The sequence below is a fragment of the Enterobacter sp. 148H3 genome, from assembly GCF_034107425.1.
In the GTDB taxonomy this organism is placed as follows: Bacteria; Pseudomonadota; Gammaproteobacteria; order Enterobacterales; family Enterobacteriaceae; genus Enterobacter; species Enterobacter vonholyi.
In genome coordinates this window covers 57,672-172,532 of the sequence record NZ_JAWNEI010000003.1, presented here as the reverse complement: position 1 = coordinate 172,532, position 114,861 = coordinate 57,672, and the positions used below count along the sequence as shown (strand labels likewise).

Below are 114,861 nucleotides of genomic sequence, written 5' to 3'. Positions count from 1 at the left end.
CCGCCATGGCGTACGTTTTCGTGAAGGCCAGTGGACCAAACAGCCGCCCTTCCTGTCCCTCGAGGGTAAAGATGGGAATAAACGACAAGGTAATGATCAGCAGGCTGATAAACAGCGCGGGGCCAACCTCTACAGAGGCGTTGGTGATCACCTTCCAGCGGGTGGCGTTATCAATCGGCTCCCCCGGGTGGCGGTGGTCCCACTCTTCCAGCCGTTTATGCGCATTTTCAATCATCACGATGGCGGCATCCACCATCGCGCCGACGGCAATGGCAATGCCTCCCAGCGACATGATATTAGCGTTCAGCCCTTGGAAATGCATAACGATAAAGGCAATACACAGGCCAAGCGGCAGAGAGATAATTGCGACCAGCGCAGAGCGGACGTGCCACAGGAACAGCGCGCAGACGATGGCCACCACGATAAACTCCTCAAGAAGCTTGCCGCTCAGGTTGTCGATTGCCCGATCGATGAGCTGGCTGCGATCGTAGGTAGTCACAATCTCAACGCCTTCCGGCAGGCTGGCCTTCAGCGTCTCCAGCTTGTCTTTCACCGCCGTTATGACCTCGCGCGCGTTTTTACCCGAACGCAGGATCACTACGCCGCCCGCCACTTCACCCTGCCCGTTCAGCTCGGCAATACCACGGCGCATTTCCGGCCCCGTTTGTACGCGGGCAACATCACGCAGGTAAATCGGCACGCCGTTCTCACCGGTTTTCAGGACGATGTGATTGAAATCATCGATGGTCTGCAGATAGCCGCTGGCCCGGACCATATATTCCGCTTCCGCGAGTTCTACGGACGATCCCCCCGCTTCCTGATTAGACGATTCAAGGGCCTGCTTAACCTCCGGCAGGCTGACGCCGAACTGCGCCAGCTTTAACGGGTCAACCTGAATCTGATACTGCTTCACCACGCCGCCGACGGAGGCCACCTCGGCCACGTTCGGGATAGTTTTTAGCTCAAACTTCAGGAACCAGTCCTGCAATGATCGCAGCTCGGCGAGATCGTGTTTTCCGCTGCGGTCCACCAGCGCATACTCAAATATCCAGCCTACGCCCGTGGCGTCCGGGCCGATTTCCGAGCTCACGCCGGCAGGGAGTTTGCCCTGAACCTGATTCAGGTACTCCAGCACGCGCGAACGGGCCCAGTACAAATCGGTGCCATCTTCGAAAATGACGTACACGTACGAATCACCAAACTGCGAAAAGCCGCGCACTGTCTTTGCGCCGGGAACCGACAGCATGGTGGTGGTGAGTGGATAGGTCACCTGGTTTTCAACAATCTGCGGGGCCTGGCCGGGATAGCGGGTTTTGATAATCACCTGCACGTCAGACAGATCGGGTAAGGCATCGACCGGCGTGTTAATAATCGTCCATGTGCCCCAGACGGTGAGGAACAGCGCCCCCATCATGACCAGGAAACGATTGGCCACTGACCGTCGGATAATCCATTCAATCATCATCGTCTCCTTAATGGCCAGAATAGGCGTCGTCAGGGGTTTCAGCGTGGCGCATGCGCTCCAGCGCACCGGTAATATTGGCCTCCGAGTCAATCAGGAACAGACCGCTGACGACGACTGACTCCCCCTCTTCCAGCCCGCCACCAATGCCGGACTGCTGCTGAGATTCATGCAGAACGCGGATCCTTTTCGGTACAAAATTCCCGTTCGCATCAACGGTAATAACGCGCTGCTCTTTGCCGGTATCAATAACGGCCTGAGACGGAATGAGCAGCATTTCCTGACTTTGGGTGTTCAGCTTCAGGTAGGCATTCATGCCCGGTTTCAGCAGCTCATCCTTGTTGGAGACCTGCAGGCGCACCTGCAGCGTACGGGTGGTTGGATCCACGCTCGGCAGAAGACTCCATTTTTCAACCGGGAAGGATTTATCCGGATAAGCAGGTATCGAAACAGCAAACTGCGAGGTGTCTTTCAGAAGATAAGCAATGGACTCAGGAACCGCCGCACCGATCCAGACCGGATCCATCCCCTGAATTTGTGCCACCACCTTTTCTTTCGAAATATTCATCCCGGTACGGAGGTCAAAGGCCGTAATCACCCCGTCGATCGGTGCCTTGATGGTAAACCGTGTCTGGATCGTGCGGGTCTCACGCAGCCTCTGAATATCCTCATCCGGCATACCCGCCAGCCGAAGCCGTTCCAGAACCCCTTTGATTTGCGTCGGCGTTCCGCCGGTGCCGGATAACAGCAGAAACTCGCTCTGCGCCTCTACCCAGTCCGGAATGGTAATATCAATCAGCGGCGTGCCTTTCTTTACCTTATCGCCCGTCGTCAGCGGGTAGACTTTCTCAACGAAGCCTTCCGCGCGCGCCTGCACAATGACAAACTGATAGTCGTTATAGCTGACATTGGCCGGGATCGTCTGGGCATAATTCAGCGTTCCGCGCGTCACCTTTTGCGTTTTTAACCCCAGATTCTGAACCTGCGTCGGATCGATACGGATACCGTCACCGCTTTTATCGTTATTTTCGTCCGCATATTTCGGGACCAGATCCATATCCATAAACGGTGATTTACCGGGCTTGTCGAATTTCACGTCAGGCTTCATCGGGTCATACCAGAAAAGGACCTTTCTTTCCGCAACGCTATTTGCTGTTTTTTCAGATGAATAAAGTGTCTGCCATGCCGTCACGGATATCAGCCCTCCCGCAATAAGGCTGCTGACTATCATGGCAGCATATTTTATTTTGAATGAGGCCATGCCGTTTCTCGCTATTTAATGCTCTTCAGTAAAGAGATATTGCCCTGCTGAACAAATGAAAAATCAACATGACTGCCGACTTTCAATGCATTGATGCTCTCGTCAGCCTGAATAAAGGTGAAACGCATGGTCATCGCGGGCCAGCCAATCGCCGGGATCGCTTCATGAGAAATCGTGACTTTTTTATTCGTGAGATCAACGTCCTTCACGATGCCGGTCCCGGTAATGAGCTGCTCTGAGGTCGCTTCGCTGGAAGAATTCATCCCCTCGTGCTGATGAACCTCAGCCTGGAGGCTGGCAGAAAACATAATTGAGGTCGCTCCGAATACAATGGCCTTAAGAGAATTGCGCATGCTTATTTTCCTTTTTAATTAAATAACGTTATTCGACCCAACCGCCGCCGAGCGCGGTGAAGAGATTAATTTCATTAACCTGTCGGGCATAAATAAGGTCGAGAATATTTTGCTGTGTAGCGAAAAGAGAACGTTCCGCGTCCAGGACTTCGATATAGCTGACTGCACCGCTGGAATATAGCCCACCTGCACGTTGAAGAGTGATGCGGAGTGAATCAAAGTACCGCTGTTGCGCAGCAAGCTGCTGGTTAATGCTGTCCCGCAGCGCGAGCGCGTCGGCAACCTGTTTAAAGGCGGACTGAATTTTTTGTTCGTAATTAACAAGCGACTGCTGCTGGCGAATTTCAGCCAGCTTCAGGTTGGCCTTATTCCTGCCCGCATTGAAAATGGGAATTTCGATTTTAGGAATAAAATTCCACATCCCGCTCCCTGACGTGAACAGGCTGGATAATTCCGTACTACCTGTGGAAAGCCCGCTGGTTAATGATATTGACGGGAAAAAGGCGGCACGCGCGGCGCCGATATTCGCATCGGCCGCTTTAAGCTGATACTCCGCTTCCAAAATGTCCGGGCGCTGCAGCAGTATCGCTGAGGAGAGATGAGGCGGCAGCTTTACCGGCGCAACGTCGCTGGCGTTCATGCCGCTCTCGCCCGGGAGCGCGCGATACGTGCCGAGGACCAGCTGCAGGGCATTATTGGCCTGCGCCAGCTCTCCCTCTCTTTTGGCAATCTCTGCCTGCGTGCTTTCGATCTGTCCCCGGGCCTGTTCCAGCGCCAGCACGTTCGTACTGCCCGTCACCAGCTGTTGCTCAACGAACGCATAAGACTGCCGGTAATTTTTCAGCGTTTCCCGCGCGATACGCAGCTGTTTAAACGCCAGCTGCTGGTTGAAATAACTCTGTGAAACGTTAGAGACGAGCAGGATATGCACCGCGCGACGGGCCTCTTCGCTGGCGAAATAGTTTTGTCGGCCGGCCTCGCTCATGTTCTTCAGCTTGCCGAAGAAGTCGAGTTCATAGCTAAGCGCAAGGCCCGCGTCGTACTGCTGCGTGGTGGGTTTGTCACTTTTAAGCCCGCCGCTGTACGTGATACCCGAAGACGCATTCAGCTGAGGATAACGATCCGCATCCGTCACGCTGAACTGCGCCCGCGCCTCTTCAACCTTCAGAGCGGCCATTTTTACATCGCGATTATTGTTCAGCGCTTCCGTAATCAGCCCGGCTACCTGCGGGTCGACGAAAAAGTTGCGCCACCCGGTATCCTGATACCCCACCACCGCAGGCGTCAGGCCGTTGCGCGAAAGTGAAAACTGCTGGGGTACCGGTGATGCCGGGCGCTGGTATTCGGGGGCCAGCGAGACGCAGCCCGCCAGGATAAATACCGTACTGATGCTGAGTCGTTTTAACAGGAACATAGCGGTTCAAATGAAGTCCAGAGTATTTTTAGGGCTACTCTACTGAACGCTTCCTGTTTGACGGGTGACGGGATAATGACAATGTTGTCATTTTTAACGTAAGTCATTGTGAACGGTTGCGGGCTCCATAGAATGTCATCAGCAGCCAGTCAGGGGAGCAAGATGAAAATACTGATCGTTGAAGATGAAATGAAAACCGGTGAGTACCTCAGCAAGGGGCTCACTGAAGCGGGGTTTGTCGTGGACCACGCTGTTAATGGCCTGAACGGCTACCATCTCGCCATGACCGCTGAATACGATCTGCTGATTCTGGATATCATGCTGCCCGATGTGAACGGCTGGGACATTGTCCGCATGCTCCGCTCTGCCGGCAAAGGGATGCCCATACTACTTCTGACGGCTCTCGGTACGATTGAACACCGGGTTAAGGGGCTTGAGCTGGGCGCGGATGACTATCTGATTAAGCCTTTCGCCTTTGCCGAGCTGCTCGCCCGGGTCAGGACGCTGTTGAGGCGCGGAAATACGGTGATCGCGGAAAGCCAGCTTCAGGTGGCTGACCTGACGGTTGACCTTGTGTCGAGAAAGGTCAGCCGAGCCGGAAGCCGCATCCTGTTAACCAGCAAAGAGTTCAGCCTGCTGGAGTTTTTCATGCGTCATCAGGGAGAGGTGCTTCCCCGTTCACTGATTGCCTCCCAGGTATGGGACATGAATTTTGACAGCGACACAAACGCGATTGACGTGGCGGTAAAACGGCTTCGCGCGAAAATCGATAACGATTTTGAACCGAAGCTGATCCAGACGGTGCGCGGCGTGGGTTATATGCTTGAGGTGCCGGATGCGCGTTAAGCCCCTCCGACGCCCGTTCTCGCTTGCGCTGCGGCTGACCTTTTTTATCAGCCTCTCCACGATACTGGCCTTTTTCGCCTTTACCTGGTTTATGCTGCATTCCGTTGAAAAGCACTTCGCCGAGCAGGATATCAGCGACCTGCAGCAAATCAGCACCGCGATGCACCGCATCCTGCAGTCACCGGCCGATCCTGACCAAAAGAAAATCAGCAAGATCAAAGAGTCGATCGCCAGCTACCGCAACGTGGCCGTCCTGCTTCTGGATCCGCAGGGCAATACCCTGTTCAGCTCGGCGCAAGGAGCGGCACTACGCCCCGCGATGAACACGGCGAACTTTAGCGAACACCGCCGCGCGCAGGATGTGTTTCTCTGGACGGTTGAAGGCCCGGCCGACCCCATGCACGCCGGGTCCGACATGAAAATGGAAACGTTCCGGATTATCGCCTCCTCAGGCACGGCAACGATGCAGGGCAAAACGCAGGGCTACGTGATGCTGATCGGGCTCTCCATTAATTTTCATCTGCACTACCTTGAGGCGCTGAAAAAAAACCTTCTGGCGATTGCCGCCGTTATCAGCCTGCTGATTATTCTTGTCATCCGCATCGCCGTGCGCCAGGGACATTTGCCCCTGCGTAACGTCAGCAACGCCATTAAAAACATCACCTCCGAAAATCTTGACGCGCGGCTGGAGCCGTCCCGCGTCCCCGTTGAGCTGGAGCAACTGGTCATCTCCTTCAACCAGATGATCGAAAAGATTGAAGATGTTTTTACCCGTCAGGCTAACTTTTCCGCCGACATCGCTCACGAAATCAGAACCCCCATCACCAACCTGGTGACGCAAACGGAAATCGCGCTGAGCCAGAACCGTTCTCAGAAGGAGCTGGAAGATGTGTTGTACTCCAGCCTCGAAGAGTACAACCGGATGACCCGCATGGTCAGCGACATGCTGTTCCTTGCGCAGGCGGATAATAATCAGCTTATCCCGGATCGGGTGATGTTTGATTTAAGCGGCGAGGTCATGAAGGTGTTTGATTTCTTCGAGGCCTGGGCGGAAGAACGCCACATCGCTCTGAAATTTAACGGGATGCCCTGCCTGATAGAAGGCGATCCGCAGATGTTCAGAAGAGCAATCAATAATCTGCTCTCCAACGCCCTGCGCTATACGCCGGAAGGGAAAACGGTAACGGTCTCCATCAGAACACACGATAACAACGTTGAGCTGGTGACAGAAAACCCCGGTACGCCGATCCCGCAGGCGCATCTGTCGAAGCTGTTTGACCGTTTTTATCGCGTCGATCCGTCCAGGCAGCGTAAAGGTGAAGGCAGCGGAATTGGGCTTGCCATCGTGAAGTCCATCGTCACGGCGCACAACGGAAAAGTCCGCGTGGAATCGGATGCGGTGTCGACGCGCTTCATCCTCACCGTGCCGGGAAAGGTTGCCTGAGCGCTCAGCGCACGGAACGGCACACCTCCAGCACTTTCTCTCTGAGCCACCGGTGCGCCGGGTCCTGCTCCATGCGCGGATGCCACATCTGTGACACCGTAATGGTCCTGGTCTTAAAGGGCAGTTCAAAGACGTGTACCTGCTCATTCATCGGCTGATTGAGCAGGTACAACGCAGGCACCATGGCAATCAGATCGGAGGCCAGCGCCACGGATAACGCCGTAGGAAAGCCGGGCACCACGCTGGCGATCTTGCGTTTCATCCCCCGTTCTGCCAGCGCGTCATCGACAGCCCCATGCAACGATCCGTTCGGAGAGGCCACAACATGGCCCCACGCGACATAATCGTCAAGGCTGACATCATGCCGTAATGACAGCGGATGCCCCTTGCGCACCGCGCCAACAAACCGATCCTGAAAGAGCCTTTGCAGCCGTATTTCAGGCCCCATATTGTTCTGCACGCCAATCTCCAGGTCGACCAGCCCCTCGCGCAAATAGCGCGACGTTTTTTCAGGTTTCGGCGAAAAACGAATACAGACGTCGGGCGCCACCTCCGCCACCGCCGCAATAAGTAGTGGCCCAAATGCCACCACAAAACCGTCGTTGGCCCGGATGGTGAACAGCCGTTCGAGATTTTCCACCTTCAGCGTGTCGGTGGAGGGCTGCAGAACCGCCCTTGCCTCGTAGACGGCGCTTCTGGCGCGATCCCGGGTGGCTTCGGCCCAGGGCGTCAGCACCATGTGACGACCGGCCCGTACCAGAATAGGATCGCCGGTCACTTCCCGCAGCCTGCTGAGGGTACGGCTCATGGCGGAGGTGCTAAGGCTTAAACGTCGCGCCGCGCCCGCCACGCTGGCTTCTGCCAGCAAAACGTCGAGCGCAACCAGAAGGTTAAAATCAGGATCGGACACGGTGGCTCCTCAGATATGGCGTTATGTGCAATGATTAAGTGCAAATGCTGTGTCTTCCGCCCTGTATACCGCATGATTATAGTTTCGTCATCACGATTCTTATCCGGAGTAACGACGATGACACTATTTTCAAACCTGCCCGGCGATGAAGGTTTACCCGGGCATGAACGCGCCCGGGTCCTGGCCGCCGTTATGACCACCACGCTGATGGGCGTCTTTGACGGCACCATGATCAACATCGCGCTCCCCTCTATGGCAAGGGCGATGGAGGTCTCCGCGAACGTTGCGGTCTGGTTCGCCAACGGCTATCTGCTGTCAGCGGCAATGACGCTGGCTATTTTCGCCGCGCTGGCGGCGCGCGTGGGCTATCGCCCGGTCTTTCTGAGCGGGCTTGCCACCTTTACGCTCACCTCACTCGGCTGCGCGCTGGCAACAACGCCGGAAATGTTAACCGGGATGCGGATCCTGCAGGGCATCGGCGGGGCGGCGACCCTGAGTATCGCCCCGGCGATCCTGCGTTCCGTTTTTCCGGGACGGCTGCTTGGCCGCATTCTGGGGCTGCACGCCCTGCTTATCGCCTCCAGCACGGCGATTGCTCCTGTGCTCGGAGGAACAATACTGGACGCCCTGAGCTGGCAATGGCTGTTCGCCATTAACCTCATTCCGGGCAGCATCGCCCTGCTGCTGGCATGGCGGGCCTTGCCGCGGGAATCGGCCGTGGACCGAACTCCATTTGACACGCCGGGCGCTGTTCTCTCCGCCGTCCTGCTAGGTTCCGCGATCATGCTGGCCGACAGCCTTCAGCACGTGGCGCAACAGATTAGCGCGCAGGCCATCTTCTGGGGCGTTCTCGCGCTGGTCAGCGCCTTCGCCTTTACCTGGCGGATTCGGCGCGCGCAACATCCGTTACTGCCGCCGGTGATGTTCAGAAACGGGCGCTTCACCCTCGCCGCGCTGACCTCGCTGGCCTCGTTTGTCAGCCAGGGGATCACGTTTGTCGCGCTGCCGTTCCTGTTTCAGAGCGTATATGGCTACAGCCCTGTAGTGTCCGCGCTGCTGTTCACCCCGTGGCCGATTGGCATCGTACTGATCGCGCCGCACGCGGGTCGCTGGGCTGATACCATTTCCGCGCCGCTGATCTCGACCCTCGGGCTGATCGTGTTTGTTGGTGGGCTGGTCCTGCTGGCGACGTTGCCGGCAAATCCTTCCGTATGGAATATCTGCCTGCGCAGCCTGGTTTGTGGGATTGGGTTTGGCTGCTTCCAGAGTCCCAATAACCGGGAAATGCTCTCTAACGTGGCGCGGGAATATGCCAGCTATGCCTCTGGCGTGCTTTCTATCGTCAGGACATTCGGCCAGTGTCTCGGTGTCGCCGCGGTGGGGGTGCTGATGGGAGCAGCGGCAGGATGGGACCATCAACATGCTATCCAGGTTGCACTGTGGTTAGCCGTCATCGCCTCGACGGGTTCGGTGGTATTTAGCCTGAGCAGGCTGCGCCCTGCGGTTCGGGCATCCGCGTAAATTGTTGCAGCGCCTCTCGGCGCTGCTCGTTTTTACGCCTACGCTGCAGGGCGTTCGTTCCACGCATCAGTGTACTGAATATTTCCGTCCAGAATTTTCCATGTGATTTTTGCATATCGCAAAGATACATTTTCCATGTGACCAGTACCGGGACAATCTCTTGTATCATGCATTATTGGAGTTATTGAAATGACCTTCACCCCTTCCATAAGGATATTGAAGTATTCCACTTCCTGACCAGCATCATTGATGTGGTAGAACTTTAATTCAGCACTATGAAGCGTTTGACCTGTAGCCACAGCTTTGTATAGATAGGGTGAAGATGAATCAATTGCTTTTGTTAGACTGAAAGCAGAGTGTTGCCTTGTACCTGTAAGTTTACCCGTTGCATCATCTGTTGGAATGCTCAGGTTATGAATCAGATCTCTGAGCTCTATACTTCCTTCACGGTCTGCAACATCAGAACCGCCACGGATCATTGCTCCGCCATCGTCTTTCAAAAAGAGGTGTACTGGTACAGCCATTTCTATAACTCCTTATGTTAATTAATCTCTTATTCCATTGGCTATGAGGTTAATTACAGGCATGATCGCTACACCATCTGCATAGAACAGATCAGAATTAGTGAATGAATAAACCTTGCCGGTGATTTTTACATTTACCGTGTTCCCATAAGCTGAAGCAGTAAAATTGCTTGTATTGGCTTCAAGGAATGGTGATCGATCTTCAAGGGCTTTCATAATGTTCCCGCTGTTGTCTTTATCTAAATAGAAGCGGTAAACATCCGACACCGTAGCGCCTCCATCATCATACTTAGTTATGTACAGCGTGACGGTATCAGAGAGTTTCTGTTTGCTGACAAAACTATCGTGAGGAGGTGCATTAAAATAGTATTGATATGTCAGAAACCCACAAACAACGAGCAATAGAATCGTTGTGAGTAAGCAATGAAGCCGTTTAATAACCGTATTTCTTTGCATATTCTATACCTTGCCTTATCCAAAACTGATCGTGAGGATCATCCCCATAAGGCGGTTTTTGATACCAGTGCCCCCATTTCTTTTTGGAGGTTTTAGCTCTTTCCTGCGCCCATCCAGCACCCATCAATAGCGTTTCTGATGGTATCCCGGCAGCATAGCCAGCCGAACCATAATTGAAGTTCCCAAAATTTGCTAACTCCGGGTGTCCTTGCTTGTAATCCCACGGCCCCTTATTTCTTACTTTTTGATAAAACCAAAGATAGGTCGTAGGGATAGCCATGTTTCTACTCATACCATGCGCTCTTGCAATCCTCATGTTTGCCAACACAAGTGCGACTCCTTCTTTAGGTAACAAAGGTATGACAGCCATATTAACCATCCATTTACTATGGGTATGTGGCGCGTATCGTACACTTTTGCGATGGTAAAAAAGATATCTGTTTCCAGAGAAATGACGGAAAAACATTCGACTAAGATATTAATCGCATTAAAAATCAAAGAAATTTAGGCTGTGCCCTGCACGGCCGCAGGCAAGGGTTGCACAATGCAGGCCGGGTAAGCGCAGCGCCACCCGGCAAGAAAGACAGCGCGTTTGTTTACTCCAGCGCCATCAGCGCAAAGCTCGCCAGCCAGTGCCCGCCGCTGTAGTGGCTGCCGACCACATGCTCAACGCTTGCGGCCAGATGTTTCGTCACCGCCTCGCGCAGCGCCTGCTGCGCCGGATGGTTTGCGGGAAGCGCTTTAGCAATATGCTTCATGCACCAGGCGCGGCTGAGGTTTAATCCGTCGAGATGGGCAATTTTCGGGTCGGTGCGATCGCTCACTTCCGCAGGGTTCATCAGCGCCGTAACGGCACCCACCTCCGGGAGAAACGCGTCAAACCAGGCCGGGAAGTCTTCAGACACTTTGCTCATCAGCAACGCCTCCGTCAGCGCGCCGGAAATATACTCGTCTCCGCCGGGCTCATAATGAGCCGGATAGCGCGTGTCGGCGAGATAAAACCGCTCCGCCGCTGCCACAATCGCCTGCTCAAGCGCCTTGTCTCCCACTGCGCGACCATAATCCAGCGCCAGCGCGAGGGCAAACGCCGTGTTGTAGTGCGTCCCGACGCGGATCGGATAGGTGAGCTTGCCGAGGTAATCCACCAGCCGGTTGCGAATGTCCTGAGTTAACGGCTCCAGCATCTGATACCAGCCCGCGGCCTGCGGCAGTGACGACTGTTTCAGCTCCTGGGCCAGCGCAAGCAGCCAGCCGTAGCCATACGGCCGCTCAAACGAGGCGCGGAACGGCGCGGTGAAATAGTCCAGCTCCTTCGCCACTTTCTCTTCGGTTATGTGCTCGTCAAAAAGCGCGACGATCGCGTCCCGGCAAGGTAATTCTGGATAGAGCCGCACGCAGCGCAGCAGCAGCCAGTAGCCGTGCACCGCCGAGTGCCAGTCAAAACAACCGTAGAAAATGGGATGCAGCTCGCGCGGCGGCAGAACGTCACCATCATCATTCAGCAGGTGCATGATGTGGTTCGGGTATTCCTGGCGCAAATAGGTCAAAGGCATGCGGGCAAACGCGTCGGCCTGATGTTGCGTTAATTCCATGACAGCTCCTTAGCGAAACACGAGGAAATACATTAAGAACACGTTCACCACCAGCAGGGTTAACGCGGTCGGGATCTGGATCTTGATCACCTGATATTTGTCTTTCAGCTCCAGCAGCGCGGCGGGAACGATATTGAAGTTCGCGGCCATCGGCGTCATCAGCGTGCCGCAGTAGCCCGCGTACATGCCAATCGCCAGCAGCGGCGCCGGGTTGCCGTGATGCACGTTGATGAGAAACGGCAAGGCGATACCGGCACTTAACACCGGGAAGGCCGCAAAGGCATTACCCATGATCATGGTAAACAGCGCCATACCCACGCAGTAAATGACCACCAGCATGAAGCGGCTATCCGGGTTCACAAACAGGCTCACCACCTTCTGCACCGAGTCGCCCGTGTTGGCCACCACGAACACGCCGCCGAGCATGGCCAGCATCTGCGGCAGGATCACCGCCCAGCCGATGGTATCGACAAGACGACGAGACTGACGAACGGCATGCAGCGGCGTGCCTTTGGTCAGCCACCAGCCGGTGAGGATCGCCGCGACGCAGGCCACGCACAGCGCCGCCAGGGTCAGCTGCTTCTGATCGAGCAGAAACACGCCGCCGATCGAAACGCCCTTCAGGAATAACGTGCCCAGCACCGTCACCACCGGGATCATCAGCGCGGGGAGGAACAGCCAGTTTTTAAGCCGCTTTGACGACGCGACGCGCTCCTCCTCGGTCGACATTTTATAGTGCCCTTTCCCGACGAGGCCAAAACCCGCCAGCAGCGCGATAATGATAACGCCGCCGCCGATAATCCGGTAAGCCAGCGATTTCCCCAGCTCCTGGACCATCAGATCGCCAAACAGGAAGATCCCGCCAAACAAGAACCAGAACAGCGCGGTGGTAAAACGCTTCGGATTAGCGCGATCGCGCAGGGTCATCACAACCAGCAGCATCACGACAAAGCCAATCAGGTAATACACTCGGTTAATGGTGATAAGCGTCATCATTGCGCGGCCTCCTGCGTACCCTGCTCTGCACGCCAGGCCATTACGTCGCGGCGGATGCTCGCATCGAGGCGCAGCAGGCGCGTCATATGAATAACTAATGCCGCAATGGCGGTTGGAATGGCCCACAGCCCGATATGCAGCGGTTCAATGCCCTGAATACCATTTTCTTTCAGGAACGCGTCGATCAGCAGCACCGCCCCGAAGGCAATAAAGATATCTTCCCCAAAGAAGACCGCGATGTTGTCGCACGCGGCGGCGTGGGCTTTGATTTTGTCGCGAATGTGTTGCGGCAGCTCGCCATATTCGTTCAGCGCCGCCCCTTCGGCCATCGGCGCCAGCAGCGGGCGCACCGTCTGGGCATGACCGCCCAGCGACATCAGCCCCAGCGCGGCGGTACCTTCACGGGCGACAAAATAGAGCATCAGAATACGCGCCGAGGTGGCGCTGGCGATTTTCGCCACCCAGGTCTGGGCGCGCTCTTTTAGCCCGTAATATTCCAGCAGACCAATCACCGGCAGGATCAGGATGAAGGTGGCCAGCGATCGGCTATTGATGAACTTCTCGCCAAAGGTCTCCAGCAGCATGCCGAAATCCATGCCGACCAGCAGACCCGTCGCCAGCCCCGCCACCACGACCACCAGCAGCGGATTGAAGCGCAGTGCAAAACCAATAACCACGATCGGTATCCCGATCAGCGGCAGCAGCGTAGTACCGTCCATAACGTTTACCCTATCGAAAGTGAGCGTTGCGCGCCGACGGCTATTTTTTTAATTTGCGGCGAGCGATGTTGTGTTTTGTTGGCAGGCTTCGCAAAACCTGCGCTAAAAAGCTATATCTGAACCTCAAAAACATGTAAACAAATTATCAATAAAATGTTCTTATTTTATCGATGAGTTTACATTTCTGGCTAAGGAACGTTATGACCTCAGAAAAGAGTGCTTCACCCGATCGCGACGATATCAACGATGGCCGGATCGTCTCTTCCCGCCATCTGGTATCCGAGCGCTGCGCGGAGTTATCAGAGCTGGAATATGCGCTGATCATGACCAGCAACGCGTTCAACAAATGGATGGTGCGCTGCATGACGGCTGCCGGAGAGCCCGATATGGGCGCCTTTGACGTTTCGCTGCTGCATCACGTGAACCACCGCGACCGCAAGAAAAAGCTGGCCGATATCTGCTTCGTCCTCAACGTGGAAGATACCCACGTCGTGACCTATGCCCTGAAAAAGCTGGTTAAAGCAGGCTACGTGACGAGCGAGAAAGCGGGTAAAGAACTCTTTTTCTCTACCACGGAGGAAGGGAAAGCGCTGTGCATGAAATACCGGGACGTGCGGGAAGCGTGTCTGATTGCGATCCACGCGGAGAGCGGCATTGCCGGGAAGTCGATTGGCGAGACCGCGCAACTGTTACGCACGATCTCATCCCTGTATGACACCGCCGCCCGGGCGGCGGCGTCACTGTAACTAAGGACGGCGGAACAGCGTAATGCTCCGTCCGGCCAGCGCGTACTCTACGGTTTCGGTGATCGCTGTCCCGGTGGCAGCATCATCCGCCGTAGACAGCTCCAGCACCCATCCCCCTTCGCCAAACTGCGGGATCTGGAACGGCACGGTGCCTTCAAAAGGATTGAACAGCATCAGCACGTCGTGCCAGATACCGTCCTCCTGCCTGAGATCCGGCCTGCTGATGGAGACCCCGAGGGTTGAGCCTTCATCCCACTGCTCGGCCTGCTGTGGGCCGCCCCCGGCATTGAACCAGCGGATCTCCAGCCCGTCGCGCCAGCTTTCACGGCGCAGCAGTGGCTGTTGCGCGCGCAAGGTAATTAGACGACGGGTAAACTCGCGCAGCGCAGCGTCGTTTTCGGACAGCCCCTTCCAGTCGATCCATGAGATCTCACTGTCCTGGCAGTACCCATTGTTGTTGCCCTTCTGCGTGCGGCCAAACTCGTCCCCCGCCAGCAGCATCGGCGTGCCGTGGGAAAACAGCAGCGTGGTCAGGAAATTACGTTTCTGCCGCTCCCGGGTAGCAATAATATCCGGGTTCTCGGTTGGCCCTTCCTCGCCGTAGTTGTATGAGCGGTTATCGTTATGCCCGTCGTTATTGTCCTCGCCGTTGTCGGCGTTGTGCTTCTCGTTGTACGACACCAGGTCATTCAGCGTAAAGCCGTCGTGGGCGGTGATAAAGTTGACGCTGGCCCACGGACGACGTCCGCGCAGATCGTACAGATCGCCGGAACCGAGCAGCCGCGCGGCAAAGTCCGTGGAGACATTGTCCCCCTTCCAGTACTCGCGAACGGTGTCGCGGTATTTGTCGTTCCACTCCCCCCAGCCCGGCGGGAAACCGCCGACCTGATACCCGCCGGGGCCGATATCCCAGGGTTCACCAATCAGCTTCAGTCGGGATAACACCGGATCCTGAGTCATGGCGTCGAAGAAACCGCCGCGCGGGTCAAACCCTTCGGGCTCGCGGCCCAGAATCGTCCCGAGGTCGAAGCGAAAACCGTCGATGTGCATCGATTCCGCCCAGTAGCGCAGGGAATCCATCACCATCTGCAGCACGCGCGGATGCGAGGTGTTGACCGTGTTTCCCGTCCCAGTGTCGTTGATGTAATACCGGTGCTGGTCCGGGAGCGTGCGGTAATAGCTGTAGTTATCAATCCCCTTAAACGAGAGCGTCGGGCCAAGCTCGTTCCCTTCCGCCGTGTGGTTGTACACCACGTCAAGAATGACCTCGATGCCCGCGTCATGATAGGCGCGCACCATATCGCGAAAGCCCTGGATCCCCGCCGGGCCGTAGTAGCGCGACGCCGGAGCAAAAAAGCCGAGCGTGTTATAGCCCCAGAAGTTCTTCAGGCCGCGGTCGAGCAGGTGCCGATCGTCCGGAAACCAGTGAACCGGCAGCAGCTCCACCGAGGTAATGCCGAGGCTTTTGATATAGTCGACAGAAGCTTTGTGCCCCATTCCCTCAAACGTGCCCCGCAGCTCGGGCGGAATGGCCGGGTTCATCTGGGTAAACCCTTTCACGTGGCTCTCATAGACAACGGTATGCGGCCAGGGCACGTTCGGCCGGCTGTTGTCCTGCCAGTCAAAGGCGTTCGGGTCGATGACCCTGCATTTCGGCGTAAACGGCGCGCTGTCGCGGGTATCAAAGCTCAAATCCAGCTCGTCATGCCCCAGCTCATAGCCGAAATGGGCGTCGTTCCAGTCGATGTCACCCATCAGTTCGCGAGCGTAAGGGTCGATAAGCAGCTTATGCGGGTTAAAGCGATGACCATTTTCCGGGTCGTAGGGGCCGTAGACGCGATAGCCGTACAGCGCACCCGGCTTCAGATCGGGCACATAGCCGTGCCAGACCTCATGGGTATACTCCGGCAGCTCCAGCCGGGCGATTTCTTTTTTCCCGGACGGGTCAAACAGACAGAGTTCCACCCGTTCAGCGTGAGCGGAGAACAGCGCGAAGTTGACCCCTTTCCCGTCATAATTCGCACCCAACTGCTGGCCATGACCGGCCCGAATTTCAAACGTTGTATCCTTTGCCATTTTCGTTCTCCACGATTATTCGCAGGTAAGCAGAACCAGTACACATCCCTTTTCTGACGTTAAATCCAGCGTCTTTTGCAGAATGCGGCTCTCACCGCTGAACAGATCCCGATAGCGCTTCCCGGCCAGTTCGTCGGGTATCGCTACAGTGGTATTGACCCACAGCTGATGATTATCGGTGATGCCAAAAACCAGACGCGGCACGGCGACAATCAGCGCCTCCTCGTCCTTAACGCGCGCATACACAATCAGGTTCTCCTCGCGGTCGCCGGTGACCTTAAGCGGCAGCCAGTCGCCGTAGCGGAAAAGCGCGTCGTAGTGCGGTCGAAGCCGCAGCAGCGTGGCGGTAACAAACTGCTTAACGCGCCCGTCCCGCCAGCATGCCGGGTTGTCAAACACCGAGGCATCCGCCGCGCTGAGGTTGTGCACCAGCGCGTTGAAATCCGGCTCCCGTCGGTTATCCGGGTCGACGAGGCTAAAGTTAAGCGCCTCGCTGCCCTGATAGATATCCGGCACGCCGGGCGCCGTCAGCTTGATCACCGTCTGGCTGAGGCTGTTCATTAACCCGGCGCGGATAAAGGGCTGCATCGCCTCGCTGAAATCATGCAGGAACGGGGCGTTGTCCGGCGAAAGCAGGTGCCGCGCGTAGCTCAACACCACGCTCTCATAGCTCTCGTTACTGTCGATCCAGTCGGTGCGCTGTTTCGCCTCGCGCAGCGCTTTCTCGAGGAAGCCGAGGAAGCGTTCTTGCAGTGATTTCAGCCCGTCGGCGTCGTCCTGTGACAGCGTGGCGGGCCAGACGCCCGCCAGCGCCTGGTAGATCATCCACGTATCGGCGGCGTTCGGCGCGGTACCGTCATTGAGAAAACGCACCTGGGTCTGGTTCATCTGCCGCCAGCGGGCCAGATTTTCCCCCCAGCGTTCCGGGGCTTCCGTCAGGGTGTAAAGGCGCGCGCGGGCATCCTCCCCGCGCTTGGTATCGTGCGTGGAGGTGCCCAGCAGCGCATCGGGCTGACGGGCCAGACGAATGCGCATCTCCTGGTGGAAGCGGGATAATGAAAACGCGCGCGGCGTCGGGTCGGCGCCCACTTCGTTGAGCGCAAGCTCGAGGTTGTGGCGAAAGAAGAGCGTGTCTTCAACGGACTTCGCCATCAGCGGCCCGGTGAGCTGCTGAAAGCGGGTCCTGAACAGCGCGGCGCTCTCGCGGCAATCTTCCGGCAGATCGCCGGTAAGAATGCGCACGATCAGGCTGAGCGCGGCTTCAGACGTCTCCACGCTGGCAACCACGCGGTTGAGCAGCGCCACGTCCGGCGGGGTTAACCCTTCCCGGGTGCCGTAGGTGCGGTAGACCGGAAACGCAATAAGCAGTTCGCGCAGCGCGTGGCGGATATCCTCGCGCGGCAGCGCAACCTCATTGCGGCGGGCCAGATCCTCAGCAAGGTTTAGCAGCGTGGTGAATTCACCCTCGAAGTTACGGTCGGTCATCAGGCCTTTAGCATCGCGTAGCTCCGCGCGGCGATCGACCGTCACGCCGAGCGTTTCGTCGTGAATTTTCTCCAGACGCCCCAGGCTATCGTCGTCGACCAGCACTTCCGCCAGCGAGGCGATAAACTCGTAGCCGGTGGTGCCGGATACCGGCCAGTCAGCGGGGAGCTGCTCCCCTTTGGCGAGAATCTTTTCGACCGTGATGTAGCAGTCGGGCCCGGCCGCCTGCCGCAGGCGCTGCAGATAGCCCAGCGGATCCGCCAGACCGTCGACATGGTCAATGCGCAGACCATCCACCACGCCCGCGTGGACCAGCTCAAGGATCAGCCGGTGCGTATCGTCGAAGACTGCGTCATCTTCAACCCGAACGCCGACCAGCCCGGTTATCTCAAAGAAGCGCCGCCATGAGAGCTGCTTCGGCGCCTCCCGCCAGGACATCAGCCGCCAGCTTTGCGCGTCGTGCAGTTCGGGTATGCTCTTCTCCTCGCTGTAGGTACCCGGGTTGAGCGGATACTCGGCGTCGTAGTAAACCAGCGCGGCCTTTTCCGTGACAGGGTCACGTTTTAAGGTGATGGCACCCTTCTCCAGCTCCGCCTCAAAGGTATCGCCAAGAAACGGCAGCGTCAGCGGTCGAGACCCGTCGATATCGAAGTAGCGGAAATAGCGGCTCTGCTGGCCGTATTCAATCACGTCCCGCCACCAGAGGTTTTCCAGCGAGGTGGACATATGGTTAGGGACGATATCCAGAATCAGCCCCATGCCGGCCTGCTTAAGCGCCGCCGCCATGCGGTCAAACCCCTCTCGTCCGCCAATCGCGGGGTCGATTTCATTTGGGTTGGTCACGTCATAGCCGTGGGTAGACCCGGTCGTGGCAGTGAATACGGGCGACGCGTAAAGGTGGCTGATGCCGAGGTCCTTCATATACGGCACCAGCGCCACAACGCGGTCGAAGGTCATGCCGTTACGGAACTGAATTCGGTAAGTGGCGGAAGGGATCATAACGATGCTTCTCCATCAGCAAAGCGAACGACAATACCGTTCGGGGGTAAAACGTCAGAGACTTCCGGCCAGGCAAAGCGCGTCTCACCCGCGAGATCGGGCAGCGCGACGGGCTTAATGCCGATATTAAGCGCCAGTGAGAGCGTCCCCGACGGAAAGCGCCAGCACACCGCCACCATGCCGGGCGCGGTCTTGAGCACATGGCCCTCAACGGCACCGCGCGGATGCAGAAGCGGAACGATATGGCGATGGCGCAGCGTCAGCAGGTGGCGCGTGTAGCGCACCCACGTTTTGCCCTCGTCGGTGGCGATTTTGTTCCAGTCGAGCTTTGAGCGAACGAAGGTGTTCACGTCGTTCGGATCCGGGACGGCTTCATCGTGTCCGGCATGGCCGGTAAACTCTTTCGCGCGCCCTTCCCGCACCGCCTTTGCCAGTTCGCCGTGAAAGTCGGTGAAGAACAGGAACGGATGCGTTTCACCAAACTCCTCGCCCATAAACAGCAGCGGGATATGGGGGGAAAGCAGCAGCGCGGCGAGCAGCACCCTCGTTTTATCAGCCCCCGCGAGGGAGATAAGCCGCTCGCCCTGGGCGCGATTGCCTGTCTGATCGTGGTTTTGAATAAAATCGACGAAGAACTGCGGCGGCTGCGTGCGGCACTCCACCCCGCGAGATTCTCCGGTTTGCAGAGACACCTCGCCCTGGTAGACAAACCCTTCCGCCAGCGCCCGGGCGAACTTCTTCTCAGACTCAAAGGCAAAATCCTGGTAATACGCGTGGGTCTCGCCGGTGGCAAACACGTGGGCGGCGTTGTGGAAGTCATCGTTCCACTCGCCGGTAAACAGCGGCGCGTTGCCCTGTTCATCGCGGGGATGCAGGAAAATCACGTTGCGGCTGTCTTCCGTGGTCAGGTGAACGTGACGGTGCGGAATGGCCTCGCGAATTTTTGCGGCAATCTCCTCGAGAACATGGGTGTCCGAGCCGTCCTTAATCTGGTCGATGGCATCAAAGCGCAGCCCGTCCAGGCGGTATTCCGTCAGCCAGTAGAGCGGCGCGTCGGTGATGTACTGCCTGACCGGCTCGCGCTCGTAGGCGATGCCGTTACCCCACGGCGTCATCCGCTGTGCATCAAAAAACGCGGGCGACAGCAGAGGCAGATAGTTTCCTTCGGGCCCAAAGTGGTTGAGCACGATATCCAGCACCACGGAAAGCCCCAGCCCGTGCGCGGCGTCGATAAACGCGTGGAAATCCTCCGGCGTGCCGTACGCTGAGTGTGGGGCATACAGCAGCACGCCGTCATATCCCCAGCCGCGGGAACCGCCAAACTGGGAGACGGGCATCACTTCAAGCTGGGTAATCCCGAGTTCTGCCAGATACGGCAGCTTGTCGATGGCCGACCGGAAGGTGCCCTCCGGAGTGAAGGTGCCGATATGCAGTTCGTAAATGACCGTCTCTTCCCACGGACGCCCTGCCCAGTCGCGGTTGACCGGCTGGTAACGTCGGGGATCGATCACCACCGAGGGGCCGTTAACGTCGCCCTTTTGCGCCCGCGAGGCGGGATCGGGCACCGCCATGCCGTCCTGAAGAACAAACTGATATTCTGCACCGTGCGTGACGCCAGGGACGTCTGCCTGGAACCAGCCGCCGCCTGTTGCCGTCATCGGCACATCGGTGGCGGCAAGACGTAGCGTAAGTTCTTTCTGTCCTTCTGCCCAGACGCGAAAACGTACAACGTCATCGGAAATAAACTCAGCACCCCACTGCTTTTGAAATGTCCTGAATTCCATTCATTGTCCTCGAATGACCCACATTTTACGCGGAACGAAGTACAAGCTTAGTTCAGGATTAAAAGTGCGTGAGCTCAGCGGATTTAACCGCTTCGTCTATTCTTTATGAAATAACTCACTATCGGGAATACTATGCAGATTCGAAAAGGATTAAATACGGACCTCGTCCGTCTTGAATGTTGTGACTTTTCTTTCACCATTAGCCACATTGCGCGAGAGCCGTTTATCCACTGTGATTTGCATATCGAAGCCGTCGCCGAGCCCTGGATAAAAACCTACGAACTCGACATTCAAACCCTTGAAAACCATTGCGTTAATCCGGACGCCATATTTCTTGTGGCGGAAACGGATGACGGTGAATTAGCCGGATTTATTACCGCGTCAATCGGCTGGAATAAGTTTATCTCGGTGGATTACATAGCCGTGGATCGCACGAAACGCAGAACCGGCGCCGCGCAAAAATTGATGGCCGCCGCGCACGTGTGGGCCCGCAGCGTAAACGCGCCGGGATTACGGCTTGAAACACAAAATGTGAACGTCTCTGCCTGTCTGTTTTACCGTAACTACGGGTTCACCCTGGGCGGATACGATCGTTATCTCTACAACGCCCTACCGGAAAAAGACGAGGTCGCCCTGTTCTGGTATTACATGCTGGTCTAGCGGAAACACATTGCCACATCGCGGTCATATTTCTGTCACTGAATTTCATTACGCTTTCGGGATTTTAACCACGGTGTTGAGGAAAGAAGCGTGAATTCAATGGCTAAGGCATTACTGCTGGCATTACCTGTTTTGAGTGCAACGGCAGCGGCGACGGCCGCGGAGCACGACCTGTGTGAACCGAAAGCGTACGAAATGGCGCTGCGCTATCAGCAGAAATCGGCAGAGATTATGGCCCTTCAGCTGCAAACCTATCGGTTTGCCACCGAGCGTTTCAACGAAAAGTTAAAGGATCTGAAAACGCCCGAAAATTACGCCGTGGTAATGGACCTGGATGAAACGGTACTGGATAACACCCCTCTGCTGGTGCGCGACATGGAGCAGTGTCACGACTACACGAAATGGGACACCTGGAGCGACTGGGAGAAACAGGGAAAACCCGGCTTAATTCCGGGGGCGAAAGCGTTTCTTGACCACGTGAATCAAAGCAAGGTCCGCATCTACTACGTTTCGGATCGTATGCAGGAAAACAAAGCCGACACGTTGAAGACGTTAAATGCTCTCGGCCTGCCGCAGGTGTCTGACGAAAGCGTGCTGCTGGATACGGTCAGCAAGGAAGAGCGTCGCCAGAGCATCCTCAAAAAGCAGCAGATCGTGATGCTGTTCGGCGACAGCCTGCCGGACTTCGCAGTGCAGTTTAAAAACAAAAAGCCGAGCGAGCAGCAGCGTGAGCTGGTTGAAGCCAGCGCCGAACACTTCGGCAACGACTGGATTGTGCTGCCTAATGCCGCTTATGGCTCATGGTCCAAAGCCACGCCGGACAGCTGGAACGTACCGCTGAAAAAATAATGTCTACGGGCCGGGAAAGCTATCGCGCGCCTTCCCGGCCCTTCGGTTTCCTATCCATCCCGTTTATAGGTCCTATCATTTCTGGGCAGGTTCTTATAATTTTACGGAGCAGTAAGATGAGCACTTTCAAAGGAGACTCGTATGCTTACCGTGAAAAAACTTGCTCTTTCCACACTGATTTCCAGTTCACTGCTTTTTTACCCTGCGCTCCAGGCCTCGGCGGAGACGCCCCAGCACGTCGTTAAACAACCGGCGGGCGGTTACAGCGTGCAGGTCGGCGACGTTCTGGTCACCTCGTTTACCGACGGGACCGTCGCGCAGGATCTGCACAAGCTGCTGCGCCGGACCACGCCGCAAAACATTGATGCGCTGCTCGCGAAAAACTTTCAGACCAACCCGGCTGAGGTCTCCATCAACGCTTTTCTGATTGCGATACCCGGACATAAAATCCTGGTGGATACCGGCTCGGGCCAGCTCTTTGGCCCTGATACCGGCGGACGTCTGGTTGAAAGCCTCGCCACGCAGGGGATAAAACCCGAAGACATTACTGAAGTCCTGCTGACCCACGCCCACTCCGATCATGCCGGTGGCCTGGTGAAGGATGGAAAAGTGGTGTTCAGCAACGCGCGCGTTTTCGTTGGCAAACCGGATATCGACTTTTTCTTTAATGACGACAACCAGAAGAAAACCGGCTACGGCAAGAACTACTTTGACGTCGCGCAGAAGACCTTAAAACCCTATCTGGATGCGGGAAAAGTGGTGCCGTTTAGCGGCACATCGGAGATTCTACCGGGGCTGACCGGCACGGTTCATCCCGGACACACGCCGGGCTCAGCCTTCTACACGCTGACAAGTAAAGGCGAGAAGATCACCTTTGTCGGCGACATCATTCATGCCGCGGCGGTTCAGTTCCCGCAGCCTGCGGTGACCATCACCTACGATGAAGATCAGAACAAAGCGGCAACCGTTCGCGAGCATGCGTTCGCTGACTTTGTGAAAAACAAGGACCTGGTTGCCGCGCCGCACCTGCCTTTCCCGGGCATCGGCTATGTGACGAAAGGCGAGAAAGGCGGCTATGCCTGGATCCCTGTGACCTATACCAACCGTGACGCCAGCAGCGCGAAATAAGATGACGCCCATCTCTGATATGGACATAGACCTGATCCTGACCCTGGACGCCCTGCTTCAGGACAGGAATATCACCCATGCGGCCGCGCGGCTGGGCATCAGCCAGCCCGCGCTGTCCGCCCGTCTGGCGCGTCTGCGCACGCTGTTTGGCGAACCGCTGTTTATTCCCTCCCCGCATGGACGCGGGGTATTGCCCACGCCGCGAGCGGAAGCGCTCAGGCCGCAGGTGGCAAGCGTGCTGCGCGGCATCAGCGCGATGTTTGCGCCCACCGCGTTTGATGCGCAAACCAGCAGCCGGACCTTTGTTATCGCGCTGCATGAGAATCCGGCGCTGATGCTCGGCACCGGGCTGCTTAACCAGATTAGAACCGATGCCCCCGGTATCCGCCTGCGCTTCGCCCTGCCGGAGATAGCTGACCTGCCGCAGCAGCTGGAAAACGGGGATGTGGATATCTACATTGGCGTGAGCGCAGGAGCCCATGACGGATGGGTGAGGCGCAAACTCCTTGACGACGCGTTTGCCACCGCCCAGCGTAAAGGCCACCCGCGCGGAACGGTTCCGTTAGATCTGGAAAGCTACTGCGCGCTTTCTCATCTGGTGGTGTCGTCGGCGGGAGATTCGTTTACCGGCTATGTCGACCAAACCCTCGCCGGGCTGGGCTACCAGCGACACGTCGCCATGTCCACCCAGAGCTACGCTATGGCGCCTGCACTTATTGCCGGTACGGACCTGGTGTGCACCCTGCCGGAACGGATGCTGAAGCAGTTTGCCAGCACGCTGGATCTATTTGCACCACCGCTGCCGCTCCAGCCGATTACCATCAACATGTACTGGCACCCGAAAAACAGCCAGGATCCGGCGAACGCCTGGCTGCGCGAGCAGCTGCTGCGGGCCGCCGGACGTCAGGTGTGATCGAGCGTTACCAGAAACTTTTTAAGCACCTCTGAGCGAATAATCCGGTGGCAAACCAGGGTGAGTTCGCTCTCCCGCAGCCGGTCGAGGATGTCCACGTAGACGACATTCTCGACGCTCACCGCCTTTGCCGACGCGGGAAGCAGCGCCAGCCCAAATCCCGCCGAAACCAGGCTTATCACCGTGGGCACGTCGGTCGCATTCTGCACGACGTCCGGCTGAAAGCCCGCTCCGCTGCAGGCATCATAGAAGTACTGCTCCAGCCCCATTCCCTCCGGATCGCGCAGGGAGATCCATTTTTCGTCTTTCACCGACGAAAGCGTCAGCGCGGCGGATCCGGCCAGCGGATGCTGACGATACAGCGCCAGCACCGTTTTCTCCGAGGCGAACGGGCGGCTTTGCAGATCGTCCGGCAGCGACGGCAGCGGCGCGCGAATGATGGCCACATCCAGCTGGTTGCTCTGTACGGCGGCGTAGAGCGTCTGCACGTTTCCGGTCATCAGCGACATAGTAATGGCCGGCCAGCGGCTGTGCATCTGGCGAAGCGCGGCGGGCAGCCTGCCGTCAAACATCGCGCTCGACACGCACCCGAGGTTTAACACGCCCTGCTCGCCCCGTGCCGTTTGTCTGGCGTCCAGCACCGCCTGTTCGGTCAGCGAGATGGCGAGCCTGGCCTTTACCAGGAACGCTTCGCCCGCGGGAGTCAGGGTCAAGCGGCGGTTCGCCCGGCTGAAAAGCGTGACGCCTAAACGTTCTTCCAGCGCCTTTATCTGCTGGCTCAGCGCCGGCTGCGCCATGTTCAGACGCTCGGCGGCCCGGTGCATGTGGAGCTCTTCGGCCACGACGATGAAGTGGCGCATCTGACGAAACTGCACGAGACATCTCCCTGTATTGATATAAATTTCATTATCAATTTAACAGTAATGATGCAATTGATGCTATTGGTCATTGCCATAAAAATGGAGGGATTCAACCGAGGGAGGAAAATATGGAAAACAAGATTAACGATCTTCGCAGCGCCATCGCCTTACTGCAGCGCCACGACGGGCAGTATATTGAAACCGATCGTCCGGTCGACCCCAACGCCGAACTGGCGGGCGTCTATCGCCATATCGGCGCAGGCGGCACGGTCAAACGTCCGACCCGCACGGGCCCGGCCATGATGTTCAACAGCATTAAGGGCTATCCGCACTCCCGCATCCTGGTGGGCATGCACGCCAGCCGCGAACGCGCGGCGCTGCTGTTAGGCTGCGAGCCTTCTGAACTGGCAAAGCACGTCGGCCAGGCGGTGAAAAAGCCGGTCGCGCCGGTTGTCGTTCCGGCTGCGCAGGCTCCCTGTCAGGAGCAGGTCTTCTATGCTGACGATCCTGACTTCGATCTGCGCAAGCTGCTTCCGGCCCCGACCAACACGCCGATTGATGCGGGTCCGTTCTTCTGTCTGGGACTGGTGCTGGCAAGCGATCCGGAAGACAGCTCGCTGACGGATGTCACCATTCACCGCCTCTGCGTGCAGGAGCGCGACGAGCTTTCCATGTTCCTTGCCGCCGGGCGCCATATCGAAATGTTCCGCAAAAAAGCAGAAGAGGCAGGAAAGCCGCTGCCGGTGACGATCAACATGGGTCTCGACCCCGCCATCTACATCGGCGCGTGCTTTGAGGCCCCCACCACGCCGTTTGGCTACAACGAGCTGGGCGTCGCCGGGGCGCTGCGCCAGCAGCCGGTCGAGCTGGTGCAGGGCGTGGCGGTCAAAGAGAAAGCCATCGCGCGGGCGGAAATCATCATTGAAGGCGAACTGCTTCCGGGCGTGCGCGTGAGAGAGGATCAGCATACCAACACCGGCCACGCGATGCCGGAGTTCCCGGGCTATTGCGGCGAGGCGAACCCCTCCCTGCCGGTGATTAAAGTGAAAGCCGTGACCATGCGAAACCACGCGATCCTGCAAACGCTGGTGGGACCGGGGGAAGAACATACCACGCTGGCCGGACTGCCGACGGAGGCCAGCATCCGTAATGCCGTTGAAGAGGCAATTCCGGGTTTCCTGCAAAACGTCTATGCCCATACCGCGGGCGGCGGCAAGTTCCTCGGGATACTGCAGGTGAAAAAACGCCAGCCGTCAGACGAAGGACGTCAGGGCCAGGCGGCGCTTATCGCCCTGGCCACCTATTCGGAGCTGAAAAACATTATTCTTGTCGACGAAGACGTGGATATTTTCGACAGCGACGACATCCTGTGGGCGATGACCACCCGCATGCAGGGCGATGTCAGCATCACCAATATTCCTGGGATCCGCGGCCACCAGCTGGATCCGTCCCAGTCGCCGGATTACAGCACCTCGATTCGCGGAAACGGTATCTCCTGCAAGACGATCTTCGACTGCACGGTGCCGTGGGCGCTGAAGGATCGCTTCGAGCGTGCGCCGTTTATGGAGGTGGATCCGCGTCCGTGGGCGCCGGAGCTGTTTGCTGGCAACGCTAAATAAAAACACCGCGCGTATGGCCCGCGGGTCATACGCTGATTTTCTTTTCAAGCGTGGCGATGTTTTCACCCGTCACGCGTTCCACAGTGAAACGATCGACGCTCAGTAAAATGAGCATCAGCCCCCTGCCGCTCTCCAGCAGCGGCGAGATTTCACAAAAACGGTCTCGCCTGGCGGCCTCAAGCCGCTCCAGCGGGAACGCGTCACCCGCGTCGGTAAAAACAATGCAGACATCGCTGTCGCGGATGTCGAACCGTACGCTGAATGCGCGCGAGGCATCCTCATGCAGCGCGTGGCGGATGATATTCGTCGCCACCTCACAGACGGCGAGATCGAGCGCGAAACGCCACTCGTCATCTACGGGAAGCGCCCTCAGCCGCTCTTCCAGCCAGCCGGCCAGCGGCGTCAGGGAACCGAGCACCGCCGGAAATTCTGCCTGCACCGGCGTCTGCATCTACTGCCCCAGCTGCGCAAGCGCGCTGCTTTTATCCGGATAGATACGGAATATGCGATCCATGCGGGTCAGGGTGAACATATTCATTATCCCGGGGTTCAGGGAGCACAGCGCCATGTCGCCTTTCCCGTTCATCAGCTTAAACAACGACACCAGCATTCCCAGCCCGCTGCTGTCGATAAAATCCACTTTGCTGAAGTCGACAATCAAAGCCTTGCGATCGTCGCCAATTTCTTCCGTGACGGACGCTTTAAACGTCGCGGCAACGGAGGCATCCAGCCGCCGGACCGCGGGCGTGAGAATGTTGGCGTGCGGTAGTCGTTCGGTGTTAATAATCATTCTGTTCTCCCTGACGCTCGATCACGAGCAGTGAAACGTCATCGGTTAAGGCGGTCGGTTCATCACGATTTGCGTTGCGCCAGCCGGTCAGGTGGTCACCGAACCGCGGCAGGAGCTGGTCAACCGGGAGCCGGACATGCTCATGAAGCCAGCGTTCGAGACGCTGCGGGCCAAACTGCTCGCCGCTGACGTTCTCACACTCCGTGATACCGTCACTGAATAAGCATAAGCGATCCCCCGGATTGAGGGTAAACGCGACGTCCTCCCAGCTCAGGTCAGGCATCAGCCCGACCGGCGGACCGCCATCGCCCACGGACGTGACGGCGCTGTTTGCGTTCACAATGACGGGAGTTGGATGCCCGGCCTGACACAACAACCCCTTCCCACTTTCTGGATCAATCACGCCGTAAATGATGGTGAAATAGCTGGTGATGTCGCTCTCTTCACTGCAAAAGCGGCTGTTCAGGATCCTGATCACCTCCGCAGGCGACTGAATGCCGCCCCGATCGGTAAACAAAAAACGGTCTACCACCCGACCATGTAAGAACTGGCGCGCCACCGCGAGGGACATCATCGCGGCACCCACGCCGTGCCCGGACACATCCACGCAATAGAACCCAATGTGAGAATCGAGTGGAAAAATATTGAACACATCGCCTGAGACCCACGCAGACGGCATGAAAAGCCAGTCGGAAAAGTAGTTCCCAAAACGTAAGCGGTGCGAAGGCAGCACCGAGTGCTGAACGCGCGCCGCGAGTTCAAGATCCTGTTCAATCTGATGCAACGCTTCACTCAGGCGCTTGTTGTGCGCCGCGAGGGTCGCCTCCAGGGTCAAAATACGGACCCCGGCGTGGAGCCGCGCCCGCAGTTCATCCTGCTCGACCGGCTTGCTTAAAAAGTCGTCCGCCCCGGCATCAAAACCCTGCGTTAAATCCCCTGCATTCTCGCGGGCCGTCAAAAGAATGAGATACACATAATGGCCAAACTGACGATTGCGGATGGTCTGACACAGCGTGAGACCGTCCATTTCCGGCATGTCCCAGTCGCTTATCACCATACTGATCGGCTGGCTGGACAGTATTTCCAGCGCGGCGACGCCGTTTTCCGCCTCGCTCACGATATACCCCCACTGGGTGAGCATTCGGGAGAGTAATCGACGATAAATCAGCGAATCTTCAACGATTAACACGTGCAGCGCCGACATACATCCCTCCTATAGCGGTAAGAACCAGATGAGGCTCACGGTCCCTTCCCTGAATTTTGCATTCCCGTTGCCGTGCCCCGGATAGCGCGTCCCCGCATAGTTCGCGTACTGGATGGAGAACGAACCTGGCGTATAGCCGGCATAACCGAAGCTGTAGCTGTAATCGCCGTTCCAGGGCTGCTGCTGGCTGCTGTCCGGGAACCAGAATGCCGTCGCGCGAACGAAGAAATGTTGTTTGAAGGTGTAGCCGCAGCCGCCGAGCATGACGTTTTTATTTTTGCGGATGTCATCGCTGCTGAGGTCGTAGTAGCGCGGCACCCAGCTGTATCCAACCTGGCAAATGATGGAATCCCCTTTATTAATCAGGAGCGTGTTTTCGACCGGTTTCGGTAGCGAAAACTTATAGGCCAGCGTGAAGGCGCCCTGTTCGAAATAGGTGTGTCGTCGGCTGCCCGACGTCCAGAAATGGTTATCGCCGTAGTTGCTGTAAACCAGACTGACGGTGTTGGCGTGCCAGTCATCGTAGCCGAAGCTGTAGCGAAAATCGGCGGTGTAGCGGCTGGTGTCTCTGACCGGCAGTCGGGACGTGATGTTGGCAAACCAGAAGCTGTAGGGGGAATACTGAAGGCTGAGATTTAGCGTCTGGTTAAACTTTTTCTTTTCCGTAACGGTGTCTGAACTGTTCGGAATGCTCATCCACTGCTCTTTCAGTCCCGAGCTAAAGCTCAGCGCACCTGAGAATTTCTTGTCGTTACCCGAGAACAGGCGCCCCCAGCGGCTGGTAAAGACGCCAGCCTGAACGGGTTCGCCGTTCTTATCGCGCAGGGATTCATTTTCACTGCTTTTCGCCGCCTCCGCGGCGGGTATCGCGGCGAGCAGCACGCCCGCCAGAAGCCATTTTTCGCGCATAACCGCCATCCTTAGTTAGGTATCCAGCGTGCGCCGACGTCGTATTTTGCCATCAGCCACAAAATACCCAGTGCCGCCGCATGCACTAACGTGTTCTCTATCCAGGCATGACGCCATAAGTCGAAGGTGATGAACTGGCTCACCAGCAGCACCACGTACACATGCAAAATAAAGGTATAAAGCGAGTGCTGGCCGAGCGGGATCAGGAACCATCCCAGCAGGCGATTGAGCGGCGTCCAGCAATACGTCAGCACCAGGTAGACGGTGACCATCAGGGCGATATCGTTTAACACCCGCACCGGGCCCAGCCCGTTCTTCGCCGCCCAGGTGTGATAAAACGAATTGAAGCTGTCAGGCGGGATGACGTGCATCAGCAGCGCGGGCGGCATAAACGGGTTGGTATGGTTCTGGGCGACAAATCCCAGCACCAGCGACACCATAACCAGCGCCACTACCACCCCTTTCCCCGGAGGCGTCCGGGCGAAAGAGAGCAGTTCGGCTTTATACCAACCGCTGGCCATGCCCAGCACAAAGATGAACTGCCAGGCGAGCAGCGGGAAGGCAAATTCGAATTCCGACGGCGTCAGCCGAAGCGGCCAGCGCTGCCACAGGCCGTACACCAGCAGCGACAGCCCCAGCAGCCACCAGACTTTTCCTTTCTGCAGCATCCCCAAAAATAGCGGGCTGAGTAGCAGCAAAAAGATATACAGCCCCAGAATTTGCGTCTGATGGGGGCCAATCTGCAAATAGAGAATAATGTTGAACCAGGTCTCTTTAATTTGCGGCGTAACAGGATAAAGCGACCAGCTTTGGCCCGAAAAGCGGTCGGTAAAATGGGTGACCTCGAAAACGTTAATATATGGGATATAGGCCAGAAGAATAAATGACACTATGATAATGATATTTACACGATATATTTTCCACGCCCTGAGATAAAGCCCCCAGGAAACCGTGAGCAAAACCACTTTTTGCAGACGCGCGCGGTTCAGCATGCCAAGCATAAACCCCGAGAGAATAACAAAACCTTCTGCACCGGTTGTTAACCCAAAACGCTCCCAGGAGAATATATTAAATACCGACATCACCTCCGTATGCGCCACGACCATCATGACGAGGGCAATGCCGCGCATAAAGTCGATTCTCAGGTCCCTTGCACCTGCAACGGCATACCTCCATACTGTTGATTTATCGTCATCTTCTTGCGCTACCGACGGCGCAACATGGCTCATAGGGTGTCCTTTGCCTGAAAACAAAAATTAAGGTCTAAATAAAGTAGATAGCCTAAAGGAATAGTAACCGCAATTTATCGTCAGCAGATGAAAGATATTAAGCAGAATTTAAGCTGAATTAACCACCGCTAAATATTAATAAAAACGCGGCTGGACACTTTTATTCGGCGTTCTACACTTATCTTAAATCTTGTTTAATCGCTATTTTCTTTCGCTTTTGGGCAACTGTCTGCGCAGCAGAATGGGTCTGCATTTTTCACGGAATCAGGAACGCCGGAACTATGGATTTTTATTTTTCCCGTTTTGAACATCGTCGTCCTCCGGAACCGTTAACAACACCGCGCTGGGTAATGATGACCTGGCAGGTGTTGGCGGTCGCGGCGCTTATTCTGGGTGCCAATTATATTTACTGGCGCTGGACCGCCTCCCTGAATACTGACGCATTATGGTATGCCATTCCGCTGGTCCTCGCCGAAACCCTGGCGTGGATTGGCACCGTGCTGTTTACCATCAATTTGTGGAAAGAACAGGATCCTCCTCAAAGTCCGCCGCCCGGCGAAATTAACGAATGTCTGTCGCCTGAGGAGGCCGTTGAGCCCCGTCCCGTAAAGGTGGATCTGTTCATTGCCACCTACTCGGAAGACACCGAGCTGGTCAGGCTGTCCATTCGCGATGCCCTGAAGATGGCGTACCCGTTCCCGATTGACTACCGCATCCACGTGCTTGATGACGGCCGCCGCCCGGAGATGAAAGCCGTTTGTGAAGAGGAAGGCGTTAACTATATCACTCGCCAGACCAACATCGGCTTTAAGGCCGGCAACCTGCGCAACGGCCTTGAGCAAACCGACGGCGATTTCATTGTTATCTGCGACGCCGATACCCGGGTATTTCCCACCCTGCTCAGCCATACGCTGGGCTATTTTCGTGATCCGGACGTGGCCTGGGTACAGACGCCGCAGTGGTTCTTCGATCTTCCGGAAGGAGAAAACCTGTCGCGCTGGGGCCAGCGAAAAGCCGGAAAAGTGGGCTACGGTCTGGGCTGGCTGATTCAAAAGTGTGTTGGCCCGGTCACCGTAGGCCGCGACCCGTTTTTTAACGATCCGCGCATGTTCTATGACGTGATCCTGCGGCGGCGCAACTGGGCGAACGCGGCTTTTTGCTGTGGCGCGGCGTCCATTCACCGTCGCGAGGCGGTCATGCAGGCCGCGCTGAGAAGCTACGTCTGGTCCGTCGAAGAGGAGATCCATCGTCACACGCGCGATATTCGCGATGAGGAGACCCGGGACGCGCTGCAGAATGCAATGCGTCCGCACGTGGCGTTTGACACCGAGCTTACCCCCTACAAATTCCACGTCTCGGAAGATATTTACACCTCGGTGCTGCTGCACGGTGACGCCGCACGACGCTGGCGCTCGGTTATGCATCCGCGGGTTGAATCGAAGATGCTCTCTCCGCAGGATATGCTCACCTGGATGATCCAGCGCTTTAAGTACGCCGCCGGTTCGCTGGATATTTTGTTTCATGACAACATCTTCAGCCGTCGCCGCTTCAGGCTCTCTCTGCCCCAGACGCTGATGTATGCCACCACCTTCTGGTCATACATGGCCTGCGTATGGAACACGGTGTTTTTGATTTCACCCATTATCTATCTGTTCACCGGCATTCCGCCGGTGTCCGCCTGGTCGACGCCGTTCTATCTGCATTTTCTCCCGTTTTTTATTTTCTCAGAGCTGGCCTTTATGTTCGGCACCTGGGGGATCTCGGCCTGGGACGGCAGGGCCTCATACCTCTCCTTCTTTTCCATGAACCTGCGCGCGCTCAATACGGTGCTGCGGGGCGAACAGATCAAATTTCACGTCACGCCAAAAGAGCGGCAGACGGGCCGTTTTCTCTACCTGGTGAAGCCGCAGATTGCCATCGTGGTGCTCACCCTCGCAGGGCTTATCTGGGGCGGTATCCAGGTGGCGCGTGGACAGGTGGACGACCCCTCCGGCTATGTCATCAATATTTTCTGGGGAGGGGTGAACATCGCCGCCATGCTGCCGCTGATTTTCGCGGCCATGTGGACGCCCGCTGAAGAGGACGAGGTCACCCAATGAGGATACGTGATGCCCTGCTGCCCGCGCGCAGCTACCTCACCATTTTGCTCGGCTTCCTGATCGGCTTTGCCATTGTGGTCTGGGTGGAGAAACAGATGCCCACGCGCGTGGAAAGCAGCGGCGGCATCGCGCTCAGTAAAGACTTTCCGCCGCTGCCCACAAAACGGGCGCTGACCTATGACGAAGCCATCTGGGCGCGGGTCGCCTGGCAATACTACGTGAATAATACTCAGCCAAACGGGCTGGCGAACGCCAGCGACGGTGAACCCTGGCTGAGCCTCTGGAGCGTGGGAAGCTACCTCTTTGCGACCGCTGCCGCAGAGCAGCTCAACATTATTTCCGCCGATGAGTTTGACGAGAGGGTCAGCACCGCCGTGTTCACGCTGGGGCAACTGCCGCTCAATGACAAAGGTCTCCCCGCCGCCTATTACCATGCGGACACGCTCAAGATTCTGGGCAAGCCTGACGCCTCCGCAATCGGTCTGAGCCGGCTGCTGACGGCATTACAGACCCTGCTGTGGCGCTATCCCCAGCACGCGGCGGCTATCCACGATCTGTTTAGCCTCTGGAACACCGGCGCTCTGATTGAAAATAGCGCTCAAAGTCAGGCAGCCGTGCCGCTCCATCACTGGACGCTGACCGATGATGAACAGCGGGACAGCTTTGGCTACCGTCTCTATGCCAGCCATACGCTGCGCCTGATTGACAGCGCGGCAGGACTCGCGGTGACCAACCCGCCTGAAGGGCAAAAGATGATCGATCTGGATGGCGTAATGGTGCCCGATGAAGGGCTACGTACGCCCTGGGGCAAGCAAACTTCGCTGATTAGTCTCCCCTACCTGTTAACCGGTCTTGAGCTGGGCTTTGATGCGCAGAGCGCTGAAATTGCGTGGCGAATTATGCAGATCCAGCAGCGGCGCCACGGCCTGCGCGCGCCAAAACCGCCGATCAGCACGGATTATGCCGAACCCGCGCCGGATTACGTTAACGATCTGCCGGACAGGCAGCCGGTACAGGTGCGTAACCTGCGCGACGAGGTGCCGGAGAAAGTGGCGATTACCTCCACCCGCACCGCGTTTGCCTGGTATGCCCTGTTCCGCAACAGCTGGAGCGAAGCGCTGCGCCAGCAGGTTCTGGCCCTTCAGGTGCCGGGTAAAGGCTGGCAGCGCGGGTTAAATCTCAACAACAGCGTGAATGGCGTCGTGGACGCCGATACCAACGCCATTGTGCTGGAAAGTCTGTCTTACATCGCACATGGCCAGATGCTCTGTCTGGCCTGCCTCTACACATCCCCCTCAGCAGGAGCAACGCCATGAAGCCACGATCCCCGATCCTTTTCCACCTGCTCACGGGAATAACGATCTGCTGGCTGGCGCTATCGACCGTGCGTGCGGATACCGAGCTCCCTGCATCAGGTTACTCCCCGCGCAGCGGCGAACTGACAGCCCGGGAGATGACCATCGCCAAAAACGCCTGGCAGTATTTCGTCTCCAACTATCAGCCCACGACGGGCCTGGTGAATGCGGTCAACAAATATCCCTCCACCACCATGTGGGACAGCGCCTCCTATCTGGCCGCCCTGACGGCGGCGCGCGAGCTCGGGATCATTGATAAAGCGGAATTTGACCGCCGGATGCTGAAATTCCTCGCCACGTTAAACACCCTGGTACTGTTCCGCAACGAGCTCCCCAACAAGGCCTATAACACCATCAGCGGCCAGAAAGTGGACTACACCAACAAGCCCGGCGAAATTGGCTTCTCGGCGCTGGATATCGGGCGAATGCTGGTCTGGCTGAAAATCATCAAAGAGCGTTATCCGGAATACGGCAACAGCATTGATAACGTGGTGCTGGGCTGGGATTTTAGCCACGCGATCGACCCCTGCGGCACGCTGTACGGGGCCTATCTGGAGAACGGCCAGCCGAAGTACGTTCAGGAAGGGCGGCTGGGCTATGAAGAGTACGGCGCGGCCGGTTTCCAGCTGTGGGGGTTTAATACCTGTAAAGCCAGCCGTCCGCAGCCTTACGAGCTTGCCGAGATCTACTGCGTGCTGGTCCCGTACGATACGCGCGATCCACGCAACACGTCGCAGCATAACTACGTGGTGACAGAATCTTACCTGCTTTACGGGCTGGAGTTCGGCTTTGACAAACCGACCGACCGGGATAACGCCCCGCGCGACTACTCCCTGACGTGGATGAAAAACTTTGCTGACCGCGTTTATCAGGCTCAGGAGAACCGCTATACCATTACCGGCGTCCTGACCGCGCGCTCCGAGCACCAGCTCGATAAGGCCCCTTACTTCGTCTATGACACCGTTTTCAGCGACGGGTACAACTGGAACACCATTACCGATAAGGGACAGTTCGTCCCTAACGCTGCCGCGATTTCGCTGAAGGCGGCGCTGGGCATGTGGGTGCTGTGGAACTCCCCTTATACCGACCGCCTGCTGAATACCATTGAGAATGCCAATGAAGAGGGAAAAGGCTACTACGAAGGGCTGTATGAAAACGGCGACGGGCCGATCAAAGAGTTCACCGCGAACAATAACGGCATCATGCTGGAGGCCCTGTTGTTCAAAAAAAAGGGAAAACTGCTGGCCTTCAACACCGACAATCCGAAGAGCAAGGATTTTGCCCCGTCCCTGTGGGATCAAAAGCTGCTCGATCAGTTTGAAGAGAACAACGCGCTGCGCAGCCGTCCGTTCCTGACCAGCACACCGGCCGTAAAAAGCTGGTGCGACCGGACCGGCGTCACGCAGCGCACCAAACCCGCCTGCCAGGCCTGCCAGTGCGCGTCATGCAGCGTGGACGAGCCCGTTAAACTGCCTCCGGTGACTGCGCAATGCTTAAAACCTTAGCCAGAGGACTTGCGGGATTACTCCTTGCAGGCGCGATCGTCTTTGCGCTGTTTGCCCATCAGGGCGCAGGCTGGCGCTGGCTCATCAGTGGCGGGTGGCACTCGAGCGCGCGTATTGCCGCCCTGACGCCGGAAGAGCGGACGTGGGCGGCGATCGCCTGGCGCTATTTCGTCAATAATACCCAGCCGCAAACCGGGCTGGTCAACGGCAGCGATAAACAGCCCCGCGTCACGCTCTGGCAAATGGGCGATACGCTTATCGCCCTGCTGGCGGCCAAAGAGCTGGGGCTGATTGACGACGCCGAATATGACGCTCGCCTGACGCGGCTGATGGGCACCCTCAACCGCCTGATGCTGACCGAGGCCCGGACGCCGGGTCGACTCTATTCCAGCCAGACGGCGACGCCGATCGACTTTAGCGGCAAGCCCGTTAAAAATGGCTGGTCCGCGCGCGATATGGCGCGTCTGATGCTCGCCCTGCGCCTCACCGCAGAGCGGGAACCGCAGTACAGCGAATACCTGGATAAAATCATTCTGCGGTGGAATTTCTGTCCGGTCATCGATCGTGAAGGCGAACTATGGTCATCTTCCCTGCAAAACGGTCAGCCGGTGGTGCGCGAGGAGCTGCGCCTGGGCGAGAGCGAATATGCCGCAACGGCGTTTCAGCTGTGGGGGTTTTCCCCGGAGAAAGCGTTTACGCCCCCGGCGCACCACGTCATCATCGCCCAGCGGCGTCTGGCCGTCGATGCCCGGGATCCGCGCACCACGTGGCTGCCCTCTGTGATTTCCACCCTTCCCTATATGCTGCCGGGTCTGGAGTTTGGCTGGGAGCCCGAAGGCGTTGCGGCCGATCGGCAAAAGCACCTGCGCAAGCAGGCCGAAAACGTCTGGCTGAGCCAGAAGACCCGCTGGGAGACCGATAAAATCCTGACGGCCAGGGCAGATTTCTCGCTTCCGCAGGCGCCCTGGCATATCCAGGATACGGTCTGGGGAAATGGCTATGCCTGGAACTCTGTCGGTGACGATGGTCGGGACTACACCCGTTTCGCGCAGGTATCTACCAAAGCGGTCTTTGCCCTGTGGGCCCTGTGGGACACCCCTTACACCGACGTACTGATGGCGGTGACAAAGCATCTTAACGATCCGCAAAAAGGCTGGTACGAAGGCCGCCAGGAAGCCACGGGCGATACTAACGCTGCGCTCACCCTTTCCACCAATGCCACGGTGCTGGAAGCCCTGTTCTTCAAACACAACGCGGGCCCCCTGTTTGACGCCCGCCGGGCCAAAAAAGAGAACTACTTTACGCGCCGTGTGGCAGATGAATATACGCCCGTCGGGCACTGTCTACCGGGCGAAAACGCCGTAAGGAGGACGCCGTGAAATTTTACCGCGATCTGTTTGAATCCAGCCTGAACCGCGTCTTTCCGGATAATGATAAAACGGCGTTTTTCCAGACGTTCTATGACGCCTTCGTTCATATGTCGCCCGAGACGGAGCAGCATTTTTCTCGCCTGCCGGATAGCGAGGGTCAGCAGACTCTGTTTAAGAGTTTCTTCGCCATGCTTGCGGTAGACGGCGCGTTAATCGTGCCTGATTTTCTCGAGCGCCTGGCGCGGGAGCAAAGTGACGACGGTCTCCACCTCCCCCCGCGATTTTTTGCCCTGTGGCGCGAAGCGATGTTGAACGCGGTGAGCGAACGCGATCCGCAGTGCGACGATGAGATCCTGACGGCCTGGGCCATGGCGATCGCGCCCGGGCTGGAATACCTGCGCCGGCAGGCAGAACTGCACTACCGCGCGTAGGAGGATCACGATGAGCGCATTCACGTACGATCTTAACGCGCTGCCGGCGGCCGTCATGATTTATGACCGCGAGGAACGCCTGCAGGCCTGGAATCACAACGTGGCCCTTTTTTATCCGGTCATTACCCCGTGGCTGAAGGTGGGCACAACGCTGGAGTCGCTGGCGGAACGCTTTATCGACGCCGTTTACAACGTCGACCCCGGCCTGCGTCAGACGCTGCGCGAGTCGATCGTGCGCAACTGTCGGCAGGATAAACACTGCGAAGTGCGGCAGGCGGGCCAGCGGCGCATCTTCGTCCAGCATCAGCGCCTTGCGGACGGCGGCATTGTCAGCCTGCACAGCGATATTACCGAGCTGGATGAAGCACAGCGGGCGCGGCACCAGCTGCATGACGATTTTCTGCTGACCGCGGAATCCATCCATATCGGGATCTGGGACTGGCAGGTTTCCGGCGACACGCTCCAGGTGAACGACACCCTGCTTGCCATGCTGGGCCAGTCGCGCACCCAGTGGCGATATCCTGTGCGTTTTTTACTTAACCAGGTTCACGAGGACGATCGCGCAGCGCTGCGCAAGGCTCTACAGGCTTCGAAGCAGGATCATCGCCCGGTCTTTGAATGTGAAATTCGCGTGCATCACCCTACCGAAGGACTGCGCTGGATGCTGCTCTCCGGCCAGGTGGTCACGCTCTCTATTGAGGGAAACGCCGAGCGCGTGATTGGCACGCTGCAGGATATTACGCGCCGCAAGGAGGCTGAAATTCAGGCGTTCGCCTCGGCCATTGAGGCACAAAAAGCCAACGAGGCAAAAAGCGCGTTCCTGGCGAATATGAGCCATGAAATTCGCACCCCAATGAACGGCATTATTGGCATGACCCAGCTGTGCCTGGATACGGCGCTCAGCGCCGATCAGCGCGATTATCTGACCCTGGTAATGAGTTCTGCCCAGTCTCTGCTGCATATCATCAACGACATTCTCGACTTTTCCCGGATTGAAGCCGGAAAAGTGGAGCTGGAGGCGGAGCCCGTCCCGGTCCGCCCCTTCATTCAGTCGCTTATTCGCCCCCACATGCCGGGCGCAAGCGAAAAAGGCATCGAGCTTCTGGTTGATATTGCACCCGACGTTCCCGACGTGCTGCTGGTCGATGGCGCCCGGCTGCGTCAGGTTCTGACCAATCTGCTGGGTAATGCGCTGAAATTTACGCACCAGGGAGAAGTTATCCTGATTGTTGAATCCGGGGATGATCCGAATCACTGGCGTTTTCGGGTGCGCGACAGCGGTATTGGCATCCCGGCTGATAAGCAAAAGGCCATTTTTGAAGCCTTCAGCCAGGCGGATAACTCAACCACCCGCCGCTACGGCGGAACAGGGCTCGGGCTAACCATCTCTGCGCGACTGGTCGCAGCGATGGGCGGCGAATTAACGGTATCCAGCGAGCCGGGGAAAGGCAGCGAATTTTCCTTCGCGCTGCCGCTTGCGGCCCAGGCGCCTGGCCCGGAGGAACGCCGGCATAGCCATCGCTTTAACGGGGAGCCCGTGCTGGTGGTTGATGATAACGCGACCAACCTGCGGCTATTGGCCGCCATGCTTAGCCAGATGGGGCTGAAACCCACCTGCGTTAATAACGCCAGCGAGGCCATCAACCGGGTTAAAACCGGAACGGCATGGCCCCTGATCCTGCTGGACGCGCAGATGCCGGATATGGACGGCGTGTCGCTGGCTCTCGAACTTTCGGTGCTGCCGCAGGTTGCTGAGAGCCACATCATCATGCTGAGCTCCATGAGCCGACATTTTGATATCAATATGCTGAAGCGGATCGGTATCCAGAACTACCTGCATAAACCTATCGCCCAGAATGAATTGCATCAGGCGATTGCTGCGGCGTTTGAACGTGCACCGAAGACGGTGAGTGAAAGCGCGCCCGCGCCCACCGTCGCGCCGGACACAGCCGGGCTCAGGGTCCTGCTTGCGGAAGATAATCTGGTCAACCAGAAGGTCGCCGCGCGCCTGCTCGAGCGGCTCGGGCACACCTGTCAGATCGTCGATAATGGCGTCGCGCTGCTGGAACGCTGGCGCGCGGACGCGTGGGACGTTTTGCTGATCGATCTTCAGATGCCAGAGATGGACGGTGAAACCGCCATTCGCCTGCTGCGTGAAGAAGAACGCGCCCGCCCCGGCCCGGCTCAGCCCACCGTCGCCATGACGGCACACGCCATGCAGGGGGATAAAGAGCGCTGTCTTCAGATGGGTTTCGACGGCTACATTGCCAAACCCATCAGCCAGGAGCGTCTCGCTGAAGAGATTGCTCGCGTGCTTCCGCGCCACGATGCCCCTTCCGACTTCCCGGATGAAGCACGCCTGCTGAAGCAGTGCGCTGACGACCCTGCGCTGGTTCAGGAGCTGCTGGCCCTGTTTGGCGAAGGGCTGGAGGAGGCCATGAAGGCCATCACCCGGGCTATCGACAGCGACGATCGTGAAGCGCTGCGCCGCGCGGCCCACAAGCTGCGAGGAGAAGCCGTCACCCTGGACTTCAGCACGCTCGCACAGCAACTACAGGTGCTGGAGAGCGAGGCGCACACGCTGGAGGGGCAACAGCTTGCGACGCTAAACCAGCAGCTTCAGAAGGAATCGCTGCGCCTGATGGCGTGGCTCAACGCGCGCGGGGTAAACGCATGAACGCTCGCAACTGCGCGCTGCTCTTTGCCCTGTTGACCACCCACACTGTGGCTAACTCTGCACCGGTCAGCTGGTCTCTTGCTGGAGAATGGCAGGTTCAGGACGCCAATAATAGCGCGCATCCTGCTGCATCAGGCTGGCGCCCGCTTCAGGTCCCCGCCAACTGGTACAGCGCCGGATACGATCATCAGGGCGCGCTGTGGTACAAGCACGCCTTTTCCCTGCCCGTGCAGCCGCCCGACGTAATGAGCACCCTGGTTTTTGACGGCGTCGATTACCTGGCCGAGGTCACCCTGAACGGCCAGCAGCTCGGCCAACATGAGGGCTATTTTCAGCGCTTTTCGCTGGATGCCAGCCAGGCGTTACAACGTCACAACCGACTGGTGGTCAGGGTGGACAGCCCTTACGAAGATCCCAATAAGGTCTGGCCGCTGCAAAAAACGCTCATGAAAGGGATCCTTAACCAGCATGACACGCGTCCCGGCGGGGCCTGGTCGCCGCAAGGACAGGACGCCAACTCGGGCGGCATCTGGGCACCGGTGAGGCTGCATCTTAGCCGGGGCGCTACCCTGGATGAGACCATCCTGCGACCAGACTGGTCACAGGGGCTGACGCACCCCGCGCTGAAAGCAGATATTCGCTATCGGGCGCTCGGCCAGGGCCCAGCGACCGTGCGGCTCACCGCCACGCCCGCCAATTTCAGCGGCAATCGCTTCCAGGCTGACTTTCCGGTTACCCTCGAAAGCGGCGCCCATTCCGTGCAGGTGACGCTGCCTATGCCGAAGGCAAAACTGTGGTGGCCCGTCGGTACCGGAAAACCCCACCTGTATACCATTCGCGTGGCATTGCGGGATGAAAACGGCCTGATGGATACGGCGGTCACCCGCACCGGGCTGCGCAAGATCGTCGAGCAGCCCGACAATAAGGGCTGGCTCATTAACGACAAACGCCTTTTCATTAAGGGCAGCAATTACATCGGCTCCCCCTGGCTCAGCACCATGACGCGAGAAAAATACCGTCGCGATCTTCGTCTGGTGGAAGCCATGAACGCCAATGCCATACGCGTGCACGGACACGTTGCCGGACGTGCGTTGTATGACGTGGCCGATGAGATGGGCATGATGATCTGGCAGGATGTTCCGCTGCAGTGGGGCTACAACAACAGTGCGGCTTTCACGGAAAATGCGGTTCGACAGACGCGGGAGATGATCGAACAGTTCGGTAATTCCCCCGCCATTATCGTCTGGGGCGGGCATAACGAACCGCCGTGGAACTCGCCCTGGATGGAAAAACGCTTCCCGGACTGGAATAAAAACCTCAACCGCGAACTCACGCAAAAGGTAGCGGATACGCTTGCCGAAGATACTTCGCGCATCGTGCATCGCTTTTCCGCCGTTGAGGAGCATTACTGGGCGGGCTGGTACTTTGGTACCGTACGCGACCTGCTTGCTCCGGCCAAAACGGGGATCATCACCGAGTTCGGCGCGCAGGCGCTTCCCCGCCTGTCAACGCTAAAAACCATCATCCCGGCGGCGTCGCTCTGGCCAAAAACGACCGCCGCTGACGATCCCGGCTGGACCGTCTGGAAATACCATAATTTTCAGCCCTTCCAGACCTTTAAGTTTGCCGGTATTCCGCGCGGGAAGAACATTCAGGCGATGATCCGCAATACTCAGGCGTACCAGTCTCAGCTGGTGGCCACGGCGGCAGAGAGCTACCGTCGACAGCGATACCAGCCGGTGACGGCCCTGTTCCACTTCATGTTTGTAGAAACCTGGCCCTCCATCAACTGGGGCGTGGTGGACTACCTGCGTAAGCCTAAAGCCGGGTTTTACGCCTTAAAACGCGCCTACCAGCCTGTTTTGCCGTCCATTGAACCGGTGACGGCGCAGTGGCAATCCGGGGCGGCGGGGAGCGTGCGTCTGTGGGCCATCAACGACACCTGGAAACCGTGCCGCGAATGCCGCCTGAGCTGGCGCATCACGCAGCGCGACAAGGTGCTGGCAAAAGGCACGACGACGATGACGATCGCAGCAGATTCGGGAACGATGGTTAAAACGCTTACGGCCACGCCCGAGGGCCAGGACGACGTGTCGATTCGGTTTACGATTGAAAACAGCGCGGGAAAAATTGTCGGCGAAAATCAGCGCACGGAGTCCGTTATAAGGTGAGCGAGGGGAAAAGGAAAATTGCCGCTTCCCCTGCTTTCTTGTACCCTTTCAGCGTTTACCCCAATCCCCTAAAAATCGAGACATCCGGACGCCTATGACTGCACATATTTCCAAAGATCCTTTGCATGGCGTAACGCTGGAGATGATGGTCAACGCCCTGGTGGCGAAATATGGCTGGAGCGAGTTGGGCGACCGAATCAAAATTAACTGTTTCAGAAAAGACCCCAGCGTTAAATCGAGCCTGAAATTTCTGCGCCGTACCCCGTGGGCGCGCGCGGAGGTTGAAGCCCTGTATCTGGACTCTCTCGATGATGAGGGAAATACAGAGCAGGCGGCGCCCGCATTTAATCCCTGGGCCAACAGCAGGATTATCAAGAGCTAATACGCAAATGACGCGACACGTAAAACGGATTGGTGCGCTGGCTGCCTGCGCACTTTTACTTGTAAGCTGCTCCTCAAAACCACCCAAATCGCTGGTTACCCCTCTTCCCACAGTCAATAAACCGACGCCGCAGGCAAACGAGCCGATGCGCGGGATCTGGCTGGCGACCGTCTCGCGTCTCGACTGGCCGCCGGTGGCCTCGGTGAATGGCCGCAGCGCGGACCAGCGCATCGCGATGCAAAAGCAGGCGCTGATTGCAAAGCTCGACAACCTTAAGCAGCTCGGCATCAACACGGTATTTTTCCAGGTGAAGCCGGACAGCACGGCGCTCTGGTCATCCAAAATTTTACCGTGGTCAGATATGCTGACCGGCAACATCGGTGAGTATCCGGGATACGACCCGCTGCAGTTTATGCTTGATGAAGCGCACAGGCGCGGCATGAAGGTCCATGCCTGGTTTAACCCCTATCGCGTATCGACCAACACCAAGCCGTCCACCATCGCCGCCCTGAACCGGACGTCATACCAGACGCCGTCCAGCGTTTATGTCCGGCATCCGGAATGGGTCCGCATCTCGGGTGACCGCTTTGTGCTCGACCCGGGCATTCCGGAGGTGCGCGACTGGATAACCAAAGTGGTCACCGAAGTGGTGGCGAACTACCCGGTAGACGGCGTGCAGTTTGATGATTACTTCTATGCCGAATCGCCGGGTTCCGCGCTGAATGATTCGCAGACCTGGCGGCAGTACGGCCAGGGGTTTGCCTCAAAAGCCGACTGGCGAAGACACAACACGCAGCAGCTGATCGTCCAGGTCTCCCGCGCGATCAAGCAGACAAAACCCAACGTAGAGTTTGGCGTCAGCCCGGCGGGCGTGTGGCGTAATCGCTCCTTTGACCCGGCAGGCTCCGACACCCGCGGCGCCGCGGCCTATGATGAATCCTACGCCGATACGCGTCAGTGGGTGCAGCAGGGCCTGCTGGACTACATCGCGCCGCAGATTTACTGGCCCTTCTCGCGGGATGCCGCGCGCTACGACGTGCTGACCAGATGGTGGGCCGACGTGGTGAAGCCTACACACACTCGCCTGTATATCGGCATTGCGTTCTACAAGGTGGGCGAGCCGTCGAAAAAAGAGCCGGACTGGACGGTTCAGGGCGGCGTGCCGGAGCTGAAAAAGCAGCTCGATCTCAACGATTCGCTGCCCAACGTCAACGGCACCATCCTGTTCCGGGAAGATTACCTGAACCAGCCGCAGACCCAGCAGGCGGTAAACTATCTCCGTGGACGCTGGGGTAGCTGAGTGACCACCAGGCAGAAACGCCCGTTTCTGCCTGGTCTTTTACGGCTTCGGCCCGAACATCGCCTCGAGCTGCTGCGCATCCGGCATCCCCACCACCTGCTGCAGCTCGTTTTCCGCATTCAGATAATAAATGGCCGGCGTGGCGTTAGCGCCGAGGCTATCCATCAGCGCCTGATGTTTCTGCAGTATCGCTACCGTTTCGCGCGAAGCCTCGCCTTCAGGCTTGGGCAGTTTTTTGCCGCCGGAAAGCTCGTATTCGCGCCAGGCAGCAACCGGATCTTTCGCGTTCAGTATAGCGGCGGCGTTGCGTCCGCTGTTGGGGTTGAGGAACGCCACCAGCAGCGTGTTGAGCTGCACCTTACCGGCCTTCACCCACGGCTGCGCCTCGGACCAGAACTGCTTGCAGTACGGACAGAACGGATCGGCAAACACAAAGACCTTACGCGGGGCGTTATCCGCCCCTTCCTTCAGGGGATGCGCCGCGTTGAGGTTTTTCCACATCTCGCGTCCCATCGGGGCGTAGATCTCTTTCTGGAAGTAGCCCTCGCTGAGGTTCTTCCCTTTGTCATCATAAAGATAGCCTGAGATCACGTGCTTGCCGTCCGGCGTGAGAAAGAGCGTCACGCCCATATCCTGATACTGCCCGAGCCAGGCTGGCGCTCCGCCCGGCGCATCCAGCTTCCTGATGATTTTGATCTGCTGCTGCTCGCTGAACTGCTTCACCACGTCCGGTATGGCTTCAGCCGCCTGTACCAGCCCTGACGTCGCCAGCGCCGAAAGTAACAGTAATTTTTTCATTTCCCTCTCCGGTTTATCGGGGGCATTTCGCCCCCTTCAGGTTAGCGGTTTTTCAGTGCTTCACTGACCATTTCGTCGAACTGTTCGAACGGCACCCAGCCGGGAAGCAGCCCCTCGCCGATAAGCGTGGCGGGCGTGCCCTGAATCCCCATTTTTTCCGCCACAATGAGGCTGCGCCTGATCGTCAGAAAACTCTCCTCATCCGGCGTCGTCACGCTCACGCCCGCCCGCTTTTGCGCCTCCTGAATGCTGGCGTCATCGTGGTACCCCTTTTTCGCCATCAGGGTGTGGTTCAGCTTCATAAACTGCTCAGGATGCGCACGCCAGACGGTTAACGCGTCTCGTGCGGCGGTCAGCGAACTTTCCGAGCGGAAAGGTAAAAACTTAAAGACCACCGCCACGTCCGGGTGTTTTTCGACAATCTTCTCCAGGTACGGATCGAATTTTTTACAGTACGGGCAGTTGTAGTCGGTAAACACCACCAGGGTGAGCTTTGGGTTTTTCGCACCGATGCGCGGGGAGTTCGGATCGTTAAACAGGAAATCAGCGATCGTCTTTTGCGCACGCTGCTCCTGGTCCGGCGTCAGCGGCTGCGCGGCGAATACCTGAAGCGGGGCCAGCAGGAGCAGCAGCGTAATAAAGAGTTTTTTCATGACACAGTTAGCCTTTTGCGTTGTTCAGGGTGGTGACCAGGGTGCGCTTGTCCAGCAGCGGCGAGAAGATCTCGCCATCAGGCTGGCCGGGGCCATACACCGCGTTAAACGGAATGGCGTAGCGGTTTCGCTTCGCCAGAAAATCCGCGATAAACGCGGACGGCTGGCTCCAGTCTCCGCGCAGGGCCACCACGTCCGGCTGGCGCAGCGCGGCAATCACGTCCGGCTGGCTGAGCACCCGATGCTCGTTAACTTTGCAGGTCACGCACCAGTCCGCGGAAATATCCACAAACACCCGTTTCCCCTGCGCCAGCGCGTTCTCGATAGCCTTTTCACTGAGCGGCTGCCACGGGATAGTCTGCGCAACGTTTTGTGCCGGAGCGTCAGGCCCCGCGTTAAGCAGACCGCGCACCTGATACCCGCCGAACGCCGACAGCGCGATGACCACCAGCCAGAACAGCGGCGAAGATTTTTGCCCCTTTAGCGCAAACAGCACCAGCGCGACGGCAGTCAGCCCCAGCATCACGATCTGGCTGACCGCCTCGCCCAGATGCACGCTCAACAGCGTCGCCAGCCAGAGGCTGGAGGCCAGCATCATCAGGCCCAGGATCGTTTTGAGCGTGTTCATCCAGCGGCCGGGTTTTGGCAGCAGCATGGCCGTTTTCGGCACCAGGGCAACGAACAGCCACGGCAGACTCATGCCCACGCCGAGCATCAGGAAGATCAGCCACAGGGCGTGCAGCGGCGCGCCAAGGGCAAAAGCAACCGCCGTACCGAGGAACGGCGCGGAGCACGGCGTCGCCAGCAGCGTGGCGAACATCCCTTCGCAGAAGCTGCCGCCAATCCCCGATCCCCCTGCCGTCGCCAGCCGTCCTGCGGCAGAAGAAGGCAGCAGCATCTCAAACGCCCCAAACAGGTTCAGCGCAAACAGGAAGGTCACGGCAACCATCAGGCCGATAAACCACGGGTTCTGGAACTGAATGCCCCACCCCAGCGACGCTCCGGCCAGCTTCAGCGCGGTGACCATCCCGGCCAGCAGCATAAAGGAGGTGAGGATCCCGGCGCTGGTGGCGAAGAAGCGTAGCCGGATGGTACGCCTGTCCGATCCCGCCTGAAGGATGCTGTTAAGCTTCATGCCCATCACCGGCAGCACGCAGGGCATCAGGTTCAGGATCAGCCCGCCCAGCAGCGCAAAGAGCACCATTTTTCCCGTCCCGCCCGGCGCGGAGGTCTCTTCGGGCGTTGTCCCAACGGTCATGGTGGTTTGCTGCGCCCGATCGCCGTTGGTCAGCACAAACGACAGCCTTTTGCCTGCCAGCGAGGCGGGTTTGTCTCCCCATTCGTCGGTCACGGGTACCGTCACCCGAAGCGCAGTGCCGTCATGTTTAATAACCGGCTCGCCGGGCAGAATATCGCCCTCCAGCGGATCAAAGTAGATCCCCGGATTGTCCCATTTCCCATCCGTGGTGCCGGTAATCACCAGCTTGTCGCCAGAGAGCCAGGCGGAGAGATCCGTGGATACGCCAGACGTGCCCGGAACGGCGCGCATCGCTTGCTCGAAGTCGCTGCGGAAGCCCTCATCCACCGGCTGGGTAAAATCGAGATGCAGCGGGTAGTCCGTCAGCAGGCAGACGTTGCTGCACGTAGAGAGCGTCAGCGTCCCGTCGAGCGCGTCGCCCTTCACCCCGTCGAGAACGATCGGGATAGTGACCTTATCGTGATAGCCCTGCGTCGTCATGCCGGAGATATCGAAACGCGACGGAACCGGCCAGGACCAGCTGTCCGTTATGCCGTCCGTCCAGCTGATTTTCGGCGCCACGCCGCCCTCGCCCGGCGATCGCCAGTAGGTTTTCCAGCCGGGCTTTAGCTCAACGGTGAGCAGACCCTTAATGTGCGTTTGTTCCCTCTCCGCCTGAAAGCGGATGCGGGCGTGATCGTTTTGTGGGGAGACCAGCCAGCCGGTGTCCGCCGCATGGGCAATGCCGATGCAGGACAGCCACAGGAAGACGAATCCCCTGAAGAGGTTAACCATGTTGTACTCCGTGAACAGTGAAAAATTATCGTGTGGTGACGATGTTTTTCATTCACGGAAAACGCAGTTTTTCAGGTGTATTCGGGGAGGCGGTGCCTGAACGGACTGTTGCGCAGGAGCCATTGCCCGCCCTTGCGTAAACAGCTGCAGTAGCGCGAAGAAGATAATAATGGCCGGCAGCGCGCCGTCGAAAAACAGCGGCTGGGCGCAGAGAAGCGAGTGCGCGCCTAGCTGACAGGGCGATGGCCCGGACTGCTCGGTGCTGGTTTGCGTTGGGGCATCTGCACTCAGTGAAATCTGCGGTTCCAGTCCCTGTAAAAAATGGTTGAGCATCACCGCACGCTGCACGAGGCAAAGCGCCATCGCAAGACAGGTGATAATCAAAAGCCATTTTCCGAGGAGCTGACGGTTGCGCATAACATTCCAGAGTGACAAGACGCCCCGATCATAAACGATAGTGATGAATCTACAAGTGCCGGAAGTGTAAGGTTTTGTCTGTCGCCGCTATTCGCCCGTCAGCGCGTCATAGACGTCCCGCAGCCGCGTGCGCAGAAATAGCACCGCCTTGTGCTTGCGGGATAACAGCGCCTGTTCGCTGGCGCCGGTCTCCTCTGCCAGCATTTTGATGCTGTAGCCGTGGAGCTCGGTCTTTTCAAATACCTCCCGCTGCGGCGGAGGAAGTTCAGACAGCGCCTGCCCCAGTTCTTCCCACAGCAGCGTCTTGAGGTACTCCTCTTCCGGCGTGTGCGGTACGCCGAACAGGGTTTCGGCCAGCTCGTCTTCCGGGAAACCGTCGTCGTCTTCGCCCGTAAAATAGCCGGAGAGCGACACCTCACGCTTTTTGCGCGCCCGGTCGGTCATCTCGTTACGCGCCGCGCGGAACAGCCAGGCGGCGACGTTTTCGACCGGCTGCTCCACTTTCATCAGCTGATACGTCACTTCCTGCAAAATGTCGTCGGCATCATCGCGCACGGAGATCCGTCCGCGAATGAAGGCTTTCAGCCGGGCGCGGCAGGCATTGAGCGCCGACATCAGCATGGATCCGCCCGTCTCCCCGGCTTTCATCTCGCTCACTCTGCATCCGGCGCTTTTGGCGTGGCTTCATCGCGCTTATCGTCACGATGACCGTGCCAGCCGCAGTGCCCACGACCGTGGCGACCAAACCCTTCGCGACGCTGCTGAATAAACGCCTCGCGCTGTTCGGGCGTCATGTTCATCCAGCGCTCGTGCATCCGGCGGTGCGCGCCAAACATCCCGGGGCGGAAACCTAAGCCGCCAAACAGAATGCGGCTCAGCACCAGAATCCCCAGCGCCTGCCAGAATCCGATGGCCTTCACGCCCAGGATCGCCGGGAGCAAGGCGTTCCACAGGGACATCACCAGCAGGCCGAGCACGATGAAAATCACCGCGCCGATGACTAAGCCCTTGCCCATACGGTGACGACCGAATCCGCGCCCGTGACCTCTGCCGTGCATTTCAAAATCTCTCATGGTGTTTACCTCGTTTACAGTAACTGATTATGGCGTGTGATGAGGTAGACGGATGAGGGAGGCAAATATTGCTTGGGGGAATGAATAATTTTGCGGGGAGCGTATTTTCACACGCCCCGTGAAAGCCATTGCTGGCGCTTGTTCACCGTTTAAGGCCGGTTTAGAGCGTTCTTAATTTCCAGGATTTTATCTGCACACTCTGCAGCTGATAACAGGGCGGTATCCAATATGAGATGTTCTCTTTCCCAGGTTTCGTACTCACGGTTTTTAACCTGTTCCCAGTCAGGATGCGTGAGCCCTGGGATATCAGAGACTCTGTTCTCTACGCGAAAACGATGTTCTTTTTCGTCTGAGCAGACAATTTCAACTTCCAGGAAAGGCACCTTCAACGACAGAGCAATATTGCGGAAAGCATCTCGCACAAGGTTAATATCATTAACGGAATCGGTAACAACGGTGGAGCCCAGCTTAAGATTCTCACTTGCTAAGCCATAGAGGGCAAAATAGCCCTCCGGACCCGTTTTCTGGCCGGGTTCAGAAACTGAACGAATGGCCTGCTCAACGGTATCAACCCGCAGATAAACAGCCCCCAGCCTTTGAGCAACAATTTTTGCAACGGTACTTTTACCGCTGCCGGGTAGCCCACTAAAAATGATTAACATAACTTTCCCTGGTGATAGTTAATATTAGATTTGTGCTGCCTGTAGAGATCTCCTGAATTATACAGTTACGGTTATGCCAGGTACAAAAAAGGCTCCTTGCGGAGCCTCCCTCATTCAATCAAGCCTGCAACGGCAACCTAAAACTCGAAATACTCCGCGAAAGCTGCTGCGCCTGCTCTTCCAGCGAGGCCGCTGCGGCGGCGGACTGCTGCACCAGCGCGGCGTTCTGCTGGGTCACGCCGTCCATTTCGGTCACCGCCTGCCCGACCTGGCCGATCCCGCGGCTCTGCTCTTCAGATGCGACGGAGATCTGCTCCATCAGCGTATTCACTTTATTCACCGACGTAATGATCGAGTCAATCACCTCGCCCGAGCGGCTCACCAGCTCCGCACCGTTTTTCACGCTGGATACCGACTGCGCGATCAGGCTTTCAATGTCCTTAGCCGCCACCGCGCTTTTCTGCGCCAGAGTGCGCACTTCGCTGGCCACGACCGCAAAGCCGCGACCCTGCGTACCGGCGCGCGCCGCTTCAACCGCCGCGTTCAGCGCCAGGATGTTGGTCTGGAAGGCGATGCTGTTAATCACGCTGGTGATGTCTTCAATGCGCTTCGAGTTCGCCGCGATGGTATTCATCGTGTCGATGACTTCACGAGTCACCGCTTCACCGGTGTGGGCATTTTTCACCGCGTCCTGCACCAGTTTACCGGCCTGATAAACGTTGTCGGTATTGTTCGCCACCGTCGCGCTCAGCTCTTCCATGCTCGCTGCCGTCTGGGTCAACGCGGAAGCCTGCTGTTCGGTGCGTGACGCCAGGTCGATATTCCCGGAGGCAATCTCCTGCGCTGCGTGCGTTACGGTATGGCTCGCATCGCGCACCTGGGCGATGGTCGCCAGCAGCGCCTGACGCATCTGCTCCATCGAGCCCATCAGATGGTCGATTTCGTTGCTTGTACTCCCCTTCACCGGCACCGGAATGTCCAGCTTGCCAGCCGCAATCTGGCTGCAGTGCTCGCGCGCCAGGTTGATCGGCGCAAAGACAAAGCGCTTCATCAGCAGGCTGACGGCGATAATCACCACCACAAACAGGCTGGCGATAGCGGCAACGATCGCCAGGCCAGAGACGAAGTTACTGCTCGCATCTTCGTTCAGGCTTTTGGCGTATTTCTGGTGGACGGAAAGCACCTGGTCGAGAACGATCTCGTACTGGCGGTCAAGGCGGGAGACTTCCGGGATCAGCGCGTTGAATTCAGCCACATCGTGCGCCTCGGCGGCGTCGATCAGCGGCGCCAGCCCCTGGTTGCGGTAGTTTTGCCAGCCGTCCTGATAGGCTGTCACCAGCGGCGCTTCATCCGGCAGACGCGGCGACGCCATAAAGGCCGCAAAGGCTTGGTCCGCTTTGGTCAGCGCCTCTTTCACGGCGGCAAGCTTGGCAGCCTCGTCGGCAGTATTACCCGCTTCCACCATCTTCACATACTCCATAACCCTCACGCGTAGCGTACGGCTGTGGTTGATGGGGTCAATAATGGACAGCACAACCTGGATCTCTTTGTTGACGTTATCCAGCGAATTATTACTTTTAATGATGAGGCCAACGCTAGTGACGGTGCTGACAACAAAGAAGAAAAGCAGTGAGAACAGGACAATCAGGGACGACTTTTTCAACGACATAAACCAATACCTCAAGGAGAATTATTCCTTATGGTTATCGGCGCTTCCAAAACTTAAATTAATTAAAGTTATTGATGTATCGGTCCGGGCTATATTGCTCACTTATAGCGCCGCTGCAGGGTGGCAGACAGCTTGCGTTGCAACGGTTCCGGGTTCTCCCCCTCGATCAGTTTGCTAATCAAATCAAAGCAGTGCCACGCCAGCTGTCGGTTATCCTGGCGGATGGTATCCACCGGGATCGTCAGCGAATCGTAGAGATAGTGATCGTCAAAACTGGCTAACCTGATATCGCTTTGCAGCAGGTTATGCTGGCCCATATAGCGCAGCACCCCTTCCAGCAGCCCGCAGGCGGCGGCGAACAGCGCTTTCGGCGGACGCCCCAGGCGGGCGCAGAGTTCAGCAAACATCTCGTACCCGGAGCTCGGGTGATAGTTGCCGTGAATGATCCACTCGGGGCGCAGTTCCACGCCGGCCTCACGCAGCCCTTGCTTAAACCCTTCCAGGCGGTCGCGCGTCGGAGAAAGGCGCGGCTGGCCGCCGAGGAAGTAGAATTCATCCGGATGCTGGCGCGCAATGTCCGCCACCAGTTCGGTCGTCGGGGTGATGGAATCGGTGATCACCAGCGGCAGCGCGCTGTCGTTGATGTGGCGGTCAAACAGGACCACCGGCAGCTGCTCGCTGAGCTTATGGTAGTCCGCATCGTTGAGCATGCTGGAAGCCACAATCAGCCCGTCCACCTGACGCGCCACCATGTTGTTCACCACTACCGTCTCCTGCCCCGGGTTTTCATCGCTGCAGGAGATCAGCAGCTGAACGCCCGCCTCGCGGCACAGCGTTTCCAGCTCGTGAGAAAAGACGGCAAAACCGTAGTTGGTGATCTCCGGGACCACCAGACCAATGGTGTGGCTGCGGTTATCGCGCAGCGACCGGGCGTGAATGCTGGGCTGATAGTGGTGCTCTTTTGCAATTGACAGCACGCGCTCGCGCGTCTCTTCCGCCACGCGAAGCTCTTTGCTGCGCCCGTTCAGGACCAGGCTGGCGGTGGCTTTTGACACCCCCGCCAGCTCCGCGATGTCTTTAATGGTGACGCGTTTTGTTTTTCTCACAACGACTTAGATCCGGCTGCCAAAACCCTCATTCTATCATGCAGGCGCGCAGCGACCAGTAGCGTAATGTGATATCGGACGCACCTTCGAACCGCACCCGGGCCGGATGGGCAGGAAAATAGCGGCTGCTCATCACTCCTTCACCGTGGTTGATGAAGATTTCAACGCTGGAGCGGTCGCAGAGAACGCGTAAATGAGTGACGTCGCCCTGCCAGTAGCGGGTCAGCGTTTCACCGGTTTTCAGGCTCGCGCGTTCCAGACGCACGCCCTGCTCATCGACCATAAGACGCAGCGCGCCGGCAAAATCGACGTTCACGCGCGCGGCGCTCAGCTCAAATTCCAGGCGCGTCGCGTCCAGTTCAGGCGCCTCGATGGCGCGCCCCTGCCAGCGCTCCTCATCTTCACGCAGCGCCGCCAGCTCGCGCGCCGGGATCTGCCAGAGCCTGCCGTCGCGGTACCGTAATTCGCGCGGGCAGGTCATCTGGTGCATCCAGCCGTGCGCCCGGGTTGGCTGAAGCATCTCTTCCCCGTCCGGTACGCCCATCCAGCCGATCAGAATGCGGCGTCCATCTTCCGCCAGCGTGGTTTGCGGTGCGTAAAACTCAAACCCCGCGTCCAGCTCGTGCAGCTCGCCGTGATCGAATGCGGCGCTGGCGTAATCAAACGCCCCGCTCATCCAGGTAGCCGGATAGGTATTGAGGTAGCGATGCGGCTCGCGCGCCAGCCCCTGCGGACAGCTGATCAGAACATGCGTTCCGTCGAGGGCAAACAGGTCCGGACACTCCCACATATACCCCGCGTCCGTCAGGCCGTTAACCCCGTGACCGGCGATCTCCCCGCAGGACGTCCAGGCGTGCAAATCGGCTGACTTAAAGAGCAGCACCTTGCCGCGCTTTTGCACATCCTGCGCGCCGAGCACCATGTACCACATCCCCTCGTGCTGCCACACCTTCGGGTCGCGCACGTGGCCGGTGTAGCCTTCCGGCAGCGCCAGCACCGGCCCCAGCTTCGTAAACGTTCCGTCCGGCTGCTCCACGGCCAGGCACTGCCAGGCGGTGCGGCTGCCGTCATCGAACTTGACGTTGCCGGTGTAGCACAGTGTCAAAACGCCCTGGTTGTCCACGGCGCTGCCGGAGTAGCAGCCGTTGCGGTCATACTCTTCGTCGGGCATCAGCGCCAGCGGCTCATGCCGCCAGTGCACGAGGTCCGCAGAGCTCCAGTGCCCCCAGCACTTGAAGCGATGCTCGCAGTCCAGCGGGTTCCACTGATAGAACAGGTGGTAGCGGCCGGCAAACCAGATAAACCCGTTCGGGTCGTTCATCAGCCCCGTCACCGGCGCGGCGTGCCATTGCGGATAGTGGCTATCCGCCAGCGCCCGCGGCTGACCTTTCATAACGGCCTGCAGGATCGCAGGCCAGCGGGAAGGTAACGTCATTATTCAGAATCCGTTTTATATTTCAGCAGCAGCGAGACGGTAAACGCCACGCCGAAGGCAATCACCATGCCGATAATATAGTTCAGCAGCGAGCTGGCCTGCACGATGGCCATGCCCGGGATGGCGGTCAGCCCGACGGCAGTCATGTATACATGTACGGAGACCACCCAGGCGCCGCCCACCGCACCGCCAATCAGCGCGGCGATAAACGGCTTAACGAAGCGCAGGTTAATACCAAAAATGGCCGCTTCGGTGATGCCCAGCATCGCAGAGAACGCCGACGGTAAGGTAATGGCTTTGATTTTGGCATCTTTGGTTTTGAACCACACCGCCAGACAGGCGCCGCCCTGCGCCACGTTCGCCATGGCCCAGATCGGCAGCAGGAAGTTAACGCCAATCGACGGGTTACCCAGCAGCCCGGCTTCAATCGCGTGGAAGCTGTGGTGAATACCGGTGATCACAATTACCGAGTAAAGCCCGCCGAACAGTAGCCCGGCCAGCCAGCCCGCGTGGGCGATCAGCGTGCTCAGAATAAAGGAGATACCGTCCCCCAGAGCGCGCCCCGCCGGGCCGATAATCAGCAAGGCGATAAAGCCGGAGATAACGACGGTGAGGAACGGGGTCAGGATCAGGTCTAACGCATCCGGGATCGCGCGGCGCAGGTTTTTCTCGACGATGCTCATAAACCAGACGGCCAGCAGCACCGGGAATACCGTGCCCTGATAGCCAATCATCGCAATCTCTAGGCCGAAGAAGTTCATGGTGTGGAAGCCCGACGCCACGCCCCAGGCGTTGGTCAGCGCCGGGTGGGTCAGAATGCCGCCCAGCGTCGCGCCGAGGTACGGGTTACCGCCAAATTCGCGCGCGGCGGTGAAGCCAATCAGAATAGGCAGGATGATGAACGCCGCGGAGCTGCACATGTCCAGCATGATGTAGATGGCGTTATCCGCATTGACCCAGCCGTAGGTTTTCACCATGCCGAGAAGGCCCATCAGCAGACCGGACGCCACAATCGCGGGGATGATTGGCACAAAGATGTTGGAGAGCAGACGGGCAATGCGCTGGAACGGGTTCAGCTTGCGCGCCGCCAGATCTGCGGCTTCCGACTTGCTGGACTCACTTATCCCGGCCGCCTGAATAAACGCGGCATAAACCTTGTTGACCACGCCCGTACCAAAAATCACCTGCATCTGCCCGGCGTTACGGAAGCAGCCTTTTACGCCGTCGACCTTGCCGATGGCCTGCTGATCCGCCAGCGCGTCATCGACCAGCACCAGACGAAGACGCGTTGCGCAGTGCGCCGCGCTGGCGATATTTTCCTTGCCACCGAGCAGCGGAATAAGCTCGCGGGCGATTTGATTAAAATCCATAGATACCTCTGCCTGACTTCTTTTTATGATGTACGAAACGCTCCCGCCAGGCGGGAGCGTGATGGGTTAAAACCAGGTTTCCATCTGGACCCCAAAGTTCCATTCCCCGCCGGCGTTGAAGCCGCTGCTGCCAAAGGCATCATCGCTGGCGTAATGATCCAGTTTGCTGCTCCAGTCCATCCAGGTGGCAAACAGGCGCAGCTCAGGACGGCTGAAGAAATCGCCGATTTTGCTCGCTTTTAAGGTTGGCGCAAAGGTCAGCTTGTAGAAACTGCCGTTGACGGCGTTGCGGTCCTTATAGCCTTCCGGATTTAAATCCATGTACTGATAGCTTCCCTCAAACGCCAGCGCGAAATTCTGGGTGACCTCTTTAATCAGGCGGGTGTTGAGCGTTACCCACTCATAGCTATCGCCCTTGACGTAGCGATCTTTACTGCTCTGCGCCAGAACGGCGGGCGCAACGCTCCAGCCGCCGCCCACAGGCGTGACACCGTAACTTGCGAAGCGCCAGGTATCCGCCTCAGACAGCAACGCGCCGTCGGAGCCGATGCTTTTGACTTCCGCCCCCAGACCGTGACCGTACAGAAGCGCCGTTTTGGCAGTCCCTTCGCGCAGGCCGTAGAAGCTATCATTATGCAAGCCTACCAGGGCATGAACGCCGTGATTGGCGGCATCCGTTTTAATCAGATCGCCGTTAGTGTCTTTACGGTCGTCGTTATCCTTCGCCCGCAGGCCGCTCACCATCAGCTGGAACGGGCCGGCGAAGTGGTTCATGCTGAGAATATAGTTTTGAACGTTGTTGTCGGTCTGCTCCACGCTGCCGAAGTTGCGGCCGTAAATGGAGAAGTTACTGCGCAGCGAATCGTTCCATTTCACGTCGTAGACGCCGCCGCCGGTACCGGCCAGGAACACCACGTCGGAGTCCAGCCAGTGGATGTCAAAGTTGTCGCGGTCGAAGCGTTTACCCGCCCAGAAGGTACTGCCCTTCAGCGCGCCGGTAAAATCAGGCAGGTTGCCCAGCTCCGCGAAAGCCTGGCGAATATTGAGATCGCTGGTATCGGCTGACCAGTCGTTATAGGTTCTCTGACCGTCGGCCAGCATCGCCTTGAAGCGCGTGGTCGCCCCGTTATCCAGGGTTTGCTTGTGCTCCAGGTTCAGCTCAACGTAGGTGTCGGCTTCGTTCCCCAGACGCCCTACCGCGCCGCCGGTTTCTCCGGCCGGGGTCAGATAAGGGCCGCTTTTGCTGCTGGAGGCCGCATCGTTCATCAGCAGGCCCGAGCGGGCGTAGCCGTGGAACTCAAACCCGCCGGTCTGATCCGCCTTCTTCTCCAGCGCGGTGGTGCGCTGCGCTACCGCCTGAGTTGTCGTTTGCGTCTGCTGCTGCGCTGCAACCAGCTGCTGCGTTTTTTGTTCTGCATCGGCGGCGCGTTTTTCAGCCACCTGCGCACGCGTTTCCGCCGCCTGGAGGCGCTGCTCCATCGCGGCAAGACGCACTTCGATACTTGTCATATCCGTTTGGGCAAAAACAGAGGTACTTCCGGCCAGCATGCCTATCATCACGGCAAGTCTGCGTTTTTTATACATTTTGTCGCATCCCTAAAAGAAGTCATTAAACGTGCTAAATTGCTAAACCGGTTTAGGTTGCTGATACTAAACCTGTGAATTTTGGATCGGCAATCTTTTTTGCTAAACCGTTTTAGTAAGTGTGATCGAGGCGACAATTCAGGCCGCCGGATGGCGGCCAGTGAAGGGAGGAATTACAGTTCGTGCTGCCACGGCAAGGCGGTCATCGCCCCTTTGGCCGTGGTGGCCAGCGCGCCGCAGCGCTGGGCTAAGGCGATGACCGGCGTCAGGTCCTGCCCGGCAGCCAGCCCGTAGAGCAGTCCCGCCACGAAGGCATCGCCCGCGCCGGTGGTATCGACACACTCAACGGGCGTTGCCGGATAGTGCTCCACGGCGCCGTCATGCCAGGCGATGACGCCCTCTTTACCCTGAGTGACCAGCACCAGACGCGCCGGGCAGCGCTGCATCAGCACCTCCAGACCAACGTTGACCTCCGCGCTGCCGGTGAAAAAGGCCAGCTCTTCTACCGAAAGTTTCACCACGTCGGCGCTTTGCAGGGCCTGCTCCAGGCAGCCATGCAGTGCGTTCTCATCCGGCCAGAGGTCCGGGCGAATATTGGGGTCGAAGCTGACGTAACCGCCCGCTTCACGGATGGCGGCCATCGCCTCAAATGTCGCCGTACGGCTCGGCTCTGCGCTTAGCGCGATGGAGCAGACGTGCAGCCACTCTCCGGCGCTAAACGGTGGCAGATCGGCGGGTTCCAGAAACAGATCGGCGCTCGGGCGCACCATGAACGTAAACGAGCGCTCGCCATGGTCGTCCAGATCGACCACTACCGTTGAGGTGCGGTGCGCCGGGTCAAGGCGCATCCACGTCACGTCAACCCGCTCGTCAGCGAGCGTTTTCGCCATAAAGCGCCCGAAAGGATCGTCGCCAACCCTGCCGATAAAGGCGCTCTGGCCGCCGAGCCGGGCAATTCCGACCGCAACGTTTGCCGGTGCGCCGCCGGGACACTGCAGCAATCTGCCTTCTCCATCGGGCAGCAAATCCACTACCGCATCGCCAAGTACCCAGATTTTCTTCATGTGATCCTCTTAGCTAAACTATGTTAAACCGTTTTAGCTATTTAAGCACAGGCCGGGCAAAGGGGAAATAACGGGAGGGAAAATTGCCTTACCGCACCAGATGCGGCCAGTAGATATCGCCGACGCCATTAAGCTGCGGCCGGGCAAACAGGAAGCCCTGGAAACGACGGATACCGGCGGATTCAAGCCAGCACCACTCTTCTATTTTCTCAATGCCTTCAGCCACCAGGGTGATTTCCAGATCGGAGCAACAGCTGATGATGGAGCGCACGATCGCCTGCTTCGGGCCGCTCAGGTGGATGTTGCTGACAATTTCGCGGTCGATTTTAATTTTGTCAGGCTGGAAGCGGGTCAGCAGCGAAAGCCCGGCATAGCCCGAACCAAAATCATCGATCGCCAGGCCAATCCCCTCGCCGCGAAGCTGCTTAATGGCGCTGTTAAACTGGTTGAACCCGGAGATCATCTCGTTTTCAGTGACTTCAATGACCACCTGCTCCGGCTGAAGGCCATGCTTTTTAATCTGATTGACCAGAAATTCCACCGCGCCAGGGACATTAACCAGCGACATGGGAAGCAGGTTTACCGCGATTTTATGGCTGCCAATGCCCAGCTTTTCCGCCAGCGCAAAGGCATACGCTTTTGTCTGGAGATCGACTTCGTAGACATTGTCCGGGTTAACGGTGCTGAAGAAATGCTCCGGGCTGCCGCCGTCGTTGCCGCGGATAAGCGCCTCAAGGGAGCTGATCTTCCCTTCCGAGGGCTCGACAATAGGCTGCAGCGCAAACTGGCAGGTTTGCCCGACAATCAGGCCCAGATGCTCACCAAAGGGTAACGTTTCGGTCGAGAGCGTCCATTTGTCCGGGGTGTAGCGTGCCCCCGACGGGGCCGGACGTTTACCGGTTATAAAGGTCTGAATAAATTTGAACACCCGATCGTCGGAGGTCAGATAGCTCTCCAGCTTGCTGTAGCGCAGCACCGACTGCAGCACCTCTTTCGGCGACTGCATTTGCAGATCGAACAGCAGCATGCCGACGTTTTCGAAGCGTCTGCGCGGACCATAGTCCCGCAGCAGTTCAACCACCCCGCTGTGCCGCTTGTCCTCACGGATGGTGTGGAACAGTTTGACCACACTCTCTTCCGACCCTTCGAGGATCTGCAGAACGTCGTTCCCTTTAGCAAGGAGGACGCCGGTGATATTCAGTTTTGCATTGCGGCCCCTGGCGCGCTCCACCAGCTCCCGCAGTTCAGTGGTCGGGGGGGATAAATTCAACTGGCTTCGGTAGATCAGAGTCGTCAGCACAAAAATGGGTTCCGATGAGAAAGAGAGGTGCTTTGAAGCTTCTATTTAACATACTTAATCAATGCGACCTAACTTATTCACACCACAAAGGAACGTTACTTTCCCCCGTCGCCAATCCGGCTGTCGATCCTCTCCTGCATATAGTCGTAGAACGGGTTCGAGGTGACCCGCATCAGCGCTTCTTTTCCGACGCTCAACACGGACGTTTCTCCCCAGAGCGCAATCGTCCCGAGGCTGATGCCGTAGCGGTTTTTCACTGCAGGTTCACGACCATAGAGATCGTCATCCGGCGTGAACGGCACCGCAACGTGCGACAGGGAATAGACATCCTGCGGCCAGGACTGCGCAAGCGGCACGACCGTCTCCTGCGTGCTGCCTGCTGGAGTGATTTTCGCCACCGTCGAGAAACTGTGCTCGCCGGCATTGGTGATAATAGTGACACTGTAACGCCTTTGCGCAACCGGCAGCAGCGCCGAGGTAGCCGTCCACGACGACGGTTTGAACAGCGGGCGGAAGCTCGCCGCCTGGTTGATGTCAAACACCACCAGCTCGCTGCCGTTTGCGGGAAGCTGGTCAAACAGGCCGGTCACCACCGCGCGGGTGCTGACCGTAGAATCCATGACCGACTGGAACGCCAGCACCGGCGGCAAATTCGCCAGCCTGTTTTCCCGCGCCTCACGGCCAATCTGCTCCTGCAGGGCCTTCGTCAGCAGCCACGACTGGCGAGCGGCGTTAACCGGGAAAGAATTGTATTTATACGGGTTATATTCCGGCGCAATATTCAGCCAGGCTGCTTTAGCAAACGCCGGCAGCAGCGCCGGTAACCCGGCGAAACCGGCAAAGCGCGCAAAGGCCGTCACGCCGATCATCGGTGAGAGCAGGATCACCTGCTGGGGTTTACGCAGCGCAGAGGTGTCAAGCGCATCAAGGGTATATTTCATCGCCAGCGCCCCGCCGTTTGAGTAGCCCACCAGATGCAAAGGCACAGCTTCACCCGCCAGGCGCGTGGCTTCCCGCACCGCAAGACGCGTCGCCGCCAGCCACATTTCCCAGTCAACGTCCGTCAGCGCACCGGGCGCGGTGCCGTGTCCGGGTAGACGCGGGACGACGGCCACAAAGCCGTGCTGCTGATAGTTCACGGCAAGACGCCTGACGCTGTAAGGCGAATCCGTCAGCCCGTGCAGCAACACCACCGCGCCGCGTGGCTTTCCGGCCGGCATCAGCACAAAGGAGCGGTTGGCATCGGGGGAAAACTGACCGGGCCACACCAGGCTCTGGCGGTAATAGCGGTTTAACGGGGTTTGTTCCTCGCCCGCTGTTTTCGCCGTCACCGCGTTATCCAGATCGGTGAAAATCGCCCTTTCCCGGGCCTGATACCCGGCAAAGTCGGTGTTGTCCATCTCGCGCGCGGACATCTCATTGGCCCGCCAGGTGTGCCACAGGTGCAGTTCCGGCCCCTGCTGCGAGAGATAGACCCGCACCGCCATCAGGACGACCAGTACGATCCCCACGATCATTCCTGTTTTCTTTGCAAGCGCGATCAGGCGCACGCTGACTCGCCAGGGCAGATTTGCCATGCCGGGATCCCTTTTATATTCACAGTACATCTATCTTATCAAAAATGTGAACGGACTGACGTATTCACCAAATTCATACCTGCCCGCTCAGCCAGTGCACCAAAAGTGAACTACGCTGCACAAATGTTGATCATTGGTTAACTAAATATTGCATGAAGTTTACTGCGCAGCGGGTTTTCGCCCGCCTGTGAATATGGCACGCGTCATGCATTGTTAACCGGGTAACACAAATTCGACCATTGACAGCCTGTTAACAGCGAGGCGGTATGACGACGAAACCTGAGATGCTGAGCCGTATCGAAGCGACGTTCAGCCAGCTCACGCCCAGCGAAAAGCGGGTCGGAAGCTGGCTGCTGGCGCACGCCGCGCAAATCCCGTTTGAAACGGCGGAAAGTGTGGGTCAGGCGAGCGGGACCAGCGGAATTACCGTCGGACGCTTCCTGCGCAAGCTGGGGTACCGCAACCTGGAAGATGCCAAAAAAAGCCTGCGCGATCCGTATCAGCCCTGGGGCATGAACGAGCGGCTCGACTCCTGGCAGCAGCAGCGCCCTCTTTCCAGCCGCCTTCAGCACGCCCTGTCGCTGGAAGTGGATGCCATCACGCAGGTGTACCAGCTGGCGCAAACGGACGCCTTCCGCCAGGTGGTACACCATCTGGCCCACGCGGACGCGGTCTTTGTGCTGGGGATCCAGTCCACGCGCGGGATCGCCAATGCCTTCTTCAGCCACCTTGAATACCTCCGCCCGCGGGTGAGCTACTCCGAAGGGGCATCCGGCAGCTGGGTGGAATCCCTGAACTCGGGGTTCTCGCACCCTTATGTCGTGCTGACAGATACGCGTACCTACTCCGCAATGGCGCGCCAGTACTGCCGCGTCGCGAGCGAGAAAGGCATTCCGCTGGCCTTAATCACCGACATCTGGTGCCCGTGGGCGCGGGATTACCCGATGGATTTGCTGCAGGTGAAAACCGATACCGGTCATTTCTGGGATTCACTTGCCCCCGTAAGCTGCCTGTTCAACCTGCTGCTGTCGGGCGTGGTGGAAGCGCTGGGTGATGCGCTTCCGGCTCGTCTGGCGGTAAACCGACAATTACAACAAGAGTTTGGTCAATTCGAACGCTAAAGGAGCGGAGCTATGCCCGTAGAGAGTGAACTGATTGATGTGGCGAAGACGTTCCCCACGCTGCATATCGATCTGAAATACGCCACCGCCGACAACATCACCGGCCGTCCGATCTATCAGGAGGCGCTGTGCCTGCTGCATACCGATGCCGCTACCGCGCTGGCAAAAGCCATCAGCATTGCCACGCTGGCCGGGCTGAAGCTGGTGGTCTACGACGCCTATCGGCCGCAGCAGGCGCAGGCTCAGCTGTGGGAGGCCTGCCCCAACCCGGAATACGTGGTCGACGTGGCGATTGGCTCCAACCACAGCCGCGGCACGGCCATCGACGTCACCCTGATGGACGAACATAACGCCGTGCTGGATATGGGCGCCGGTTTTGACGAAATGCATGACCGATCGCATCCGTATCACCCCTCCGTACCGCCGCACGCCCAGCGTAACCGTCTGCTGCTGAACGCCATCATGTTTGGCGGCGGTTTTGTGGGTATCAGCAGCGAATGGTGGCACTTCGAACTGCCGAACGCCGCCAGCTACCCGCTGCTTGACGACCGTTTTGCCTGTTTTCCCCTGACGCACACCTCTCTTTGAACCTGGAGCACTGCCATGAAAACATCGCTTCTCTCGACCATCATTGCCGCCACGCTGGCCCTGAGCGCACCGCTGGCGCTGGCTGCCGTCCCGAAAGACATGCTGGCGATCGGTAAAGCCGCCGACCCGCAAACGCTCGATCCGGCCATCACAATTGATAACAACGACTGGACCGTCACCTATCCGTCCTACCAGCGTCTGGTCAAGTACAAGCCAGGCTCTACCGAGGTGGAAGGCGATCTGTCGACGGGCTGGAAAGCTTCCGACGACCAGAAAGAGTGGACCTTCACCCTGGCGGATAACGCCAAATTTTCCGACGGCACGCCGGTTACCGCCGAGGCGGTCAAACTCTCCTTTGAGCGCCTGCTAAAGCTCAGCCAGGGGCCGTCTGAAGCCTTCCCGAAAGATCTGAAAATAGATGCCGTTGATGACCATACGGTGAAGTTCACCCTCAGCCAGCCGTTCGCGCCTTTCCTCTACACCCTGGCAAACGACGGGGCGTCCATCATTAACCCGGCGGTGCTGAAGGCCAATGCCGCAGACGATGCGCGCGGTTTTCTGGCGCAAAACACCGCCGGTTCCGGGCCGTTTATGCTCAAAAGCTGGCAGAAAGGCCAGCAGCTGGTGCTGGTACCAAACCCGCACTGGTCTGGCGACAAGCCGCACTTTAAGCGCGTCTCGGTAAAAATTATCGGTGAGAGCGCGTCGCGCCGTCTGCAGCTTTCCCGCGGTGACCTGGACATTGCCGACTCCCTGCCGGTCGATCAGCTGGCGGCCCTGAAGCAGGAAGGCAAAGTCGCCGTTGCCGAATACCCGTCCCTGCGCGTGACCTACCTCTACCTCAACAACAGCAAAGCGCCGCTCAATCAGGTGGATTTACGCCGCGCGGTCTCCTGGGCGACGGACTATCAGGGGATGGTGAAAGGCATTCTGAGCGGCAACGGCAAGCAAATGCGCGGCCCGATCCCGGAAGGCATGTGGGGTTTTGACGCCGCGGCTATGCAGTACAGCCTCGACGAGGCCAAAGCTAAAGCAGCCCTGGAGAAGGTCAAAGACAAGCCCGCCAGCCTGACCTTCCTCTACTCGGACAACGATCCAAACTGGGAGCCTATCGCCCTCTCAACCCAGGCCAGCCTTGGCAAGATCGGCATTAACGTCAAGCTGGAGAAACTGGCCAACGCCACCATGCGCGACCGCGTCGGCAAAGGCGATTACGACATCGCCATCGGCAACTGGAGCCCGGACTTTGCCGACCCGTATATGTTCATGAACTACTGGTTCGAATCGGATAAAAAAGGGCTGCCGGGCAACCGCTCGTTCTATGAGAACAAAGAGGTCGATTCCCTGCTGCAGGCCGCGCTGAAAACCACCGACCAGGCGGAACGCACCAAAGATTACCAGCAGGCGCAAAAGGTGGTTATCGACGAAGCGGCTTACGTCTATCTGTTCCAGAAGAACTACCAGCTGGCGATGAACAAAGAGGTCAAAGGCTTCACCTTTAATCCGATGCTCGAGCAGGTGTTCAACATCGCCACCATGAGCAAGTAACCGTTTCGCCGGGGGAAAGCGTATGACGTTCTGGAGCATAGTGCGCCAGCGCTGCTGGGGGTTACTCCTGGTGGTGGCCGGTGTCTGTATTATCACCTTTATTATTTCGCACCTGATCCCCGGCGATCCGGCACGTCTGCTGGCCGGCGATCGCGCCAGCGACGAAATCGTGCAGAACATCCGCCAGCAGTTAGGGCTGGACCAGCCCCTGTACGTTCAGTTTGGCCGCTACGTGGACGCCCTGGCCCACGGTGATTTAGGCACGTCCATCCGTACCGGTCGTCCGGTTGCGGAAGACCTGAAGGCCTTTTTCCCCGCCACGCTGGAGCTGGCCTTTTGTTCACTCCTGCTGGCGCTGGTCATCGGCGTGCCGCTGGGGATTTTATCGGCGGTGTACCGCAACCGCTGGCTGGATCACCTGGTACGTTTAATGGCGATGACTGGCATCTCCACCCCGGCCTTCTGGCTTGGGCTGGGCGTCATCGTGCTGTTCTACGGGCACCTGCAAATCCTGCCGGGCGGCGGCAGGCTGGACGACTGGCTCGATCCACCGACGCACATCACCGGCTTTTATCTGCTGGACGCGCTCCTTGAGGGCAACGGCGAGGTCTTTTTCAATGCGCTGCAGCACCTGATTTTACCCTCGCTGACGCTGGCATTTGTCCACCTGGGCATCGTCGCACGCCAGGTCCGTTCGGCGATGCTGGAGCAGCTTAGCGAGGACTACATTCGCACGGCCCGCGCCAGCGGCCTGCCCGGCTGGTATATCGTCCTGCGCTACGCCCTGCCGAATGCGATGATCCCGTCGATTACCGTGCTCGGGCTAGCGCTGGGGGATCTGCTGTACGGCGCCGTGCTGACCGAAACCGTCTTTGCCTGGCCGGGCATGGGCGCCTGGGTGGTGACGTCCATTCAGGCGCTCGATTTCCCTGCCGTGATGGGCTTTGCCGTCGTTGTTTCGCTGGCCTACGTGCTGGTTAATCTGGTGGTCGATCTGCTTTACCTGTGGATTGACCCGCGAATCGGGCGCGGAGGTGCCGAATGATGTTAACGCAGGAAACGCCCGTCCCGGTTAAAACCGCCAGACAACGCATCAACTGGGCAAAGCTGTTCTGGATGCTGCGTCAAAGCCCGCTCACGATCGTTGGCGGCGTCATTATGTTGGTGATGCTTTTCATTATGGTGGCCGCGCCGTGGATAGTGCCGCACGACCCGAACGCGCTGGATCTGACCGCCCGCCTGCAGGCGCCGTCCGCGCAGCACTGGTTTGGTACCGACGAGGTGGGCCGCGATCTGTTCAGCCGCGTGCTGGCGGGCAGCCAGCAGTCCATTACCGCCGGGCTGGCGGTGGTGATGATTGCGGGCGGCATCGGCTCGCTGCTGGGCTGTCTGTCCGGCGTGTTGGGCGGACGCGGCGACGCCGTCATCATGCGGGTAATGGACATTATGCTCTCCATTCCTTCCCTGGTGCTGACCATGGCGCTGGCCGCCGCGCTGGGGCCGAGCCTGTTTAACGCCATGCTGGCAATTGCGATTGTCCGCATTCCGTTCTACGTCCGCCTGGCGCGCGGCCAAACTCTGGTGGTGCGCCAGTTTACCTACGTGCAGGCCGCCCGCACCTTTGGCGCCTCCCGCTGGCATTTGATCCGCTGGCATATCCTGCGCAACGCCCTGCCGCCGCTGATCGTGCAGGCGTCGCTGGACATCGGCAGCGCCATCCTGATGGCCGCCACGCTGGGGTTTATTGGCCTGGGGGCGCAGCAGCCGACCGCCGAATGGGGCGCGATGGTGGCCGTCGGCCGTAACTACGTTCTGGACCAGTGGTGGTACTGCGCCTTTCCCGGTGCGGCGATTTTGATAACCGCCGTGGGCTTTAACCTGTTTGGAGACGGTATTCGCGATCTGCTGGATCCGAAGTCAGGAGGGAAACAGTGATGACCGACCCGGTACTCAAGATTGAAGACCTGCACCTGAGCTTCCCGATTTTTCGCGGCGAGGTCCACGCGCTTAACCACGTCTCGCTGGAGATCGGCAGGGGTGAAATTGTCGGCGTGGTGGGCGAATCCGGTTCCGGTAAATCGGTGACCGCCATGCTCGCCATGCGTCTGCTGCCGGAAGGCAGCTACCGCATTCATCACGGCCAGGTGAAATTACTCGGCGAAAACGTCCTGACGGCGTCCGAGAAACAGCTTCGCCAGTGGCGCGGCGCAAAGGTGGCGATGATTTTTCAGGAGCCCATGACCGCCCTTAACCCGACGCGGCGGATTGGCAAACAGATGGTGGAGGTAATTCGCCAGCATCAACCGCTTTCACGGCGCGAGGCGCAGCAGAAGGCGATTACCCTGCTGGAAGAGATGCAAATACCCGACGCGAAGCAGGTCATGGCGCGCTATCCGTTTGAACTGTCCGGCGGCATGCGCCAGCGGGTGATGATCGCCCTTGCCTTCTCCTGCGAGCCGGAGCTGATTATCGCCGACGAACCGACCACCGCGCTGGACGTCACCGTCCAGCTGCAGGTGCTGCGCCTGCTGAAGCACAAGGCGCGGGCCAGCGGCACCTCGGTGCTGTTTATCAGCCACGATATGGCCGTGGTGTCGCAGCTCTGCGACAGGATGTACGTGATGTATGCGGGCAGCGTGATTGAGAGCGGTGCCACGCAAACGCTGATCCACCAGCCTGTGCATCCCTATTCCATTGGCCTGCTGCAGTGCGCGCCGGAAAACGGCCAGCCGCGCGCCCCGCTTCCCGCCATCCCCGGCACGGTCCCCAACCTCAGCCAGCTTCCGCCGGGATGCGCGTTCCGCGAGCGCTGCTTTGCCGCCGGGGCGAAATGCAGCGAAACGCCGCGCTTACAGCCCAATGGGGCAGAAGGCCAACAGGCCGCCTGCTGGTATCCACAACGGGAGAAACACCATGTCTGATGTACTGCTGGAACTGGATAGCGTGCACGTCAATTTTGCAGCGCGTAAAAACTGGCTGGGCCGCGTGACGGAAAAGGTCCATGCGCTTAACGGGCTCGACCTTGAGATCCGTCGGGGAGAAACGCTCGGTATCGTCGGGGAATCGGGCTGCGGGAAAAGCACGCTGGCCCAGCTGCTGATGGGCATGCTTAAGCCCAGCACCGGCGCCTGCCAGCGGTCGCACCATGCGGGCGGCATGCAGATGGTGTTTCAGGATCCGCTCTCCTCGCTCGACCCGCGCCTGCCGGTCTGGCGCATCATCACCGAGCCGGTTTGGGTACAAAAGCGCAGCAGCGAGCGCGACCGCCGTCAGCTGGCTGAAAACCTGGCGCTGCAGGTGGGCATTCGCCCGGAGTATCTCGACCGGCTTCCGCACGCCTTCTCCGGCGGGCAGCGTCAGCGCATTGCCATCGCCCGGGCGCTCTCGTCCGATCCGGATATCATCGTGCTTGATGAACCCACCAGCGCGCTGGACATCTCCGTGCAGGCGCAGATCCTCAACCTGCTGGTGACCCTGCAGCAGCAGCGTAATCTGACCTACGTGTTGATCTCGCATAACGTCTCGGTGGTCCGGCACATGAGCGACCGCGTGGCGGTGATGTACCTTGGGCAGATTGTGGAGCTGGGCAGCGCCGCTCAGGTGCTTGGGGAGCCGCGCCATCCTTACACCCGTCTGCTGCTCGATTCGGTTCCCCGCACCGGTGAACCGCTGGATGAAACGCTGGCCTTACGCAAAACGGAGCTTCCCGGCAACCGTCATCTGCCCGAAGGCTGTTTTTTCCGTGACCGATGCCCGATGGCCGCGCAGGGGTGCGAACGTCCTCAGCCGTTACAGCCCTCTCGCGAGGGCCGTGACGTCCGCTGCTGGCGCAGTCTGGGTTAAATTTGCGCCATCCCACCGTCCACGAACAGCTCGGTGGCGTTAATAAAGCTGGCCGCGTCGGAGGCCAGAAACGCCACCGCTTTCCCCACCTCGCCCGGCGCGCCTAAACGGCCCAGCGGCACCTGAGCGGCCAGCGCGTCGTACAGCCCCTGACGGTGTTCTTCCGGCACCAGATCGCCGAGGCCAGGGGTTTTGATCGGGCCCGGGCTGACCACGTTGACGCGGATCCCACGGCCCTGCAAATCCAGCGCCCAGGAGCGGGCAAAGTTGCGCACGGCGGCCTTGCTGGCGCTGTAGACGCTAAAGTTTGCCGTCCCCTTAATGGACACCGTCGAACCGGTCAGAATAATCGACGATCCGGCGGAGAGCAGAGGCAACGCCTTCTGCACCGTAAACAGCACCCCGCGGACGTTGGTGCCAAAAATCCGGTCAAACTGCTCTTCGGTGATCGCGCCCAGCGGCAGCATATCGCCGCCACCGGCATTGGCGAACAGAATATCGAGGCGGCCCTCTTCTTTGGCTATCCGTGCATAGACCTCGTCCAGATCCGCCAGTTTTGACACGTCCGCGCGAATGCCCACTGCCGTTGAAGCAATTTCTGCGACCGCCGCGTCAAGCTCGGCCTGACGACGTCCGGTGATGTACACCTTCGCGCCCTGTGCCGCCAGCTCCTGGGCCGCGGCAAGACCGATGCCGGTGCTGCCGCCGGTGACCAGTGCAATTTTTCCTGAAAGAGTCGTGTTCATGTCATTTACCTTTTATTGGGTTTGCGTTGGACAAACTTTAGCCCTTGCAGGATTAGTGAAAAACCGGCAAAAATGAAAATGACTATTCACAAACAGAAATAATCAGGGGAGCCTAATGGACCAGCTAATGGCGATGCGCGCTTTTACCCGGGTGGTGGAAACCGGCAGCTTTACCCGCGCGGCGGACTCGCTGAATATGCCGATCGCCACCCTGAGCAAGCTGGTCAAATCGCTTGAGGCGCACCTGGATATACGCCTTCTGCACCGCACCACTCGACGGGTGGTCGCGACGCCGGAAGGGATGGAATACTATGAAAAAGCGCTGAGGGTCATGATAGATATCGAAGACATCGACACCGCGTTTCGCATTTCCCGCGCGACGCCAAAAGGGCATCTGCGGGTTGATATAGGCGGATCCACCGCCCGCGACGTGCTTATCCCCCTGCTGCCGGATTTTATGCAGCGTTATCCGGAAATCCGCATCGACCTTGGGGTAGCCGATCGTCCGGTGGATCTTATCAGCGGTAACGTAGACTGCGTCATCCGCGGCGGCCCGCTGAACGACTCGACCCTCATCGCCCGCCATATTGGCAACGCCGAAATGGTGACCTGCGCGACGCCGGGTTACCTGAAAAACCACGGCGTTCCGGCCTATCCGCAGGAGCTGTGCAACGGCCACAAGCTCATTAGCTACCTCTCGCCCGTCACCGGGCGGGCATTTCCGTTTCGCTTCAGAGAGAACGGCGAGGCGCTGGAAATCAACATTCCGCATTATCTCGGCGTAAACGAAAGTAATGCCCATCTGGCGGCTGCCGCAGCGGGATTAGGGATCGTTCAGACGTTTGAGTATTCGGCAAATGCGTATTTACGGGCGGGAACGCTGACGGCGATCCTGAGCGACTGGCGCCCTGCCGCCTATCCGTTTCATGTGGTTTACCCGCAGAACCGGCATCTGACGCACCGTCTTAAGGTGTTTATTGCGTGGCTGGCGGAGGTGTTCCCCGCCGCGCTGAAGGGGTAGCCGGGCGCGAACCCGGCTGGGGCTTAGTTAAGCTTATAGTCCAGGGTAATCTCGGCTTTCAGGAGCTGCGATACCGGACAGCCCGCTTTTGCTTTCTGAATAATGCCATCGAACTGCTGGGGGGCGATGCCTGGAACGGTGACCTTGCTTTTCAGGGCAACCTTTGTGATGGCAAAGCCGCCGTCGGTTTTATCCAGAGAGACGTCCGCCGTGGTATCAATAGAGTCAGCGGTATAGCCCGCTTCACCGAGCATCAGCGACAGCGCCATCGAAAAACAGGCCGCATGTGCCGCGCCAATCAGCTCTTCGGGGTTGGTCCCCTTTTCACCCTCAAAGCGGGTATTGAAACCATAAGGCTGCTGATTGAGAACGCCGCTCTCGGTGGAAACCGTCCCTTTACCGCGCTTAATGTCGCCAGACCAGTGTGCCGAACCGTGCTTATGAATAGTCATTCTTGCTCTCCTTTTGGCTTACAAAGGGTTAAGTATAGACTACGCATCTGACCCACTCTGGAACACAGACAATTCCAGGACTTTCACCTGCTGAACCGACAAAAAGGATAATGATATGGCGCTAAAAATCAGCATGGCCGTTGCCCTGACCACACTGGCGGTATCGCTGTCTTCACTGGCGAAAACGCCGGAGAATTTTATCTACACCAGCTCCGGCGAGCTCGACGCGGTGTTTCCGCTCGTTGCGCGAAGCGATGTCGGCGGGGTGCAGATCGTTTACAACTGGCGCTTGCTGGAGCCCGGCAAAGACAACTATGACTTCTCGCGGATAGAGCAGGATCTGGCGCGCGTTAAGGCCGCCGGAAAAAAACTCTTTATTCAAATCCAGGATCGTTTCTTTGAGGCGGACGCCCGCTACGTGCCGGACTATCTGATGCACGATAAGCAATACGGAGGCGGGATTGCGCCGCAGTTCGATAACCCCGGAGAAGGCAAGCCTGTCGGTTCAGGATGGGTGGCACGTCAGTGGGATCCCGCCGTGCGCCTGCGCTACCAGGCTTTGCTGGCCGCCCTCGCGAAACGCTTTGATGGCGAGGTGTATGGCGTAAACCTGCCCGAAACCGCCATCGATCTCGACGAAAAAAATCCGCCCGCCGGGTTTACCTGCGACAGCTATTTCGCTGGAGAAATGGAAAATCTGGCCTTTGCGCGAAAGGCTTTTAAGAAATCACACGTGGTGCAATACGTGAACTTCTGGCCGTGCGAGTGGGATAATGACCACAACTACATGGGGCGTCTGTTTACGTATGCCAGCGCCAATAATGTCGGTCTGGGTGGGCCGGATATTGTCCCCAATCGCAAGGCACACATGAAGAATGCCTATCCCTTCTTCCATAAAAATAAACAGACGCTGCCGCTCATCGCCATGGCGGTTCAGGAACCGACCCTGACCTATAAAAATCCTGAGACCGGCAAGCCCTTCACCAAAGCAGAATTTGATCGGTTCGCGGAAAATTATCTCGGGGCGGATATTATTTTCTGGAGCACATCCTCTCCCTGGCTAAAGGCAAAATAATCACCCGTCAACCCTGCTCTTAAGCCAGGTAGCGGGCCAGTTCGTCGAGGAACACGCGCAGCGCGGCAGGCTGGTATTCCCGTGACTGATAAATGCCATGGATGGCAAGCGGTTTCGGCTCCAGAGCCTCCAGTACCGACACCAGCAATCCCTGATCCAGCGCGGCACGCGCCTCGCGCTCCGGCAGCATGGCAATACCACAGTGCTTGATAGCCGCGTCCATCAACAGCGAAGAGATGCTGGCGCTCAGGTTGCCGCTGACTGCCACGCTCAGGCTTTCTCCTTCCGGCGTCAGGAAGTGCCAGGACTGCCCGGCAAAAAAGCTGTAATGCAGGCAGTTATGCCGGGCTAATTCTTCGGGGCTGACGGGGATACCGTGTTGTGTCAGATACTCCGGCGAGGCGCAAAGCACCGAGCGGCACTCCCCCAGCCGGCGGGCAATCATGCCGGGTTCAGGGTTATCGGTAATACGTACGGCGACATCAATGCGCTCTCCCACCAGGCTAACCGGGTGGTTATTCACGTCCAGCTCGATGCGCAGCTGCGGGTAGCGCGCGAGCAGACCGGGCAGCACCGGCGCAATCAGATGCATGGCGGTAAAGTGCGCGCATGCCACCCGCAGGGTGCCGGACGGCAGATCTTTTTCAGACGGGCCTTCAATTTCCTGAGAGATCTGCGAGAGGGTCCGCGTTTTTTGCAGCACCTTTTCGCCTGCTGCGGTCAGCGTCAGCTTGCGCGTGGAGCGGTTTACCAGCCGCGTGCCCGCCCACTTCTCCATTTGTTCAAGGTACCGGCTGACCATCGGTCGGGAAATACCCAGCGCGCGGGCTGCAGCGCTCAAACTCCCCAGCTCGCATATCCGGTTGTAAACCTGAGCGGCAATAACGCGATCCATATCAACTCCATTTGCTCGATTTATGAAACTAAGCATGTCTTGTTTCAGGAATTCTGGCAAATGCGAATTTCCGTACAATAGAGACATTCCTGAACAACAGAGACAACAGCATGAAATTAACTCACCTTGCCCTGCTTTCCACCCTTTTCACACCCGCTGTTTTTGCCGCGCCGTTGACCATTGACACCTATAACCCGCAGGAGAAAGGCATTTTCGCTGTCTCCTCCACCCTGGTTTCCGGCCCGAAAGAAGCCGTACTGTTTGACGCGCAGTTCAGCGTGAAGGATGGCGAAGCGCTGGTAGAGAAAATTCGCCGCAGCGGTAAAACCCTGAATAAGATTGTGATCACCTCCGGCGATCCGGATTTCTATTTTGGCCTGCAGCCGCTGGTTAAAGCCTTCCCGAACGCCAAAGTCGTGGCCACGCAGCACGTGGTTGACCACATCAAGGCCACCAAAGACGCCAAGCTCGCCTTCTGGGGTCCACAAATGAAAGACGGCGCACCGACCGAGCTGGTCGTCCCACAGGTGCTCGCCTCCACCACGTTTATGGTTGACGGTGAGAAGATCGACATAGAACAGCCTGACAGCTACGCGGCCTATGTGTGGATCCCGTCAGCGAAAACCATCCTCGGCGGCACCGGGGTAGCCTGGGGCATTCACGTCTGGACGGCAGACACCCAGACGGCGGAAAGCCGTAAGCAGTGGCAGGAAACGCTGGTGAACATGGCGGCGCATAAACCCGAGCGCGTGATTCCGGGTCACTATCTGGGTACCCCGCCAGCCGGGACAGGGGCGATTGATTTTACCCGCGACTATCTGCAGCATTTTGAACAGGCGTTATCGGCACATAAAGATTCTGCGGGCGTCATCAGCACCCTGAAAAAACAGTATCCAAACCTGGCCGAAGAGAGCTCACTGGAATTAAGCGCTAAGGTGAATACCGGCGAAATGAAGTGGTAATTTAAATTCTGCTCCTGCTATATTTTCGTGATAGCAGGAGCACCGTTATAATATCCTCTCAACAGCACTTCGATTAACCCCCACATTTCAAAAGCGCATAAAAGCATGCACTTATGTCATTTTTATTTCTAAGATGAATCTGAACCACAACCGGGAAAATATTTGCCATTCTGTTTATGAATTAAATTTTTTGCGAGCCGTACCATTAAACAGAAAACGACACGGAGGCAGCATGTTTACTTATTACCCGGCTAATACCGCAGCAGCACAACCTGAACTCGTTAACGCGATTGCGCAGGGTCTTCACGCCGAGCACGGTGCTGTGACTGAAGATGACATTTTGATGGAACTGACCAAGTGGGTGGAATCCACAGATAATGACATCCTCAGTGACATCTACCAGCAGACCATTAACTACGTCGTCAGCGGGCAAAACGCACCCTTGTAAAAACCTGCTAAGCTGGATCTGCAACCTAAGGGGTTACATTTCGTTTGCGTAAGCAAACTGGTCCTTAAAACTATCAACAGGATTGAGGAGTTAACATGAAATCGAACCGTCAGGCACGCCATATTCTGGGACTGAACTACAAGCTTTCGAATCAGCGTAAAGTGGTGATTGAAGGCGACCACGAAACGCAAGTCACGCACGCCACCGGCAGAAAACGCCACGCCGGCAAGTAAGTTCCAGACTGAGATCCAGAACACCATCGGTAATCCCGGTGGTGTTTTTGTTTATGTGTTGCGGTAATTAATATTTAGCTCCTTTATAATACCGTCGGACCGCACCCCATCGCACAGGCCAGAAAGATGACAAACAGCAGTGTCAGGGACGGATCTTCATAAAAAGAGTGAGTGACATGGACAACAAACTGAAAAAACATCGTTCCTTATACATCCCATACGCCGGACCGGTTTTACTCGAATTCCCCCTGCTCAACAAAGGCAGTGCCTTCAGTATGGAAGAGCGCAGCAGCTTTAACCTGCTGGGTTTACTGCCGGAAGTGGTTGAAACCATTGAAGAACAGGCAGAGCGCGCGTGGATCCAGTATCAGGGTTTCAAAACTGAAATCGACAAACACATTTACCTGCGCAACATTCAGGATACCAACGAAACCCTCTTCTATCGCCTGGTGCAGAACCATCTCGAAGAGATGATGCCGGTGATCTACACCCCTACGGTGGGTGCGGCCTGCGAGCGCTTCTCAGAGATCTACCGTCGCTCCCGCGGGGTATTCATCTCCTATCAGAACCGTCACAACATGGACGATATTCTGCAGAACGTGCCGAACCACAATATCAAAGTAATTGTGGTGACCGACGGCGAACGTATTCTCGGCCTCGGCGACCAGGGCATTGGCGGGATGGGGATCCCCATCGGTAAACTCTCTCTCTATACCGCCTGCGGCGGCATCAGCCCGGCGTATACCCTGCCGGTCGTGCTGGACGTCGGCACCAACAACCAGCAGTTGCTAAACGACCCGCTCTATATGGGCTGGCGCCATCCGCGTATTACCGACGACGAGTACTATCAGTTTGTCGACGACTTCATCCAGGCAGTGAAGCACCGCTGGCCGGACGTTCTGCTGCAGTTTGAAGACTTCGCGCAGAAAAACGCGATGCCGCTGCTGAACCGCTATCGCGATGAGATCTGCTCCTTTAACGACGATATCCAGGGCACCGCAGCCGTGACGGTGGGTACGCTTATCGCCGCCAGCCGCGCAGCCGGCAGCCAGCTGAGCTACCAGAAAATCGTCTTCCTGGGCGCAGGCTCTGCGGGCTGCGGTATTGCCGAGCAGATTATCGCCCAGACCCAGCGCGAAGGCTTAAGCGAAGAGCTGGCCCGCTCCCGCGTCTTTATGGTTGACCGTTTCGGCCTGCTGACCGACGGCATGCCGAACCTGCTGCCGTTCCAGACGAAGCTGGTGCAGAAACGCGAAAACCTGAAAAACTGGGATACCGACAACGAAGTCCTTTCCCTGCTGGATGTGGTGCGCAACGTGAAGCCGGATATTCTGATCGGCGTTTCCGGGCAAACCGGTCTCTTCACCGAAGAGATTATTCGCGAGATGCACAAGCACTGCGAGCGCCCTATCGTGATGCCGCTGTCTAACCCGACTTCCCGCGTAGAGGCAACGCCGCAGGACATCATTGCCTGGACCGAAGGTAACGCGCTGGTTGCGACCGGCAGTCCGTTCGACCCGGTGGTGTGGAAGGATAAAACCTATCCGATTGCGCAGTGCAACAACTCCTATATCTTCCCGGGCATTGGACTGGGCGTAATCGCCTCCGGCGCGTCCCGCATTACCGATGAGATGCTGATGTCGGCGAGCGAAACCCTCGCGGGCTACTCTCCGCTGGTCAACAACGGTGAAGGGCTGGTGCTGCCGGAGCTGAAGGACATTCACAAGGTGTCGCGCGCGATCGCGTTTGCGGTAGGTAAAATGGCGCAGCAGCAGGGCGTGGCGGTGAAAACCTCTGCCGACGCGCTGCAGCAGGCCATCGACGACAACTTCTGGAAGCCTGAATACCGCAGCTATCGCCGTACGTCGATTTAAAATGTGAGTGGGCCACTGGCCCACTTATTTTTTGCCAGGTTGCCAGCTTTTATCTATCCGCGGTTCACCGTAATGCTCCTGCCGATGACAGTTAGGGCAAAGGGCAATAGCATTGTCTACGTTGTCTTCCCCATTTTCTGATAGCGGAATAATGTGATGAACTTCTAAATAATATCTCCCATCCTTCGTACGCTGAAATGGCGCGGGGGCATCACAACATTCACATTTATTTTGAGCTCTGAGGAGTACTTCGGCCACCACATCGGGATTACGATCGTAACGCCAGACGGAAACCTGTTTTTTCGCCGGATGAACAGACGCATTTTGCAGCCGCTTTCGTCTTTCCTCAGATTGTAGTTTTAACGCCTTGCTGACTTTGTCGTAAAAGTCGTTTTCATCGCGGCCTGGAATATCTTCGCAGTCCACTCGCTGTTGGTTAAGTTGTTCCTTGAGGATGGTAATAACCGTCGCGTCCAGAGGCTTCTGGAATGTTCTTCCTGTTTGAGCGAAGTGATTCATGAAGCGATCCCAACGGGATTCTTTGCCCGCTGGAGGCAGAACTTTGCTTAGTTCGTGGCGATCAAGCGTAATAAAATCATCTAGCTTAGACACATCGCTCAACTGCACACGATGGGGGTAAACTTTTCCCTCCTCAAAATCGATCCCTTCAATACGGTAAAGTCCGCAAAGCTGGTATCCCACAGATTTATGAACATTTTGGATGACAAAGACAAAGTCGCCTGCTTTTACATTACTCAGCTTTTTCTCACTACCTGCACTAACACCATAGCCCTTTATGTAATCAAAATTGCTGGAATTAGATGCACTGTGATAGGCGTAATAATAGGCCATACGCTCAACCTCCTTTTGGTTTCATAATGAAGGGTATCGGCATAATGACAAAAATCTTAACGTGCAATCATGTGACATTCGATTATACTTTCGGCACACATTAACCCACTGAATATATAAGGAGGCCAATTATGCTGTATCGTGAAATTTTCAATGTTTCACATACATTTGGTGATCGCACCAGCTCAAGCGTTATCGGTATCGTGCTGCGATAACTTCTGCTTGAGCGAAGACACCAACCCCTGAAATCCCTTCTCTCGGGCTTACTGAGTTATCGTCAGCGATGTTTGACGAGGCATAAACATGCCTGTAACTCTTGGGTAAGCAACAATGAGCACTTTACTCACTGCACAATCTTTACGCGTTGATACGGCGTTTGGCACGCTCTTCGACTCACTCTCCTTTACGCTGAAAAAAGGCGACCGCATTGGTCTGCTGGGCGACAACGGCTGCGGTAAAAGTACGCTGCTGAAGGTGCTGGACGGCACGGACTCCCCTGCGGCCGGAACGGTAGCGTTGGCCGGGCACTGCCTTATGGCGCGCGTGGAGCAACATCTCCCGGACGCTATTTTTCCGCTGACCATGCTGGATGCAGTCCTGGCCCAGTTGCCCTCAACTGAACGGGACAGCCTGCGCTGGAAAGCCGAAACGCTGCTGGCAGGCATGGGCTTTACGCCGCAGGATATGATGCTGCACTCCGCCACGCTGAGCGGCGGACAGCACACCCGCCTGCTGCTGGCGCGGGCGTTGATTCACGAGCCAGACCTGCTTCTGCTCGATGAACCCAGCAACCACCTTGATTTGCCGACCATGCTCTGGCTGGAATATTTTCTACAGAACTGGTCGGGTAGCTTTGTGCTGGTCTCGCATGACAGACAGCTGCTGGATGCCGTCACCAACGGTAGCTGGATCCTGCGCGATAAAACGCTGCACTACTTTGCCCTTCCCTGTACGGCAGCACGCCAGGCTCTTGACGCCAAAGATGAAAGCGACGCGCAGCGCCACAAGGCGGAGCAAAAGGAGATCGACCGCGTAACCGCAAGCGCCAAACGTCTGGCGACCTGGGGCAAGGTTTACGACAACGAAGACCTGGCCCGCAAAGCCAAACAGATGGAAAAACAGGTCGAACGGCTCAAAGAGAGCCAGACCGCGCTCACGGCGGGCAGCCCGTGGACGTTAACTCTGCGCGGCGACGCGCTGCGGGCGGACCGTCTACTGGAGATGGAAAACCTCGGCGTCCCGCCCGCGCCTGGGCTACCGCCGCTGTTTAACATCGAAACGGCGCGGCTGAAAAGCGGCGATCGCGTGGCGATTGTTGGTCGTAACGGCTGCGGCAAATCGTCACTGATGAAGCTTATCTGGCGACATTTTACGGATGAACCGGCGGAAAGCGGGCTGAAAATCCATCCGCGCGTGTCGCCTGGCTACTACGACCAGACGCTTCATCAGCTTACAGACAACGCCACGCTTCTCGACGCGCTGGAGCCTTTCGCACCGGATCCGCAGAATCGCAAAATGGCCCTGATAAGCGCCGGGTTCCCGTGGTCCCGCCACGGGCAGAAAGTCAGCACGCTCAGCGGCGGCGAGCGTTCGCGCCTGCTGTTCGTGGGCCTGACGCTTGCCCGCTACAGCCTGCTGATGCTGGATGAGCCAACTAACCACCTTGACATGGAAGGCAAAGAGGCGCTGGCGCAAACCCTTCAGCAGTTTGAAGGCGGCGTTCTGCTGGTCAGCCATGACCGACAGTTAATTAGCCAAAGCTGCAACCGTTTCTGGCTGATTGAAGAGGAAAAGCTGAGCGAGTGGCACGATGCAGAAGCGGTCTTTGAGCGTCTGCGTGAAAGCGCGGGGCTGGTGACATCCACCGCACCTGCTATCACCGCTTCGGCGGTTCAATCCTCGCCGTATGACGATCTGCTCGAACGGTTGGTCGCACTGGAAACGCTGCTGGAAGACGATCTGGCGCGTAAGCCTAAGCATCAAAAGCCGCAGCTGCAGGCTCAATGGCGTAAAGAGATTAAGGAGATAGAAGCACAGCTGTAAGTCTGCGCCCGGCGAGTCTCTCTCGCCGGGCCAGTATTTTCCCCCTAAATTATTAGAGGAACGCCGTATTCTTATTCTGAAAATGGATTAAATAATGACATTATGTTGCCGTTGCCTTGCATTACAGCGCCAAACCACTAATCCTTGAGGAGTATTACACCTGCTATGCAGATACTCATCATGAACAAGGAGATACACATGAAGGCTGCTGTTGTCACTCAGGATCATCAGGTTAATGTCACCGAAAAAACCTTGCGCCCGCTAAAGCACGGGGAAGCTCTGCTGAAGATGGAGTGCTGTGGCGTATGCCATACCGACCTCCACGTGAAGAACGGTGATTTTGGCGATAAAACCGGGGTTATCCTGGGCCATGAAGGGATTGGTATCGTAAAAGAAGTCGGCCCAGGCGTGAAATCGCTGAAAGTCGGCGACCGCGCAAGCGTGGCCTGGTTCTTTGAAGGCTGCGGGCACTGCGAATATTGTAATACCGGCAACGAAACCCTGTGCCGTGACGTGAAAAACGCCGGTTACTCCGTTGACGGCGGCATGGCGGAAGAGTGCATCGTCACCGCGGATTACGCGGTAAAAGTGCCGGACGGTCTGGATTCGGCGGCGGCCAGCAGCATCACCTGCGCCGGGGTCACCACCTACAAAGCGGTGAAGGTATCGGGTATTAAACCGGGCCAGTGGATTGCGATTTACGGTCTGGGCGGTCTGGGCAACCTTGCGCTGCAGTACGCCAAAAACGTCTTTAACGCCAAAGTCATCGCTCTCGACGTTAACGACGAACAGCTGAAGCTGGCGGCCAGCATGGGTGCGGATCTCACCATCAACTCCCGCAGCGAAGATGCCGCTAAAATTGTGCAGGAGAAAACCGGCGGCGCGCATGCTGCAGTCGTCACTGCCGTCGCAAAAGCCGCCTTCAACTCGGCGGTGGATGCCGTGCGTGCCGGTGGCCGCGTGGTCGCGGTTGGCCTGCCGCCGGAAGCGATGAGCCTGGATATTCCGCGTCTGGTGCTGGACGGTATTCAGGTGGTGGGTTCGCTGGTTGGCACCCGTCAGGATCTGCAGGAAGCGTTCCAGTTCGCCGCTGAAGGCAAGGTCGTGCCGAAAGTCACGATGCGTCCTATCGAGGACATCAACGCCATCTTTAAAGAGATGGAACAGGGCCAGATCCGTGGCCGTATGGTGATTGACCTGCGTTCATAATCACCCACCGTTCAATTACCGCTCCTGACAGGGGCGGTTTTTTTATAGCCATTTTCCGGCAATCCTTATCTTAATTCCTTTGTTCCCTTGTTTTCCCCCGCGCCCGATGATGAATCCGACGCTAACAAGAAGATAACAAAGGAATTCACCATGCAAACCCCATTTCGTCTGCCGCTGCTGACGGCGCTGATTCTGGCGACAACCGCAGCGTGGGCAGCAGATGCGCCCGTCAAAGGCGGCACGCTGATTTATCTGGAGCAACAGGCGCATACCAACCTTTACCCGCCTGCCGGGGGCTTCTACCCGAACGGCGGCATTCTGAACCAGATCACCGACAAACTGACGTGGCAGAACCCGAAAACGTTACAGGTGGAGCCCTGGGTAGCCGAAAGCTGGACCACCAACGCCGATAAAACCGAATACACCTTTAAGCTGCGTCCCGGCATCACCTTCTCCGACGGCACGCCGCTGGACGCCAACGCCGTAGCGAAGAACTTTGATACCTACGGCTTAGGCAACAAAGCGCAGCGTCTGCCTGTGTCAGAAGTGATCAATAACTACGATCGCAGCGAAGTGGTCGACCCGCTGACCGTGAAGTTCTACTTCAAAAAACCGTCGCCGGGATTCCTGCAGGGCACCGCCACGATTGGCTCGGGCCTGGTCTCGCTCAGCACGCTGAAGCGCAACTTTGAAGAGCTGGGTGACGCCCGGCATATCATTGGCTCCGGCCCGTTTGTGGTGAAGGACGAGAAGCTGGGTCGCGAAGTGACGCTGGAAGCGCGTAAGGACTACCAGTGGGGACCGAAAAACCTGACGCAGCAGGGGCCGGCCAATCTGGACGGCATCAAATTTATCGTGACCCAGGAAGACAGCGTGCGCGTCGGCGCCCTGCTGGCCGGTCAGGCCGACTTTATTCGCCAGGTACAGGCGTATGACGAAAAGCAGGCGACAGACCAGGGCTATAAAATCTACGCCGCCCCAACGCGCGGGGTGAACGACAGCATCAGCTTCCGCCCGGATAACCCGCTGGTCTCCGATATTCGCGTCCGCCAGGCGCTGCTGCATGCCACCAACGCAAAACAGGTGGTCGAGACCCTCTTCTCGGCCAACTATCCGCAGGCGAAGTCGGTGATTGCCGATTCCGCCGCCGGCTTTGTCGATCTCAGCGACAAATTGACCTTTGACCCGGCAAAAGCCAACCAGCTGCTGGACGAAGCGGGCTGGAAAGCGGGCAGCGACGGGATCCGCGCCAAAGACGGCCAGCGGCTGGCGCTGACGGTATATGAGTCATTGCCGCAGCCGCAAAATAAAGAGGTGCTGCAGCTGGTTGCCCAGCAGTGGCGCCAGGTGGGCGTGGCGCTGAGCGTGAAGGCCGGTGACGCTGGCAGCCGCACGCTGGATAACCTTGATCCGCTGAAAACCCCGTTAACCGTCTCCGAAGTGGGACGCGCCGATCCTGACGTGGTGAAAAGCATGTTTTACCCCGCTAACCGCGACGCGCTGCTGCAAAAAGGCGGCTCCAGCGACAAGGTCAAAAGCTTCCGTGACGACAAGCTGAATGCGCTGCTGGTAAATATCTCCTCAGAGGTCGATCCGCAAAAACGCCTGCAGCTGACCGGCGATGCCCAGCGCTACCTGCTGGATAACGCCTACGTCATTCCAATTTTCGAGGAGCCGCAGGTCTTTGCCGGTGCGCCGTGGCTAAAAGGCGTCAATTTTGAAGCGGTTGGCCGCCCGTCGTTCTACGGCGCGTGGATTGAGAAACACTGAGGAGCTGACGATGCGCCACGCACTTCTTCAACGCTTTGGGCACGGGCTGCTGGTACTGTGGGCCGCTTTTACACTCTCGTTCGTGTTGCTCCAGGTGCTGCCGGGCGACGCGGTGCTGATTAAATTTCAGAACCCGGACCTGGGCTTAAGCCCGGCGCAAATTGAGGAGATGCGCGTGGCCTACGGCGCGGACAGCCCGCTGTGGCAGCAATACGGCCATACGCTGCTGGCGATGCTGCGCGGGGATTTCGGCTATTCGTTACAGGCCGGAGTGCCGGTCAGCGAGCTGATTGCCAGCAATCTGCCGGATACCCTGAGCCTCGCCCTGCCCGCCTTTTTACTCGCGGTTCTGCTGGCGTTTGCGCTGGCCTTTGCGTCGCGTCTGCCGGGTCTGCGCTGGCTGAGCAATACCCTCCAGTCTCTGCCGGTCCTGTTTATCTCTTTACCGACGTTCTGGCTGGGGATTGCCCTCATCCAGCTCTTTTCTTTTCAGCTGCGGCTGATCCCGGTGATTAACCCGACGCCGCTGCAGGGGCTGATCCTGCCGATCGTGACCGTCGCGATCCCGATCTCCGCCCCGCTGGCACAAATCCTGATGCGCAGCCTCGACCAGGTGGCGACGCATCCGTTTGTTGCCGTAGCCCGGGCCAAAGGGCTGAGTGAAACCGCCGTGCTGTGGCGTCACGTGACCCGCAACGCCCTGCTGCCTGTCCTGAACATTGCCGGGCTGCTGCTGGGCGAGCTGATTGCCGGGGCGCTGATCACGGAAACCGTTTTTGGCCGCAGCGGGCTCGGGCAGCTGACCCAGCAGGCGGTGAATAACCAGGATATTGCCGTACTTCAGGCGGTAGTGATGATTTCCGCCCTCGGCTTTGTCCTGATCAACCTGCTGGTGGACCTGCTTATGCCGCTGCTGGATCCCCGTCTGCAAACCGTTACCGGAGGTGCATCATGAGCCTGGTCGATTACGCTGCCGCCGCGCGAAAACGCGTTCCCGGCTGGCAGGCCGTCGCGTGGCAGCCCGGACTGTGGCTGGCATGGGCGGTAATTATCATTGCGATTTTCGCCGCCGTGGCGCCCGGCCTGTTAACCCACTACAGCCCGATTGAGGGCATCGCCGGAGCGCAACGTCTTGCGCCGCAGGCGGGACACTGGCTCGGCACCGATCAGCTTGGCCGCGATGTTTACACCCGTATTGTGTACGGTGCGTCCCACTCCCTGAGCGCGGCGCTAGCTGCCGTCACGATGGGGCTGGTGGTCGGCACAGGTCTGGGGGTCATAGCCGGAGCGTTCGCCGGACGCGTCGAGTCTTTCCTGATGCGTTTTGTCGACGTGCTGTTGTCCATTCCGTCTCTGCTGCTCTCCCTGACGGTTATTATTCTGCTCGGGTTTGGCACCGTTAACGCCGCCATTGCCGTCGGCGTGGCCTCTATTGCCAGCTTCGCCCGCCTCGCGCGCGGTGAAGTGGTGCGCATCCGCCATACGGATTACGTCGAGGCGGCGTTTGGCAGCGGCGGGACGTTTTTCGCCGTGCTGTGGCGACACATCCTGCCCAACGCGTTAACCGCCGTTCTTGCCTTTGCCACGCTGCAGTTTGGTCAGGCTATCCTGGCCCTTTCAACGCTGAGCTTTCTCGGCTACGGCACCCCGCCGCCCGTGCCGGAATGGGGCTTATTGATCGCCGAAGGCCGTAACTATCTCTCTACCGCCTGGTGGTTAACCACCTTCCCCGGCGTGGTCGTCATCGCCGTCGTGCTTGCCACCAACCGTATCAGCCAGCAGTTCAGCGGAGGCCTGAAATGACCGTACTCTCGGTAGAAAACCTGACCATCAGCTACCGTACCGCGCGCCAGTGGCGCGAGGTGGTGCATAACGTCAGCTTTACCCTCAGGCGAGGGGAAATGCTGGCGTTTGTCGGCGAATCCGGATCCGGCAAAACGACCACGGCACAGGCGATCATTGGCCTGCTGGCGGATAACGCCCGTCGCGATGCGGGGAAAATCGTGCTCAACGGCGAGGAGATTAGCCGGTGGTCAGCGAAGCGTCTCGATACCCTGCGCGGGGCGCGAATCAGCCTGGTTCCGCAGGATCCGGGTAATTCACTCAACCCGGTGAAGACGATCGGTGGTCAGGTCGGGGAAATTATTCAGCTGCACCAGAAGGTAACTCGCGCCCAACGCGACGAGCTGGTGCTTGCCCTGCTGACAAAGGTCGGCCTGAGCCACCCCGAACAGCGCATGACGCAGTATCCGCACCAGCTCTCCGGCGGAATGAAACAGCGCGTGTTGATTGCCATCGCGATAGCGCTGCGTCCGGACGTCATCATTGCCGATGAGCCCACCAGCGCGCTGGACGTGACGGTGCAAAAACGCATTCTTGATCTGCTGGATATCCTGCGCCGGGAATCGGGTACTGCCGTTCTGTTTGTCACCCACGATCTGGCGCTGGCCGCCCAGCGCGCGGACAGGCTGCTGGTTTTTCGCCATGGTGAGGTTCAGGAGCACGGCGACACCGCCGACATCGTTCGCACGCCGCAGCACGCTTACACCCGCCAGCTGCTGAGCGATCTCCAGGGCCAGCGCCTGACCATCGCCCCGGTAGCCGGCCTGCCGCTCGCGTCACCGGCCATTCGCGCCCGCGCCATCAGCAAACGGTTCTCGCTGGGTAAAGGTCATCAGCTTCAGGCGCTGGATCGGGTGACGTTTGACGTCAGACGCGGCAGCACCCATGCGCTGGTCGGTGAATCCGGCTCCGGGAAGACCACCCTCGCCCGTATTTTGCTGGGTTTTGAACAGGCCGACAGCGGACAGGTCATTATTGATGACATTGATGCCACCGCGCTCAGCCGCGAGGCCCGTCGTCAGCTGCGCCAGAAGATCCAGTTTGTTTACCAGAACCCGTTCGCCTCTCTCGACCCGCGTCAGACGCTGTTTGACATCATCGAAGAGCCCCTGAAGAACTTTTCCCGCCTCGCGAAGGCTGAGCGAAAGGTGCTAGTGGAAACCGTGGCGCAGCGGGTTGCGCTGCCCGTCGAACTCCTGACCCGCACCGCCAGGGAGCTATCAGGCGGTCAGCGCCAGCGCGTGGCCATCGCCCGGGCGCTGATTCTGGAGCCGACTATCCTGGTGCTGGACGAAGCCACCTCCGCGCTGGACGTCACCGTGCAGGCGCAGATCCTGGCACTGCTTCAGCAGTTACAGCAGCAGCTGGGATTAACCTACCTGTTCATCACGCACGATCTCTCCACCGTTCGCCGGATCGCCCACAGCGTCACGGTGCTGCGCAGCGGTCAGGTGGTCGAACAGGGCGACGTCGAAACCTTATTCACGTCGCCACAGAACGACTATACCCGCGAGCTGATTGCTGCCATTCCCCATTTTTCACCCGCTACGGAGGAGTTCGCATGACGCGAAAACGCCTGGGATTTTTCACCCGCCTGCTTGACGACGCCACGCCGAAGGAGCGCTATCGTCTGGCAACCGAACAGATCCGCCACGCCGAACGCCACGGTTTTGACAGCGCCTGGATTGCTCAGCACCACTTCCATGAAAGTGAAGGCGGCCTGCCGTCGCCGCTGCTATTTCTGGCACACGTAGCCGCACATACCGAAACCATTCGACTCGGCACGGCCATCATTACCCTGCCGATGGAAAACCCGCTGCGCGTCGCAGAAGATGCCGCGGTGCTGGATTTACTCGCCGATGGACGTCTCGAAGCCGGTTTTGGTTCGGGCGGCACGCCGACCTCTTTCCTGCCGTTCGGACTGACGTTCGAACAGCGCGGCGCGGCCTTTGCTGACCATCTACATGTGATCCAGAGCGCCTGGCGCGGGGATTCGCTCACCCATCCGGATAACCACCTGTACCCGCCAGCGCCACAGCTTGCTGACCGGATCTGGATTGCCACCTTTTCCGTCGACGGTGCCGTTCGCGCCGCGCGGGCCGGACACGGTTTGATGCTCTCCCGCACGCAGCCGCGCCCGGCAGACCAGTTGGATTTAACGCTCGACGCGATCCAGAACCCGATTGTGGATGCCTACCTTGAGGCGCTGCCCGCGGGCATCGCACCGCGCATTCTTGCCTCACGTACCGCGTTCGTCGCCGACAGCGATGACTATGCGCTGAAGGTTGCGACGGCGGGCCTCACGAAACAGGCAAAGCAGCATCGCGCTGCCGGACACGCGGTTAAAGGTGACACCGTCACAGATTTTCGTCGCCAGTTCGACGCCCACATCGGTTCGCCCGAGACGGTGCTGCGTTCGCTGCAGGCCGATTCCGTTCTCCGGCGCGCCACGGACATCTCATTCCAGGTCCATTCGGTCGAGCCCACCCATCGCGACACGCTGCGCTCTATCGAACTGATCGCCGAACATATTGCCCCCCACATCCTTTGAGGAGACACCTATGTCATTAAGTCACGACATTCTCGCCGAGCTGGCGGAAATTAAACCCGGTTCCCCTCTGGCAGAGGCGCGCGCCACGCGGGACGCCGCCACGAGACACGCGCAGGGCAGCTACGAAATCTTATTTACCCAGCAGGACAGCGATTTTGCGCTGGACGAACGCTTCGCCGTCGCGGCAAAAGTCGCCAGGTGGCACAACGCGGAGGCGCTGGCCGCACACTATGCGGGGTTTGGCCTGGCAGACCCGACCTCCGACCGTCTGACCCCGGCGCTGAACTTCGCGCGCCTGCTGACCTTCTCTCCCGTCGAAGCCACGCCCGCATCGTTAAAGGCGCTGACCCAGGCGGGATGGAGCAAAGAAGGTATCGTGACCCTGGCGCAGCTGATCGCCTTTGTCAGCTTCCAGAGCCGACTGATTGCCGGGCTGCGGCTGCTGAACGACAGGCCAGTCGCCACAAGCGATGCCCCGGTGGCGGCAGGCGTCTGGCACACGACCGCAACCACGGCCACCGGCAAGGCGGCTCCCGTCGCCTTCACCCAGCAGGAACTGGGCTGGGAACCGTGGATCGCCGCCAAACCTCTGGCGGATTTTCGTGATGACGAGGTTGCGATCCTGGCGAAGTTTGGCCACACCGATTCCGACTATTTCCGCCTGCTGGGCCGCAACCTGCCGGTGCTTGAACAGCGCACGCTAACGGATAAAGGGATTTTTTATACGCCGGGGGGATTGCCGCGCGCCGAGCGCGAGCTGGCCGCAACGGTCGCCAGTAAAATTAACGGCTGCATCTACTGCGCATCTGTCCATGCGCGGAAAGCGAGCCAACTGTCAAAGGATGACGCTGCGGTAGAGGCCCTGCTGGCCGTGCGTCCAGGACAATCCCTGAGCGAGGGACAATCTGCGCGCTGGCAGGCGGAGATCAATTTTGCGGCGGCGCTATCGGTTACTCCGCCTGCCGCCACGCCGCTGCACCTTGCCGCGCTTGAAAAAGAGGGGCTGGACACCTTAGCCCAGCTTGACCTGGTGCAGTCCGCCGCGTTCTTCGCCTGGGCGAACCGACTGATGCTGACCCTGGGTGAGCCCTGGCTTGCCTGAATTCGATCAGGCTAGCGCGCGAGCGTTAGCCTGAGCCCGTCTGGCCCGCAGGTAACCGTAGATCAACAGCGCGCTCATGGCCGAGAACGAGAGTATCGCCGCAGGCAGCGTGACGTAGCGCCAGCTAAAGCCGAGGGTAATCATCATCCCGCCAAAATATGCCCCGATCGCGCTGCCGAGATTAAACGCCATCTGCCCGCCCGCAGCACCCAGCATCTCACCGCCCTTCGCATTTTGCAGAAGCAGAATTTGTAGCGGCGCAGAGAGCGCAAACAGCCCGGCACAGCAGATAAAACCCATGACCAGCGAGGCCGTTTTCAATTCGCCACAGGCGAAAAGCAACAGCAGCGAGGCGACAATCACCATGTCGGTGGTCGCCGCAATGCGCAGCGGGCTAAAGCGTCCCGAGAGCTTGCCGCTCAGCAAATTGCCCAACACCATGCCAAGCCCCATTAGCATCATGATGGCCGTCATCACCCCTTCTGAAAAACCGGAGACGTTGACCATAAACGGCTTAACGAAGCTGAACCACGCGAACACACCGGCATTGCCAAACATGGTGGCGGCAAAAATCAGCCAGGGTTCTGGTTTTTTCAGAAAGTGGAACTGCTCGGTTAATTTAATTTCCGATGTGTCGCGGATGTTCGGCACCCAGATCAGCACCGAGAGGATCACCAGCGCATCGAACAGGGCTATCAGGAAAAAGGTATAACGCCAGCTGAACTGATGCCCCAGCCAGGTGCCGAGCGGCACACCCACCAGGTTGGCGACGGTCATTCCGGCGATCATCCCGGCCACCGCGACCGTCTCCTTACCCGGCGGCGCGATTTTAGAAAGAATAATCGCCCCGACGCCGAAAATGGCGCCGTGCGGGAAACCGGAAATCAAGCGCCCGGTCGCCAGCCAGAAATATGACGTAGAAAACGTAAACAGAGCGTTCCCAACCGCGCACAGGGCAACCAGAAACAGCAGCGTAGTTTTTAAGGAGAACCTGCCTGAGAAAAGCGCCACAATCGGGGCGCCAATCACCACGCCGAAGGCGTAAAACGAGATCATATTCCCGGCGGAGGGAATCGAAATACCGCTGTCATGCGCCAGCTCGGTTAACACGCCCATAATGCCAAATTCAGCCATGCCAAGGCCAAATGTGCCAAGCGCCAGCGAAAATATTGTCTTTTTCATGCCTCAACCACGGGTTAATCACTCGCAGCGGGCATTATTGAATAATCTTGTATGGTGAGCCAGTTCAAATCAGCTGGCTGGCAGGTTAATCCATTAATTCAGGAGTTTTCTCCAACCGCGACACGGGGCAATGGAAAACAAAAAGCCCCGGCAGGCGTCAGGGCTTTAAAGGGTTTAAGGTCTGGCTTTTACGGTGTGCTTTCTGCCGCTGCTTTAGCGCGTGTAATCGCGCCAGCATTGAAAATTGGGTGCTCGTGATTGTTCGTTACGTCACGAACGCGGTAAATTTTCCATGCATCATCTTCACGACGAAGAAATACCTCCAGGTGAATGCTTCTCCCGTTACCCGCCCCTTCAATAACCTGGACTGCTTCACCGTTTAAAAATGATCTGGCGTTTTCCACTCGTAACGCAGGTATCCATTCACGAGAATAATCTTGGGTATACGTAAAATAGTCAGACTCTATTAACTCCTGTTCAGAGATTTCCTGAATGGTATTAATGCGAGCAATCGTATCAGCAGAAACATATTTACGCAGTTCGTCGGCAGGATAAGGCCTGGTTTCATCGCTGCCGAATACGGAAAGATAGGATTTATAAAATGATTCAGTAGCGTCTTGTGCGCTACGTTCTTGATTGGCAGCCGAACTACATCCCACCAGCAACATAACGAATGATAACAATATCCTTTTCATCAATGCATCCTGTAAATTTTAAAGGATGGTTGCATTTTGCGGTATCCAGGCCCCGGATACATACTTTTTTGAACGAAATCAGAAATCCATTGTGTACCGTCATACATAGTCATGTGGCCTATGCCATTTCCACCAGGGTATGGCTGTATCACGGCCACATCACCAGCAATTAACGTTGAACCGGGCGGCAGCTCACTGAATCCAGCACGTAATAATTCAACCCCATAATCTTTTGCATAATCTGTGTTCGCTACCTTAACACCGCCAGCCAGAATGGCAAGGCGGGTAAACTTAGCACATTCACTATGAGAGCGCCCAGAGCGTGTGAACGGAGATACGAAACCGCAGCGTCTTTATTCCAACTCATTCTTAGTTCCTTTAAGTAAATAAGAATGAAATTAACGCATTAACCACATATAAAGAGCGGGATTAAACGTGCTGATTTTATTGAATCCTCAGCATTCTAATAGGGGAACGGGTGCTAAGCACCTTCGTGAATACCTCATTATCTGCTTAAAAAAGTGTCGTGAAATTAATTACCTAAAAACAATACGTTTAATATCAGGTGGATTACACTTCATAGTGCGGCCTCGCTTTTTCCACGCCGGACAACCTGAGGATGACAATTATGGGAAGCAAAAAGAAAGCCCCTGTCGCTGTTGATGTCGTATCGAATGCACCGCTTAAGACCAAAGAGTATGAAAAAGAGCTCCGCCGCCTGCACGTCGAACTGGTTAAGCTCCAGCAGTGGGTCGTCGCCAAAGGGTTAAAAGTGTGTATTGTTTTTGAAGGACGCGATGGTGCAGGCAAAGGCGGCACCATTAAAGCGATCACCGAGCGCGTCAGCCCGCGCGTGTTTCGCGTTGTTGCGCTCCCTGCCCCGACGGAAAAGGAAAAAAGCCAGCTCTACTTCCAGCGCTATGTGCCGCACCTGCCCTCGGCGGGTGAAATCGTGATCTTCGATCGCAGCTGGTATAATCGCGCGGGCGTGGAGCGGGTGATGGGGTTCTGCACGGAGGAACAGGCGGAGAAATTTTTGGACGGCGCGCCGGTTATGGAAAAAGCGATGGTCGATGCCGGAATTATCCTGCTGAAGTACTGGCTGGAGGTGACGCCGAAAGAGCAGGAGCGGCGCCTGCGCGACCGTATTAACGATGGTCGTAAAATCTGGAAGCTATCACCGATGGATATTAAATCCTTTAACCTGTGGGATGAGTATACCCTTGCGCGCGACGCCATGTTTGAAGCCACCGATACCGCCTGGGCGCCGTGGTTTGTGGCACGTTCAGAGGATAAAAAACGCGTGCGCCTGAATATTATTTCGCATCTGCTTTCGCAGATACCGTATAAAGAAATTCACGTCGACAAGGTGGATTTACCGAAGCGCAAAATCGGCAAAGTCAAACCCACAAAATACCCGTTCCGCTATGTGGAAGAGCGGTTCTGATTTGAAGAGTAGGCCCGCGCAAGCGCAGCGCCGCCGGGCAGAGCCGACGGCGCAGGTCTTACTTGATCCCTTCCGTACTTTCCTGTTTCGCTTCCAGCCGTTCCACGTCACGATACCAGCGCGGATGGTGTTTCTGCGCCCAGCGGCGGCTCACCTTCCCTTCAATCATTCCTTTAATCGATCCTTTCACCCAGAACGCCATATACATATGGATCAGGATGGCGTGAATCAGAATGATGGCCGACGTCGCGTGGATCAGCAGCGCGTAGCGAATCACCTGTATCGGGAAGTAGTGTGCAAAATACGGACGCCAGATAATCACCCCGGTCACCAGCAGCACAAAAATCATGCTCATGATGGTCCAGAACATCATCTTTTGCCCGGCATTGTATTTCCCCACCTTAGCCACTTTGTGCTCGTTGCCCTTCAGGACTTCGACGATCCCTTTCACCCACGGGATATCCTGCTTGTCCGGGATGTTATGATGGACGAAGCGCACGAACATAAACATCAGCACCACGAAAATCAGCACGCCGAAGAACGGGTGCAGAATGCGCCCCATCTGCGGCGTACCGAAGGTTTCGGTCAACCACTGCAGCGTCGGGAAGAAGAACGAAATTCCCGACACCGCCACCAGGAAGAAGCAGATAACTACCGTCCAGTGACAGGCGCGGTCGACAAACTTTGTGCGCACTATCATTTTCGACTTACTCATGATGCTCCTCCTCGTCGTCATCCACCTCTTTGTTTGGCCCGATACCGATGTAGTGATAAATCAGCCCAGCGAAGGTGGCGATAAAGCCCGCCGCGGATAGAGGCTTGAGCGCCCCTTTCCACAGGTTAATGGAGGTATCGATCGCCGGATCCTTCGGCAGATTGTGGTACAGCTCGGGCTGGTCGCTATGGTGCAGCACATACATCACGTGCGTGCCGCCCACGCCCTGCGGGTTGTAAATGCCCGCATTCTGATAACCACGTGCTTTCAGCTTGTCGACCCGCGCCTGCGCCACGTCCAGCATCTCTTTTTTGGTGCCGAAGTGGATTGCCCCGGTCGGACAGGTCTTCACACAGGCAGGCTCCTGCCCGACGCTGACGCGGTCCACGCACAGGGTGCATTTGTATACCCGGTTATCCTCTTTATTGAGGCGCGGGACATTAAACGGACACCCCGCAATGCAGTACCCGCAGCCGATGCAGTTGTCCTGCTGGAAATCGACTATCCCGTTAGCGTACTGAATAATCGCGCCAGCAGACGGGCACGCCTTCAGGCAGCCCGGATCCTCGCAGTGCATGCAGCCGTCTTTGCGGATGAGCCACTCCAGCCTGCCGTTCTGGTCGGTTTCGCTAAAACGCATCACCGTCCAGGATTTAGCGCTCAGATCCGCCGGATTATCGTAGACCCCAACGCAGTGCCCCACCTCGTCGCGGATGTCGTTCCACTCAGAGCAGGCCACCTGGCAGGCCTTACAGCCCACGCAGGAGGAGACGTCGATAAGCTTGGCGACTTCTGCCTTGTAGTCCCGCGCGCGGGGCGCGGGAGTTATCGGGTTGGTCGCGGAGCGTTTGATAACGTCTTGTGTTTCCATCGCCATTGAATCGCTCCTTACGCTTTCTCGATGTTGACCAGAAACGCCTTGTACTCCGGCGTTTGCGAGTTGGAATCCCCGACGTTTGGCGTCAGGGTATTGGCGATGTAGCCTTTCTGCGCAACGCCTTCAAAGCCCCAGTGAAGCGGGATACCGACGGTTTCCACCTGCTGACCATGCACGTTCAGCGACTGCAAACGACGGGTCACCACCGCCACCGCGCGAATAAAGCCGCGCTTGCTGCTCACCTTAACGCGGTCGCCGTTGGCAATGCCTTTCGCCTTCGCCAGCGTCTCGCTGATCTCCACAAACTGTTCCGGCTGCGCGATGGCGTTAAGCCGCGCGTGCTTGGTCCAGGTATGGAAATGCTCGGTCAGGCGGTAGGTCGTTCCCACGTACGGGAATTTGTCCTTTTTGCCCAGACGCAGCGCGTCGTCTTCGTAGATACGCACCACCGGGCTGGAGACCACGTTCGGGTGCAGTGGGTTTGTCCCCAGCGGCGTTTCCATCGGCTCGTAGTGCTCCGGGAACGGCCCTTCCGCCAGCTTGTTGAGAGCAAACAGGCGTCCCAGCCCTTCCGGCTGCATGATAAACGGCCCGGTGCTGCTGCCCGGCGCGGCGGTGCTGTAGTCAGGGATATCGTTCCCCGTCCATTTCGCTCCGTTCCACTGGATCAGCATGCGTTTCGGATCCCACGGCTTGCCGTTAATATCCGCCGATGCACGGTTGTACAGCACGCGACGATTCAGCGGCCACGACCATGCCCAGCCCAGGGTGTTGCCCAGACCTGACGGGTCGGCATTGTCGCGGTTGGCCATCTGGTTACCCTGCTCCGTCCAGCTGCCGGTGTAGATCCAGCACGACGATGCCGTGGTGCCGTCATCGCGCAGCAGCGCAAAGCTGTTCAGCAGCTGGCCTTTTTTCGCCACCAGGTTGCCGCTCGGGTCATACAGATCCGCCAGCGCCACGCCGTTATTCTCTTTGGCGACTTCCTCTGACTCAGGACGATCGGGCTGCTTGTAGCTCCAGCTCATCTTCAGCAGCGGCTCCGCGCCTTTACCGCCTTCGGTGCGGTACATCTCGCGCAGGCGGTGGTAAATCCCGGCGAGGATCTCGCCGTCGTTACGCGCTTCGCCCGGTGCGTCCTGGCCTTTCCAGTGCCACTGCAGCCAGCGGCCGGAGTTGGCAATGGAGCCGTCCTCTTCCGCAAAGCAGGTGGACGGCAGGCGGAACACTTCGGTCTGAATCGACGCCGGATCGACATCGTTTGATTCCCCGTGGTTCTGCCAGAAGGTGGAGGTCTCGGTCACCAGCGGATCGATAACGACCATGTACTTCAGCTTGCTCAGGCTGCGAACGACTTTGTTTTTGTCCGGGAAAGAGGCTACCGGGTTGAAGCCCTGGCAGATATAGCCCGTGACGTCGCCCTTATCCATCATGTTGAAATACTTGATGACGTCATAAGTCTGATCCCACTTCGGCAGCCATTCAAAGCCCCAGTCGTTCTCTTTCTGCGCCGCATCGCCGTAGAAGGATTTCATCAGGCTGACGTAGAACTTCGGATAGTTGCTCCAGTAGTTCACCTGGTCCGGCAGCGTCGCTTTTGGCGTATTGGCCTCAAGATACGTTTGCAGATCCGTCTGCTTTTCAGACGGCAGCGTCAGGTAGCCCGGCAGGCTGGTGGAGAGCAGGCCGAGGTCGGTTAAGCCCTGAATATTGGAGTGACCGCGCAGCGCGTTCACGCCGCCACCGGCCATCCCCATATTGCCGAGCAGCAGCTGGATCATCGCCATGGTACGGATGTTCTGCGCGCCCACGGTGTGCTGCGTCCAGCCCAGCGCGTACAGGAACGTGGTGGTTCTGTCGGCGACGCTGGTGGAAGCCAGTACCTCACACACCTTAAGGAAGTCCGCTTTCGGCGTGCCGCAGATGTTCTCCACGACGTCCGGCGTATAGCGGGAGACGTGCTGCTTCAGCAGGTTCCACACGCAGCGCGGATGCGTGAGCGTTTCATCGCGCATCGCATAGCCGTTTTCATCGAACTGATAGTTCCAGGACGTTTTATCGTACTGGCGCTTTTCGGCGTCATAGCCGCTAAACAGCCCGTCATCGAAGGCAAAATCATCCCGCACCAGCAGGTTCGCGTTGGTGTAGTGCTTAACGTATTCCGCGTTAATTTTGTTGTTTTCGATCAGGTACAACAGCACGCCGGACAGGAACGTAATGTCCGTGCCGGAGCGGATTGGCGCATAGATATCGGCCACCGATGCCGTACGCGTAAATCGCGGATCGACGACGATAAGCGTCGCATCGTTGTTGTTTTTCGCTTCCATCGCCCAGCGGAACCCCACCGGATGGGCTTCAGCGGCGTTACCGCCCATCACCACCACGACGTTAGCGTTTTTGATATCAACCCAGTGGTTGGTCATCGCACCGCGACCAAATGTTGGAGCAAGACTTGCTACCGTTGGTCCGTGTCAGACGCGCGCCTGGTTGTCTACCGCCAGCATGCCGAGAGAGCGCACAAACTTTTGCGTCAGCATGCCGGTTTCATTACTGGCCGCAGAGGCACACAGCATCCCGGTGGAAAGCCAGCGGTTGACCGTTACGCCCTGCGCGTTCTTTTCAATAAAGTTGGCATCACGGTCGGCTTTCATTAACGCTGCTATACGGGAGAAGGCCTCATCCCAGGAGATACGCTGCCATTTATCAGAACCCGGCGCGCGGTATTCCGGGTAGCGCAGGCGGTTTTCGCTGTGAACGTAGTCCAGCAGCCCCGCCCCTTTCGGGCATAACGCCCCGCGGCTCACCGGATGATCCGGATCCCCTTCAATGTGGTAAATCGCTTCTCTGGCGTTCTTCGCGCCATCGCCCAGGCTATACATTAAAAGCCCACAACCCACGGAGCAGTATGTGCAGGTGTTACGGATCTCTTTCGCGCGCAGCAGCTTATAGTTGCGTGCCTGAGCCAGCGCCATTTTGGGGGCAAATCCCAGCATGGCTGCCGTTGTTCCGGCCATACCGCCCGCGCAGATTTTAAAAAATTGTCTGCGGCTGACGTCCATTGTTGTCCTCGTTATCTGAAAACATTTCGCGCCGCAAACTAACAGCAAAGCCCCTGATTTTTTTGCGTCAAATCAAGGTCATCTGCCTTCCCCCCCTTAATAGTCACCCCCGGAACATTTCATTACCCCTTTTTGATTAACGGTTTAAGAGAATAATTCACGACAGCGACAGGCGTAATACGATACATTTTTCCTTTGATTTTTATTGCGATGACGAAGTAATGGACAGAAAGAGAGCAACGCTTATTGGGCTGGCGGCGATATTGTTATGGAGCACCATGGTCGGCCTTATTCGCAGCGTGAGTGAGGGGCTTGGGCCGGTAGGCGGTGCGGCGATGATTTACACTCTCAGCGGATTACTGTGTCTGGTGACGGTAGGATTTCCTGATATCAGGCGGTTTTCACTCCGCTATCTTATTGCCGGCAGCGTTTTATTTGTCAGCTACGAAATATGTCTGGCGCTGTCGCTAGGCTATGCCGCGACGCGCGCTCAGGCGATTGAAGTCGGTATGGTGAATTACCTTTGGCCAAGCCTGACGATCGTATTTGCGATTTTGTTCAACGGGCAAAAGTCTACCCTGTGGGTGCTCCCCGGCCTGGTCATTTCGCTGCTGGGCGTCTGCTGGGTATTGGGCGGCGAAGAAGGATTACACCTTGAGGAAATAACCCGCAATGTCGTTTCCAGCCCTCTGAGCTACGCGCTGGCGTTTGCCGGGGCCTTTATCTGGGCCGCCTATTGCACCGTCACCAGCAAATTTGCGAAAGGACAAAACGGTATTACCCTGTTTGTTTTGCTGACCGCGCTAAGCCTGTGGGTGAAATATTTTCTGAGCGATCAGCCCGAGATGGTGTTCACGCTTCCGGTGGTGGTGAAGCTCGTCATGTGCGGGATCGCGCTTGGGTTTGGTTACGCCGCATGGAATATTGGCATTCTGCACGGGAACGTCACGGTTCTGGCTGCCGTATCCTATTTTACCCCCGTGCTCTCTGCCGCGCTTGCCGCCGCGGTGCTAAGCTCTCCCCTTTCATTCTCGTTCTGGCAAGGGGCGCTGATGGTCTGCGCCGGGTCGTTGCTCTGCTGGTACGCAACAAGACAATAGCGCCTCTCCAACGGCCGGGTTAATTTCAACCCGGCAACATAATTAACATAAATTTAAAATGTGATCGCACATCGGAATATTTATCATAATAATAGAGCGTCTGTTTAAGTTCGGTTTATATTGAGCGCCTTCTGTAAAGCCACCTGAAGCGAGTTGACGTAAACTGACAACCCAGTGAAATTAGTCAGTGATAAATATTAACGCTCTGTATAGCATTACCTGCAATAATTCAGCCCTGGAATCTTTAATGAAATATACGAAATAGACGTTGAAAAATTAAATCAACCTATTGTTTTTAAGGAGAAACAGGCGATACCCCCCTGCCAAACCATCGGAAATTGCGAAATTTAACGCAATAGACTAAAACCATCAGAAATTATCTTAAAAGCAATAATCCCACTGACTAAATAACCATTAATCGTATAAATTCCGGCCATATTGTTTGAATAATCGCCTTCTCGCACGATCGAGATCACACTAATTGAAATTATCTCTAATATTTTGAAACTTATTATTGAAATAAGACTACGAGATTCTTAAAAATAGCATGCCATTGACGAACAGCCTCGTTTAGAAATCGTTCACAGTGGTTCAGGAAATACTGAAAAAAATTATAAGGAATATTTAAGATGAAACTTAAATTAGTTGCAGTGGCAGTCACTTCCATGCTGGCAGCAGGCGTTGTTAACGCTGCCGAAATTTACAACAAAGACGGTAACAAGCTGGATCTGTACGGTAAAGTAACAGGTCTGCACTATTTCTCTGATGACGCTGGCGCAGATGGCGATAAAACCTACATGCGTATCGGCTTCAAGGGCGAAACCCAGGTTAACGATCAGCTGTCCGGCTACGGCCAGTGGGAATACCAGATTCAGGGTAACAAAGACGAAGGCGACAACCAGTCCTGGACCCGTGTGGCGTTTGCAGGTCTGAAGTTCGCGGAAGCAGGCTCCTTTGATTACGGTCGTAACTACGGCGTAATTTACGACGTGACCTCCTGGACCGACGTTCTGCCAGAATTCGGCGGTGACACCTACGGTGCCGACAACTTCCTGCAGTCTCGTGCTAACGGCGTTGCGACCTACCGTAACCAGGACTTCTTTGGTCTGGTTGACGGCCTGAACTTTGCTCTGCAGTACCAGGGCAAAAACGGCAGCGTAAGCGGTGAAAACACCAGCGGCCGCAGCCTGCTGAACCAGAACGGTGACGGCTACGGCGCGTCCCTGACATACGATCTGGGCGAAGGCTTCAGCGTAGGTGGTGCAATGTCCTCTTCCCGTCGTACCGCTGACCAGAATGCGGCTGGCGTATACGGTGAAGGCGACCGCGCAGAAGTATACAGCGGTGGTGTGAAATACGACGCGAACAACATTTACCTCGCGGCACAGTACTCTCAGACCTATAACGCAACCCGCTTCGGTACCTCTAACGGTAATCGCAGCGACATCTACGGCTTTGCAAACAAGGCGCAAAACTTCGAAGTTGTGGCTCAGTATCAGTTCGACTTTGGCCTGCGTCCATCCATCGCCTACCTGCAGTCTAAAGGTAAAGACATCGAAAACTTCGGCGACCAGGATCTGGTTAAATACATCGATGTTGGCACGACCTACTATTTTAACAAAAACATGTCCACCTACGTGGATTACAAAATCAACCTGCTCGACGACAACCAGTTCACTCGCCAGGCAGGCATCGGTACCGACAACATCGTTGCGCTGGGTCTGACCTACCAGTTCTAAATCTTGTCTGTACAAAAGCCAGCTGCACAAGCTGGCTTTTTTTATCTCCCTCTTTTACCCGCCAGACGACTCCCCACCCGCCGCCCGACGCAGCCAGTTTTGCAGCAGCTTGCCGTCTTCAGTCATCTCTGAGTCAGTACGCACGCAGAGGTAATAGTCGCGCCCGTCATCAATCGGCAGGTCAAATATCTTCACCAGTTCGCCGCTCTCAAGATAAGGCGCAATCAGCGGCTCACGCATTAACGCACACCCCAGACCAGCCTGAACGCCCGCCAGCGTCAGCAGACCATCCTCAAACATCGGACCGCTGCGGCGCACGGGGCGCTTCACCCCCTGCTGTACAAACCACTGCGCCCATGTGCTGCGCTCCTCATCGTGCAGCAGCGGCATTTGCAGCAGTTGCTCGGGCGTGTCGATATGGCCGTGAATGCGCAAAAACGCGCGGCTGCACACCGGGACCATCTGACCGGAAATCAGCTTTTCGCTTTGATAGCCCGCCCACTGCCCGTTGCCAAAACGAATCGACATATCCGACGCGTCGCTCAGATAGTTACGATGGTTGGCATACACCACGTTGATCTCCGTTTGCGGATTGGCGCGCATAAACGCAGGCAAACGTGGGATAAACCACCCCATACCAAAAAGTGGGATCAGGCTGATGGTGACCTGACGCGTTTGCGCCTGCTCCGCCAGGTGCTCCGTCGCCTGGCGCAGCACGTTAAACGCCGCGCGGATAGAGCGGTAATATTCCCGCCCGTGCTGGCTCAGCACCAGCCTGCGCCCCTGACGCTCCGTGAGCGGCATTTGCAGATACCCTTCAAGCACCCTGAGCTGATGGCTTACGGCCGACGGAGAGATGTCCAGCTCCTGCGCGGCCAGCGTGACGCTGCCCAGCCGGGCGATGGCCTCGAACGCACGTACGGCCCGAAGCGGCGGATCGTTTGCCAGTCGGCTTTCTGCATACGCCGTCAGGCTCGCCAATTGTTCTGTTTTATTCATATGTTGATTTCTTTAGGCTTTTCACCCCAAAACAGGCATTAACTATCTTCATATAAATCATAAAGATAAAACAATATTTATTTATCATAAGAAATAATAGATGCGTATTTTACAATTTAATTCATTTATTGGATGGTAGCCGCAGAACGAGCACTTTGCGGGTACAGACGTTGGATACACTCATACAACAACTGATCAACGGTGTGATGCTGGGCAGCATCTACGCGCTGATCGCGCTGGGCTATACCATGGTGTATGGCATCTTGCGCATTATTAACTTTGCTCACGGCGATATTCTGATGGTCGGTGCGCTCACCACGCTCTCCGCCATAAACGCCCTGAATACCACCTTTCCACATATGCCGCTGCTGTTGCAGCTTGGCGTTGCCCTGGTGATTGCCATGGCCGTTTGCGCCGTGCTGGCAATGGCCGTTGAACGTTTTGCCTACCGTCGACTGCGCAACGCACCGCGCCTGGCGCCACTGATCTCGGGTATCGGCGTCTCCGTCCTGCTGCAAACCGTGGCGATGATTATCTGGACGCGCAACCCGCTGATGTTCCCGCAGATCCTGCCGATGGACCCTATCGCCGTCACGTCCGGCAGCGAAGCGCACCCGCCCGCCATCGTGACCGTTACCGGAATTGTCACCGTGGCGCTGGCGCTGGCTGTGATGACCGGGCTGTGGCTGCTGGTGGAATACACCCGTCTGGGGCGCGGCATGCGCGCCGTGGCGGAAAACCCGCGCGTGGCCACGCTGATGGGGGTTAACCCAAACGCCATTATCACCCTGACGTTTGCCATTGGCGGCGTGTTCGCCGCGCTGGCAGGCGTAATGATGGCGAGCAACTACGGCAACGCCAGCTTCTCGATGGGCTTTTTGCCCGGGATCAAGGCCTTTACCGCCGCCGTGCTGGGGGGCATTGGCAACATTCGTGGCGCCATGATCGGCGGGATACTGCTCGGCATTATCGAAGCGCTGGGCGCGGGCTACCTGGGTGAACTGACCCACGGCGTATTTGGCAGCAACTATCAGGATGTCTTTGCCTTTATGGTGCTGATTCTGGTGCTGGTCTTCCGTCCGGCTGGCCTGCTGGGCGAGCGCGTGGCGCAAAGGGCGTAAGGAATACCATGACAACACTTCAACTCCAGACTCCGGCGACGACGCGCAAATTCTGGTCAGGCATGAGCCTGTTCTGCCTCGCGCTGCTGGTTGCTCCCGCGGTGGCCACGCAGCTTGGCGGCAACTACTGGGTGCGCGTTATCGACTTCGCCCTGCTCTACATCATGCTGGCTCTGGGGCTCAATATTGTGGTGGGCTATACCGGCCTGCTGGACATGGGCTTTATCGCCTTTTACGCGGTTGGCGCTTATCTCGCTGCGCTGATGGCCTCTCCACACCTGCTGGAGGTGTTTCCTGTTCTTGGCGTCTGGTTCCCGGACGGGCTGCACACGTCATATCTGCTGATTATTCCTTTGGCTGCGCTCGTCGCGGCCGTCTGCGGCATTTTACTGGGAGCGCCCACGCTGAAGCTACGCGGAGACTACCTGGCGATAGTGACCCTTGGCTTCGGCGAAATTATCCGCATCCTGATGCGCAACCTAGACCGTCCTGTGAACATCACCAACGGCGCAAAGGGCATAACCGGAGTGGATACGCTGAACCTGTTCGGCCTGAAGTTTAGCGGCGTCTACCACTGGTTTGGTTTCAAAGTACCCGCCCTGTGGCTGTGGTACTACCTGCTGATGCTGGTGATTGTGGCGATTATTTTTGTCTGCCTGCGCCTGCAGCATTCCCGTATTGGTCGCGCCTGGCACGCCATCCGCGAGGATGAAGATGTGGCCCGCGCGATGGGCATCAACGTGCGTAACTATAAGCTGCTCGCCTTTGCGATGGGGGCCTCCTTTGGCGGCGTAGCGGGTGCGCTTTTCGGCGCGTTTCAGGGATTTGTCTCCCCGGAATCCTTCACGTTACAGGAATCCATTGCCGTACTGGCGATGGTGGTGCTGGGCGGTATGGGGCACATTCCGGGGGTGATCCTCGGCGCGGTACTGCTTACCGCCCTGCCGGAACTGCTGCGCAGCCAGGCAGCGCCGGTTCAGCAGGCGCTGTTCGGTACGGTGCTGATTGACCCGGAAGTGCTGCGTCAGCTGTTTTACGGTCTGGCACTGGTGCTGGTGATGCTGGTGCGTCCGTCCGGGATCTGGCCGGTACGCCACAAGGAGGCGAAAGCATGAGCCTGTTAACCGTACGCAACATGACAAAACGCTTCGGCGGCCTTACCGCCGTGGATGACGTTTCCATTACCGTGAACAAGGGCGAGATCTACGGCCTGATTGGTCCTAACGGGGCGGGAAAAACCACCTGTTTTAACCTGATCACCGGGCTTTATCCGGCGGACAGCGGCGAATTTTCCATTGCCGATAAGCCCTATTTTCCAAAACACATTGAGAAAGTCACCGCCGCAGGAATTGCGCGCACCTTCCAGAACGTTCGGCTCTTCAACGAGATGTCGGTGCTGGAAAACGTGATGGTGGGCCGCCACGTGCGCACCCGTAACGGTCTGTGGGCCGCGCTGAGCCGCCACAAACGCGCTCGCGAGGAAGAAAAGCAGACCCGCGAACTGGCCTGGCACTGGCTGGAGTACACCGGCATTGCGCAGTTCGCCCACTATCGCGCCTGCGATCTGGCCTATGGTCATCAGCGTCGCCTTGAAATCGCCCGCGCGCTGGCAACGGATCCGCTGCTGCTGGCGCTGGACGAGCCCGCCGCCGGGATGAACGCGGCGGAAAAAGTGGCGCTCGGCGAACTGCTCATCCGCATCCGCGATGACGGCAAAACCCTGCTGATGATTGAACATGACGTCAAGCTGGTGATGGGCATCTGCGATCGACTGACGGTGCTTGATTACGGCAAAACGCTCGCCAGCGGCACGCCGGAAAGCGTGCGGCGCGACCCGGCAGTGATCGCCGCCTGGCTTGGAGGCAACGCGCATGTCTGAATTGCTGAAGGTGGAACGTCTGGACGTGCATTACGGCGGAATTCAGGCCGTACGCGATGTCTCCTTTACCCTGCGCGAGGGCGAACAGGCTACGCTGATCGGCGCGAACGGCGCGGGGAAAAGCTCCACCGTGCGCGCCATTACCGGGCTGGAAAGCTTTAGCGGCAGTATTGAATTCAGCGGTAAAGCGGTGCGTAAACAGAGCCCGGAGACCCTGCTTCGCGACGGACTGGTGATGGTCCCGGAGGGCCGCGGGATCTTCTCCCGCATGACGGTACTGGAAAACCTGCAGATGGGCGCCTGGCTCAGGCGTGACACTGTCACCGTTAAGCGTGAGATGAACGAGGTGTTCGAGCGCTTCCCGCGCCTGGGCGAACGCCAGCATCAGCTTGCCGGTCTGCTGTCCGGCGGTGAGCAACAGCTGCTGGCCCTTAACCGCGCCCTGCTCAGCCGCCCGCGCCTGCTGATCCTCGACGAACCGTCGATGGGCCTTGCCCCGAAGATGGTCGAGAACATTTTTGCCGTCATCGCCGGGCTGCGCGAGCGCGGAGTCGCCCTGCTGCTCATCGAACAAAACGCCCGTCTCGCGCTGGAAGTCACCGACAGCGCGTGGGTGATGGACAGCGGTAGCATTGTTCATCATGGCGAATCGACAGCGCTGCTCGATGACGACCAGATTGCACAGATTTATTTGGGTGAAATACCCGTTTAACAACACCAGCCAACATCAGGGACATACCATGAAAACAGTAAAAATCAGTGCGCTCAGCGCCGCTATTCTGCTCGGTAGTTTTGCCTCCACGTCCGCGTGGGCCGCCGACGGTGAAACCGTGGTCATCGGTCTGGCGGGGCCGCTGACCGGCCCGTCTGCCCGTATCGGTAAAGATCTGGAGAACGGCGCGCAGCTGGCAATTGACGACATTAACAAGCAGCACCCGACCATCGGTGGCAAAGCGGTGACCTTCAAGCTGCAGTCCGAAGACGATCAGTCCGACCCGCGCACCGCCGTAGCCGTCGCACAGCGTCTGGTGGACAGCGGCGTGGCGGGCGTGGTCGGTCACTGGAACACCGGCACCAGCATTCCAGCGGCCCGCGTTTATCACGATGCGGGCATCGCACAGGTGGCACCGGTCGCGACCGGTCACGCCTATACCAAACAGGGTTTTGACACCAGCTTCCGCGTGATGGGCCACGACGATGACGGCGGCCAGCTCGCCGGCCAGTACGCGGTAAATACCCTGAAAGCCAAACGCATTGCGGTGATCGACGACCGTACCGCATTCGGTCAGGGTCTGGCAGACCAGTTTATAAAATCGCTTGAAGCGCAGGGCGTGAAAATTGTCGATCGTCAGTACGTGGATGACAAAACGGTCGATTTCAGCGCCGTGCTGACCGCCATCCGCAGTAAAAACGCCGATCTGATCTTCTTCGGCGGCGTCGACAGCCAGGCCGCACCGCTGGCCCGTCGCATCAAACAGCTGGGCATGAACGCCACGCTGATGGGCGCAGGCGGATTCGTCAGCCAGACGTTCCTCAAGCTGGCGCAGAAAGAAGGCGAAGGCGTTGTGGCACTGGAGCCGGGTCTGCCCGTTGACCTGATGCCGGGTGGAAAGGCATTCGAACAGGCCTATCAGTCCCGCTACCACACCCATATCGAACTGCACGCCCCGTTCGCCTATGACGCTACCCGCGTGCTGGTTGCGGCGATGGAAAAAGCAGACTCCGTTGAGCCCTCCGACTATCTGCCAGCCCTGCGCGCCATCAGCTATTCCGGCGTCACCGGACAGATCGCGTTTGATAAAGAAGGTAACCTGAAATCGCCGTCGTTCACGGTCTATAAGGTTGTCGACTGCAAATGGCAGCCGCAGACCGTGCTGGGCGGCGCAAAAGCGAAGTAACGCAGCGAGGCAATGTGATGAGTGATAATAACGAGCTGGGCATTCTCGCCCGCCGCAAAATTGAAGCCGAAATTATTAAACCAATTTATGAAATCTTGGTGCGCGATATAGGGAAAGCCCGCGCCCAGGCGGTGATTGGCGAGGCTATCGAGCAGGCCGCAATTGACGCAGGCAAAGCGTTTGCCAGCAAAGAACCCAACGGCGCGGACGTAAAAAGCTTTATCGCCCTGCAGTATCTGTGGGAGAAAGATAATGCCCTGGAGGTCAAGGTGATCGACGCCGACGACCAGCAGTACAACTACAACGTCACCCGCTGTCGCTACGCGGAGATGTATCACGAGATGGGGCTGGGCGAGATTGGTCACCTGCTCTCCTGCGCGCGCGATGAAAAATTTATCGTTGGCTATGCGCCCGACGTAGAGCTAACCCGCACCACCACCATTATGCAGGGCGGCGCGTGCTGTGATTTCCGCTACCGCAGCACTAAGGACAAGACATGATCCGCGTCAACGCCGAAAGGCTGTGGTCAACGCTTGAGATGATGGCGCAGATCGGCGGCACGCCCGCCGGTGGCGTCACCCGTCTGGCATTGAGCGAGGAAGATCGTATTGCGCGCAACCTGCTGCGCGACTGGGCGCTGGATGCCGGTTTTACCTGTGACGTCGACAGCATGGGCAATATGTTTATCCGCCGCGCCGGGAAAAAACCGCAGCTTGCCCCAGTCATGACCGGTTCGCACGTGGATACCCAGCCGCTGGGAGGGAACTACGACGGTGTTTACGGCGTGCTGGCCGGGCTGGAGCTGCTGCGAACCCTTAACGATAATAACGTTGAGACCGAGCGTGACGTTGTGCTGGTGAACTGGACTAACGAAGAAGGCGCGCGCTTTGCGCCAGCCATGCTCTCATCAGGGGTCTGGACGGGGCAATTTAGCGAAGCCTACGCCCATGCCCGCGCGGATATCGACGGTATCACCGTAGGTGAAGCCCTGGATAACATCGGCTACCGGGGTGAAGCCCCTGCCCGCGCGTTTCCGGTTCACGCCTGCTACGAGCTGCACATCGAACAGGGCCCGATTCTGGAAGACGAAGGTCTGGATATCGGGCTCGTCCGCGCGGCCATGGGCCAGCGCTGGTTTACTCTGACGCTGGACGGATTTGCCGCCCATGCAGGAACGACGCCGATGCACAGCCGCCGCGACGCGCTGACCGCCTTCGCGGAGCTGGCGTTGAAGGTGGAAGATATCGGCTATCGGCATGCGCCGGACGGACGTGCGACGATCGGTATGGCGCAGGTTACGCCAAACTCGCGCAACGTCGTGCCGTCTCGCGTGGTATGCAGCGTGGAGTTTCGCCATCCGGCGCAGGCGGCGCTGGAAGCCATGGAGGCGGCGCTGCATAAGGTGGCTGAAAGCCTGAGCCTGCGCGGCGTGTCGGCTCTCGTTGAACGCATTTTTGACTACGCGCCCATCGCGTTTGATGCCGAATGCCTGGCGCGTTCGGAGAAGGCCGTGGCGGAACTGGGCTATTCGTCGGAACCGATGGTCTCGGGTGCGGGACACGACACCTGCTATGTCAGCAAAATTGCGCCCGCCAGCATGATCTTTATCCCCTGCGTGAAAGGCGTCAGCCATAACGAAGCGGAGAGGATCCTCCCTGAGTGGTCCGAGAAAGGGGCGAACGTGCTGTTGCACAGCGTCCTGTCCGCGGCCCAGGAGAGCTAGAACGGCGCGAGCGACACTAGACGGCAACGCGTCGGCTAATTTCAACCACCCGATCGCTGGGAAGATGGTAGTGGTTGATGACGTGCGTGCAGTTGCGCTTCATGAAGGCAAATATGTGCCGTTGCCAGGCCGCCATACCGGACCCGCCTTCGCCTGCCACAATGGTTTCATGCCCGACATACCAGGTGGCGTCATCGGTGGCGAAAAGCGCGTTAATCTCGCTGACGCCCTGCAACAAACGCGGGATGTCCGGGTGTTCCATAAAGCCATACTGCGCCACGCCGTGCCAGTAGCCCGGCGCGCGCTGCTCTACCCTGATGCGCTGCTCTTCCCCGACGTAGGGCACGTTGAGAATATCAATGGTCAGCGACAACACGTCCTGCTGTAGCGCCCGGTTTCGCGCGACGTGCCAGCGCATTACCGGCGGGATATTGTTCTGCGTGCGGGTCAAAAAGACGGCAGATCCCGCCACTCTGGGCACCGTCTTTTGCTGTAGCTGGGCAAAGAACGCATCCACGCTGACGCCCTTCTCGCCCACCGATGCGGATACCGCCTTAACGCCGCGGTGCCAAATCAGCATCACCGTACAAATCGCTGCGGCCATCAGCAGCGGTATATAGCCGCCCTCCAGGACCTTAATCAGATTGGCAAACAAGAAGGTGGCATCAATTACCAGAAAACAGAGGGCAATAACCGCGCTGCTGGCCAGGCTCCAGCGCCATACTTCCCGCATCGCCACAAACAACAGCCCCGTAGTCATCAGCATGGTTAATGACACGGCAATGCCGTACGCCGCGGCAAGCTTATCTGAGGATTTAAAGAACACCACCAGCCCGATGGTTACTACCATCAGCAGCCAGTTGATTATCCCGATATAAATTTGACCGTAGCTTTCTGCCGCCGTCTGCTTGATGCGTAATCGAGGTAGCCAGCCGAGTTGAATCGCCTGACGCGTCATGGAAAAAGCGCCGGTAATAATCGCCTGACTGGCGATGATCGTCGCCAGCGCGGCAAGAATGATGAGCGGTACCTGCAGGGCTGGCGGACAGAGCGTATAGAATAGATTTTGTTTGCTGTCGGCACCGGCCAGAATCAGCGCTGACTGACCAGCATAGTTGAGCAGCAGCGAAGGAAAGACGATGCCGTACCAGGCAAGCCAGATGGGCTTTTTACCAAAATGCCCCATGTCGGCATACAGCGCCTCGGCCCCCGTCACGCAGAGAAATACGCCGCCCAGGACCAGGAAACTGGTGTACCCGTTCGAAAACAAAAACGCGATGCCGTACGCAGGATTGAGGGCCAGCAATACCGAGGGGTGCTGAACGATCCCCCGCACGCCCAGGACCGCAATCGCCAGAAACCACAGTGCCATCACCGGGCCAAATATCTTCCCTATGTGGGCGGTACCAAAAGGCTGGATCAGGAACAGCGCCAGTAACACCGCCACCGTCAGGGGTAATATGTACGGCTGGGACTCCGGAATGACCATCTCCAGCCCTTCCAGAGCGGAAAGCACGGAGATGGCTGGGGTTATCGCGCCATCTCCGTAAATTAACGCGGCGCCGATGAGGGCAGCAAAAATGACCCAGCGACCGCCTTTGCCTTTTTCCACCAGAAGCGACATCAGGGCCATAATGCCTCCCTCACCATGATTATCAATTCGCATGGCGAAGGCGGCATACTTGATGGAGGTCACCAGGATAAGCGTCCAGGTAATAAGAGAGAGCAGGCCAAGGATGACGCCTGGCGTAGGGTCATGCTCTGAGAGCGAAAGCACCGTCCGGAAGGTATAAAGCGGGCTGGTGCCGATATCACCAAAAACGACGCCCAGCGCGCCCCCCGCAAGCAGGGTTAACCGGGAAAGCGGTTGGGACGCATCACTGCTGTGGCGAGAGCTCATATTTTCCAGCAAGAGTCAGATAATCCTGTAAAAAACATAGCCCATCAGCCCCGCCCGCGCCAACCGCTCGCCCTGTTTTACTGCGCTGTTTACGGCGGATTGACCTTCGCCAGGCTAAACCAGATCCCCACTGCCAGCAACAGCAGCATTCCGCCCGCGCTGCCCAGCGCCACGCTGTGGGACGTAATAAACGCGCTTTTCGCCGCCTCAATCACCGGCTCAGCCAGAGGCGGCGTCAGGTTCTGCGCCACCTTCATCGCTTCACCAATCGATGACGAGGCTTTGTCGACGAGCGAGGCGTTCAGCCCCTGCGGCAGCTCAATCGACGCCGAGAAGCTGCGGGTCAACAGCAGGCCAAAGATCGCAATCCCCAACCCGGCCCCCAGCTCATAGGACATGGTTTCAATCGCCCCTGCGGCGGCGGCTTTCTCCTTCGGCGCGGCAGCCATAATTGCCGAGGTCGAGGCCAGCAGCGCGCTGGCGGCACTGAAGCCGAGCAGCACCATCAGCCCCCACGCCTGCCACTGCTGCGTGCTGAAGTCGAGCGTCGACAGGCCGATAAAGCTGACGGCGCTGAGCCCCATGCCGCCGGCCGCGACGATGCGTAGCCCCAAACGCCCAACCAGCACGCCCGCGATCGGCCCGCTGAACCCGCTGGCGACCATCACCGGCAGCATAAACATGCCCGCTTCAAACGGCGTAAAGCCGTGAACAAACTGCAGCTCCTGGGCCATCAGCAGCTCAAACCCGACCAGGGCAATCATGGCGGTCATCGCCATCACCACGCCGCTCATAATGATGCGGTGACAGAACAGGCGCATGTCGATCATCGGCACGCGGGCGCGCAGCTGAATACGCACGAAGATAAACAGCAGCACCGAGCCGGTCACCAGCGCGGAAGCTACCAGCCACGGCGACAGCGCGCCTTTTAGCGCGGTTTTGGCGCTGTAGACCAGCAGCAAAATCGCCACGATCAGCATGATGGCATGGCTGATATTCAGCGGCTGCTCCGGTCGTCCCTGCTGAGGAGGGACAAAACGCGCGGCCAGCGAAACCACCACCAGCACAATCGGCACGTTGATTAAAAACACCGATCCCCAGTAAAAATGCTCCAGCAGCATACCGCCGATCAGCGGGCCAAACGCCGCCCCGCCGGAACCGACCGCCGCCCAGACGCCGAGCGCGATGTTGCGATCTTTCGCGTCGGTAAACAGCGTGCGGATCCCCGCCAGGGTGGCAGGAATGATCATTGCAGCACCGATCGCCAGCGAGGCGCGCGCCGCGATCAGCCATCCTGCTGAAGGGGCAAACGCTGCCGCCAGCGACGACAGGCCAAACAGCGTGCTGCCAATCATAAGCAGTCGTTTAAAACCAATCCGGTCACCCAGGGCGCCCATCGGCAGCACCATACCCGCCATCACCAGCGAGTAGATATCGATGATCCACAATAATTCGTTACCGCTGGCGCCCAGCGTCATGCTCAATGTTGGCGCAGCCACGTGCAGCACCGTCGCGTCAATCGCGACCGGGATATACACCAGCACGATAATCACTAACGCTAACCACTGACGAAACATAAATTTCCTTTTCATTTTAAACCTGGACACATGTCCAGATTGCGATCCTACGTAAAGTTGAACGCATGTCCAGCTTTTTGTTACACTCGTTTCGTTCCCATTGAGAGTGAGTAACGATGCGATATCTGAGCAAGGATGAACGGCGCGAAGCCATCTTACAGGCCGCCATGCGCGTGGCGCTGGCCGAAGGACTGGCGGCAATGACGGTACGCCGCGTTGCAGCTGAAGCCGGGGTTGCGACCGGACAGGTTCACCACCATTTTACCTCCGGCGGAGAGCTAAAATCGCTGGCCTTCGTACGGTTAATTCGCGAGCTGTTAGATGCGGATGTCGCGGGTAAACAGGCCGGATGGCGGGAGCAGCTTCATGCCATGCTCGGCAGCGATGACGGCAGGTTCGAGCCCTATATTCGCCTGTGGCGCGAAGCGCAGATCCTGGCCAGCCGCGATGCCGATATCAAAGGCGCCTATGTAATAACCATGGAGATGTGGCATCAGGAAACGGTGGCGCTGATCTGTGCGGGAACAGAGGCCGGAGTATTTCGTCCTGGCGATCGGGCGGAAAATATCGCCTGGCGCTTGATTGGCCTGGTATGCGGTCTTGACGGGATGTATATCTTAAACATGCCCGAAATGGATGAAACCGCGTTTAACAATCATCTGGATAAATTAATCACCCTCGAGTTATTTACTCCCCCGTCTCAGAAGTGAAGTTGTCGGGGGCCAACAGCCCCCCTCTTTGCGCATTATTTCCCGGCCTGAGGATGTGTATCAAAGCCCGCCATTACCGCCGTTAGCTCCGCCAGGGAAAATCCGTGTTTTGCATCGTCAACGCCCAGTCCAAAGCGTTCCTGCATCAGCTGGTAAAGCGCCTCGGCATCCGGCAAATGGATCTGCTCCTCCACATGGCCGTTCTGCCAGTGGGTAAAGTTGAAGTTGGTCAGCGTCAGCTTGCCGCCGTCCGGCAGATGGCGGCACATCAACAGATGATGACGGAAATGCGACTGCGGCCAGTGCGCCGACCAGAAATTCCCCATCACGTAATCGCTGAAATACTGCGTCGTCAGGTCAAACTGGTACATCGACTGCCAGTGCTCGTGGTGACGGAACTGTAGCACCCAGTCGTTGCCCTCGCTCAGCAGACGATACAGCCCGTGCGGCGTCTCCTGTTCTTCATTAGCTAGCAGGCGAATCGGCGCCGTCAGCGTCTGGCCGCCAAACCCGACATCGGCTATCCAGCGCTCACCGTTAAGCTCAACCAGCAGCAGGCGATGCGTGCGCGGCGGCATTTGCGGCGGACTCGCTAATACCACGCGTCCCAGCACGCTGCGCACCGTAAATCCGACCTCACGCAATACGCGCTCGAACAGGCCGTTTTGCTCAAAGCAGTAGCCTCCGCGACGTGCGGTGACCAGCTTGTCAACGAGGCACCGATCGTCAAGCTGGATTTCGCGTGGCAGAACGACATCGATATTCTCAAAAGGGATCGCACAGTTGTGAAGTAAATGCAGCGCGCGCAGGGTATCGATATCCACCCGTGTCGGCTGCGTCCAGCCGATGCGGGCGAAATAGGCGGTCAGGAATGGGGACATGCATCAGTTTCCTTTGATTGTGATGTTCTGTTTATAAACTAATTTTATGCACTCACTTTGATTTACGTGCTTTTTCGCCATAATCATCGGTGTAGATGAGGAGATCCTATGAGCCACTTTCGCCCTGTTGAATTACGTCATGCCAGCCGTCTGCTGAACCACGGCCCTACTGTGCTTATCACCAGTCGGGATGAAAGCCTCGACAGACGTAACGTTATGGCCGCCGCATGGTCAATGCCCGTTGAGTTTGAACCGCCGCGCATCGCGATCGTCGTGGATAAAAGTACCTGGTCACGCGAGCTGATCGAGCGCAGCGGGAAGTTTGGCATCGTCATCCCCGGCGTGGCGGCGGCAAACTGGACATACGCGGTCGGTAGCGTCAGCGGGCGCGATGAAGACAAATTCAACTGCTACGGGATCCCGGTGGTGAACGGTTCTGAGCTTGGCCTGCCGGTGATTGAAGAAAAATGTCTGGCGTGGATGGAGTGTCGGTTACTACCCGTCACCTCCGCGGCAGAAAAATACGATACGCTGTTTGGTGAAGTGGTTTCAGCGGCAGCCGATGAACGCGCGTTTGTCGCCGGACGCTGGCAGTTTGACGGGGATAAGCTGAATACCCTGCATCATCTTGGGGCCGGGACGTTTGTGGCGAGCGGGAAAATGGTGAAGGCGCTGGATTGAGAAAACCCTCCCCCAATTGGGAGAGGGTGACCGTATTACTTCGCACGACGCGCAATAATTTCATCCGCAACATTCCGCGGGGCTTCCGCAAAATGATGGAACTCCATCGTATACGTCGCGCGTCCCTGGGACATCGAGCGCAATGTCGTGGCATAGCCAAACATCTCGGCCAGCGGCACGTCAGCGCGAATAATCTGGCTGCCGTACTGCTCCGCCATCCCCTGCACCATACCGCGACGGGAAGAGAGATCGCCCATGATGTTACCGGCGTACTCTTCCGGTGTTTCCACCTCCACATGCATGATCGGCTCAAGGATCACCGGGTCCGCCCTGCGGGCGCCCTCTTTAAAGCCGAGGATCGCCGCCATGCGGAACGCCATCTCCGAGGAGTCAACGTCATGATACGAGCCAAACGTCAGCGTCGCTTTGACGTCTACAACCGGATAGCCCGCCAGCACGCCGCTGTTCATCGCTTCCCGCAGCCCTTTCTCAACGGACGGAATATACTCGCGCGGAACCACGCCGCCCTTAGTGGCATCTTCAAATTTAAAACCACTTCCAGGCTCCAGCGGCTCCAGGCTCAGCACCACATGGCCGTACTGCCCTTTGCCGCCGGACTGACGGACAAATTTGCCTTCGATATCCTTCACCGTTTTACGCAGGGTTTCGCGGTAGGTTACCTGCGGACGACCAATGTTCGCTTCGACGCCAAACTCACGCTTCATGCGGTCGACGATGATCTCAAGATGTAGCTCACCCATCCCGGAGATAATGGTCTGGCCGGACTCTTCGTCAGTATGCAGGCGGAAAGATGGATCTTCCGCCGCCAGACGCTGCAGCGCGATCCCCATTTTCTCCTGATCGCCTTTGGTTTTCGGCTCAATCGCCAGAGAAATCACAGGATCCGGGAACTCCATGCGCTCAAGCGTAATGACGGCGTTCGGATCGGTGAGCGTGTCACCGGTGGTCACGTCTTTCAGCCCCACGCAGGCCGCGATATCCCCGGCGCGCAGTTCGTCCACCTCGTGACGATCGTTGGCATGCATCAGCACGATACGCCCGATACGCTCTTTCTTCCCTTTCACCGGGTTATACACCGCGTCGCCTTTACGCAGCACGCCAGAGTACACGCGGATAAAGGTCAGTTGACCAACGTACGGGTCGCTCATCAGCTTGAACGCCAGGGCCGAGAACGGCTCATCATCGCTCGGATGACGCTCCGCGTGCTGCCCTTTTTCATCCACGCCATCAATAGCAGGCACGTCCAGCGGCGACGGCATAAGCTCAATCACCGCATCGAGCATGCGCTGCACGCCTTTGTTTTTGAACGCGCTGCCGCACAGCATCGGCTGGATTTCGCCCGAGATAGTGCGAATACGCAACCCTTTGATGATTTCCGCTTCCGACAGATCGCCCGTTTCCAGGTATTTGTCCATCAGTTCATCGCTGGCTTCCGCAGCCTCAGAGACCATTTTTTCACGCCACTCCTGGGCGGTGCTGACTAAATCATCCGGCACGGGCGCATAGGTAAATACCATGCCCTGAGTCGCATCGTCCCACAGAATAGTGCGCATCTTGATGAGATCCACCACGCCGGTGAAACGATCTTCTGCGCCTACCGGGATGACAATCGGCACCGGATTGGCCTTCAGGCGTTCCTGCATCATCCGCACGACGCGGAAGAAATCGGCACCCGGACGGTCCATTTTGTTAACGAAGGCCAGACGCGGAACGTGATATTTATTGGCCTGACGCCAGACGGTTTCCGACTGCGGCTGCACGCCGCCCACGGAGTCATACACCATCACGGCGCCGTCAAGCACGCGCATGGAACGTTCCACCTCAATGGTGAAATCCACGTGCCCCGGGGTGTCGATGATGTTGATCCGGTGCGGTTCATATCCTCTGTCCATACCCGGCCAGAAGCAGCTGACGGCCGCCGAGGTAATCGTGATCCCGCGCTCTTGCTCCTGCGCCATCCAGTCTGTGGTTGCCGCGCCATCGTGTACTTCACCCAGCTTGTGGCTCATCCCGGTATAAAAGAGGATGCGCTCGGTGGTGGTGGTTTTACCGGCATCGATATGCGCGGAGATACCGATGTTGCGATAACGTTCGAGAGGGATGGGTCGGGGCATGATATTTCCTTAAGTCTTATGACTTGTCTGTGACGACCAGGATGGTCGTGCATTCGTTCGTTTGCTATAATAGTCCTATTGTACGAGTATTATCGAACTATTTTTTAATGGTTGACCTATTGTTGATATAGCTCAATCTGACACCATACGCAGGAAAACGATGATCCCAAACCACCCTGAAACTGAACAAATACTGCTGGAAAATGTGCTATTTGCCCTCGGCAACCCGCTCCGGCTTGCGATAATTCGCCGGCTGGCAGATGGCAGCGAACTCAGCTGTAACGCGCTGCGCCCGGAAGATGTGGTGAAGTCCACGATGACCCATCACTGGCGCGTACTGCGCGACAGCGGAGTCATCTGGCAGCGTCCGCAGGGACGCGAAAACATGATTTCATTGCGAAGAGACGATCTGGATACCCGCTTTCCGGGGCTGATGGCGATACTTTTACAGGCTAAATCATAAAGACATGCCTGTTTTCCCCTGAATAATGCCCCGTAACATTTTAAGGGGCATAGCTTCAGCAAAGGGAATTATCTGACGTGCATACGATATTCAATCATCCCGCTTTTTTTCGCAATCCAGTCGTATAATCGTTGCGCGCGATAATTAGCTTCATGCGTATGCCAGTAAAGATGGCTGGCGTGATGTTTTCTGGCCTCTCTCTGTACATATTCTATTAACTGTTTACCGATGTGTTTGCCCCTGGCAGCATCGCAGACATATAAGTCTTCGAGGTAGCAGTAATCGTTCTCAGCCCAGGTCGAGCGATGAAAAAGATAATGCGCAAAGCCCACGACGTCTCCATTACATCGTGCCACCACGCAGAATAGCGGCTCAACGGGGCTGAAAAATCGTTGCCAGGTTCGTTCAGTAATTGCCCCAGACAGATCGACATTGTAAAACGCCTGATATTTTCCCCATAGCGGCATCCAGCTTGCAAAATCACGTTCTTTTACTGCCTCAATTGTTACGCTCATAGCGTTCATAGTGCCTCTTTGCTTATCCGTTATTCGTTTCAGTAAGAGTGTATTCGCTGAATGGCATGTTTTGCCCCGCCAATTTTCATCATGAAGGCAGACCAATTTTTCATCCTGCTACAGGCACTATTGCTTTAGAATCAAGAGACGCAGAGGAAAAGTGGACAACGTAATGTTTAAGCACGCGCAGCTTGAAACGGTCAAGGCATGGATTATCGACCCCGCTCATGGATCCCTACCGCTTCATGAAAGGATCCAGAGAGCTATACGGACGCTGATACTGGAAGGGATACTTTCTCATGGCAAGGCCCTTCCGGCTTCACGTGCTCTTGCGGCGTCTCTCAGCGTTTCCCGGGATACCATTGAAGCGGCCTACTCCAGCCTGCATGCTGAAGGTTTTATTGAGAGACAAACTGGCAGAGGAAGCTTCGTCTCCTCCAGCGCGCGTTTTTTAAAACCCCGCCCCCGACACCATCAGCCAACCGCTGAGATACGAAAAGCAAAACTCAGCGCCCGTGGAAAAGTCATCTATGAAAGCGGAGGAATCCGCGAGTTTTCCTCACCCCGCCCGCTGGCACCCGGAATTCCTGAAACCCGCATGTTTCCCATTT

General features: G+C 57.7%; 103 protein-coding genes (2 of these 103 running past the window's edge). 53 read left to right on the top strand and 50 right to left on the bottom strand.

Annotated features, from left to right (window positions below; all coding sequences use genetic code 11):
• The 4 genes in view from silA to USH94_RS05285 are tightly spaced (at most 28 nt apart) and all read right to left on the bottom strand, a layout consistent with a single transcriptional unit that may run on beyond the window.
• Positions 1-1,462: the start of a Cu(+)/Ag(+) efflux RND transporter permease subunit SilA gene (silA, locus tag USH94_RS05300; protein ID WP_111963559.1), read on the bottom strand. It extends 1,679 nt beyond the left edge of the window; 1,462 of the gene's 3,141 nt are visible here — the first part of the coding sequence; it begins with the start codon at positions 1,460-1,462; its stop codon lies off the left edge, out of view.
• Between the two features lie 10 nt (positions 1,463-1,472).
• Complete coding sequence (locus USH94_RS05295) at positions 1,473-2,723, bottom strand: efflux RND transporter periplasmic adaptor subunit (RefSeq protein ID WP_111963560.1); 1,251 nt, start codon at positions 2,721-2,723, stop codon at positions 1,473-1,475.
• Positions 2,724-2,734: 11 nt separating this feature from the next.
• Complete coding sequence (gene cusF, locus USH94_RS05290) at positions 2,735-3,076, bottom strand: cation efflux system protein CusF (RefSeq protein ID WP_111963561.1); 342 nt, start codon at positions 3,074-3,076, stop codon at positions 2,735-2,737.
• Between the two features lie 28 nt (positions 3,077-3,104).
• Positions 3,105-4,490, bottom strand: coding sequence for an efflux transporter outer membrane subunit (locus tag USH94_RS05285; RefSeq protein WP_111963562.1), 1,386 nt, complete (start codon positions 4,488-4,490; stop codon positions 3,105-3,107).
• A 162-nt stretch (positions 4,491-4,652) separates the two neighbouring features.
• On the opposite strand from USH94_RS05285, the gene USH94_RS05280 reads away from it, so the two are divergent.
• The gene (locus USH94_RS05280) at positions 4,653-5,336 is read left to right on the top strand and encodes a copper/silver response regulator transcription factor (RefSeq protein WP_111963563.1); all 684 of its coding nucleotides are present in this window, start codon (positions 4,653-4,655) and stop codon (positions 5,334-5,336) included.
• Complete coding sequence (locus USH94_RS05275) at positions 5,326-6,780, top strand: Cu(+)/Ag(+) sensor histidine kinase (RefSeq protein ID WP_111963564.1); 1,455 nt, start codon at positions 5,326-5,328, stop codon at positions 6,778-6,780. Before USH94_RS05280 ends, USH94_RS05275 begins: the two co-directional genes overlap by 11 nt.
• Positions 6,781-6,784: 4 nt before the next feature.
• Here the strand turns inward: USH94_RS05275 and USH94_RS05270 are convergent, their stop codons facing one another.
• On the bottom strand, positions 6,785-7,690 hold the full coding sequence (locus USH94_RS05270; RefSeq protein ID WP_111963565.1) for a LysR family transcriptional regulator: 906 nt from the start codon (positions 7,688-7,690) through the stop codon (positions 6,785-6,787).
• 117 nt (positions 7,691-7,807) lie between these two features.
• On the opposite strand from USH94_RS05270, the gene USH94_RS05265 reads away from it, so the two are divergent.
• Positions 7,808-9,211: an MFS transporter gene (locus USH94_RS05265; protein ID WP_111963566.1), complete on the top strand. Its 1,404-nt coding sequence runs from the start codon at positions 7,808-7,810 to the stop codon at positions 9,209-9,211.
• A 38-nt stretch (positions 9,212-9,249) separates the two neighbouring features.
• Here USH94_RS05265 and USH94_RS05260 read toward each other — a convergent pair whose 3' ends face one another.
• The 6 genes from USH94_RS05260 to USH94_RS05235 form a co-directional block, all read right to left on the bottom strand.
• On the bottom strand, positions 9,250-9,735 hold the full coding sequence (locus USH94_RS05260; protein ID WP_045354100.1) for an Hcp family type VI secretion system effector: 486 nt from the start codon (positions 9,733-9,735) through the stop codon (positions 9,250-9,252).
• A gap of 21 nt (positions 9,736-9,756) precedes the next feature.
• Positions 9,757-10,191, bottom strand: a complete 435-nt coding sequence (locus USH94_RS05255; RefSeq protein ID WP_111963567.1) for a hypothetical protein — start codon at positions 10,189-10,191, stop codon at positions 9,757-9,759.
• A complete protein-coding gene (locus tag USH94_RS05250) occupies positions 10,169-10,561 on the bottom strand; it encodes a polymorphic toxin type 44 domain-containing protein (RefSeq protein ID WP_047653328.1) in 393 nt (130 codons plus the stop codon). The genes USH94_RS05255 and USH94_RS05250 overlap by 23 nt, the downstream gene beginning before the upstream one ends.
• A gap of 226 nt (positions 10,562-10,787) precedes the next feature.
• Positions 10,788-11,783, bottom strand: coding sequence for a DUF2891 domain-containing protein (locus tag USH94_RS05245; RefSeq protein ID WP_111963568.1), 996 nt, complete (start codon positions 11,781-11,783; stop codon positions 10,788-10,790).
• Between the two features lie 9 nt (positions 11,784-11,792).
• Positions 11,793-12,779, bottom strand: coding sequence for a DUF979 domain-containing protein (locus USH94_RS05240; RefSeq protein WP_111963569.1), 987 nt, complete (start codon positions 12,777-12,779; stop codon positions 11,793-11,795).
• Positions 12,776-13,498, bottom strand: a complete 723-nt coding sequence (locus USH94_RS05235) for a DUF969 domain-containing protein (RefSeq protein ID WP_111963570.1) — start codon at positions 13,496-13,498, stop codon at positions 12,776-12,778. Before USH94_RS05235 ends, USH94_RS05240 begins: the two co-directional genes overlap by 4 nt.
• A 200-nt stretch (positions 13,499-13,698) precedes the next feature.
• On the opposite strand from USH94_RS05235, the gene USH94_RS05230 reads away from it, so the two are divergent.
• Positions 13,699-14,244, top strand: coding sequence for a winged helix DNA-binding protein (locus tag USH94_RS05230; RefSeq protein WP_024908533.1), 546 nt, complete (start codon positions 13,699-13,701; stop codon positions 14,242-14,244).
• Here the strand turns inward: USH94_RS05230 and glgX are convergent, their stop codons facing one another.
• Genes glgX through treZ form a run of 3 tightly spaced genes read right to left on the bottom strand, consistent with a single transcriptional unit; the run spans position 14,245 to position 20,588 of the window.
• Positions 14,245-16,320, bottom strand: coding sequence for a glycogen debranching protein GlgX (gene glgX, locus USH94_RS05225; RefSeq protein ID WP_111963571.1), 2,076 nt, complete (start codon positions 16,318-16,320; stop codon positions 14,245-14,247). It abuts the gene before it with no gap.
• Positions 16,321-16,335: 15 nt separating this feature from the next.
• Positions 16,336-18,804, bottom strand: a complete 2,469-nt coding sequence (gene treY, locus USH94_RS05220; protein ID WP_111963572.1) for a malto-oligosyltrehalose synthase — start codon at positions 18,802-18,804, stop codon at positions 16,336-16,338.
• Positions 18,801-20,588, bottom strand: coding sequence for a malto-oligosyltrehalose trehalohydrolase (gene treZ / locus USH94_RS05215; protein WP_111963573.1), 1,788 nt, complete (start codon positions 20,586-20,588; stop codon positions 18,801-18,803). Before treZ ends, treY begins: the two co-directional genes overlap by 4 nt.
• A 132-nt stretch (positions 20,589-20,720) precedes the next feature.
• Between treZ and USH94_RS05210 the strand changes: the two genes are divergently transcribed.
• The 4 genes from USH94_RS05210 to USH94_RS05195 all read left to right on the top strand — a co-directional run bounded on the left by USH94_RS05210 (position 20,721) and on the right by USH94_RS05195 (position 24,138).
• A complete protein-coding gene (locus USH94_RS05210; protein WP_111963574.1) occupies positions 20,721-21,248 on the top strand; it encodes a GNAT family N-acetyltransferase in 528 nt (175 codons plus the stop codon).
• Between the two features lie 90 nt (positions 21,249-21,338).
• Positions 21,339-22,097 carry a 5'-nucleotidase, lipoprotein e(P4) family gene (locus USH94_RS05205; protein WP_111963575.1) on the top strand — a complete coding sequence of 253 codons (759 nt, stop codon included), beginning with the start codon at positions 21,339-21,341 and terminating at the stop codon, positions 22,095-22,097.
• Between the two features lie 141 nt (positions 22,098-22,238).
• Positions 22,239-23,225, top strand: coding sequence for an MBL fold metallo-hydrolase (locus USH94_RS05200; protein WP_111963576.1), 987 nt, complete (start codon positions 22,239-22,241; stop codon positions 23,223-23,225).
• 1 nt (position 23,226) lies between these two features.
• Positions 23,227-24,138: a LysR family transcriptional regulator gene (locus tag USH94_RS05195; RefSeq protein WP_111963577.1), complete on the top strand. Its 912-nt coding sequence runs from the start codon at positions 23,227-23,229 to the stop codon at positions 24,136-24,138.
• Here the strand turns inward: USH94_RS05195 and USH94_RS05190 are convergent.
• Positions 24,129-25,013 carry a LysR substrate-binding domain-containing protein gene (locus USH94_RS05190; RefSeq protein WP_008501665.1) on the bottom strand — a complete coding sequence of 295 codons (885 nt, stop codon included), beginning with the start codon at positions 25,011-25,013 and terminating at the stop codon, positions 24,129-24,131. The genes USH94_RS05195 and USH94_RS05190 overlap by 10 nt on opposite strands.
• A 113-nt stretch (positions 25,014-25,126) precedes the next feature.
• On the opposite strand from USH94_RS05190, the gene USH94_RS05185 reads away from it, so the two are divergent.
• Positions 25,127-26,617, top strand: a complete 1,491-nt coding sequence (locus USH94_RS05185; RefSeq protein WP_111963578.1) for a UbiD family decarboxylase — start codon at positions 25,127-25,129, stop codon at positions 26,615-26,617.
• Positions 26,618-26,642: 25 nt separating this feature from the next.
• Here the strand turns inward: USH94_RS05185 and USH94_RS05180 are convergent, their stop codons facing one another.
• The 5 genes from USH94_RS05180 to opgC are packed head-to-tail and all read right to left on the bottom strand — an operon-like array spanning position 26,643 to position 30,749.
• The gene (locus USH94_RS05180) at positions 26,643-27,068 is read right to left on the bottom strand and encodes an ATP-binding protein (protein ID WP_111963579.1); all 426 of its coding nucleotides are present in this window, start codon (positions 27,066-27,068) and stop codon (positions 26,643-26,645) included.
• Entirely contained in the window at positions 27,069-27,407 is a 339-nt protein-coding gene (locus USH94_RS05175; protein ID WP_023292380.1) for an STAS domain-containing protein, read from the bottom strand.
• Entirely contained in the window at positions 27,397-28,611 is a 1,215-nt protein-coding gene (locus tag USH94_RS05170) for a PP2C family protein-serine/threonine phosphatase (protein WP_111963580.1), read from the bottom strand. Before USH94_RS05170 ends, USH94_RS05175 begins: the two co-directional genes overlap by 11 nt.
• Positions 28,612-28,620: 9 nt before the next feature.
• A complete protein-coding gene (locus tag USH94_RS05165) occupies positions 28,621-29,520 on the bottom strand; it encodes a hypothetical protein (RefSeq protein WP_111963688.1) in 900 nt (299 codons plus the stop codon).
• Positions 29,521-29,531: 11 nt separating this feature from the next.
• Positions 29,532-30,749 carry an OpgC domain-containing protein gene (opgC, locus tag USH94_RS05160; protein ID WP_111963581.1) on the bottom strand — a complete coding sequence of 406 codons (1,218 nt, stop codon included), beginning with the start codon at positions 30,747-30,749 and terminating at the stop codon, positions 29,532-29,534.
• 281 nt (positions 30,750-31,030) lie between these two features.
• Here opgC and USH94_RS05155 point away from each other — a divergent pair, with 281 nt between their 5' ends.
• The 9 genes from USH94_RS05155 to USH94_RS05115 all read left to right on the top strand — a co-directional run bounded on the left by USH94_RS05155 (position 31,031) and on the right by USH94_RS05115 (position 44,039).
• A complete protein-coding gene (locus USH94_RS05155; RefSeq protein ID WP_111963582.1) occupies positions 31,031-32,848 on the top strand; it encodes a glycosyltransferase in 1,818 nt (605 codons plus the stop codon).
• On the top strand, positions 32,845-34,164 hold the full coding sequence (locus USH94_RS05150; protein ID WP_111963583.1) for a DUF3131 domain-containing protein: 1,320 nt from the start codon (positions 32,845-32,847) through the stop codon (positions 34,162-34,164). The genes USH94_RS05155 and USH94_RS05150 overlap by 4 nt, the downstream gene beginning before the upstream one ends.
• Positions 34,161-35,708 (top strand): DUF3131 domain-containing protein, encoded by a 1,548-nt coding sequence (locus USH94_RS05145; protein ID WP_111963584.1) that lies wholly within the window; start codon positions 34,161-34,163, stop codon positions 35,706-35,708. Before USH94_RS05150 ends, USH94_RS05145 begins: the two co-directional genes overlap by 4 nt.
• Complete coding sequence (locus tag USH94_RS05140) at positions 35,693-37,087, top strand: DUF3131 domain-containing protein (RefSeq protein WP_111963585.1); 1,395 nt, start codon at positions 35,693-35,695, stop codon at positions 37,085-37,087. The genes USH94_RS05145 and USH94_RS05140 overlap by 16 nt, the downstream gene beginning before the upstream one ends.
• A complete protein-coding gene (locus USH94_RS05135) occupies positions 37,084-37,509 on the top strand; it encodes a globin (protein WP_111963586.1) in 426 nt (141 codons plus the stop codon). The genes USH94_RS05140 and USH94_RS05135 overlap by 4 nt, the downstream gene beginning before the upstream one ends.
• Positions 37,510-37,519: 10 nt before the next feature.
• Positions 37,520-40,186, top strand: a complete 2,667-nt coding sequence (locus USH94_RS05130) for a response regulator (RefSeq protein ID WP_111963587.1) — start codon at positions 37,520-37,522, stop codon at positions 40,184-40,186.
• Entirely contained in the window at positions 40,183-42,357 is a 2,175-nt protein-coding gene (locus tag USH94_RS05125) for a glycoside hydrolase family 2 protein (RefSeq protein WP_111963588.1), read from the top strand. The genes USH94_RS05130 and USH94_RS05125 overlap by 4 nt, the downstream gene beginning before the upstream one ends.
• Before the next feature lie 94 nt (positions 42,358-42,451).
• Positions 42,452-42,739 (top strand): VF530 family DNA-binding protein, encoded by a 288-nt coding sequence (locus tag USH94_RS05120; RefSeq protein ID WP_111963589.1) that lies wholly within the window; start codon positions 42,452-42,454, stop codon positions 42,737-42,739.
• Between the two features lie 7 nt (positions 42,740-42,746).
• Positions 42,747-44,039, top strand: coding sequence for a glycoside hydrolase family 10 protein (locus tag USH94_RS05115; protein WP_111963590.1), 1,293 nt, complete (start codon positions 42,747-42,749; stop codon positions 44,037-44,039).
• A 39-nt stretch (positions 44,040-44,078) separates the two neighbouring features.
• Here USH94_RS05115 and dsbG read toward each other — a convergent pair whose 3' ends face one another.
• From dsbG to USH94_RS05040, 15 genes are all read right to left on the bottom strand, one after another.
• Positions 44,079-44,837 (bottom strand): thiol:disulfide interchange protein DsbG, encoded by a 759-nt coding sequence (gene dsbG, locus USH94_RS05110; RefSeq protein WP_111963591.1) that lies wholly within the window; start codon positions 44,835-44,837, stop codon positions 44,079-44,081.
• A gap of 41 nt (positions 44,838-44,878) precedes the next feature.
• Positions 44,879-45,490 (bottom strand): DsbA family protein, encoded by a 612-nt coding sequence (locus USH94_RS05105; RefSeq protein WP_111963592.1) that lies wholly within the window; start codon positions 45,488-45,490, stop codon positions 44,879-44,881.
• A gap of 7 nt (positions 45,491-45,497) precedes the next feature.
• A complete protein-coding gene (locus USH94_RS05100) occupies positions 45,498-47,522 on the bottom strand; it encodes a protein-disulfide reductase DsbD family protein (RefSeq protein WP_111963593.1) in 2,025 nt (674 codons plus the stop codon).
• A 48-nt stretch (positions 47,523-47,570) separates the two neighbouring features.
• Entirely contained in the window at positions 47,571-47,939 is a 369-nt protein-coding gene (locus USH94_RS05095) for a hypothetical protein (protein ID WP_111963594.1), read from the bottom strand.
• Positions 47,940-48,026: 87 nt separating this feature from the next.
• Complete coding sequence (locus USH94_RS05090) at positions 48,027-48,587, bottom strand: RNA polymerase sigma factor (protein WP_111963689.1); 561 nt, start codon at positions 48,585-48,587, stop codon at positions 48,027-48,029.
• Positions 48,588-48,592: 5 nt separating this feature from the next.
• Complete coding sequence (locus USH94_RS05085; RefSeq protein ID WP_111963595.1) at positions 48,593-49,012, bottom strand: hypothetical protein; 420 nt, start codon at positions 49,010-49,012, stop codon at positions 48,593-48,595.
• 149 nt (positions 49,013-49,161) lie between these two features.
• Positions 49,162-49,674: an AAA family ATPase gene (locus tag USH94_RS05080; RefSeq protein ID WP_111963596.1), complete on the bottom strand. Its 513-nt coding sequence runs from the start codon at positions 49,672-49,674 to the stop codon at positions 49,162-49,164.
• A 118-nt stretch (positions 49,675-49,792) separates the two neighbouring features.
• Entirely contained in the window at positions 49,793-51,343 is a 1,551-nt protein-coding gene (locus tag USH94_RS05075; protein WP_111963597.1) for a methyl-accepting chemotaxis protein, read from the bottom strand.
• Between the two features lie 98 nt (positions 51,344-51,441).
• Positions 51,442-52,449, bottom strand: a complete 1,008-nt coding sequence (locus USH94_RS05070) for a LacI family DNA-binding transcriptional regulator (RefSeq protein WP_111963598.1) — start codon at positions 52,447-52,449, stop codon at positions 51,442-51,444.
• 28 nt (positions 52,450-52,477) lie between these two features.
• Positions 52,478-53,884, bottom strand: coding sequence for a sucrose-6-phosphate hydrolase (locus USH94_RS05065; protein ID WP_111963599.1), 1,407 nt, complete (start codon positions 53,882-53,884; stop codon positions 52,478-52,480).
• The gene (locus USH94_RS05060) at positions 53,884-55,254 is read right to left on the bottom strand and encodes a sucrose-specific PTS transporter subunit IIBC (RefSeq protein ID WP_023619263.1); all 1,371 of its coding nucleotides are present in this window, start codon (positions 55,252-55,254) and stop codon (positions 53,884-53,886) included. The genes USH94_RS05065 and USH94_RS05060 overlap by 1 nt, the downstream gene beginning before the upstream one ends.
• Positions 55,255-55,320: 66 nt before the next feature.
• A complete protein-coding gene (locus USH94_RS05055) occupies positions 55,321-56,838 on the bottom strand; it encodes a carbohydrate porin (protein WP_111963600.1) in 1,518 nt (505 codons plus the stop codon).
• A gap of 173 nt (positions 56,839-57,011) precedes the next feature.
• Positions 57,012-57,902: an aminoimidazole riboside kinase gene (locus USH94_RS05050; protein WP_111963601.1), complete on the bottom strand. Its 891-nt coding sequence runs from the start codon at positions 57,900-57,902 to the stop codon at positions 57,012-57,014.
• An 88-nt stretch (positions 57,903-57,990) separates the two neighbouring features.
• Entirely contained in the window at positions 57,991-59,202 is a 1,212-nt protein-coding gene (locus USH94_RS05045) for a diguanylate phosphodiesterase (protein WP_111963602.1), read from the bottom strand.
• 95 nt (positions 59,203-59,297) lie between these two features.
• Positions 59,298-60,779: an alpha/beta hydrolase gene (locus tag USH94_RS05040; protein WP_111963603.1), complete on the bottom strand. Its 1,482-nt coding sequence runs from the start codon at positions 60,777-60,779 to the stop codon at positions 59,298-59,300.
• A 266-nt stretch (positions 60,780-61,045) separates the two neighbouring features.
• Here USH94_RS05040 and USH94_RS05035 point away from each other — a divergent pair, with 266 nt between their 5' ends.
• The 7 genes from USH94_RS05035 to USH94_RS05005 are packed head-to-tail and all read left to right on the top strand — an operon-like array spanning position 61,046 to position 67,879.
• The gene (locus tag USH94_RS05035) at positions 61,046-61,900 is read left to right on the top strand and encodes a MurR/RpiR family transcriptional regulator (protein ID WP_111963604.1); all 855 of its coding nucleotides are present in this window, start codon (positions 61,046-61,048) and stop codon (positions 61,898-61,900) included.
• 12 nt (positions 61,901-61,912) lie between these two features.
• On the top strand, positions 61,913-62,488 hold the full coding sequence (gene ddpX / locus USH94_RS05030; RefSeq protein WP_111963605.1) for a D-alanyl-D-alanine dipeptidase: 576 nt from the start codon (positions 61,913-61,915) through the stop codon (positions 62,486-62,488).
• Between the two features lie 15 nt (positions 62,489-62,503).
• Positions 62,504-64,036 carry an ABC transporter substrate-binding protein gene (locus USH94_RS05025; RefSeq protein WP_111963606.1) on the top strand — a complete coding sequence of 511 codons (1,533 nt, stop codon included), beginning with the start codon at positions 62,504-62,506 and terminating at the stop codon, positions 64,034-64,036.
• A gap of 22 nt (positions 64,037-64,058) precedes the next feature.
• Complete coding sequence (locus USH94_RS05020) at positions 64,059-65,081, top strand: ABC transporter permease (protein WP_111963607.1); 1,023 nt, start codon at positions 64,059-64,061, stop codon at positions 65,079-65,081.
• The gene (gene ddpC / locus USH94_RS05015) at positions 65,078-65,971 is read left to right on the top strand and encodes a D,D-dipeptide ABC transporter permease (RefSeq protein ID WP_111963608.1); all 894 of its coding nucleotides are present in this window, start codon (positions 65,078-65,080) and stop codon (positions 65,969-65,971) included. Before USH94_RS05020 ends, ddpC begins: the two co-directional genes overlap by 4 nt.
• Positions 65,971-66,957, top strand: a complete 987-nt coding sequence (locus USH94_RS05010; protein ID WP_111963609.1) for an ABC transporter ATP-binding protein — start codon at positions 65,971-65,973, stop codon at positions 66,955-66,957. Before ddpC ends, USH94_RS05010 begins: the two co-directional genes overlap by 1 nt.
• Positions 66,950-67,879 (top strand): ABC transporter ATP-binding protein, encoded by a 930-nt coding sequence (locus USH94_RS05005; RefSeq protein ID WP_111963610.1) that lies wholly within the window; start codon positions 66,950-66,952, stop codon positions 67,877-67,879. The genes USH94_RS05010 and USH94_RS05005 overlap by 8 nt, the downstream gene beginning before the upstream one ends.
• Here the strand turns inward: USH94_RS05005 and USH94_RS05000 are convergent.
• Entirely contained in the window at positions 67,876-68,625 is a 750-nt protein-coding gene (locus tag USH94_RS05000; protein WP_111963611.1) for an SDR family oxidoreductase, read from the bottom strand. The two genes, USH94_RS05005 and USH94_RS05000, sit on opposite strands and share 4 nt — an antisense overlap.
• Before the next feature lie 115 nt (positions 68,626-68,740).
• On the opposite strand from USH94_RS05000, the gene USH94_RS04995 reads away from it, so the two are divergent.
• Complete coding sequence (locus tag USH94_RS04995) at positions 68,741-69,646, top strand: LysR family transcriptional regulator (RefSeq protein WP_111963612.1); 906 nt, start codon at positions 68,741-68,743, stop codon at positions 69,644-69,646.
• A gap of 23 nt (positions 69,647-69,669) precedes the next feature.
• On the opposite strand, the gene USH94_RS04990 is transcribed toward USH94_RS04995, so the two are convergent.
• Entirely contained in the window at positions 69,670-70,098 is a 429-nt protein-coding gene (locus USH94_RS04990) for an OsmC family protein (RefSeq protein ID WP_023311893.1), read from the bottom strand.
• A gap of 115 nt (positions 70,099-70,213) precedes the next feature.
• On the opposite strand from USH94_RS04990, the gene USH94_RS04985 reads away from it, so the two are divergent.
• Positions 70,214-71,173: a hypothetical protein gene (locus USH94_RS04985; RefSeq protein ID WP_111963613.1), complete on the top strand. Its 960-nt coding sequence runs from the start codon at positions 70,214-70,216 to the stop codon at positions 71,171-71,173.
• 19 nt (positions 71,174-71,192) lie between these two features.
• Here the strand turns inward: USH94_RS04985 and USH94_RS04980 are convergent, their stop codons facing one another.
• Complete coding sequence (locus tag USH94_RS04980) at positions 71,193-72,068, bottom strand: LysR family transcriptional regulator (RefSeq protein WP_111963614.1); 876 nt, start codon at positions 72,066-72,068, stop codon at positions 71,193-71,195.
• A gap of 110 nt (positions 72,069-72,178) precedes the next feature.
• Here USH94_RS04980 and USH94_RS04975 point away from each other — a divergent pair, with 110 nt between their 5' ends.
• The 4 genes from USH94_RS04975 to USH94_RS04960 all read left to right on the top strand — a co-directional run bounded on the left by USH94_RS04975 (position 72,179) and on the right by USH94_RS04960 (position 75,585).
• Entirely contained in the window at positions 72,179-73,030 is an 852-nt protein-coding gene (locus USH94_RS04975; RefSeq protein WP_111963615.1) for a Vmh family MBL fold metallo-hydrolase, read from the top strand.
• A 232-nt stretch (positions 73,031-73,262) separates the two neighbouring features.
• Positions 73,263-73,478 (top strand): biofilm-dependent modulation protein, encoded by a 216-nt coding sequence (gene bdm, locus USH94_RS04970; RefSeq protein ID WP_013096534.1) that lies wholly within the window; start codon positions 73,263-73,265, stop codon positions 73,476-73,478.
• A gap of 95 nt (positions 73,479-73,573) precedes the next feature.
• Positions 73,574-73,711, top strand: a complete 138-nt coding sequence (gene sra / locus USH94_RS04965) for a stationary-phase-induced ribosome-associated protein (protein WP_008501714.1) — start codon at positions 73,574-73,576, stop codon at positions 73,709-73,711.
• Positions 73,712-73,887: 176 nt separating this feature from the next.
• Complete coding sequence (locus USH94_RS04960; RefSeq protein WP_023335794.1) at positions 73,888-75,585, top strand: NAD-dependent malic enzyme; 1,698 nt, start codon at positions 73,888-73,890, stop codon at positions 75,583-75,585.
• 24 nt (positions 75,586-75,609) lie between these two features.
• On the opposite strand, the gene USH94_RS04955 is transcribed toward USH94_RS04960, so the two are convergent.
• Complete coding sequence (locus tag USH94_RS04955; protein ID WP_111963616.1) at positions 75,610-76,437, bottom strand: HNH endonuclease signature motif containing protein; 828 nt, start codon at positions 76,435-76,437, stop codon at positions 75,610-75,612.
• A 330-nt stretch (positions 76,438-76,767) separates the two neighbouring features.
• Between USH94_RS04955 and USH94_RS04950 the strand changes: the two genes are divergently transcribed.
• The 8 genes from USH94_RS04950 (at position 76,768) to USH94_RS04915 (ending at position 86,954) form a co-directional block, all read left to right on the top strand.
• Entirely contained in the window at positions 76,768-78,480 is a 1,713-nt protein-coding gene (locus USH94_RS04950; protein WP_111963617.1) for an ABC-F family ATP-binding cassette domain-containing protein, read from the top strand.
• 198 nt (positions 78,481-78,678) lie between these two features.
• A complete protein-coding gene (gene adhP, locus USH94_RS04945; protein WP_032647362.1) occupies positions 78,679-79,689 on the top strand; it encodes an alcohol dehydrogenase AdhP in 1,011 nt (336 codons plus the stop codon).
• Between the two features lie 150 nt (positions 79,690-79,839).
• Positions 79,840-81,459, top strand: coding sequence for a TIGR04028 family ABC transporter substrate-binding protein (locus tag USH94_RS04940; RefSeq protein ID WP_111963618.1), 1,620 nt, complete (start codon positions 79,840-79,842; stop codon positions 81,457-81,459).
• Between the two features lie 10 nt (positions 81,460-81,469).
• Complete coding sequence (locus USH94_RS04935) at positions 81,470-82,414, top strand: ABC transporter permease (protein ID WP_111963619.1); 945 nt, start codon at positions 81,470-81,472, stop codon at positions 82,412-82,414.
• On the top strand, positions 82,411-83,262 hold the full coding sequence (locus USH94_RS04930) for an ABC transporter permease (protein ID WP_111963620.1): 852 nt from the start codon (positions 82,411-82,413) through the stop codon (positions 83,260-83,262). The genes USH94_RS04935 and USH94_RS04930 overlap by 4 nt, the downstream gene beginning before the upstream one ends.
• The gene (locus USH94_RS04925; protein ID WP_111963621.1) at positions 83,259-84,866 is read left to right on the top strand and encodes a dipeptide ABC transporter ATP-binding protein; all 1,608 of its coding nucleotides are present in this window, start codon (positions 83,259-83,261) and stop codon (positions 84,864-84,866) included. Before USH94_RS04930 ends, USH94_RS04925 begins: the two co-directional genes overlap by 4 nt.
• Positions 84,863-85,852 carry a putative FMN-dependent luciferase-like monooxygenase gene (locus tag USH94_RS04920; protein ID WP_111963622.1) on the top strand — a complete coding sequence of 330 codons (990 nt, stop codon included), beginning with the start codon at positions 84,863-84,865 and terminating at the stop codon, positions 85,850-85,852. Before USH94_RS04925 ends, USH94_RS04920 begins: the two co-directional genes overlap by 4 nt.
• A 10-nt stretch (positions 85,853-85,862) precedes the next feature.
• Positions 85,863-86,954: an alkylhydroperoxidase domain protein gene (locus USH94_RS04915; protein WP_111963623.1), complete on the top strand. Its 1,092-nt coding sequence runs from the start codon at positions 85,863-85,865 to the stop codon at positions 86,952-86,954.
• Positions 86,955-86,960: 6 nt separating this feature from the next.
• Here USH94_RS04915 and araJ read toward each other — a convergent pair whose 3' ends face one another.
• Together araJ and USH94_RS04905 are read right to left on the bottom strand one after the other, a co-directional pair.
• Complete coding sequence (araJ, locus tag USH94_RS04910; protein ID WP_111963624.1) at positions 86,961-88,136, bottom strand: MFS transporter AraJ; 1,176 nt, start codon at positions 88,134-88,136, stop codon at positions 86,961-86,963.
• A gap of 188 nt (positions 88,137-88,324) precedes the next feature.
• On the bottom strand, positions 88,325-88,831 hold the full coding sequence (locus USH94_RS04905) for a YbjP/YqhG family protein (protein WP_111963625.1): 507 nt from the start codon (positions 88,829-88,831) through the stop codon (positions 88,325-88,327).
• 628 nt (positions 88,832-89,459) lie between these two features.
• Between USH94_RS04905 and ppk2 the strand changes: the two genes are divergently transcribed.
• Positions 89,460-90,278: a polyphosphate kinase 2 gene (gene ppk2, locus USH94_RS04895; RefSeq protein WP_111963626.1), complete on the top strand. Its 819-nt coding sequence runs from the start codon at positions 89,460-89,462 to the stop codon at positions 90,276-90,278.
• Between the two features lie 58 nt (positions 90,279-90,336).
• Here the strand turns inward: ppk2 and fdnI are convergent, their stop codons facing one another.
• The 3 genes from fdnI to fdnG are packed head-to-tail and all read right to left on the bottom strand — an operon-like array spanning position 90,337 to position 94,929.
• Positions 90,337-90,993 (bottom strand): formate dehydrogenase-N subunit gamma, encoded by a 657-nt coding sequence (gene fdnI / locus USH94_RS04890; RefSeq protein ID WP_111963627.1) that lies wholly within the window; start codon positions 90,991-90,993, stop codon positions 90,337-90,339.
• Complete coding sequence (fdxH, locus tag USH94_RS04885; RefSeq protein WP_111963628.1) at positions 90,986-91,870, bottom strand: formate dehydrogenase subunit beta; 885 nt, start codon at positions 91,868-91,870, stop codon at positions 90,986-90,988. The genes fdnI and fdxH overlap by 8 nt, the downstream gene beginning before the upstream one ends.
• An 11-nt stretch (positions 91,871-91,881) precedes the next feature.
• The gene (gene fdnG / locus USH94_RS04880; RefSeq protein WP_111963629.1) at positions 91,882-94,929 is read right to left on the bottom strand and encodes a formate dehydrogenase-N subunit alpha; all 3,048 of its coding nucleotides are present in this window, start codon (positions 94,927-94,929) and stop codon (positions 91,882-91,884) included.
• Between the two features lie 221 nt (positions 94,930-95,150).
• On the opposite strand from fdnG, the gene yddG reads away from it, so the two are divergent.
• Together yddG and USH94_RS04870 are read left to right on the top strand one after the other, a co-directional pair.
• Positions 95,151-96,029: an aromatic amino acid DMT transporter YddG gene (gene yddG, locus USH94_RS04875; protein WP_111963630.1), complete on the top strand. Its 879-nt coding sequence runs from the start codon at positions 95,151-95,153 to the stop codon at positions 96,027-96,029.
• Positions 96,030-96,658: 629 nt separating this feature from the next.
• Positions 96,659-97,768 carry a porin OmpC gene (locus USH94_RS04870; RefSeq protein WP_033145646.1) on the top strand — a complete coding sequence of 370 codons (1,110 nt, stop codon included), beginning with the start codon at positions 96,659-96,661 and terminating at the stop codon, positions 97,766-97,768.
• A gap of 54 nt (positions 97,769-97,822) precedes the next feature.
• On the opposite strand, the gene USH94_RS04865 is transcribed toward USH94_RS04870, so the two are convergent.
• Complete coding sequence (locus tag USH94_RS04865) at positions 97,823-98,767, bottom strand: LysR substrate-binding domain-containing protein (protein ID WP_111963631.1); 945 nt, start codon at positions 98,765-98,767, stop codon at positions 97,823-97,825.
• A gap of 170 nt (positions 98,768-98,937) precedes the next feature.
• Between USH94_RS04865 and USH94_RS04860 the strand changes: the two genes are divergently transcribed.
• From USH94_RS04860 to USH94_RS04830, 7 genes are read left to right on the top strand one after another with little or no spacing between them, the layout of a single operon-like run.
• A complete protein-coding gene (locus tag USH94_RS04860) occupies positions 98,938-99,888 on the top strand; it encodes a branched-chain amino acid ABC transporter permease (protein ID WP_111963632.1) in 951 nt (316 codons plus the stop codon).
• Positions 99,889-99,896: 8 nt separating this feature from the next.
• Positions 99,897-101,003 (top strand): branched-chain amino acid ABC transporter permease, encoded by a 1,107-nt coding sequence (locus USH94_RS04855; RefSeq protein ID WP_111963633.1) that lies wholly within the window; start codon positions 99,897-99,899, stop codon positions 101,001-101,003.
• On the top strand, positions 101,000-101,767 hold the full coding sequence (locus USH94_RS04850) for an ABC transporter ATP-binding protein (protein ID WP_111963634.1): 768 nt from the start codon (positions 101,000-101,002) through the stop codon (positions 101,765-101,767). The genes USH94_RS04855 and USH94_RS04850 overlap by 4 nt, the downstream gene beginning before the upstream one ends.
• Positions 101,760-102,479 (top strand): ABC transporter ATP-binding protein, encoded by a 720-nt coding sequence (locus USH94_RS04845; protein ID WP_111963635.1) that lies wholly within the window; start codon positions 101,760-101,762, stop codon positions 102,477-102,479. The genes USH94_RS04850 and USH94_RS04845 overlap by 8 nt, the downstream gene beginning before the upstream one ends.
• 28 nt (positions 102,480-102,507) lie before the next feature.
• Positions 102,508-103,665: a branched-chain amino acid ABC transporter substrate-binding protein gene (locus USH94_RS04840; RefSeq protein ID WP_111963636.1), complete on the top strand. Its 1,158-nt coding sequence runs from the start codon at positions 102,508-102,510 to the stop codon at positions 103,663-103,665.
• A gap of 17 nt (positions 103,666-103,682) precedes the next feature.
• Positions 103,683-104,165 (top strand): L-2-amino-thiazoline-4-carboxylic acid hydrolase, encoded by a 483-nt coding sequence (locus USH94_RS04835; protein WP_111963637.1) that lies wholly within the window; start codon positions 103,683-103,685, stop codon positions 104,163-104,165.
• Entirely contained in the window at positions 104,162-105,388 is a 1,227-nt protein-coding gene (locus tag USH94_RS04830) for a Zn-dependent hydrolase (RefSeq protein ID WP_111963638.1), read from the top strand. The genes USH94_RS04835 and USH94_RS04830 overlap by 4 nt, the downstream gene beginning before the upstream one ends.
• Before the next feature lie 16 nt (positions 105,389-105,404).
• On the opposite strand, the gene USH94_RS04825 is transcribed toward USH94_RS04830, so the two are convergent.
• Both USH94_RS04825 and USH94_RS04820 read right to left on the bottom strand, forming a co-directional pair.
• Positions 105,405-107,288: a potassium transporter Kup gene (locus tag USH94_RS04825; protein WP_111963690.1), complete on the bottom strand. Its 1,884-nt coding sequence runs from the start codon at positions 107,286-107,288 to the stop codon at positions 105,405-105,407.
• Between the two features lie 89 nt (positions 107,289-107,377).
• Entirely contained in the window at positions 107,378-108,865 is a 1,488-nt protein-coding gene (locus USH94_RS04820; protein WP_111963639.1) for an MFS transporter, read from the bottom strand.
• Positions 108,866-108,981: 116 nt separating this feature from the next.
• Here USH94_RS04820 and USH94_RS04815 point away from each other — a divergent pair, with 116 nt between their 5' ends.
• A complete protein-coding gene (locus USH94_RS04815) occupies positions 108,982-109,575 on the top strand; it encodes a TetR family transcriptional regulator (protein ID WP_111963640.1) in 594 nt (197 codons plus the stop codon).
• A gap of 35 nt (positions 109,576-109,610) precedes the next feature.
• Here the strand turns inward: USH94_RS04815 and nhoA are convergent, their stop codons facing one another.
• Positions 109,611-110,456, bottom strand: a complete 846-nt coding sequence (gene nhoA / locus USH94_RS04810) for an N-hydroxyarylamine O-acetyltransferase (protein ID WP_111963641.1) — start codon at positions 110,454-110,456, stop codon at positions 109,611-109,613.
• A gap of 108 nt (positions 110,457-110,564) precedes the next feature.
• On the opposite strand from nhoA, the gene USH94_RS04805 reads away from it, so the two are divergent.
• Positions 110,565-111,137, top strand: a complete 573-nt coding sequence (locus USH94_RS04805) for a flavin reductase family protein (RefSeq protein WP_111963642.1) — start codon at positions 110,565-110,567, stop codon at positions 111,135-111,137.
• A gap of 35 nt (positions 111,138-111,172) precedes the next feature.
• Here the strand turns inward: USH94_RS04805 and fusA are convergent, their stop codons facing one another.
• Complete coding sequence (gene fusA / locus USH94_RS04800; protein WP_111963643.1) at positions 111,173-113,272, bottom strand: elongation factor G; 2,100 nt, start codon at positions 113,270-113,272, stop codon at positions 111,173-111,175.
• A gap of 160 nt (positions 113,273-113,432) precedes the next feature.
• On the opposite strand from fusA, the gene USH94_RS04795 reads away from it, so the two are divergent.
• A complete protein-coding gene (locus USH94_RS04795) occupies positions 113,433-113,735 on the top strand; it encodes an ArsR/SmtB family transcription factor (protein ID WP_111963644.1) in 303 nt (100 codons plus the stop codon).
• A 68-nt stretch (positions 113,736-113,803) separates the two neighbouring features.
• On the opposite strand, the gene USH94_RS04790 is transcribed toward USH94_RS04795, so the two are convergent.
• Positions 113,804-114,259 (bottom strand): GNAT family N-acetyltransferase, encoded by a 456-nt coding sequence (locus USH94_RS04790; protein ID WP_111963645.1) that lies wholly within the window; start codon positions 114,257-114,259, stop codon positions 113,804-113,806.
• 163 nt (positions 114,260-114,422) lie between these two features.
• Between USH94_RS04790 and USH94_RS04785 the strand changes: the two genes are divergently transcribed.
• Positions 114,423-114,861 carry the 5' end (the start) of a PLP-dependent aminotransferase family protein gene (locus USH94_RS04785; protein WP_111963646.1) on the top strand. 1,040 nt of this gene lie beyond the right edge of the window, so the window shows 439 of its 1,479 coding nt (coding positions 1-439); the start codon lies at positions 114,423-114,425; its stop codon lies off the right edge, out of view.

What these genes read in the sequence shown, in the direction of transcription:
- USH94_RS04865 (WP_111963631.1), bottom strand. Translation starts at nt 98,767, where the DNA reads ATGAATAAAACAGAACAATTGGCGAGCCTGACGGCGTATGCAGAAAGC.
- USH94_RS05185 (WP_111963578.1), top strand. Translation starts at nt 25,127, where the DNA reads ATGGAAAACAAGATTAACGATCTTCGCAGCGCCATCGCCTTACTGCAG.
- USH94_RS05230 (WP_024908533.1), top strand. Translation starts at nt 13,699, where the DNA reads ATGACCTCAGAAAAGAGTGCTTCACCCGATCGCGACGATATCAACGAT.
- USH94_RS05085 (WP_111963595.1), bottom strand. Translation starts at nt 49,012, where the DNA reads ATGAGAGATTTTGAAATGCACGGCAGAGGTCACGGGCGCGGATTCGGT.
- USH94_RS05050 (WP_111963601.1), bottom strand. Translation starts at nt 57,902, where the DNA reads ATGAAGAAAATCTGGGTACTTGGCGATGCGGTAGTGGATTTGCTGCCC.
- USH94_RS05035 (WP_111963604.1), top strand. Translation starts at nt 61,046, where the DNA reads ATGACGACGAAACCTGAGATGCTGAGCCGTATCGAAGCGACGTTCAGC.
- treY (WP_111963572.1), bottom strand. Translation starts at nt 18,804, where the DNA reads ATGATCCCTTCCGCCACTTACCGAATTCAGTTCCGTAACGGCATGACC.
- USH94_RS05095 (WP_111963594.1), bottom strand. Translation starts at nt 47,939, where the DNA reads ATGCGCAACCGTCAGCTCCTCGGAAAATGGCTTTTGATTATCACCTGT.
- USH94_RS05170 (WP_111963580.1), bottom strand. Translation starts at nt 28,611, where the DNA reads ATGTCGGCGCTGCACGTGTTAATCGTTGAAGATTCGCTGATTTATCGT.
- yddG (WP_111963630.1), top strand. Translation starts at nt 95,151, where the DNA reads ATGGACAGAAAGAGAGCAACGCTTATTGGGCTGGCGGCGATATTGTTA.
- USH94_RS05010 (WP_111963609.1), top strand. Translation starts at nt 65,971, where the DNA reads ATGACCGACCCGGTACTCAAGATTGAAGACCTGCACCTGAGCTTCCCG.
- USH94_RS05115 (WP_111963590.1), top strand. Translation starts at nt 42,747, where the DNA reads ATGACGCGACACGTAAAACGGATTGGTGCGCTGGCTGCCTGCGCACTT.
- ddpC (WP_111963608.1), top strand. Translation starts at nt 65,078, where the DNA reads ATGATGTTAACGCAGGAAACGCCCGTCCCGGTTAAAACCGCCAGACAA.
- USH94_RS05295 (WP_111963560.1), bottom strand. Translation starts at nt 2,723, where the DNA reads ATGGCCTCATTCAAAATAAAATATGCTGCCATGATAGTCAGCAGCCTT.
- USH94_RS05125 (WP_111963588.1), top strand. Translation starts at nt 40,183, where the DNA reads ATGAACGCTCGCAACTGCGCGCTGCTCTTTGCCCTGTTGACCACCCAC.
- fdxH (WP_111963628.1), bottom strand. Translation starts at nt 91,870, where the DNA reads ATGGCGATGGAAACACAAGACGTTATCAAACGCTCCGCGACCAACCCG.
- USH94_RS04870 (WP_033145646.1), top strand. Translation starts at nt 96,659, where the DNA reads ATGAAACTTAAATTAGTTGCAGTGGCAGTCACTTCCATGCTGGCAGCA.
- USH94_RS05120 (WP_111963589.1), top strand. Translation starts at nt 42,452, where the DNA reads ATGACTGCACATATTTCCAAAGATCCTTTGCATGGCGTAACGCTGGAG.
- USH94_RS05075 (WP_111963597.1), bottom strand. Translation starts at nt 51,343, where the DNA reads ATGTCGTTGAAAAAGTCGTCCCTGATTGTCCTGTTCTCACTGCTTTTC.
- fdnI (WP_111963627.1), bottom strand. Translation starts at nt 90,993, where the DNA reads ATGAGTAAGTCGAAAATGATAGTGCGCACAAAGTTTGTCGACCGCGCC.
- araJ (WP_111963624.1), bottom strand. Translation starts at nt 88,136, where the DNA reads ATGAAAAAGACAATATTTTCGCTGGCGCTTGGCACATTTGGCCTTGGC.
- ppk2 (WP_111963626.1), top strand. Translation starts at nt 89,460, where the DNA reads ATGGGAAGCAAAAAGAAAGCCCCTGTCGCTGTTGATGTCGTATCGAAT.
- USH94_RS04830 (WP_111963638.1), top strand. Translation starts at nt 104,162, where the DNA reads ATGATCCGCGTCAACGCCGAAAGGCTGTGGTCAACGCTTGAGATGATG.
- USH94_RS05285 (WP_111963562.1), bottom strand. Translation starts at nt 4,490, where the DNA reads ATGTTCCTGTTAAAACGACTCAGCATCAGTACGGTATTTATCCTGGCG.
- USH94_RS05140 (WP_111963585.1), top strand. Translation starts at nt 35,693, where the DNA reads ATGCTTAAAACCTTAGCCAGAGGACTTGCGGGATTACTCCTTGCAGGC.
- USH94_RS05165 (WP_111963688.1), bottom strand. Translation starts at nt 29,520, where the DNA reads ATGCGCGAAAAATGGCTTCTGGCGGGCGTGCTGCTCGCCGCGATACCC.
- USH94_RS04850 (WP_111963634.1), top strand. Translation starts at nt 101,000, where the DNA reads ATGAGCCTGTTAACCGTACGCAACATGACAAAACGCTTCGGCGGCCTT.
- dsbG (WP_111963591.1), bottom strand. Translation starts at nt 44,837, where the DNA reads ATGAAAAAATTACTGTTACTTTCGGCGCTGGCGACGTCAGGGCTGGTA.
- USH94_RS05235 (WP_111963570.1), bottom strand. Translation starts at nt 13,498, where the DNA reads ATGGACGGTACTACGCTGCTGCCGCTGATCGGGATACCGATCGTGGTT.
- cusF (WP_111963561.1), bottom strand. Translation starts at nt 3,076, where the DNA reads ATGCGCAATTCTCTTAAGGCCATTGTATTCGGAGCGACCTCAATTATG.
- USH94_RS04990 (WP_023311893.1), bottom strand. Translation starts at nt 70,098, where the DNA reads ATGACTATTCATAAGCACGGTTCGGCACACTGGTCTGGCGACATTAAG.
- opgC (WP_111963581.1), bottom strand. Translation starts at nt 30,749, where the DNA reads ATGAGCCATGTTGCGCCGTCGGTAGCGCAAGAAGATGACGATAAATCA.
- USH94_RS05080 (WP_111963596.1), bottom strand. Translation starts at nt 49,674, where the DNA reads ATGTTAATCATTTTTAGTGGGCTACCCGGCAGCGGTAAAAGTACCGTT.
- ddpX (WP_111963605.1), top strand. Translation starts at nt 61,913, where the DNA reads ATGCCCGTAGAGAGTGAACTGATTGATGTGGCGAAGACGTTCCCCACG.
- USH94_RS04915 (WP_111963623.1), top strand. Translation starts at nt 85,863, where the DNA reads ATGTCATTAAGTCACGACATTCTCGCCGAGCTGGCGGAAATTAAACCC.
- USH94_RS05090 (WP_111963689.1), bottom strand. Translation starts at nt 48,587, where the DNA reads ATGAAAGCCGGGGAGACGGGCGGATCCATGCTGATGTCGGCGCTCAAT.
- USH94_RS05195 (WP_111963577.1), top strand. Translation starts at nt 23,227, where the DNA reads ATGACGCCCATCTCTGATATGGACATAGACCTGATCCTGACCCTGGAC.
- USH94_RS05055 (WP_111963600.1), bottom strand. Translation starts at nt 56,838, where the DNA reads ATGTATAAAAAACGCAGACTTGCCGTGATGATAGGCATGCTGGCCGGA.
- USH94_RS05020 (WP_111963607.1), top strand. Translation starts at nt 64,059, where the DNA reads ATGACGTTCTGGAGCATAGTGCGCCAGCGCTGCTGGGGGTTACTCCTG.
- USH94_RS05150 (WP_111963583.1), top strand. Translation starts at nt 32,845, where the DNA reads ATGAGGATACGTGATGCCCTGCTGCCCGCGCGCAGCTACCTCACCATT.
- USH94_RS05265 (WP_111963566.1), top strand. Translation starts at nt 7,808, where the DNA reads ATGACACTATTTTCAAACCTGCCCGGCGATGAAGGTTTACCCGGGCAT.
- USH94_RS05130 (WP_111963587.1), top strand. Translation starts at nt 37,520, where the DNA reads ATGAGCGCATTCACGTACGATCTTAACGCGCTGCCGGCGGCCGTCATG.
- USH94_RS05100 (WP_111963593.1), bottom strand. Translation starts at nt 47,522, where the DNA reads ATGGTTAACCTCTTCAGGGGATTCGTCTTCCTGTGGCTGTCCTGCATC.
- USH94_RS04905 (WP_111963625.1), bottom strand. Translation starts at nt 88,831, where the DNA reads ATGAAAAGGATATTGTTATCATTCGTTATGTTGCTGGTGGGATGTAGT.
- USH94_RS05155 (WP_111963582.1), top strand. Translation starts at nt 31,031, where the DNA reads ATGGATTTTTATTTTTCCCGTTTTGAACATCGTCGTCCTCCGGAACCG.
- USH94_RS04805 (WP_111963642.1), top strand. Translation starts at nt 110,565, where the DNA reads ATGAGCCACTTTCGCCCTGTTGAATTACGTCATGCCAGCCGTCTGCTG.
- USH94_RS05005 (WP_111963610.1), top strand. Translation starts at nt 66,950, where the DNA reads ATGTCTGATGTACTGCTGGAACTGGATAGCGTGCACGTCAATTTTGCA.
- USH94_RS05240 (WP_111963569.1), bottom strand. Translation starts at nt 12,779, where the DNA reads ATGATGACGCTTATCACCATTAACCGAGTGTATTACCTGATTGGCTTT.
- USH94_RS04825 (WP_111963690.1), bottom strand. Translation starts at nt 107,288, where the DNA reads ATGAGCTCTCGCCACAGCAGTGATGCGTCCCAACCGCTTTCCCGGTTA.
- USH94_RS04845 (WP_111963635.1), top strand. Translation starts at nt 101,760, where the DNA reads ATGTCTGAATTGCTGAAGGTGGAACGTCTGGACGTGCATTACGGCGGA.
- USH94_RS05200 (WP_111963576.1), top strand. Translation starts at nt 22,239, where the DNA reads ATGCTTACCGTGAAAAAACTTGCTCTTTCCACACTGATTTCCAGTTCA.
- USH94_RS05000 (WP_111963611.1), bottom strand. Translation starts at nt 68,625, where the DNA reads ATGAACACGACTCTTTCAGGAAAAATTGCACTGGTCACCGGCGGCAGC.
- USH94_RS04955 (WP_111963616.1), bottom strand. Translation starts at nt 76,437, where the DNA reads ATGGCCTATTATTACGCCTATCACAGTGCATCTAATTCCAGCAATTTT.
- USH94_RS05105 (WP_111963592.1), bottom strand. Translation starts at nt 45,490, where the DNA reads ATGAAAAAACTCTTTATTACGCTGCTGCTCCTGCTGGCCCCGCTTCAG.
- USH94_RS05250 (WP_047653328.1), bottom strand. Translation starts at nt 10,561, where the DNA reads ATGGCTGTCATACCTTTGTTACCTAAAGAAGGAGTCGCACTTGTGTTG.
- USH94_RS04980 (WP_111963614.1), bottom strand. Translation starts at nt 72,068, where the DNA reads ATGGATCGCGTTATTGCCGCTCAGGTTTACAACCGGATATGCGAGCTG.
- USH94_RS04925 (WP_111963621.1), top strand. Translation starts at nt 83,259, where the DNA reads ATGACCGTACTCTCGGTAGAAAACCTGACCATCAGCTACCGTACCGCG.
- USH94_RS05260 (WP_045354100.1), bottom strand. Translation starts at nt 9,735, where the DNA reads ATGGCTGTACCAGTACACCTCTTTTTGAAAGACGATGGCGGAGCAATG.
- USH94_RS04840 (WP_111963636.1), top strand. Translation starts at nt 102,508, where the DNA reads ATGAAAACAGTAAAAATCAGTGCGCTCAGCGCCGCTATTCTGCTCGGT.
- USH94_RS04985 (WP_111963613.1), top strand. Translation starts at nt 70,214, where the DNA reads ATGGCGCTAAAAATCAGCATGGCCGTTGCCCTGACCACACTGGCGGTA.
- USH94_RS05280 (WP_111963563.1), top strand. Translation starts at nt 4,653, where the DNA reads ATGAAAATACTGATCGTTGAAGATGAAATGAAAACCGGTGAGTACCTC.
- USH94_RS04935 (WP_111963619.1), top strand. Translation starts at nt 81,470, where the DNA reads ATGCGCCACGCACTTCTTCAACGCTTTGGGCACGGGCTGCTGGTACTG.
- USH94_RS05275 (WP_111963564.1), top strand. Translation starts at nt 5,326, where the DNA reads ATGCGCGTTAAGCCCCTCCGACGCCCGTTCTCGCTTGCGCTGCGGCTG.
- USH94_RS04795 (WP_111963644.1), top strand. Translation starts at nt 113,433, where the DNA reads ATGATCCCAAACCACCCTGAAACTGAACAAATACTGCTGGAAAATGTG.
- USH94_RS05060 (WP_023619263.1), bottom strand. Translation starts at nt 55,254, where the DNA reads ATGGATTTTAATCAAATCGCCCGCGAGCTTATTCCGCTGCTCGGTGGC.
- USH94_RS05145 (WP_111963584.1), top strand. Translation starts at nt 34,161, where the DNA reads ATGAAGCCACGATCCCCGATCCTTTTCCACCTGCTCACGGGAATAACG.
- USH94_RS05065 (WP_111963599.1), bottom strand. Translation starts at nt 53,884, where the DNA reads ATGACGTTACCTTCCCGCTGGCCTGCGATCCTGCAGGCCGTTATGAAA.
- USH94_RS05180 (WP_111963579.1), bottom strand. Translation starts at nt 27,068, where the DNA reads ATGCAGACGCCGGTGCAGGCAGAATTTCCGGCGGTGCTCGGTTCCCTG.
- USH94_RS04930 (WP_111963620.1), top strand. Translation starts at nt 82,411, where the DNA reads ATGAGCCTGGTCGATTACGCTGCCGCCGCGCGAAAACGCGTTCCCGGC.
- nhoA (WP_111963641.1), bottom strand. Translation starts at nt 110,456, where the DNA reads ATGTCCCCATTCCTGACCGCCTATTTCGCCCGCATCGGCTGGACGCAG.
- USH94_RS04920 (WP_111963622.1), top strand. Translation starts at nt 84,863, where the DNA reads ATGACGCGAAAACGCCTGGGATTTTTCACCCGCCTGCTTGACGACGCC.
- treZ (WP_111963573.1), bottom strand. Translation starts at nt 20,588, where the DNA reads ATGGAATTCAGGACATTTCAAAAGCAGTGGGGTGCTGAGTTTATTTCC.
- USH94_RS05210 (WP_111963574.1), top strand. Translation starts at nt 20,721, where the DNA reads ATGCAGATTCGAAAAGGATTAAATACGGACCTCGTCCGTCTTGAATGT.
- USH94_RS05245 (WP_111963568.1), bottom strand. Translation starts at nt 11,783, where the DNA reads ATGGAATTAACGCAACATCAGGCCGACGCGTTTGCCCGCATGCCTTTG.
- USH94_RS04815 (WP_111963640.1), top strand. Translation starts at nt 108,982, where the DNA reads ATGCGATATCTGAGCAAGGATGAACGGCGCGAAGCCATCTTACAGGCC.
- USH94_RS04855 (WP_111963633.1), top strand. Translation starts at nt 99,897, where the DNA reads ATGACAACACTTCAACTCCAGACTCCGGCGACGACGCGCAAATTCTGG.
- USH94_RS04975 (WP_111963615.1), top strand. Translation starts at nt 72,179, where the DNA reads ATGAAATTAACTCACCTTGCCCTGCTTTCCACCCTTTTCACACCCGCT.
- USH94_RS04960 (WP_023335794.1), top strand. Translation starts at nt 73,888, where the DNA reads ATGGACAACAAACTGAAAAAACATCGTTCCTTATACATCCCATACGCC.
- glgX (WP_111963571.1), bottom strand. Translation starts at nt 16,320, where the DNA reads ATGGCAAAGGATACAACGTTTGAAATTCGGGCCGGTCATGGCCAGCAG.
- USH94_RS05025 (WP_111963606.1), top strand. Translation starts at nt 62,504, where the DNA reads ATGAAAACATCGCTTCTCTCGACCATCATTGCCGCCACGCTGGCCCTG.
- USH94_RS05175 (WP_023292380.1), bottom strand. Translation starts at nt 27,407, where the DNA reads ATGATTATTAACACCGAACGACTACCGCACGCCAACATTCTCACGCCC.
- sra (WP_008501714.1), top strand. Translation starts at nt 73,574, where the DNA reads ATGAAATCGAACCGTCAGGCACGCCATATTCTGGGACTGAACTACAAG.
- bdm (WP_013096534.1), top strand. Translation starts at nt 73,263, where the DNA reads ATGTTTACTTATTACCCGGCTAATACCGCAGCAGCACAACCTGAACTC.
- USH94_RS04995 (WP_111963612.1), top strand. Translation starts at nt 68,741, where the DNA reads ATGGACCAGCTAATGGCGATGCGCGCTTTTACCCGGGTGGTGGAAACC.
- USH94_RS04790 (WP_111963645.1), bottom strand. Translation starts at nt 114,259, where the DNA reads ATGAACGCTATGAGCGTAACAATTGAGGCAGTAAAAGAACGTGATTTT.
- USH94_RS05255 (WP_111963567.1), bottom strand. Translation starts at nt 10,191, where the DNA reads ATGCAAAGAAATACGGTTATTAAACGGCTTCATTGCTTACTCACAACG.
- adhP (WP_032647362.1), top strand. Translation starts at nt 78,679, where the DNA reads ATGAAGGCTGCTGTTGTCACTCAGGATCATCAGGTTAATGTCACCGAA.
- USH94_RS04835 (WP_111963637.1), top strand. Translation starts at nt 103,683, where the DNA reads ATGAGTGATAATAACGAGCTGGGCATTCTCGCCCGCCGCAAAATTGAA.
- fusA (WP_111963643.1), bottom strand. Translation starts at nt 113,272, where the DNA reads ATGCCCCGACCCATCCCTCTCGAACGTTATCGCAACATCGGTATCTCC.
- USH94_RS04950 (WP_111963617.1), top strand. Translation starts at nt 76,768, where the DNA reads ATGAGCACTTTACTCACTGCACAATCTTTACGCGTTGATACGGCGTTT.
- USH94_RS05040 (WP_111963603.1), bottom strand. Translation starts at nt 60,779, where the DNA reads ATGGCAAATCTGCCCTGGCGAGTCAGCGTGCGCCTGATCGCGCTTGCA.
- USH94_RS04940 (WP_111963618.1), top strand. Translation starts at nt 79,840, where the DNA reads ATGCAAACCCCATTTCGTCTGCCGCTGCTGACGGCGCTGATTCTGGCG.
- USH94_RS04820 (WP_111963639.1), bottom strand. Translation starts at nt 108,865, where the DNA reads ATGTTTCGTCAGTGGTTAGCGTTAGTGATTATCGTGCTGGTGTATATC.